Annotated in this window: 108 protein-coding genes, 2 tRNA genes and 4 pseudogenes (1 of these 114 running past the window's edge); 64 read left to right on the forward strand and 50 right to left on the reverse strand. The window is 66.0% G+C overall.

Annotated features, from left to right (window positions below; translation table 11 throughout):
* Positions 1 to 87: 87 nt before the first annotated feature.
* Positions 88 to 348, forward strand: a complete 261-nt coding sequence (locus J2848_RS01645; RefSeq protein WP_149230721.1) for a DUF6898 family protein — start codon at positions 88 to 90, stop codon at positions 346 to 348.
* 348 nt (positions 349 to 696) lie between these two features.
* The gene (locus J2848_RS01650; RefSeq protein ID WP_246193764.1) at positions 697 to 1,188 is read left to right on the forward strand and encodes a hypothetical protein; all 492 of its coding nucleotides are present in this window, start codon (positions 697 to 699) and stop codon (positions 1,186 to 1,188) included.
* Positions 1,189 to 1,348: 160 nt separating this feature from the next.
* On the opposite strand, the gene J2848_RS01655 is transcribed toward J2848_RS01650, so the two are convergent.
* Positions 1,349 to 1,792, reverse strand: coding sequence for a Ros/MucR family transcriptional regulator (locus tag J2848_RS01655; RefSeq protein ID WP_014247241.1), 444 nt, complete (start codon positions 1,790 to 1,792; stop codon positions 1,349 to 1,351).
* 582 nt (positions 1,793 to 2,374) lie between these two features.
* Between J2848_RS01655 and rpiB the strand changes: the two genes are divergently transcribed.
* The 3 genes from rpiB (at position 2,375) to nrdR (ending at position 4,737) form a co-directional block, all read left to right on the forward strand.
* Positions 2,375 to 2,812 carry a ribose 5-phosphate isomerase B gene (gene rpiB, locus J2848_RS01660; protein ID WP_149230722.1) on the forward strand — a complete coding sequence of 146 codons (438 nt, stop codon included), beginning with the start codon at positions 2,375 to 2,377 and terminating at the stop codon, positions 2,810 to 2,812.
* Positions 2,813 to 2,947: 135 nt separating this feature from the next.
* Positions 2,948 to 4,249, forward strand: coding sequence for a serine hydroxymethyltransferase (gene glyA / locus J2848_RS01665; protein WP_149230723.1), 1,302 nt, complete (start codon positions 2,948 to 2,950; stop codon positions 4,247 to 4,249).
* Between the two features lie 20 nt (positions 4,250 to 4,269).
* A complete protein-coding gene (gene nrdR / locus J2848_RS01670; RefSeq protein ID WP_014247245.1) occupies positions 4,270 to 4,737 on the forward strand; it encodes a transcriptional regulator NrdR in 468 nt (155 codons plus the stop codon).
* A gap of 46 nt (positions 4,738 to 4,783) precedes the next feature.
* On the opposite strand, the gene J2848_RS01675 is transcribed toward nrdR, so the two are convergent.
* From J2848_RS01675 to J2848_RS01715, 9 genes are all read right to left on the reverse strand, one after another.
* A complete protein-coding gene (locus tag J2848_RS01675) occupies positions 4,784 to 6,886 on the reverse strand; it encodes a sodium-translocating pyrophosphatase (RefSeq protein ID WP_149230724.1) in 2,103 nt (700 codons plus the stop codon).
* A gap of 244 nt (positions 6,887 to 7,130) precedes the next feature.
* Complete coding sequence (locus J2848_RS01680) at positions 7,131 to 7,586, reverse strand: hypothetical protein (RefSeq protein WP_149230725.1); 456 nt, start codon at positions 7,584 to 7,586, stop codon at positions 7,131 to 7,133.
* Positions 7,587 to 7,677: 91 nt separating this feature from the next.
* On the reverse strand, positions 7,678 to 8,709 hold the full coding sequence (gene thiL, locus J2848_RS01685; RefSeq protein WP_149230882.1) for a thiamine-phosphate kinase: 1,032 nt from the start codon (positions 8,707 to 8,709) through the stop codon (positions 7,678 to 7,680).
* Between the two features lie 89 nt (positions 8,710 to 8,798).
* Complete coding sequence (nusB, locus tag J2848_RS01690) at positions 8,799 to 9,389, reverse strand: transcription antitermination factor NusB (RefSeq protein ID WP_149230726.1); 591 nt, start codon at positions 9,387 to 9,389, stop codon at positions 8,799 to 8,801.
* A gap of 35 nt (positions 9,390 to 9,424) precedes the next feature.
* Complete coding sequence (gene ribH, locus J2848_RS01695) at positions 9,425 to 9,889, reverse strand: 6,7-dimethyl-8-ribityllumazine synthase (RefSeq protein ID WP_098740208.1); 465 nt, start codon at positions 9,887 to 9,889, stop codon at positions 9,425 to 9,427.
* 21 nt (positions 9,890 to 9,910) lie between these two features.
* Positions 9,911 to 11,050: a 3,4-dihydroxy-2-butanone-4-phosphate synthase gene (gene ribB / locus J2848_RS01700; RefSeq protein WP_149230727.1), complete on the reverse strand. Its 1,140-nt coding sequence runs from the start codon at positions 11,048 to 11,050 to the stop codon at positions 9,911 to 9,913.
* Positions 11,047 to 11,634, reverse strand: coding sequence for a riboflavin synthase (locus J2848_RS01705; protein WP_149230728.1), 588 nt, complete (start codon positions 11,632 to 11,634; stop codon positions 11,047 to 11,049). Before J2848_RS01705 ends, ribB begins: the two co-directional genes overlap by 4 nt.
* Before the next feature lie 101 nt (positions 11,635 to 11,735).
* A complete protein-coding gene (ribD, locus tag J2848_RS01710) occupies positions 11,736 to 12,866 on the reverse strand; it encodes a bifunctional diaminohydroxyphosphoribosylaminopyrimidine deaminase/5-amino-6-(5-phosphoribosylamino)uracil reductase RibD (RefSeq protein ID WP_342787926.1) in 1,131 nt (376 codons plus the stop codon).
* Between the two features lie 26 nt (positions 12,867 to 12,892).
* Complete coding sequence (locus J2848_RS01715) at positions 12,893 to 13,387, reverse strand: outer membrane protein assembly factor BamE (RefSeq protein WP_149230729.1); 495 nt, start codon at positions 13,385 to 13,387, stop codon at positions 12,893 to 12,895.
* Positions 13,388 to 13,519: 132 nt separating this feature from the next.
* Between J2848_RS01715 and J2848_RS01720 the strand changes: the two genes are divergently transcribed.
* The 10 genes from J2848_RS01720 to J2848_RS01765 all read left to right on the forward strand — a co-directional run bounded on the left by J2848_RS01720 (position 13,520) and on the right by J2848_RS01765 (position 20,057).
* The gene (locus J2848_RS01720) at positions 13,520 to 14,101 is read left to right on the forward strand and encodes a ubiquinol-cytochrome C chaperone family protein (RefSeq protein ID WP_246193765.1); all 582 of its coding nucleotides are present in this window, start codon (positions 13,520 to 13,522) and stop codon (positions 14,099 to 14,101) included.
* A gap of 149 nt (positions 14,102 to 14,250) precedes the next feature.
* Positions 14,251 to 14,838, forward strand: a complete 588-nt coding sequence (locus J2848_RS01725; RefSeq protein ID WP_149230730.1) for a YceD family protein — start codon at positions 14,251 to 14,253, stop codon at positions 14,836 to 14,838.
* A gap of 190 nt (positions 14,839 to 15,028) precedes the next feature.
* Positions 15,029 to 15,217 (forward strand): 50S ribosomal protein L32, encoded by a 189-nt coding sequence (rpmF, locus tag J2848_RS01730; RefSeq protein WP_012973646.1) that lies wholly within the window; start codon positions 15,029 to 15,031, stop codon positions 15,215 to 15,217.
* A gap of 82 nt (positions 15,218 to 15,299) precedes the next feature.
* Entirely contained in the window at positions 15,300 to 16,352 is a 1,053-nt protein-coding gene (gene plsX, locus J2848_RS01735; protein ID WP_149230731.1) for a phosphate acyltransferase PlsX, read from the forward strand.
* A 3-nt stretch (positions 16,353 to 16,355) separates the two neighbouring features.
* The gene (locus J2848_RS01740; protein WP_149230732.1) at positions 16,356 to 17,327 is read left to right on the forward strand and encodes a beta-ketoacyl-ACP synthase III; all 972 of its coding nucleotides are present in this window, start codon (positions 16,356 to 16,358) and stop codon (positions 17,325 to 17,327) included.
* A gap of 156 nt (positions 17,328 to 17,483) precedes the next feature.
* A complete protein-coding gene (locus tag J2848_RS01745) occupies positions 17,484 to 17,816 on the forward strand; it encodes an integration host factor subunit alpha (protein ID WP_149230733.1) in 333 nt (110 codons plus the stop codon).
* 133 nt (positions 17,817 to 17,949) lie between these two features.
* Positions 17,950 to 18,414: a MerR family transcriptional regulator gene (locus tag J2848_RS01750; protein ID WP_149230885.1), complete on the forward strand. Its 465-nt coding sequence runs from the start codon at positions 17,950 to 17,952 to the stop codon at positions 18,412 to 18,414.
* Between the two features lie 94 nt (positions 18,415 to 18,508).
* Positions 18,509 to 18,585 (forward strand) — tRNA-Pro (locus J2848_RS01755).
* 288 nt (positions 18,586 to 18,873) lie between these two features.
* Positions 18,874 to 19,473: a hypothetical protein gene (locus tag J2848_RS01760; protein ID WP_149230734.1), complete on the forward strand. Its 600-nt coding sequence runs from the start codon at positions 18,874 to 18,876 to the stop codon at positions 19,471 to 19,473.
* Positions 19,474 to 19,481: 8 nt separating this feature from the next.
* Positions 19,482 to 20,057 (forward strand): hypothetical protein, encoded by a 576-nt coding sequence (locus tag J2848_RS01765; protein WP_149230735.1) that lies wholly within the window; start codon positions 19,482 to 19,484, stop codon positions 20,055 to 20,057.
* Positions 20,058 to 20,114: 57 nt separating this feature from the next.
* Here J2848_RS01765 and J2848_RS01770 read toward each other — a convergent pair whose 3' ends face one another.
* From J2848_RS01770 to J2848_RS01855, 19 genes are all read right to left on the reverse strand, one after another.
* Entirely contained in the window at positions 20,115 to 20,546 is a 432-nt protein-coding gene (locus tag J2848_RS01770; protein ID WP_170306998.1) for a phage tail terminator-like protein, read from the reverse strand.
* Positions 20,543 to 20,953 carry a hypothetical protein gene (locus tag J2848_RS01775; RefSeq protein ID WP_170306999.1) on the reverse strand — a complete coding sequence of 137 codons (411 nt, stop codon included), beginning with the start codon at positions 20,951 to 20,953 and terminating at the stop codon, positions 20,543 to 20,545. Before J2848_RS01775 ends, J2848_RS01770 begins: the two co-directional genes overlap by 4 nt.
* A 9-nt stretch (positions 20,954 to 20,962) precedes the next feature.
* The gene (locus J2848_RS01780) at positions 20,963 to 22,090 is read right to left on the reverse strand and encodes a hypothetical protein (RefSeq protein ID WP_170307000.1); all 1,128 of its coding nucleotides are present in this window, start codon (positions 22,088 to 22,090) and stop codon (positions 20,963 to 20,965) included.
* A gap of 2 nt (positions 22,091 to 22,092) precedes the next feature.
* On the reverse strand, positions 22,093 to 22,470 hold the full coding sequence (locus J2848_RS01785; RefSeq protein WP_149230736.1) for a hypothetical protein: 378 nt from the start codon (positions 22,468 to 22,470) through the stop codon (positions 22,093 to 22,095).
* 11 nt (positions 22,471 to 22,481) lie between these two features.
* The gene (locus J2848_RS01790) at positions 22,482 to 24,101 is read right to left on the reverse strand and encodes a terminase large subunit (RefSeq protein ID WP_149230737.1); all 1,620 of its coding nucleotides are present in this window, start codon (positions 24,099 to 24,101) and stop codon (positions 22,482 to 22,484) included.
* Positions 24,073 to 24,543 carry a phage terminase small subunit P27 family gene (locus J2848_RS01795; protein ID WP_211103081.1) on the reverse strand — a complete coding sequence of 157 codons (471 nt, stop codon included), beginning with the start codon at positions 24,541 to 24,543 and terminating at the stop codon, positions 24,073 to 24,075. Before J2848_RS01795 ends, J2848_RS01790 begins: the two co-directional genes overlap by 29 nt.
* Positions 24,544 to 24,571: 28 nt before the next feature.
* Entirely contained in the window at positions 24,572 to 24,928 is a 357-nt protein-coding gene (locus tag J2848_RS36085; protein ID WP_149230738.1) for an HNH endonuclease signature motif containing protein, read from the reverse strand.
* A 6-nt stretch (positions 24,929 to 24,934) separates the two neighbouring features.
* Positions 24,935 to 25,519, reverse strand: a complete 585-nt coding sequence (locus J2848_RS01800; protein ID WP_149230739.1) for a head-tail connector protein — start codon at positions 25,517 to 25,519, stop codon at positions 24,935 to 24,937.
* A complete protein-coding gene (locus J2848_RS01805) occupies positions 25,503 to 25,682 on the reverse strand; it encodes a hypothetical protein (RefSeq protein WP_149230740.1) in 180 nt (59 codons plus the stop codon). Before J2848_RS01805 ends, J2848_RS01800 begins: the two co-directional genes overlap by 17 nt.
* A 128-nt stretch (positions 25,683 to 25,810) precedes the next feature.
* Positions 25,811 to 26,227, reverse strand: a complete 417-nt coding sequence (locus tag J2848_RS01810; protein ID WP_149230741.1) for a hypothetical protein — start codon at positions 26,225 to 26,227, stop codon at positions 25,811 to 25,813.
* 27 nt (positions 26,228 to 26,254) lie between these two features.
* Entirely contained in the window at positions 26,255 to 28,684 is a 2,430-nt protein-coding gene (locus J2848_RS01815) for a phage major capsid protein (protein ID WP_211103082.1), read from the reverse strand.
* Entirely contained in the window at positions 28,677 to 29,882 is a 1,206-nt protein-coding gene (locus J2848_RS01820) for a phage portal protein (RefSeq protein WP_149230742.1), read from the reverse strand. Before J2848_RS01820 ends, J2848_RS01815 begins: the two co-directional genes overlap by 8 nt.
* Before the next feature lie 129 nt (positions 29,883 to 30,011).
* The gene (locus J2848_RS01825) at positions 30,012 to 30,329 is read right to left on the reverse strand and encodes a hypothetical protein (protein WP_149230743.1); all 318 of its coding nucleotides are present in this window, start codon (positions 30,327 to 30,329) and stop codon (positions 30,012 to 30,014) included.
* On the reverse strand, positions 30,326 to 30,550 hold the full coding sequence (locus J2848_RS01830; protein ID WP_149230744.1) for a hypothetical protein: 225 nt from the start codon (positions 30,548 to 30,550) through the stop codon (positions 30,326 to 30,328). Before J2848_RS01830 ends, J2848_RS01825 begins: the two co-directional genes overlap by 4 nt.
* Before the next feature lie 141 nt (positions 30,551 to 30,691).
* Positions 30,692 to 31,867, reverse strand: coding sequence for an AAA family ATPase (locus tag J2848_RS01835; RefSeq protein ID WP_149230745.1), 1,176 nt, complete (start codon positions 31,865 to 31,867; stop codon positions 30,692 to 30,694).
* Complete coding sequence (locus J2848_RS01840) at positions 31,864 to 32,466, reverse strand: hypothetical protein (RefSeq protein ID WP_149230746.1); 603 nt, start codon at positions 32,464 to 32,466, stop codon at positions 31,864 to 31,866. The genes J2848_RS01835 and J2848_RS01840 overlap by 4 nt, the downstream gene beginning before the upstream one ends.
* A 734-nt stretch (positions 32,467 to 33,200) precedes the next feature.
* A complete protein-coding gene (locus J2848_RS01845; RefSeq protein ID WP_149230747.1) occupies positions 33,201 to 34,490 on the reverse strand; it encodes a tyrosine-type recombinase/integrase in 1,290 nt (429 codons plus the stop codon).
* 201 nt (positions 34,491 to 34,691) lie between these two features.
* Positions 34,692 to 35,024, reverse strand: a complete 333-nt coding sequence (locus J2848_RS01850) for a hypothetical protein (RefSeq protein ID WP_149230748.1) — start codon at positions 35,022 to 35,024, stop codon at positions 34,692 to 34,694.
* 397 nt (positions 35,025 to 35,421) lie between these two features.
* On the reverse strand, positions 35,422 to 36,297 hold the full coding sequence (locus tag J2848_RS01855) for a hypothetical protein (RefSeq protein ID WP_149230749.1): 876 nt from the start codon (positions 36,295 to 36,297) through the stop codon (positions 35,422 to 35,424).
* 513 nt (positions 36,298 to 36,810) lie between these two features.
* Between J2848_RS01855 and J2848_RS01860 the strand changes: the two genes are divergently transcribed.
* The gene (locus tag J2848_RS01860; RefSeq protein WP_149230750.1) at positions 36,811 to 37,302 is read left to right on the forward strand and encodes a hypothetical protein; all 492 of its coding nucleotides are present in this window, start codon (positions 36,811 to 36,813) and stop codon (positions 37,300 to 37,302) included.
* A gap of 37 nt (positions 37,303 to 37,339) precedes the next feature.
* Here J2848_RS01860 and J2848_RS01865 read toward each other — a convergent pair whose 3' ends face one another.
* Complete coding sequence (locus J2848_RS01865) at positions 37,340 to 37,675, reverse strand: hypothetical protein (RefSeq protein ID WP_149230751.1); 336 nt, start codon at positions 37,673 to 37,675, stop codon at positions 37,340 to 37,342.
* Between the two features lie 304 nt (positions 37,676 to 37,979).
* On the opposite strand from J2848_RS01865, the gene J2848_RS01870 reads away from it, so the two are divergent.
* The 3 genes from J2848_RS01870 to J2848_RS01880 all read left to right on the forward strand — a co-directional run bounded on the left by J2848_RS01870 (position 37,980) and on the right by J2848_RS01880 (position 39,682).
* Positions 37,980 to 38,399: an organic hydroperoxide resistance protein gene (locus J2848_RS01870; protein WP_042704450.1), complete on the forward strand. Its 420-nt coding sequence runs from the start codon at positions 37,980 to 37,982 to the stop codon at positions 38,397 to 38,399.
* Between the two features lie 136 nt (positions 38,400 to 38,535).
* The gene (locus J2848_RS01875) at positions 38,536 to 38,991 is read left to right on the forward strand and encodes a MarR family winged helix-turn-helix transcriptional regulator (RefSeq protein WP_149230752.1); all 456 of its coding nucleotides are present in this window, start codon (positions 38,536 to 38,538) and stop codon (positions 38,989 to 38,991) included.
* Between the two features lie 88 nt (positions 38,992 to 39,079).
* Positions 39,080 to 39,682, forward strand: a complete 603-nt coding sequence (locus tag J2848_RS01880; protein WP_149230753.1) for a GNAT family N-acetyltransferase — start codon at positions 39,080 to 39,082, stop codon at positions 39,680 to 39,682.
* Here the strand turns inward: J2848_RS01880 and J2848_RS01885 are convergent.
* From J2848_RS01885 to arsC, 3 genes are all read right to left on the reverse strand, one after another.
* Positions 39,673 to 40,653: an alpha/beta fold hydrolase gene (locus tag J2848_RS01885; protein ID WP_149230754.1), complete on the reverse strand. Its 981-nt coding sequence runs from the start codon at positions 40,651 to 40,653 to the stop codon at positions 39,673 to 39,675. The two genes, J2848_RS01880 and J2848_RS01885, sit on opposite strands and share 10 nt — an antisense overlap.
* A gap of 118 nt (positions 40,654 to 40,771) precedes the next feature.
* Positions 40,772 to 41,704, reverse strand: a complete 933-nt coding sequence (prmB, locus tag J2848_RS01890) for a 50S ribosomal protein L3 N(5)-glutamine methyltransferase (RefSeq protein ID WP_149230755.1) — start codon at positions 41,702 to 41,704, stop codon at positions 40,772 to 40,774.
* Between the two features lie 38 nt (positions 41,705 to 41,742).
* Positions 41,743 to 42,084, reverse strand: a complete 342-nt coding sequence (gene arsC, locus J2848_RS01895; RefSeq protein WP_149230756.1) for an arsenate reductase (glutaredoxin) — start codon at positions 42,082 to 42,084, stop codon at positions 41,743 to 41,745.
* Positions 42,085 to 42,310: 226 nt separating this feature from the next.
* On the opposite strand from arsC, the gene serA reads away from it, so the two are divergent.
* Together serA and J2848_RS01905 are read left to right on the forward strand one after the other, a co-directional pair.
* Entirely contained in the window at positions 42,311 to 43,555 is a 1,245-nt protein-coding gene (serA, locus tag J2848_RS01900; protein ID WP_149230757.1) for a phosphoglycerate dehydrogenase, read from the forward strand.
* 99 nt (positions 43,556 to 43,654) lie between these two features.
* Complete coding sequence (locus J2848_RS01905) at positions 43,655 to 44,377, forward strand: hypothetical protein (RefSeq protein ID WP_246193766.1); 723 nt, start codon at positions 43,655 to 43,657, stop codon at positions 44,375 to 44,377.
* A gap of 7 nt (positions 44,378 to 44,384) precedes the next feature.
* Here J2848_RS01905 and J2848_RS01910 read toward each other — a convergent pair whose 3' ends face one another.
* The 3 genes from J2848_RS01910 to carA all read right to left on the reverse strand — a co-directional run bounded on the left by J2848_RS01910 (position 44,385) and on the right by carA (position 46,981).
* Entirely contained in the window at positions 44,385 to 44,762 is a 378-nt protein-coding gene (locus J2848_RS01910) for an HNH endonuclease (protein ID WP_246193767.1), read from the reverse strand.
* Positions 44,763 to 44,814: 52 nt separating this feature from the next.
* Positions 44,815 to 45,693: an EamA family transporter gene (locus tag J2848_RS01915; protein WP_149230759.1), complete on the reverse strand. Its 879-nt coding sequence runs from the start codon at positions 45,691 to 45,693 to the stop codon at positions 44,815 to 44,817.
* A 115-nt stretch (positions 45,694 to 45,808) separates the two neighbouring features.
* Positions 45,809 to 46,981: a glutamine-hydrolyzing carbamoyl-phosphate synthase small subunit gene (gene carA / locus J2848_RS01920; RefSeq protein WP_149230760.1), complete on the reverse strand. Its 1,173-nt coding sequence runs from the start codon at positions 46,979 to 46,981 to the stop codon at positions 45,809 to 45,811.
* A gap of 369 nt (positions 46,982 to 47,350) precedes the next feature.
* Here carA and J2848_RS01925 point away from each other — a divergent pair, with 369 nt between their 5' ends.
* From J2848_RS01925 to J2848_RS01950, 6 genes are all read left to right on the forward strand, one after another.
* Positions 47,351 to 47,812 carry a GatB/YqeY domain-containing protein gene (locus J2848_RS01925; protein ID WP_170307010.1) on the forward strand — a complete coding sequence of 154 codons (462 nt, stop codon included), beginning with the start codon at positions 47,351 to 47,353 and terminating at the stop codon, positions 47,810 to 47,812.
* Positions 47,813 to 47,946: 134 nt separating this feature from the next.
* Entirely contained in the window at positions 47,947 to 48,510 is a 564-nt protein-coding gene (locus J2848_RS01930; protein ID WP_246193768.1) for a Uma2 family endonuclease, read from the forward strand.
* Positions 48,511 to 48,626: 116 nt separating this feature from the next.
* Positions 48,627 to 50,537, forward strand: coding sequence for a DNA primase (dnaG, locus tag J2848_RS01935; RefSeq protein ID WP_149230763.1), 1,911 nt, complete (start codon positions 48,627 to 48,629; stop codon positions 50,535 to 50,537).
* Positions 50,538 to 50,735: 198 nt separating this feature from the next.
* On the forward strand, positions 50,736 to 52,748 hold the full coding sequence (gene rpoD / locus J2848_RS01940) for an RNA polymerase sigma factor RpoD (protein ID WP_149230764.1): 2,013 nt from the start codon (positions 50,736 to 50,738) through the stop codon (positions 52,746 to 52,748).
* A 133-nt stretch (positions 52,749 to 52,881) separates the two neighbouring features.
* Positions 52,882 to 52,957: transfer RNA gene (locus J2848_RS01945), tRNA-Ile, on the forward strand.
* Between the two features lie 184 nt (positions 52,958 to 53,141).
* A complete protein-coding gene (locus tag J2848_RS01950; protein WP_149230765.1) occupies positions 53,142 to 53,339 on the forward strand; it encodes a hypothetical protein in 198 nt (65 codons plus the stop codon).
* 12 nt (positions 53,340 to 53,351) lie between these two features.
* Here the strand turns inward: J2848_RS01950 and J2848_RS36270 are convergent.
* Positions 53,352 to 53,746, reverse strand: a pseudogene (locus J2848_RS36270) (transposase); the annotation flags it as partial.
* A gap of 1 nt (position 53,747) precedes the next feature.
* On the opposite strand from J2848_RS36270, the pseudogene J2848_RS01960 reads away from it, so the two are divergent.
* A pseudogene (locus J2848_RS01960) lies at positions 53,748 to 53,990 on the forward strand (transposase); the annotation flags it as partial.
* Positions 53,991 to 54,077: 87 nt separating this feature from the next.
* A complete protein-coding gene (locus J2848_RS01965; RefSeq protein WP_246193770.1) occupies positions 54,078 to 56,354 on the forward strand; it encodes a tetratricopeptide repeat protein in 2,277 nt (758 codons plus the stop codon).
* Here J2848_RS01965 and J2848_RS01970 read toward each other — a convergent pair.
* Entirely contained in the window at positions 56,343 to 57,452 is a 1,110-nt protein-coding gene (locus J2848_RS01970) for an FkbM family methyltransferase (protein ID WP_149230768.1), read from the reverse strand. The two genes, J2848_RS01965 and J2848_RS01970, sit on opposite strands and share 12 nt — an antisense overlap.
* A 24-nt stretch (positions 57,453 to 57,476) precedes the next feature.
* The gene (locus J2848_RS01975) at positions 57,477 to 58,337 is read right to left on the reverse strand and encodes a hypothetical protein (RefSeq protein WP_170307002.1); all 861 of its coding nucleotides are present in this window, start codon (positions 58,335 to 58,337) and stop codon (positions 57,477 to 57,479) included.
* Between the two features lie 211 nt (positions 58,338 to 58,548).
* On the opposite strand from J2848_RS01975, the gene J2848_RS01980 reads away from it, so the two are divergent.
* From J2848_RS01980 to J2848_RS02000, 5 genes and pseudogenes are all read left to right on the forward strand, one after another.
* A complete protein-coding gene (locus tag J2848_RS01980; RefSeq protein ID WP_149230770.1) occupies positions 58,549 to 60,096 on the forward strand; it encodes a B12-binding domain-containing radical SAM protein in 1,548 nt (515 codons plus the stop codon).
* A 141-nt stretch (positions 60,097 to 60,237) separates the two neighbouring features.
* Positions 60,238 to 60,606, forward strand: a pseudogene (locus tag J2848_RS01985) (transposase); the annotation flags it as partial.
* A gap of 203 nt (positions 60,607 to 60,809) precedes the next feature.
* On the forward strand, positions 60,810 to 62,483 hold the full coding sequence (locus tag J2848_RS01990; protein ID WP_170307003.1) for a tetratricopeptide repeat protein: 1,674 nt from the start codon (positions 60,810 to 60,812) through the stop codon (positions 62,481 to 62,483).
* Between the two features lie 259 nt (positions 62,484 to 62,742).
* Positions 62,743 to 63,252 carry a sigma-70 family RNA polymerase sigma factor gene (locus J2848_RS01995; protein WP_149230772.1) on the forward strand — a complete coding sequence of 170 codons (510 nt, stop codon included), beginning with the start codon at positions 62,743 to 62,745 and terminating at the stop codon, positions 63,250 to 63,252.
* A gap of 17 nt (positions 63,253 to 63,269) precedes the next feature.
* Positions 63,270 to 64,202, forward strand: a complete 933-nt coding sequence (locus J2848_RS02000) for an anti-sigma factor family protein (protein ID WP_253568562.1) — start codon at positions 63,270 to 63,272, stop codon at positions 64,200 to 64,202.
* Positions 64,203 to 64,232: 30 nt separating this feature from the next.
* On the opposite strand, the gene J2848_RS02005 is transcribed toward J2848_RS02000, so the two are convergent.
* Positions 64,233 to 64,883 carry an alpha/beta hydrolase gene (locus J2848_RS02005; protein ID WP_246193771.1) on the reverse strand — a complete coding sequence of 217 codons (651 nt, stop codon included), beginning with the start codon at positions 64,881 to 64,883 and terminating at the stop codon, positions 64,233 to 64,235.
* A 142-nt stretch (positions 64,884 to 65,025) separates the two neighbouring features.
* On the opposite strand from J2848_RS02005, the gene J2848_RS02010 reads away from it, so the two are divergent.
* From J2848_RS02010 to J2848_RS02045, 8 genes are all read left to right on the forward strand, one after another.
* Positions 65,026 to 65,817 carry an SRPBCC family protein gene (locus J2848_RS02010; RefSeq protein WP_149230775.1) on the forward strand — a complete coding sequence of 264 codons (792 nt, stop codon included), beginning with the start codon at positions 65,026 to 65,028 and terminating at the stop codon, positions 65,815 to 65,817.
* On the forward strand, positions 65,814 to 66,995 hold the full coding sequence (locus tag J2848_RS02015; RefSeq protein ID WP_149230776.1) for a zinc-dependent alcohol dehydrogenase: 1,182 nt from the start codon (positions 65,814 to 65,816) through the stop codon (positions 66,993 to 66,995). The genes J2848_RS02010 and J2848_RS02015 overlap by 4 nt, the downstream gene beginning before the upstream one ends.
* Positions 66,996 to 67,014: 19 nt before the next feature.
* Complete coding sequence (locus J2848_RS02020; protein ID WP_149230777.1) at positions 67,015 to 67,269, forward strand: hypothetical protein; 255 nt, start codon at positions 67,015 to 67,017, stop codon at positions 67,267 to 67,269.
* A 103-nt stretch (positions 67,270 to 67,372) separates the two neighbouring features.
* On the forward strand, positions 67,373 to 68,095 hold the full coding sequence (locus J2848_RS02025; protein WP_149230778.1) for a DUF6683 family protein: 723 nt from the start codon (positions 67,373 to 67,375) through the stop codon (positions 68,093 to 68,095).
* A 139-nt stretch (positions 68,096 to 68,234) separates the two neighbouring features.
* On the forward strand, positions 68,235 to 70,235 hold the full coding sequence (gene treZ / locus J2848_RS02030) for a malto-oligosyltrehalose trehalohydrolase (RefSeq protein WP_246193772.1): 2,001 nt from the start codon (positions 68,235 to 68,237) through the stop codon (positions 70,233 to 70,235).
* A gap of 12 nt (positions 70,236 to 70,247) precedes the next feature.
* Positions 70,248 to 72,299, forward strand: coding sequence for an amylo-alpha-1,6-glucosidase (locus tag J2848_RS02035; RefSeq protein WP_149230779.1), 2,052 nt, complete (start codon positions 70,248 to 70,250; stop codon positions 72,297 to 72,299).
* Positions 72,300 to 72,887: 588 nt separating this feature from the next.
* Complete coding sequence (locus tag J2848_RS02040) at positions 72,888 to 73,259, forward strand: hypothetical protein (RefSeq protein WP_149230780.1); 372 nt, start codon at positions 72,888 to 72,890, stop codon at positions 73,257 to 73,259.
* A 107-nt stretch (positions 73,260 to 73,366) separates the two neighbouring features.
* Positions 73,367 to 73,729 carry a hypothetical protein gene (locus J2848_RS02045; protein ID WP_149230781.1) on the forward strand — a complete coding sequence of 121 codons (363 nt, stop codon included), beginning with the start codon at positions 73,367 to 73,369 and terminating at the stop codon, positions 73,727 to 73,729.
* Positions 73,730 to 73,732: 3 nt separating this feature from the next.
* Here the strand turns inward: J2848_RS02045 and J2848_RS02050 are convergent, their stop codons facing one another.
* A complete protein-coding gene (locus J2848_RS02050; protein WP_149230782.1) occupies positions 73,733 to 75,385 on the reverse strand; it encodes a polysaccharide deacetylase family protein in 1,653 nt (550 codons plus the stop codon).
* 315 nt (positions 75,386 to 75,700) lie between these two features.
* Between J2848_RS02050 and J2848_RS02055 the strand changes: the two genes are divergently transcribed.
* On the forward strand, positions 75,701 to 76,069 hold the full coding sequence (locus J2848_RS02055; RefSeq protein WP_149230783.1) for a DUF2934 domain-containing protein: 369 nt from the start codon (positions 75,701 to 75,703) through the stop codon (positions 76,067 to 76,069).
* A gap of 25 nt (positions 76,070 to 76,094) precedes the next feature.
* Here J2848_RS02055 and J2848_RS02060 read toward each other — a convergent pair whose 3' ends face one another.
* Entirely contained in the window at positions 76,095 to 77,432 is a 1,338-nt protein-coding gene (locus J2848_RS02060) for a L,D-transpeptidase family protein (protein WP_149230784.1), read from the reverse strand.
* A gap of 383 nt (positions 77,433 to 77,815) precedes the next feature.
* Between J2848_RS02060 and mepK the strand changes: the two genes are divergently transcribed.
* Complete coding sequence (gene mepK, locus J2848_RS02065; protein WP_149230785.1) at positions 77,816 to 78,460, forward strand: peptidoglycan L,D-endopeptidase MepK; 645 nt, start codon at positions 77,816 to 77,818, stop codon at positions 78,458 to 78,460.
* Positions 78,461 to 79,084: 624 nt separating this feature from the next.
* Here the strand turns inward: mepK and J2848_RS02070 are convergent.
* Together J2848_RS02070 and J2848_RS02075 are read right to left on the reverse strand one after the other, a co-directional pair.
* A pseudogene (locus J2848_RS02070) lies at positions 79,085 to 79,337 on the reverse strand (helix-turn-helix domain-containing protein); the annotation flags it as partial.
* A gap of 541 nt (positions 79,338 to 79,878) precedes the next feature.
* On the reverse strand, positions 79,879 to 80,553 hold the full coding sequence (locus tag J2848_RS02075) for a hypothetical protein (RefSeq protein ID WP_149230786.1): 675 nt from the start codon (positions 80,551 to 80,553) through the stop codon (positions 79,879 to 79,881).
* Between the two features lie 170 nt (positions 80,554 to 80,723).
* Here J2848_RS02075 and J2848_RS02080 point away from each other — a divergent pair, with 170 nt between their 5' ends.
* The 9 genes from J2848_RS02080 (at position 80,724) to J2848_RS02120 (ending at position 91,241) form a co-directional block, all read left to right on the forward strand.
* Positions 80,724 to 82,187, forward strand: a complete 1,464-nt coding sequence (locus tag J2848_RS02080; protein WP_149230787.1) for a dynamin family protein — start codon at positions 80,724 to 80,726, stop codon at positions 82,185 to 82,187.
* Between the two features lie 151 nt (positions 82,188 to 82,338).
* The gene (locus J2848_RS02085; RefSeq protein ID WP_246193773.1) at positions 82,339 to 83,190 is read left to right on the forward strand and encodes a substrate-binding periplasmic protein; all 852 of its coding nucleotides are present in this window, start codon (positions 82,339 to 82,341) and stop codon (positions 83,188 to 83,190) included.
* Positions 83,191 to 83,356: 166 nt separating this feature from the next.
* A complete protein-coding gene (aroQ, locus tag J2848_RS02090; protein WP_012973695.1) occupies positions 83,357 to 83,806 on the forward strand; it encodes a type II 3-dehydroquinate dehydratase in 450 nt (149 codons plus the stop codon).
* A gap of 22 nt (positions 83,807 to 83,828) precedes the next feature.
* Positions 83,829 to 84,278 carry an acetyl-CoA carboxylase biotin carboxyl carrier protein gene (gene accB, locus J2848_RS02095; RefSeq protein WP_149230788.1) on the forward strand — a complete coding sequence of 150 codons (450 nt, stop codon included), beginning with the start codon at positions 83,829 to 83,831 and terminating at the stop codon, positions 84,276 to 84,278.
* A gap of 19 nt (positions 84,279 to 84,297) precedes the next feature.
* Entirely contained in the window at positions 84,298 to 85,638 is a 1,341-nt protein-coding gene (gene accC / locus J2848_RS02100) for an acetyl-CoA carboxylase biotin carboxylase subunit (RefSeq protein WP_149230892.1), read from the forward strand.
* A gap of 508 nt (positions 85,639 to 86,146) precedes the next feature.
* Positions 86,147 to 88,630 carry a methyl-accepting chemotaxis protein gene (locus J2848_RS02105; protein WP_149230789.1) on the forward strand — a complete coding sequence of 828 codons (2,484 nt, stop codon included), beginning with the start codon at positions 86,147 to 86,149 and terminating at the stop codon, positions 88,628 to 88,630.
* 36 nt (positions 88,631 to 88,666) lie between these two features.
* Positions 88,667 to 90,313 carry a sensor histidine kinase gene (locus J2848_RS02110; RefSeq protein WP_149230790.1) on the forward strand — a complete coding sequence of 549 codons (1,647 nt, stop codon included), beginning with the start codon at positions 88,667 to 88,669 and terminating at the stop codon, positions 90,311 to 90,313.
* A gap of 188 nt (positions 90,314 to 90,501) precedes the next feature.
* Positions 90,502 to 90,906, forward strand: coding sequence for a response regulator (locus tag J2848_RS02115; RefSeq protein WP_149230791.1), 405 nt, complete (start codon positions 90,502 to 90,504; stop codon positions 90,904 to 90,906).
* On the forward strand, positions 90,903 to 91,241 hold the full coding sequence (locus J2848_RS02120; RefSeq protein ID WP_149230792.1) for a hypothetical protein: 339 nt from the start codon (positions 90,903 to 90,905) through the stop codon (positions 91,239 to 91,241). Before J2848_RS02115 ends, J2848_RS02120 begins: the two co-directional genes overlap by 4 nt.
* 6 nt (positions 91,242 to 91,247) lie before the next feature.
* On the opposite strand, the gene J2848_RS02125 is transcribed toward J2848_RS02120, so the two are convergent.
* Both J2848_RS02125 and J2848_RS02130 read right to left on the reverse strand, forming a co-directional pair.
* Complete coding sequence (locus tag J2848_RS02125; RefSeq protein WP_246193774.1) at positions 91,248 to 91,856, reverse strand: nitrogen fixation protein NifQ; 609 nt, start codon at positions 91,854 to 91,856, stop codon at positions 91,248 to 91,250.
* A 108-nt stretch (positions 91,857 to 91,964) separates the two neighbouring features.
* Entirely contained in the window at positions 91,965 to 92,414 is a 450-nt protein-coding gene (locus J2848_RS02130) for an SRPBCC family protein (protein ID WP_149230794.1), read from the reverse strand.
* 136 nt (positions 92,415 to 92,550) lie between these two features.
* On the opposite strand from J2848_RS02130, the gene J2848_RS02135 reads away from it, so the two are divergent.
* From J2848_RS02135 to J2848_RS02155, 5 genes are all read left to right on the forward strand, one after another.
* Positions 92,551 to 92,970 carry a secondary thiamine-phosphate synthase enzyme YjbQ gene (locus J2848_RS02135; protein WP_149230795.1) on the forward strand — a complete coding sequence of 140 codons (420 nt, stop codon included), beginning with the start codon at positions 92,551 to 92,553 and terminating at the stop codon, positions 92,968 to 92,970.
* Positions 92,971 to 93,141: 171 nt separating this feature from the next.
* A complete protein-coding gene (locus tag J2848_RS02140; protein ID WP_149230796.1) occupies positions 93,142 to 94,758 on the forward strand; it encodes a DegQ family serine endoprotease in 1,617 nt (538 codons plus the stop codon).
* Positions 94,759 to 94,848: 90 nt separating this feature from the next.
* Entirely contained in the window at positions 94,849 to 95,538 is a 690-nt protein-coding gene (locus J2848_RS02145) for a winged helix-turn-helix domain-containing protein (protein WP_149230893.1), read from the forward strand.
* A gap of 27 nt (positions 95,539 to 95,565) precedes the next feature.
* Positions 95,566 to 96,999, forward strand: coding sequence for a sensor histidine kinase (locus J2848_RS02150; RefSeq protein ID WP_149230797.1), 1,434 nt, complete (start codon positions 95,566 to 95,568; stop codon positions 96,997 to 96,999).
* A gap of 253 nt (positions 97,000 to 97,252) precedes the next feature.
* The gene (locus J2848_RS02155; protein ID WP_149230798.1) at positions 97,253 to 98,353 is read left to right on the forward strand and encodes an AI-2E family transporter; all 1,101 of its coding nucleotides are present in this window, start codon (positions 97,253 to 97,255) and stop codon (positions 98,351 to 98,353) included.
* Between the two features lie 11 nt (positions 98,354 to 98,364).
* Here J2848_RS02155 and J2848_RS02160 read toward each other — a convergent pair whose 3' ends face one another.
* The 3 genes from J2848_RS02160 to J2848_RS02170 form a co-directional block, all read right to left on the reverse strand.
* The gene (locus J2848_RS02160; RefSeq protein ID WP_149230799.1) at positions 98,365 to 99,921 is read right to left on the reverse strand and encodes an MDR family MFS transporter; all 1,557 of its coding nucleotides are present in this window, start codon (positions 99,919 to 99,921) and stop codon (positions 98,365 to 98,367) included.
* 96 nt (positions 99,922 to 100,017) lie between these two features.
* A complete protein-coding gene (sppA, locus tag J2848_RS02165) occupies positions 100,018 to 101,769 on the reverse strand; it encodes a signal peptide peptidase SppA (protein ID WP_149230800.1) in 1,752 nt (583 codons plus the stop codon).
* A 57-nt stretch (positions 101,770 to 101,826) separates the two neighbouring features.
* Positions 101,827 to 102,399, reverse strand: coding sequence for a peroxidase-related enzyme (locus tag J2848_RS02170; protein WP_149230801.1), 573 nt, complete (start codon positions 102,397 to 102,399; stop codon positions 101,827 to 101,829).
* 169 nt (positions 102,400 to 102,568) lie between these two features.
* Here J2848_RS02170 and J2848_RS02175 point away from each other — a divergent pair, with 169 nt between their 5' ends.
* Positions 102,569 to 103,636: a response regulator gene (locus J2848_RS02175; protein ID WP_149230802.1), complete on the forward strand. Its 1,068-nt coding sequence runs from the start codon at positions 102,569 to 102,571 to the stop codon at positions 103,634 to 103,636.
* Positions 103,637 to 103,691: 55 nt separating this feature from the next.
* On the opposite strand, the gene J2848_RS02180 is transcribed toward J2848_RS02175, so the two are convergent.
* Positions 103,692 to 105,764 (reverse strand): methyl-accepting chemotaxis protein, encoded by a 2,073-nt coding sequence (locus J2848_RS02180; protein WP_149230803.1) that lies wholly within the window; start codon positions 105,762 to 105,764, stop codon positions 103,692 to 103,694.
* A gap of 292 nt (positions 105,765 to 106,056) precedes the next feature.
* On the opposite strand from J2848_RS02180, the gene J2848_RS02185 reads away from it, so the two are divergent.
* From J2848_RS02185 to J2848_RS02205, 5 genes are all read left to right on the forward strand, one after another.
* A complete protein-coding gene (locus J2848_RS02185; RefSeq protein ID WP_063634690.1) occupies positions 106,057 to 107,331 on the forward strand; it encodes an LL-diaminopimelate aminotransferase in 1,275 nt (424 codons plus the stop codon).
* A complete protein-coding gene (locus J2848_RS02190; RefSeq protein ID WP_149230804.1) occupies positions 107,331 to 108,635 on the forward strand; it encodes a homoserine dehydrogenase in 1,305 nt (434 codons plus the stop codon). Before J2848_RS02185 ends, J2848_RS02190 begins: the two co-directional genes overlap by 1 nt.
* An 81-nt stretch (positions 108,636 to 108,716) precedes the next feature.
* Positions 108,717 to 109,718 carry a class II fructose-bisphosphatase gene (glpX, locus tag J2848_RS02195; protein WP_246193775.1) on the forward strand — a complete coding sequence of 334 codons (1,002 nt, stop codon included), beginning with the start codon at positions 108,717 to 108,719 and terminating at the stop codon, positions 109,716 to 109,718.
* An 88-nt stretch (positions 109,719 to 109,806) separates the two neighbouring features.
* Positions 109,807 to 110,139: a DUF1127 domain-containing protein gene (locus tag J2848_RS02200; RefSeq protein ID WP_149230805.1), complete on the forward strand. Its 333-nt coding sequence runs from the start codon at positions 109,807 to 109,809 to the stop codon at positions 110,137 to 110,139.
* Positions 110,140 to 110,422: 283 nt separating this feature from the next.
* Positions 110,423 to 111,407, forward strand: partial view of an ATP-binding response regulator gene (locus tag J2848_RS02205; protein WP_149230806.1) — the 5' portion only. It continues 227 nt past the right edge of the window; the window shows 985 of its 1,212 coding nt (coding positions 1-985); the start codon lies at positions 110,423 to 110,425; its stop codon lies off the right edge, out of view.

Below are 111,407 nucleotides of genomic sequence, written 5' to 3' on the forward strand. Positions count from 1 at the left end.
GGATGGCAGCGTGGACAACAGCGATCGCCGCCTTTGTGTTGCGGTCTCGAACGGGGATTGGCCTTCGGGCAGGGGAGGGCGTGGAACATGACCGGTGGAGACGTGCTGTTCGAATTCCAGCGGGTCGGCAGCTACCTGCGGGTGACAGCGATCGACGCGAAGACCGGCGTCGAAGTGACGGTGGCCGGCCCGGCGACCGGCAGCCAGGAGTTGCTGAAGCGGACGGCGATCAACAAGCTGCGCTTTGTCCAGAACAAGGGCGCCGGCCCGGCGTCGCCGGCCAAGCCGGAGCCGCCGAAATCGGTGCCGCCCAAGCCTGGAGCGAAGCGGGGCGGCGGGCTCTATTGACCCGGCGTCGCGCAAAGAAAACGCGCCGCCGGACGGGGCCGGGCGGCGCGGATCGAAGTCTGGCTTTTGCTGATGGTGAGCGCCGGCATGCCTCCGCCGGCAATACCGGCACTGGGCCGGACCACCGGTCGTAGAGCGAACCGCTCGACCCCGACAGTAGACCTATGCCTGCTCGTTGACACTGGCGCAGGGGGTGTAACGCTTGTAGAACCGCGCATCTCTGAACGAATGGCGCATAAGAAAAGCCCCCTTTTCTGCGCCAATCGGCTGCTTAGGCGGGGGTGTCGGCTGGACCATGTTCCGTGCCGGCCTTCGGGCAGAGGAACGAAACACCAGAGGATTGAGGCCATGGTGGGTGTCAGGGTGGTGGATGTGACGGCGTTTCTGCGCGTGTCGTTGATGTCTGCGGCGGTAACGGCGACCGCTTTGGTTACGGGCCTGCCGGTGCTGGCGACTCCGCAGGCGGCGCTGGCCGCTTCATCCCAGACAACCCAGAAGCCGGACCATGGAGCCAAGGAGCATGGCAGCCGCCAGTCGGCACCCGGTGCGGGCTCTTCCGCCGGGACGGCCGGAGGAGCGACCTCGACCGCCCCTCAACCGACGACGCCGGCTGCGGGCTGCCTGAAGCCGGGTGTGCCGCTGTGCATGGACGATCAGGCGACCTTCCTCAGTGCCGATAAGATGTCGTCCTGTCAGGGTGAGGTGAAGGAGTATGTCGACAAGTCGATGGCTTATCTGACCTGTTTGAATGAAGAGAATGTGGCGACCGGTCGGGAATTGAGCCGCAACGTCGACCGTTTCAACTGCCGACTGTCAGGCCGGAAGGGCTGCGCCAACTGAAGCCGGCTGTTTTCAGGATGCTGCCAGGGTAGTTCGGGCGGCAGTTCGACCGCGACCGATTCGCATCTTCAACCAATTCGATGGTTTTGCCGTCGACCGGACACGCATACGGGCCGATTCCCTGAGGGATCGGCCCGTATTGCATACGGACTTTTCTCGATCAACCAGCCTTGCGGCGGGTCTGGCGGCCGGAGCTGCGGCCCAGACCGATGCGCTTGGCGAATTCCGAACGCTGTGCCGCATAATTCGGCGCGACCATCGGATAGTCGGGCGGAAGTCCCCAGCGGGCGCGATATTCGTCCGGCGACATGTTGTAGGTCGAACGAAGATGCCGCTTCAGCATCTTCAACTTCTTCCCATCTTCCAGGCAGACGATGTATTCGGGCGTCACCGATTTGCGAATCGGAACGGCCGGCTTCAGCGGTTCCGCCGCGACCTCACGAGGCTGACCATTCAGACCGGTCAGCGACGAGTAGACCGTATTGATCACGTCGGGGATTTGCTGAGCAGGCAACACGTTCTTGCTGACATACGCCGATACGATGTCGGCGGTCATCCGCAGCAGCGCATTGTCCGGTACATCGGCGCGAAGCTGGTCGCTCATTGCACTGTGTCCTGGTTTTTCATTTGTCCGTACGAACCAAGTTGCATACCGTGATTTGGGTGTCAATATAATTTCGGCAAGCAGCAAATTAGTTGCTCTTGCCCGCCAGAACAAAGGAACGCCGTGCAAATCAGCTTTCGCTGAAAATCGTTGCGCGGTTGTGGCTGTGTCGCAGCTTTAAGGGACGTCTAGTAAGTGCCGGCTTGCGATTTTCCCCCGACCCCGCTGCGGCAATTGACCGATTTCCCGCTCCTATAACGAATCGGCTATCTCCCTTGCTTCCGCCCTTCGGCAACGAAGAGGTGAAAATCGATACCGAACTTTCGCGGTGGTAGGGGCGGTGGCCCCGCTGCCGGTGGACCGGTTCAGGAATCGCCATGCGGGCTCCGTAGGGGCCAAGGGGGCTGTTGCCGGAAACCGCCTGCCGGGCGGGCGGTGCCGGATTTAGCTATGCATCCACGTCATGGTGTGGCTGTGGCGGTTGGCACCGACATCTGGTAGGGTGCCGGCGTCTTTCGCCGCATTGCCGGCCCAGTTGCGCATCGTGCATCCGTTACCGCCCGCACCGGAGTTTCCGCCGTCATGACCGTCCGCACCGTGGCACTCGCTTCCGATCACGCCGGCTATGAGCTGAAGGCTCAGATCGCCCGGCAGCTTGAGGGCGCCGGCTACACCGTCCTCGATCTTGGCACCGACGGGCCGGCCTCGGTCGATTACCCGGACTTCGCCGCGGCGCTGGCCGCCGCCGTCACCGACGGCCGGGCGCAACGCGGCGTGCTGATCTGCGGCAGCGGCATCGGCATCAGCATCGCCGCCAACCGCCATCCCGGCATCCGTGCCGCGCTGGTGCATGACGTGACCACCGCGCGGCTGTCGCGCGAGCACAATGACGCCAACGTGATCGCGCTGGGTGCCCGCGTCATCGGGCCGGAGATCGCCAAGGATTGCGTCGAAATGTTCCTGAAGACCGGTTTCGAAGGCGGCGAGCGCCACAGCCGCCGCATCGCCAAGATGGGCTGAGCGCGTATCCGCGCCGCCAATCCTTGGCCCATATTCGGCCGCCGAGGCCCGCAACCGGGATGCGACAGTTCCCGGAACGACCTGTCCGGGCTTCCGACCGGCTTTGCGCCCTTCGATCCTAAGGAATCTTCCGCCATGACCAGCAGCAACACCGCCGAGATCGGCCGCTTCTTCGCCGCCTCGCTTGCCGAGACCGATCCCGAACTGGCCCGCGCGGTGCGCGACGAGCTGGTGCGCCAGCAGGAGCAGATCGAGCTGATCGCGTCCGAAAACATCGTCTCCCAGGCGGTGCTGGAGGCGCAGGGCTCGGTCCTGACCAACAAATATGCCGAGGGCTATCCGGGCAAGCGCTATTACGGCGGCTGCGAGTTCGTCGATGTCGCCGAGACTCTGGCGATCGAGCGCGCCTGCAAGCTGTTCAACTGCGACTTCGCCAATGTTCAGCCGAACTCCGGCTCCCAGGCCAACCAGGCGGTTCTGCTGGCTCTGCTGCAGCCGGGCGACTGCGTGCTGGGCATGTCGCTGGCCGCCGGCGGCCATCTGACCCACGGTGCCGCCCCGAACATGTCGGGCAAGTGGTTCAAGGCCGTGCAGTATGGCGTCCGCAAGGACGATCATCTGATCGACTTCGATCAGGTCGAGGCGCTGGCCCGCGAGCACAAGCCGAAGCTGATCATCGCCGGCGGTTCCGCCTATCCGCGCGTTCTGGACTATGAGCGCTTCCGCGCCATCGCGGACGAGGTCGGTGCGATCTTCATGGTCGACATCGCCCACTATGCCGGCCTGATCGCCGGCGGCGTCTATCCGAACCCGTTCCCCTATGCCGACGTGGTCACCACCACCACCCACAAGACCCTGCGCGGTCCGCGCGGCGGCATGGTGCTGACCAACAAGGAAGACATCGCCAAGAAGATCAACTCGGCGGTGTTCCCCGGCCTGCAGGGCGGCCCGCTGATGCATGTCATCGCCGCCAAGGCGGTGGCTTTCGCCGAGGCGCTGCGTCCGGAGTTCAAGACCTACGCCCAGGCGGTGGTCGACAACGCCCAGATCCTGGCCAAGACGCTGATCGCGGGCGGGCTGGACATCGTGTCGGGCGGCACCGACAGCCACATCGTGCTGGTCGATCTGCGTCCGAAGAACCTGACCGGCAAGGCGGCGGAAGCGAGCCTGGAGCATGCCGGCATGACCTGCAACAAGAACGGCGTGCCGTTCGACCCGCAGAAGCCGATGATCACCTCCGGCGTCCGTCTGGGCAGCCCGGCGGCGACCACCCGCGGCTTCGGCGTCGCCGAGTTCAAACAGGTCGGCGAGATGATCGTCGAGACGCTGGACGGTCTGGCCGCCAGCAACTCCGGCGACAACACGGCGGTCGAGGCGTCGGTGCGCGAGCGCGTCCGCGGTCTGTGCCGTCAGTTCCCGATTTATCCGACCCTCTGATCCGATAAGGTGATCGACAGATGCGCTGCCCGTTCTGCGGAAACGAGGACACCCAGGTCAAGGACTCGCGCCCGACCGAAGACAACTCGGCAATCCGCCGGCGGCGCTTCTGTCCCAGTTGCAGCGCCCGCTTCACCACCTTCGAACGCGTCCAACTGCGCGAGCTGACGGTGGTGAAAAGCAACGGCCAGCGCGAACCCTTCGACCGCGAGAAGTTGCTGCGGTCGATGAAGATCGCGCTGCGCAAACGCCCGATCGACGCCGACCGCATCGATCGGGTGGTGAACAGCATGGTCCGTCAGCTCGAATCTTCAGGCGAGAGCGAAATCCCGTCGAAGCAGATCGGCGAGAAGATCATGGAAGCGCTGCAGACGATGGATCAGGTAGCGTATATCCGCTACGCCTCGGTCTACAAGGACTTCCGCGAAGCCTCCGACTTCAACGAGTTCGTCGAGCAGCTGGCTCCGGAAGCGTCGCCGGGGATGTGAGTGTTCTGATGCGGGGCAGGTGGTTGCCCTGCCCCGCATCAATGCCTCACCCGAACTGGGCCAGGATCGCCAGCAGCAGGATCGCCACGATGTTGGTGATCTTGATCATCGGGTTCACCGCCGGGCCGGCGGTGTCCTTGTAGGGGTCGCCGACGGTGTCGCCGGTCACCGCCGCCTTGTGGGCGTCGGATCCCTTGCCGCCGTGGTTGCCCTCCTCGATGTATTTCTTGGCATTGTCCCAGGCACCGCCGCCCGACGTCATCGAGATGGCGACGAACACGCCGGTGACGATGGTGCCGAGCAGCATGGCGCCCAGCGATGCGAAGCCGGCCGCCCGCCCGCCGATGGCGGCGATCACCACATAGAGAACCACCGGGGCCAGCACCGGCAGCAGCGAGGGGATGACCATCTCCTTGATCGCCGCCTTGGTCAGCATATCCACCGCGCGGCCGTAATCGGGCTTGGCGGTGCCCTCCATGATGCCGGGGATCTCGCGGAACTGGCGCCGCACTTCCACCACCACCGACCCGGCGGCGCGGCCGACGGCGGTCATGCCCATGGCGCCGAACAGGTAGGGCAGCAGGCCGCCCACCAGCAGCCCGACCACGACATAGGGATCGTTCAGCCGGAACTCGACCGAAATGTTCGGGAAGTAATGGCCCAAATCCTGGACGTAGGCGGCGAAGAGAACCAGTGCGGCCAGACCGGCCGAGCCGATGGCGTAGCCCTTGGTCACCGCCTTGGTGGTGTTGCCGACGGCGTCCAGTGCGTCGGTGGTGACGCGGATGTTGGCGGGCATGTCCGACATCTCGGCGATGCCGCCGGCATTGTCGGTGACCGGGCCGTAGGCGTCGAGCGCCACCACCATGCCGGCCAGCGCCAGCATCGTCGTCGCGGCGATGCCGATGCCGAAGACGCCGGCCTGCCCATGGGCGATCAGGATGCCGGCGCAGATGACGATCACCGGCAGGGCGGTCGATTCCATCGACACGGCGAGGCCCTGGATGACGTTGGTGCCGTGCCCGGTCTCCGACGCCTTGGCGACGCTGCGCACCGGGCGGAAGGAGGTGGAGGTGTAGAACTCGGTAATCCAGACCAGCAGACCGGTGACGCCCAGCCCGACCAGGGCCGAGACGAACAGGTTGAAGCCGGTGATCGACACGCCGTCGGTCATGGTGATGGCGCGGGTGAAGCCGAACAGGATCGCCGTGACGATCAGGATCAGCACCAGCGAGATGCCGGCCGCGACGATCAGCCCCTTGTAGAGCGCCTTCATGATGGCGTTGTCGGGGCCGAGCTTCACCGCGAAGGTGCCGGCGACCGAGGCCAGGATGCAGACGGCGCCGATCAGCAGCGGATAGACCAGCATCATCCGCAAGACACCGCCGGAAAAGAAAATCGCCGCCAACAGCATGGTGGCGACGATGGTGACGGCGTAGGTTTCGAACAGGTCGGCGGCCATACCGGCGCAGTCGCCGACATTGTCGCCGACATTGTCGGCGATGACCGCTGGGTTGCGCGGGTCGTCCTCCGGGATGCCGGCCTCCACCTTGCCGACCAGATCGGCGCCGACGTCGGCGCCCTTGGTGAAGATGCCGCCGCCCAGCCGGGCGAAGATGGAGATCAGCGAGGCGCCGAAGCTGAGCGCCACCAGCGCCTCCAGCACGGTGCGGACCTCGACGGGATCGCTGACATGGTAGACCAGCGTCAGGATGCCGAAATAGCCGCCGACACCCAGCAGCCCCAGCCCGACCACCAGCATGCCGGTGATCGCCCCCGATTTGAAGGCGATGTCGAGCGCCGGAGCCAGCCCGCGGGTGGCGGCCTCCGCCGTGCGGACGTTGGCGCGGACCGAGACGTTCATGCCGACATAGCCGGCGCTGCCCGACAGCACGGCGCCGATCAGGAAGCCGAGCGCCACCGGAAAGCCCAGCGTCACCCACAGGATGACCAGCAGGACGACTCCGGCGATGGCGATGGTGGTGTATTGGCGGTTCAGATAGGCGCGTGCCCCTTCCTGCACCGCGGCGGCGATGGCCTGCATCCGGTCGGACCCAGGCGATGCGGCCATGACTTCTTTTCCGGTACGAAAACCGTAGGCCAGCGCGAGCAGGCCGGCGGCGATGATGACGATGAACGCTAGAGCCATCGCATCCCCCGATTGCTTTTAAGGACGCGCCCCGGAAAGGCTGGTCCCACCACGCATTCAAGTGGGGGAGAAGTCGGGCGCAAGTATTATCGGGAAAAGCATGCGCCCGGTCCCGCCGCTTTGCAACCGCTGGACGGGCGGACGCGACGCGGCGAAATGGCCGAGGGTGACCCTGGCCTTTGTGGGTAGTGGTGGGATTCTGCACCGCAAAATGGGCGCGAATTGCGGAGGGTGCAGGACGCGTTCAGAGATTGCGCTGCGTAACCGCCTGGACCAGCACATCGTAGACCGCGTCCTTGCCCACGACTTTGGCGGCGGCCTCGACCAATTTGGTCTTTACGGCAGGAATATTGACCAAAGCCCCGCTCAGGATCGACTGATCGGCAATGCCGCCGTAAAGCGCGGTCAGGAAGGCGTCGGTCAGGCGTGGCTGGTTGGCCTGCACGATCGGCTGCTTTTCCAGATGCACCTCCACCGCGACCACGACGGTCACGAACTGCTCGACTCGGGACGGGCCGATCATCGGCACCACCAGCGGCGGCAGGCGGACGAAGGCGGTCGGCGGCTTGGGCGGCGGTTCGACCTTCTTGGGCTCTTCCGGGTGCGGGACGAAGTATTTCTGATAGACGAACCAGCCGCCGAAGCTGGCACCGCCCAGCAGCACGATGCCGAGCACGAGGACGATCAGAGCCTTGACCACGGCAACACACCTTACGCAGACGGCGACCCGCCGAACCCTGCGCCGCGTATGCTTTCGATTGTCTTAAATGGACGGCACCGGGCACGGCCGGTCAGAAATGGTCCCAGCCGCGCCGGGTGAGCGGCAGAAGCGAACCGGCGGCGTCCAGCACGGAAACCTCGCCGGGCGTGCCGGAGCGGAGTTCGCCGATCTCGGCGATCGCCACCCCACAGTCGGCGGACAGGGTTTCCAAGGCCTCGCGGGCTGCGGGCGGGGCGGTGAACAGAAGCTCGTAATCGTCGCCGCCGGTGATGGCGAGCGCCAGCCGCACCGGATCGCCGTCGATGGCGCCGCGGGCGGCGTCCGACAGGGGGACCGCAGCGGCGTGGAGCAGGGCGGCGCAGCCCGATTCCTCGCAGAGATGGCCGAGGTCGGCGACCAACCCGTCGGACACGTCCATCGCACCGCTGGCCAGCCCGATCAGGCGCGGCCCGACGGTCGTGCGCGGGTCGGGCCGGCGCATGCGGCGCAGCAGATGGGCGCGGGTTTGCTCGTCCGGGATGTCGAGGCGGCCATAGGCGATCTCCAACCCCAGGGCGGCATCGCCGATGCTGCCGGTAACGAAGACCCGGTCGCCGGATCGGCCGCCCCAGCGCGGCAGGGCGCGACCGGTGGGGACAAGCCCGAAGGCGGTTACCGAGAGTGTGATGGGGCCGCTGGTGGAGACCGAATCGCCACCGGCCAGCGCGATGCCGAACTGGTGCTGGTCTTCGCCGAGGCCGGCGGCGAAACCCTCCAGCCAGGATTCGTCCAGCCCGCGGGGCAGGGCGGTCACCAACGTGTAGGCCAGCGGCTCCGCCCCCATGGCGGCTAGATCGGACAGGTTGCTGCGCATCAGCTTGGCGGCGATGTCGGCCGGTGCGTCATCGGGGAAGAAATGCACCCCGGCGACCATTGCGTCGGTGGTGACGACCAGTTCCCGCCCTTCCGGCACACCGAACACGGCGGCGTCGTCGCGCAGGCCGCGGGCACCCGGGAAGCCGGCGGCCAGCGGCTTGAAGAAACGGGTGATGCGGCCGAACTCGCCGAGGGGGCGATTCCCCCTCTCCCCCCCGGGGAGAGGGTCGGGGTGAGGGGGATGCACGGGGTGGATTTTCGTGAAAGGCACGCTGTGCGATCCCCTCACCCTAACCCTCTCCCCAGGGGGGAGAGGGGATTTCTTCGAGTTTTAGTTCACTCCTCGGCCGCGCTGCGGCCGGGGTCGGGCTTGGCGAGGTCGTCGGCGCGGAGCGCGCGGGCGACATGGTCGAGCACGCCGTTCACCATCGCCGGCTCGCGGCCGGAGAAGAAGGCGCGGGCGACGTCGACATACTCGCTGATGAGGATGCGCGGGTGGGTGTCCGTGTGGACCGCGATCTCATAGGCGCCGGCGCGCAGGATGGCGCGCAGCAGCAACTCCAGCCGGTCGAGCGGGAAACGCGGGTCGAGTGCCGCGCCCAGCACCCCGTCGACCTCGGCCCGGCGATGGATCGCGCCGCGGACGATGTCGGCGAACAGCTGCGGATCGCCGGAAACGAACTTGTCGCCGTCGATCTCCTCGCCCAGCCGGTGGGCGACGAACTCGCCGACGACATTCTCAACCGGGGCCTGGGCCAGATCGATCTGGTACAGCGCCTGGGCCGCGGCCAGACGGGCGGCCTTGCGGCGCGCCTTGGCGGAGCCGCCGCCGGTCTTGTTCTTGCGGGACTTCGATTTGCCCTTGGAAGCGCTACCCTTGGGGGCGTGGTCGGGTGTCACGGGGCTGCCCGCGTCGTCGTTGCTCATGATCTGCAGTCGCTAAAAGAGAGGAGATGTCGGGGTCAGCGCGGATAGAGGCGGAATTTGCGCTTCAGGTCAATCATGTCAAGACAGGCCCGCGCGGCACGCCCGCCGGTATTGACCGATCCGACATTGGCCCGCGCCCAGGCCTGCTCGCGATTTTCCACCGTCAGGATGCCGTTTCCGACCGCCAGACTGTAGCGCAGGGCCAGATCCTGCAAGCCGCGGGCGCTTTCGGCGCAGATGGTGTCGTACCGCGTCGTCTCGCCCCGGATCACGCAGCCCAACGCCACGTAGCCGTCGAAGCGTTTGCGCGCGGTGAAGAAATCCATGGAGCGGATGGCGTACATGATCGCCGCCGGAAGCTCCAGACAGCCGGGCACGCCATAGCGGATGTGCGTGGCGCCGGCGCGGTCCAGTTCCGCAACGGCACCACGCGCCAGCTCGTCAGCGATGTCCTCGTGGACGCGGGCGTCCACGACCATGATGTGGGGCGTATCGGTCATCCGGCGGGGACCAGTCCCTTCTCAGTCGTCACCGGGATCGGCGGCACCCGGAGAGATGGCGCGGTGGCCGACCACGGTCAGGCCGTAGCCCTCCAGCCCGATGATCGGCTTCTTGCGGTTGGAAATCAGGACCATCTTGCGTACGCCGAGATCCAGCAGGATCTGGGCGCCGATGCCGTAGTCGCGCAGTTCCGGGACGCTGCCGGCCTGACCCTCCAGCCGGGCCTTCAGCGTGACCGACAGACCGTTCGGGTTCGGCTCCCGCAGCAGCACGACGACGCCACGGCCTTCCTTGGCGATCAGCTCCATCGAGGCATGCAGGTCGTTGTCGCGGCCGGAATTGCGGTCGCCCAGCACGTCGTCCAGCACCGACTGGGCATGCATGCGCACCAGCACCGGCTCGTCACCGGAGATGTCGCCGCGGACCAGCGCGATGTGTTCGGCGTACTGAATCTTGTTGACGTAGACGTAGGACTGGAAGCGGCCGCCGTAACGGCTGTCCAGCGTACCGGCCAGAACCTGTTCGACGATGGTCTCGGTGCGGCGGCGGTAGGCGATCAGGTCGGCTATGGTGCCCACCTTCAGCCCGTGGAACTGGGCGAACTGCACCAGATCCGGCAGGCGGGCCATGGTGCCGTCGTCGTTCATGATCTCGCAGATCACGGCCGAGTTGGAATGGCCGGACAGGCGGGCGATATCGACCGACGCCTCCGTATGGCCGGCGCGGACCAGCACGCCGCCGTCACGCGCCAGCAGCGGGAAGATGTGGCCGGGGGTGGCGAGGTCCTGCGGGCCGGATGCCGGGTCGATGGCGACGGCGATGGTGCGGGCGCGGTCGGCGGCGGAGATGCCGGTGGTCACGCCCTCGCGCGCCTCGATCGAGACGGTGAAGGCGGTCTGGTGGCGCGACGCGTTCTGCTGCGCCATCAGGGGCAGGCGCAGCCGCTCGATGTTCGGCCGGTCCATGGTCAGGCAGATCAGGCCGCGCCCGTGCTTGGCCATGAAGTTCACCGCTTCCGGCGTGGCGCAGGAGGCGGGGATCACCAGATCGCCTTCGTTCTCCCGGTCCTCGTCATCGACCAGGATGAACATCCTGCCCTGACGCGCCTCTTCGATGATCTCTTCGGCGGTCGACAGGTATTGGTGAAACTCGGACGTCATTCCTGCCCCGCGAGCCGGGCGACGTAGCGCGCCAGCATATCGATTTCGAGATTGACCGCATCGCCCTCCTTCAGCCCGCCGAAGGTCGTGGCGGTCTGGGTGTGGGGGATGATGTTGACGCCGAAGCGCTTGCCGTCGACCTCGTTGACGGTCAGCGACACGCCGTCGATGGCGACCGAGCCCTTGGGCGCGATGTATTTGGCGAGGCTGGCCGGCGCCTCGAAGGTCAGGCGCAGCGATTCGCCTTCGGGGCGGATCGACAGCAGCCGGCCGACGCCGTCGACATGGCCGGACACGATGTGGCCGCCCAGCTCGTCGCCGACCTTCAGCGCGCGTTCCAGGTTGACGCGGGTGCCGGGTTCCCAGCCGCCGAGCGTCGTCTTCGACAGGGTCTCGCCAGAGGCCTGGATGACGTACGACCCCGGCCCCTTTTCGATGACCGTCAGGCAGACGCCGTTATGGGCGATGGACGCCCCGATCGCGATCGTCTCCGTGTCGAAGGCGGTCTCGATGGTGAACCGGGTGTCGCCCTGCCGCTCCACGGCCCGGACGCGCCCGACATCGGTGATGATTCCGGTGAACATGCGGGGAATTTAGCAGGTTTCGCGGCCAGGGGAAGCGCGCGCGACAGCGCGGGCGGCGCAACGGTCTGTTGCGTGGGTGGGACCGGTGGCGATGCCGGTCGTCAGGGGGCGATTCGGCGGTAGCTTTCGGCCAGATCGGTGCCGGCGCTGCGGACCGTGGTGCGTTCGAAGCGCGCCATAGCGGCCAGCGCCTCGACTCCGAAGCCGGCGACCGCCGGCAAACCGTCGCCGCCGATCAGCGAGGCGGCGCGGAACCACTCCAACCGGTCGACCAGCCCGGCACCGAGTAGGGCACCGGCCAGCGCCGCGCCGCCTTCCACCAGCATGCGGGTAATGCCGCGGGAGGCGAGAGCCGCCATCGCGGCGGCGGGATCGACCCGCCCATCAGCGGTGGCCGCGACCGGGATCACTTCGACGCCCAGTGCGGTCAGGGACTCCGCAAGCGCGGAGTCGGGGGAGGGGCCGGTGACGATCCAGGTCGGGATGCGGCGGGCACCGGTGGCGAGCCTGGCCGTGGGAGGCAGGCGCAGGCTGCTGTCCACCACCACGCGCACGGGGCTGCGGTCTTCCAGGCCTGGCAGGCGGCAGGTCAGTTCGGGATCGTCGGCCAGGGCGGTGCCGATGCCGACCAGGATGGTGTCGTGACTAGCGCGCAGACGGTGGCCCCAGGCACGGGCGGTGGGGCCGGTGATCCACTGCGACTCGCCGGTGGCGGTGGCGATGCGGCCGTCCAGCGTGCTGGCCACTTTCAGCGTGACCAGGGGACGGCCCAACGTGATCCGGTTGAAGAAACCCTCGTTCAGGGCCAGCGCCTCGGCTTCGCAGACACCGGTCGTCACCGCGATGCCGGCATCGCGCAGCCGGGTCAGTCCGCCACCGGCAACCCGCGGGTCCGGATCCTGACAGGCGACGACGACACGCGCCACCTTCGCCTCGACCAGCGCCAGGGCGCAGGGCGGCGTCTTGCCGTAGTGATTGCAGGGTTCCAGCGTGACGTAGGCGGTGGCGCCTTCCGCTCCACCGGAAAAGGAGCGGGCCTGGGCCAGCGCCTCGGTCTCGGCATGCGGACGGCCGCCGGGCTGGGTCCAGCCGCGACCGATCACGGCACCGTCGCGGACCAGAACACAGCCGACCGCCGGATTGGGCCAAGTCCGCCCCAGCCCGCGCACGGCGAGCGATAGGGCGGTGCGCATGTGGCGCAGGTCGGTGTCGGTATCGGGCAGAACGTGCACGGAAGGCCGGCCTAGCGACTCAGCGATCAGCTGCCGGGGCCCTTGCCCTTGGTGTCCTTGGCGGAGAAGCGGCCGACGTTGCCCATCATCTGTTCCAGGAAGCCCATCTCGCGGCCGGCGGTCGGCGTCGTGCGCTCGACCAGATCGATGTCCTGGCCGTTCGACTTGTCGAGCGTCTTGATCTCGCGCAGGACGCCGCCGTCGTCGAAGCGGGCGACGACGACGCGGCGTTCCGTCACTTCCGGCTCGAAGAAGGCGGTCTTCTCGGTCTTCTGGCCGATATAGTACCAGACGTTCGGATCGAAGGTCCCGACCGAGGTCGGCGTGCCCAGTACGGCGGCGACGTCGTCGCGCCGGCTCTGGCCCGGTTGAAGCTCCGCCACCAGCTGCGGGTCCGTCAGGTTGCCGCGGGTGGCGACGATGGGCGAGCAGCCGGTCGCGGCGAGGCCGGCGAGCAGGAGGCTGCCCAGCAGGGCGGCGCGAATGACGGTGCGGGGGGCGGAAATGTTCGATCTGGTCATGGTGCTCGGGCTATGATGGAGCCGGCGGGGCAAAGAGGCCGTCCACGGCTGTGGATAGTCTCCGGGCGGGACAATCGCACCGGCTGCTTCGCCCTGTCAACGAGACTCCGAGTCGGGGAAGGGCTGCCGTTCGTGTCAGGAAGCTTTATCGGCCGTCTGCTGGCCCCTTTGCTGGGCAATCTGGACGGCGGATCCCGTGCCCGCACTGCTACCGCGGTGGGTGGGCTGTTCACCGCCATCGTCGGGCAAGCCCGTGAACCGGGCTTCTACAGGGCGCTCGCCGTGCCCGACACGCTGGACGGACGGTTCGAGATGGTGGCGCTGCATCTGCTGCTGGTGATGCGCCGGCTGAAGGGGCAGGGGGCCGAGGCGGGCAAACTGTCGCAGCGCCTCTATGAGACGATGGTCGACGATTTCGAGAAGTCGCTGCTGGAGATGGGGGCCGGCGACAGCGGCATCGCCCGGCGGGTGAAGACGATGGCGCGCGGCATGGCCGGGCGAATCCGCGCCTATGACGAGGCGTTGGCCGATTCCGACGGCGGCAGGCTGGAGGTGGCGCTGGACAACAACCTCTATGGCACGGTCGATCCGGTGCCGGAGGGGGCGTTGGCGGCCATGGCCGCCTATGTCCGCGCCTGCGCCGGGGCGCTGGACGCGCAGCCGCTTGAGTCGCTGATGGCGGGCGAGGTCCGCTTCGCGCCGGTGCCGGCCTGAGCGCTTCACTATATATGTAGAGTGTCGCCTGTGCCTGACGCCGTGCCTGAGGGCTTGCCTTTCCGGCGCGGCGGCTGCATGTGACTCGGGAGAATGCCGGGCGCCCGCCGCGCCGGCCATCTTGTTTTTCGATCAGAGAGTCTTTCGCCATGAGCCCTGCCAACGGCGCCCTGCCGGCCCCGGAATTCTCGCGCGTCGTCCATGCCGACACGGTGCGTCGCGCCGACGTGACCGAGACCATCGAAGCGACCGAAGCGGAGCGACGCGCGCTCGCCGAACGGCTGGAGCTGGAGTCGATCGGCAGCCTGACCGCCACGGTCAAGCTGCGTGCGGTGCGCGGTGGCCAGATGATCCGGGTTTCCGGACAGCTGGAGGCCGACGTGGTCCAGACCTGCGTCGTCACGCTGGAGCCGGTGCCCGCCCATGTCAGCGAGCGCTTCGAGGCGCTGTTTGCCCCGCCGTCGATGATCGAGGACCCGGGGCTGGAGGTCGATTTCGACGCCTCGCTGTCGGACGAGGACATCCCTGAGCCGATGGAGAACAACCGAATCGACATCGGCGAGCTGACGGCGCAGCACCTGTCTCTGGGCCTCGACCCTTATCCGCATGCCGAAGGGGCGGAATTCGAGGACCATCGCGAGCATGAGGACGGGGAGACGGGGGAGGAAGAGGCCGCGGGGGAGCCTGAAAAACCCAATCCCTTCGCCGTCCTGCAGCAGTTGAAGTCGCGGAACTGATCCTGCTGTTGCTTTCCCCGCCGCTCCTTGTATAAGGGCCGGCATTTCCACCCCCACCAATGAGCGGCGCGGGGTTGCGAAATGGGGGTTGTTCGGGCTTGCCCTTTGGGGGCATTTGCCTTATTGAATGCCGCTCGCGCTGGGCGGCCCCTGTTCGGGCCGCCCTTTCCAATGAAGAGAGTTTACGGTCATGGCTGTTCCGAAGAAGAAGACCTCCAAGTCGCGGCGCAACATGCGTCGTTCGCACCACGCTCTGCCCACCTCGGCCTACAACGAGTGCCCGAACTGCGGCGAGCTGAAGCGTCCGCACCATGTCTGCGGGTCTTGCGGCCACTACGACCAGCGTGAAGTGGTTCAGAGCGGCACCGCGGCCGCTTGATCCGCATCGCGTTGTCTGAGGTCCCGTTGATCGGGGGTGCTGGTCGCCCCTGCCGGGGTCCTAGCCGGGGAGCCTGTTCGCGGTGAGCCAGCGCCTGACCATCGCCCTGGATGCCATGGGTGGCGATCACGGTCCCGACATGGTCATTGCCGGGGCGGACATCGCGCGGGAACGTCATCCCGACGTGCGTTTTCTGCTGTATGGCGACCAGCAGCGGATCGAACCGCTGCTGAATCAGCGGCCCGCGTTGAAGGCGGTGGCGGAGATCCGCCATACCGCCGACTTCGTGGCCGGTGACGCCAAGCCGGCGGTGGCACTGCGCGCGGGGCGCCAGTCCAGCATGAGGCTTGCCATCGATGCCGTCGCGGCGGGCGAGGCTGCCTGCGTGGTGTCGGCCGGCAACACCGGCGCCCTGATGGCGATGGCGAAGTTCGTGTTGAAGACGCTGCCGGGCATCGACCGGCCGGCGATGGCCTCCTTCTTCCCGACGCAACGGGGCGAGAGCGTGATGCTGGACCTCGGTGCCAACGCCGAATGCCAGCCGGAAAACCTCGTCCAGTTCGCCGTGATGGGGGCCGTCTTCGCGCGTGCCATCCTGGGGCTGCCGCAGCCGTCGATCGGTGTGCTGAACATCGGTTCGGAAGACATGAAGGGCAACGAGGTGGTGCGTGCCGCGGCGGCCAGCCTGCGCGACATGCCGCTGCCCGGCCGTTTCCATGGCTTCGTCGAGGGCACGGACATCGGTCTGGGCACGGTGGACGTCATCGTCACCGACGGCTTCACCGGCAATGTCGCGCTGAAGACGGCGGAGGGGACGGCGAAGCTGTTCTCCGAATTCCTGCGCCGCACCTTCGCGACCTCGTTTCTGGCGCGGATCGGCTATCTGCTGGCGCGCGGCGCCTTCAAGCGTTTCCGCGAAAGGATCGACCCGCGCCGCTACAACGGCGCGATGTTCCTGGGCCTGCGCGGCGTCTGCGTGAAGAGCCATGGCGGCACCGACGCCGTCGGCTTCGCCAATGCCGTGGCGGTCGCCATCAATCTGGCGACGCACGGTTTCAACGAACGCATCAAGGAAGAGATGGGGCGCATAGCCGACGCGAACCCTCTTCCCGACACGAAGGCGGCGGCGGGCTGAACAATGGTCATGCGTTCCCGAGTTCTGGGTTGCGGTATCTTCCTGCCGTCCAACGTCGTCACCAATCAGGATCTGGAACAGCGGGTCGACACGTCGGACGAATGGATCGTCCAGCGCACCGGCATCAAGTCCCGCCACATCGCCGCGGAGGGGGAGAAGACCTCCGACCTCGCGATCGCGGCGGCGACGCGCGCGCTTGAGCATGCCGGCGTGCCCGCCGGAAGCATCGACTGCATCATCCTGGCCACCACCACGCCGGACAACACCTTCCCGGCCACCGCCACCAGGGTGCAGGCGGCGCTGGGGACCACCGGCTTCGCCATGGACATCCAGGCGGTCTGCGCCGGCTTCGTCTATGCCATGTCGGTGGCCGACAATTTCCTGCGCAATGGTCAGGCGCGCCGCGCCCTGGTGATCGGGGCGGAGACCTTCTCCCGCCTGCTGGACTGGAACGACCGCACCACCTGCGTGCTGTTCGGCGACGGCGCCGGCGCCATCGTCCTGGAAGCCTATGAGGCCAAGGGCGATTCGAACGACCGCGGCGTGCTGTCCACCCACCTGCATTCCGACGGCACCCAGTATGACCTGCTCTATGTCGATGGCGGCGCCTCGTCGACCGGCACCATCGGCCATGTCCGCATGCATGGGCAGGAGATCTTCCGCCACGCCGTGTCGAAGCTGTCGGCGGTGGTGGAGGAGGCGCTGGCCGCCAATGGTCTTGAGTCGACCGACATCGACTGGATGGTTCCGCATCAGGCAAACCGCCGCATCATCGACGGGCTGGCCCGCAAGATGAAGCTGTCGCCGGAAAAGGTCGTGCTGACGGTCGACCGTCACGGCAACACCTCGGCCGCGTCGATTCCGCTGGCGCTGGGCGAGGCGGTGGCCGACGGCCGCATCAAGCGTGGCGACCTGATCCTGATGGAAGCCATCGGCGGCGGCCTGACCTGGGGGTCGGCGCTGATCCGCTGGTAAGGCGGCAGTTCCCTCCGCCCGCGTCTCTCCTTCATGCTGCGCTGCACGCCCGGCCGGGCTTCGGCAGGGCCGTATGCGCCTGCCAAGCTTTTGAATTGACGGACCTTCTTTCGCCGGATTACCGTCTTTGCAACGGTTGCGGGGGGAGGTCGAACAATGTCGCAAAATACCGTAACGCGCGCCCAATTGAGCGAAGCGGTCTACCAGGAAGTCGGGCTTTCGCGCAACGAATCGGCCGATCTGGTCGAAACCGTCCTGGATGAGATTTCCGACGCGCTGGCCCGGGGAGAGATGGTGAAGATCTCCTCCTTCGGCAGTTTCCAGGTTCGCCAGAAGGGCGAGCGGGTCGGCCGCAATCCCAAGACCGGGGAAGAGGTGCCGATCCTGCCGCGCCGTGTCCTGGTCTTCCGCGCCAGCCATGTGCTGAAGAACCGTATCAACGAGGTCCAGGAGGGTGGGGCACCGACGCCCGCGCGGGCGCTGTCCTGACGCCGGCCGCCATTCATCCGGCCGCTGTCGATAATGCGGATGCCTTGCCCATCGCCGTGCCGTGCCTTCCCGCGGTGCCGTGTCTGTCTGCCGCCTGCCGCCCGCGGTCACCGGCGGATGGCCTGATCGTGCCATGAAATCCGCCACGGCCTATCGCACCATCAGCGAGGTGTCGACCGATCTCAACGTGCCTCAGCATGTGCTGCGGTTCTGGGAGACGAAATTCCCCCAAATCCGCCCGCTGAAGCGGGGCGGCGGTCGGCGTTATTACCGGCCGGAGGATGTCGAGCTTTTGCGGCACATCCAGGCGCTGCTGTATGAGGATCGCTACACCATCAAGGGCGTGCAGCGCCTGCTGAAGGAAGGACGCATGTCCGACCCGACCCCACCGCTGCTGGAAGATGCCGACGATGGCGGCGGACCGGCGGAAGGCGAGGGGTTTGCAGGGGACGAGGCCCGGGACGGCGGGGCAGGCGATGAGGATCATCCCCCCCTCTCGGACGCGGTCCGGCACGAGATCACCATGGTGCTGGACGAGCTGAAATCGCTGCGATCGGTGCTGTCCCGCCTGTCCGAAATAGGGAGCAAAAAAAGCTGAAAAAACATCACGGGAGATGTTGCATCGGCAAAAGCCCGCGGCTATAGTCCCGTTCCCTTCCGGAGCCAAGCCGCAAGCACTGCGGTGAAGTTGACGGAGCGTAGCGCAGCCTGGTAGCGCATCAGACTGGGGGTCTGGGGGTCGCAGGTTCAAATCCTGTCGCTCCGACCAGTTTCGGAGGGAGATAAGGCCTTGAAACCTAACGGTTTCGAGGCCTTTTTCTTTGACGGTCTGGCAGGCCCGATTTTCGGCCCTTCCGCAGAGCGGACCCCCAGCGGACCCCGCGAAACGCCGCTTCCTGGCACGTCATGGCATGGCTGCCCTACCGGGTCCGCTGTGGGTCCGCTCCGTCAGCGCGACGAGATCCCCAGGCGCCTAAGTCGCAGCTTCCCTCTTCTCACGCGCGATTTGATAGGCCATTCTTCAACCGTCCCGTCTATGCTGGGAGGGGAAAATACGGTGCTGGAAGATGCGTTACGGTCAGCCGATGAACACCGGGGTTTCCACGGCGCTGGAGCGCCCACCGGGACGATCACCGACTTCTGGCGGTGGGCCTACAGCGACCTCATGAGCAACACTACCCGTGGCGTCTTCGCGGAATGGATGGTCGCCCGACTGCTGGGCTTATCGACGCCCCAGCGGTTCGAATGGGACGCCTGCGACTTGGTCACGCCTGAAGGCGTTCGGATCGAAGTGAAGTGTGGCGCCTATCGGCAGAGATGGCACACCCACCACCCGAGTTCGAGAATTGTGTTCTCGGGGCTTAGGGCGCGGACTTGGTCCGCTGACACGGGCATCTTCACCAGTAAGCGATCGTTCAACGCCGACCTCTACGTCTTCTGCGTCCAGACCGAGACCGATATGGCTCGGTGGGACGCCTTCGACCTCGACCAATGGCGCTTCTACCTCCTGCGGCGGGATGAAGTCATGAAGCTCAATCAGGACTCGGTGGGACTGGTGACGCTGCGCCGGTTAGCGGAGGAGAGAGAAGCTATTGTCCTTCGAGCAAGGATCAACCGCGAAATAGTTAACATTAAGTACAAATCGGGAAAACAGTAGGAGCAAAAATGTTCAAACCCGTTGCGATAGATGTAAGGTGGACTGGTCCGTATCCAATTCTTAATGCTTTTGATCCATCAACTGCTCATAATCTAAATGCAAATTGGCCTGGCGTTTATCTCCACGTTACAAGAGATGCGATCGGAGGTGTAGCCGCCACTTATGTGGGGAAACATCGACAATCAGTTATTGATCGGCAAAGTGAACATCTTTCGAACTATGCTGACGGAAAATACCACCTCATCGATGGTTCCGGAAACATTGTGTTTTTAGCAAAATCAATAATTCCAGCAAATTTCCATGACTTATTATCAAACCACCTATGCGCCACAGAAATCTATTTTGGTAATGTCTCGCTCCCTTCATATGGTTCAGTCGATCATTGGGTGGATATGACTGAGAGCTTGCTTTTAGCCTCACCAAGCTGGCGAAGCTCCGGAGGTAAAATTCTGAATTATCGGCAAGAAGATCAGAAATACATGATGCATGATAAATGTGAGATTAGGCATCAAGGGGCTAGCGTTCCAATTGGTTTTTTTGGAAATACGACCACATGGGATCGATCCACTTGGAAAGTCGTGTGATTTTTAACGGCGAGATCGAAAATGTAGGCGCACTATGGTGATAACGAGTGCGTTACTTTAAGGGAGGTGGCACAGGAAGGGCACTAGAACCGGCAGCCCGTACCAGTCCTGGCTGGAGTCGAGCACGGGGCCGTCGTGGGGCTGAAGGATGGTCACCTGCACACCGCCGCTGGTCAGGGCCTGCCCATGATGGAACAGGCCGGTGATGCCAGCGGCCCGGTCGCCGCGGATCAGGGCGGCGCGGGCCTCCACCTGGGACGGGCCGACGCCGGCCGGCGACCAGAGGGTGACGTGCAGCGTGCCGGTCCACTCCTCCCCGGGGTTCACCCCCATCCCCAGCGGCGCTGTCTCGGCGACCAGCAGCTTGACACGCTGCCAGGGCTGCCCGGTCGGCGCGGTGAACGGCGCGTTCTCCCAGGCGGTCGGCCAAGCCGGCGACAGGGCGGCGAGCTGGGTCTCGAGGGCGGCACGGATCGCGGCGCGGCTCACCTCACACCACCTTGCCGGATCCGGCCGGCGATGTTGGCGACGATGCGCGGCGCCTCTCGGGCGGTGACGCTGACCATGCCGTTCGGCGCCCGATCCGACCAACCGTGTTCCAACGGGATGATGTGCGGGACCGAGTTCGTGATGAAGATGGTGTCGCCGACCTTCGCGGTCGCCGCGACGGCGGCGATCTGCTCCATCGTCGCCCCGCCACCAGGATCCAGGCGACCGGTGCCGGCGGCGGAATAGCCATTGATGCTCGCGTTCCAGCCTCCCCGTGCTTCGCCCTCTTCCACGGGCGTGCGCTTCACGAGTCGGCCCCCGATCTCGGTGGCGACCTGCTGCACCACCTGGTCGGCGGAGTTGACCGCCTTGTTGGAGAATTTCGCGATTGCGTCGGCGAAGCCCATTCCGACCTCCTACCCTCTCAAGCCGGCGGCGCGGCAGGCCGCACGAAGTGACACGAACTCGCCGGCTGCCGCACGGCTTGCGATTTCCGGGTGCTCGCACATCAGTCGCTTCACCCAATACGGCGTTCCGGTTGCCGCGTGTGCTGGGATACCGGCGGCGAACAGCGCAGCTGTTTCCACTGCAGGATCCGCGCGTGGCGCAGACTTGGATGCCACTGCGTCGGCAGCGTTGACGGTCAGACGGCCTGTGGCGACGTCCTCCAACAGCTCTGGCCGGGTACGCTCGATTCGGCGGAGCTGCTTGACCACCGCCTTGGTGATCCCGAACTGGTGCATGATCTCGCCATAGCTGGCCGGCCATCGACTGAGGACCAGTTCACCGGCGGCCACTTGAATTCGGGCGCGCCCTTCAGCGCGAGCCGCCAGAACGGCCGGGTCGACCTCCTTCTTCACTCTGGGCTCTTGCGACGCCGGGTGCGGCTTCTTCGGCGGCTTGGCCGGTTTGTCGCCAGCGGGCTTCCGAATACGGGGTGGCGGGGGCGCCTCGTTCGCCGGCATGCCGCCCGACTCGATCAAGTCGGCGACCGCGCCAAGGGCGAGACGCAGGGCGGCAAGCTCCAGCCGCGCCAGCTCATCGCGGGGGTGATGCAGGGCATCAGGGAGCTCTCCCGCGCCAGCGATTCGCCACGCGACATGGCTCGGCAGCGGCATGCGGCGTCGGCGGATGTCCGGGTGCCCGTCGGCGGCGCGCAGGGCCGCCCACATCGCCCGCAGCCGGGCCGGCCATGCGGCCAATAGCCCGCCGTCCGGTTCCAGCCCCGGCCACGCCCAGCGCCGGGCAACTGCCTCCAGCGCCCGGCCGGCCTCGATCTCGCGGGCCGTCAGCAGCCCGCGCCGCGCCAGCTTCGCGAACAGGTCGGGCAACGGCAGGTTTGCAGGTCCGACCTCAACGCCCAGCACCCGGCGGGCCGCCGCGATGACAATGGCCTCGCGCGCTGGCGACGTCCTGCCAGCGAGCGCCACCACGGCGGCCTGCTTCGGCAAACCAGCCGCGCGCTCGAAGGCATGCAGCGTGCCGAATGTCGCGGCGATGGCTGTGCGCACGGTTTCGACCTCGGACGGGGTGAGAATCGCCATGGTCACCGCACTAGCAGCTCGAAGGTGGCCCCAGCCGGGTCGGACGTCACCGACAAGACGGTGTGATCCCGTCCGCCGGCGGTCAGCACGTCACCAGGTGCCGGGACGGTTGCCATGCCGAAAGCCAGCAAGGTCGCCTTCCTGTCCCCCTCGCGGACGATGGAGCCGTCCAACCAAGCTTGGCTGCGCTGAAGGCTGCCGACGCCGAAATCCTCGAGCATGCCCTTGACGGTCCAGGTGGTGGTGGTGCCCGGACCGACAGTGCCGGTGCTCGGGTCGTAACTGCCGCGGACGGTGCGGGAGAGCGTCAGGGGGCCCATCACGCCGGCGAGCGCGCCGGCGATCGTTCGGGCCAACTGGCCGTCGTCGAGAAGTGCCATCGTGTCACCTCCTACAGGATGAGCAACCCGCCGGGGCGGGCGTCAGCGTCGTCGTAGATCGAGCGGGTGGACTCGCCGGCGGCGGCCCTGCCCAGCGCCATGCAGGCGGCCACCGCGCCGTCGATCCGGCCGCGCGAGCGAGCCTTCGTCAGCTTCTCGTTTTCGGCTGGATCCTTGTCGGCAACTGCATTGGCGAAGCACAGCCTCAGAAGCGGATTGCCGCCGTGCCGGAACTTGCCTCCCAGCAGCGCTCCCTTCAGCGCCTTCATCGGCGCGGACATGCCGGCGAAGCCCTGCCCATGCTCGGCGACGGTGATGTCCTCGTCCGCCAGCGCGGTGGTGACGGCGGTGCTGTTCCAGCGATCGATCGCTACTTCCTGAATGTCGTGCCGCTCCGCCAGCGCGATGATGTGGTCGGTCACAACGCGATAATCGACGCGGTTCCCTTCCGTGAGCACCAGGTGTCCGGCTTCGGCCCATTTCAGGTAGCTGGCGCGGTCCTCCTCAGACTTTCGGGCGATGTTGTCGGAAGGCAGGAAGAACTTGGCGCGCACGTCGTAGGCCGGCTCAGGCCCATCGTCATCTCGGAAGACGGCGACCACTGCTGTCAGGTCTTCAACGCTGGACAGGTCCACGCCGACCCAGCATGGTTCACCCACCAGATCGTCATCATCGCGGGTCGGTTCCGCTTGGTCGTAGATGTCCAGGGACACCCAAGGTTCGGCAGCCCCCTCCGTCCAGATGTTGAGGTGGAACCGCTTGAAGTCGGCGACTTCGGCGGGGAAATGCTCGATCCGCCGGGCCTTGATGCGCAGCTCGTCGATGGAACAGAACCCGTCGGCGATAGCCGGATTGCAGGCGGTCCACACGGCTTCATCCCGCCAATCCGCATCCGGTGGGGCGGCGAAAATGATCGGCACGAAGGTGGGATCGACAATCTCGCCACGCGCCACCTTGTGCGAGTAGTCCCACCAGTCCCAGGCTAGCCCACCTTGCCCTGCCCCGGCGGTTGAGATCATGAAGGTAAGCGGCTGCTCGCGCTTTACCATCGAATCGGTCACGGTCTTGAACAGGGGTCGGGCTTCCGCCGGTGACCAGCTATGGATCTCGTCAGCGAGGAAGAACGAGACGTTCAACCCGTGCTTGCTGTACGCCTCGCTGCTGATGGCCTTCAGCGTGCTGGCGTTGTGCAGGTGCGTGAGCTTCTTCCGGCTTGCCATCGGCCGAACCCGTGCCGCCGCTCGCGGGCTGGTCTGGATCATCTTCCAGCAGGAATTGAAGGCGATCCCAGCGTTCTCTTGATCGGCTGCGGCCATGACAACCTGTCCGCCGGCCTCACTCTCCGGCCCGACGAAATGAGCGGCCCCCAGGCCGGCGCACAGCGTCGTCTTGCCGTTGCCGCGCGGTATCCACATGGCGACCGTCCGCACCAGCCGCTTGCCGTTGGGCGCGGTCGGGCCGTAAACGGCGCGGATGACGGCGCGCTGCCAGGGGCGCAGCGGGAACCGCTCCCCGGCGTGCTTGCCCTCCCATAGCCGCAGGCACTCGAGGAAGCGGCAGATCCGCTCCGCCCGTCCGGTGGGATCGGGATAGCTGTCGGGGTCAGCCGAGAAGGTCGGCAGGGACGTCATTGTCCTCCTCCTTCTCCGCGTTGGTGCCGGAGTAACGGCGATGTGGCGTCAGGCCCAACTCGGCGGCCAGTAGGCGGGCTTCGCGCATGGCGCCCTGCTGCATCCTGAAGGCGGGGTGCGGCTTCGGGCCGGTCTCGGTCTTGACGATGCGGCCTTCCGTCGCCATCAGCTCTTCGCACTCGCGAACCTGCCCGACGGCGACGCAATAACTCTCAAGCGTTGCAAGCACATCGTCTGCCAGCAGCTTCCGTCCGTGCAACTCTTTCGCCGCACGCTTCCATTCCTTTTTCGCGTTCTGGGGGAGCCAGGACGGCGGCGACGGGCAGCGGTCGGCGACCGCCCCTTCCATCACACCTGCCAGCTTCGGTTTCCGACCCTTCACCGCGAATCCCCAATTTCCCCGTGTTTTCGCGCAAGCCCCCCCGCCCGCATTGGCCCCCATCCGGCCAAATTCCCGATCCCCCCTCCCCCTACCGCTGGCCGGCGGCGGCCTTCACGGGATTGCCGAAGCCGCCGTCCTGCCTGTTCGTCTTCTGGTCGTGATGGGGCTTGCACATGCTCGCCAAGTTGGACGGGTCCAAGAACAGGCGGCGGTCGTTCTTCCAAGGCCGGACATGATCGACGATGGTCGCCCTACACCCACAGACGATACAGCGCGGGTTCGCTGCAAGGTGGGCAGCCCTCAACGCCCGCCATTCGGGCGAGCTGTAGGGCTTCCACCGAGCATCTCGGTTCGGATCCGGTGCCCGTGGCGTGCAGGCGCAGCGCTGGCCGGCGGGGGCCAGATTGCGGCATCGTGGGCAGACACGGGGCGGGCGGAAGGGCATGACGGATCACCCAACCGCCGGAACGCGGTAACGATCAAGCAGCGGTGCGACGCTGGCGATGCCGGGCAGCGCGTCGGCGCCGAAATAGCCGAGATTGATGCTGCCGATCCCGATGCTCTTCAGGCCCGGATCGCGACCACGTTGCGACCACGCGGCGCTCACCAGCTCGAGCACGGCCTGCTCGATGTCGGGCGGACAGGTGGCGTAGCCGGCGCTGTAGCTCACCTCGACGACGGCGCCGCATTCCCAGGGGCGTGACCGGCCGGCGGAGTCGGTCCGCAGCAGAAGGCCGGCGTCGGCGTCCAGGCGGAAGCCGGAAGGCAGCTCGCTGCCGTCCACCTCGACGCTGGTCACGGTCGTCACCGGGTAGCGTGACAGGGCAATCACCGCTTGCCCGCCCCCGGTCTCGAGGGTCTCGCGGTAGGTGCCGGCCAAGATCGGGGCGCCGATGTAGGAGGTGATGGCCGCGCTGGCGCGGGCAATGAGCGCGCCGATGATGGCGTCGTCGTCGGTCCCGACGATGCCGAGATGGGACTTCACCATCGCCAGATCGACCAGATCGCTGGCCGGGGCCTCAATCACCTCGAGCATCGTCGCCGTCCTTATCGTCTGAGCGCATCCGGCGGATGCCGAGAGCGATACCGAGCAGCAAGGTCACGGTGGTCAGCAGGACGTTGACGTTCTGGAGCGCAGCCACCCAAGCCGGGCTACTGACCAGCCCAGCAATCAAGGCGTCCCCCTTCAGCTTTTCCATCGAAGTTCCTCTACCAAGGGGGGCGCAGGTGGCGAGGGCTGTAGGGCAACCCTCGCCGCCTACTTGCACCGCGGCCGTCCGGGGCCAGCCGCGGGCCATCAGGGGGCCGGTTGGGGCGGCCCGGTTCGTCACGCCACCGGGGCGGTCGCGGGGTGGCCCAGCACCCAGGCACCGGCGATGAAGATGTTGCCCGAGTTGTTGCCCGCCGGCGTGATGGTCACGCGGCAGTAGCGCTTCGGGCCGGCGTAGCCGATCTTTCGAACCTCGTTGTCGTCCGAGTAGTCGAACGACGCGGCAGCCTCGGTACCGAGCAGGTACTCGTCTGCGACGGCGGCGTGGTCGGACAGGTTGGCGGCGTCGCCGTCCTCGAAGAGCACACTGAAGGTGACGTCTGCGTCGGTGTTGGCACCGATCAGGATGATGAACTCGCACGAGCCGAAGCCCTGCGTGTCGACGATCTCGGAGACGTAGGCGGTATTGTCGGTGCCGGCGGCAACCGGAGACAGGCCCCGGCGCACGGCGATGTTGTTGTGCAGGTCACGCATGATGAGGATCCTTCTCGCGAGCGCCGCTTACGAAGTCGCGCACTTGATCTTGCGCAGGGCGGCCGGCTGCACCACGGCACCGCCGACGCGGCGCGTGGCATGGATGCGGGTGATGCCCCTCGTGGCCAGCAGGTACGGATTCACCAGGATCGACATATCCAGGCGATCGACGATCCGGTACGCGGTGGCGATGTCGCCGAAGGCAATGGGGGTGGCGCCGCTGCCGACGTCGTCCATGTCGGGAACCTCGACCACCGGGCGCCCGAGAATGGTTTCCGGCTGGCCGGCGGCATAGGCCGGCTGCCACAGATAGGTGCCGGTGGCACCATCCTTCAGCTTGCGGATCGCAGCCAGCGTGGAGCCGTTCATGAGCCAGGTGCCGCGGGCACGGTAGGCCGCCGGCAGCGCGTACATGGCGGTGATGAGCAGGTCGGCCGGAGCGGAACCAAGCGTCGAGGCGTTGCCCGTCGCGGTGTAGCCGACGCCCGAAGCGGTCAGCAGGCCCTCAGGCTGAAGGGGGCCGGAACCGGAGACGAACGCCAGCCCCTCCTTCTGGCCGAAATCCTCGGCCAGGGCTCGGCGCACCTCGGCCTCGGCCGTGCCGCTGCTGTCAGCGAGGAGCTGATTCGAGATGTCGACGAAGGTGGAGAGGTTCCGTGCTGGGATGTCCACCTGCCCGAACGGCACGGTGCTCTCGGCATGATCGTCACCTTCGCCCTCCCACTGCGCATTGGTGACGCCGGTGCGTCGGGGATACTTCACGCTGGGCGCGGCAGTCTGGCGGACGGTCGCCATCGCGCGGATGGGCGAGAACTCCACCAGATCGCGGATGAACTCGGTGCTGATTTCGGCCGGCGCGAGATAGCCGCCCTGGGGATCATTGGAGACGGTAAGCGCACGCATTTCGTCGGCCGGCGCGCGGTCGCCGTGGCGCAGATAGCTCTCATAGGCGCGCCGCTCCAGTTCGCCCTCGCCCCGCTGTTCGCCACCGGCCAGCCCGGCGCGGCCGGCGCGGGCTTCGATCTTGTCCAGACGCTTGTTGATCGCGTCGATCGCGCCGCGCGTCTCGGCGGTCGTATCGGTGCGGGTCTCGGTGTTCTCCGCGCTGTTCGGCGCGGCCTCGTTGTCGAGGGCCATTGCGGCCTCCTTCTGCTGTGCCGGCGGCGCGGCGGGTGAAGCGGCGCGAACCTCGAGGATCCGCGCCTTGGGATTCGATGCGATGCTGACGACGCTGACTTCCGCCAGCCGGGCTTCCGTGATGATCCGTCCGCCACCGGGACGGGGCTCGTCGCGCAGGCGGCGAAAGCCAACCGACAAAGAAACCGCGCCGACTTTGGCCAGATCATGGGCCTCACGCCCGTCGGGCGTGGTCAGCAGGAACCGACCGGTGATGTGCAGCCCGTCTGGCGCATCGCGCAGTTCCTCGACAACGCCGCAAGGACGTTCGGGATCGTGATGCAGCAGCAGCGGAACCTTCTGACCCGCAGCCCGACGCTCCGCGATGCTGGCTGCGAAGGCTCCTGCCCGGAACTCGGTACGATGGGCGTCGAGAACCCCATAGGCGTTGGCGATACCGGTGAAGGTGCCGGCCCCGTCCAGCGACGGCGCGAACCGCAGCTCGAGCCGCTCGTCGTCCGCCCGTCCTTCCGCAGCGGCAGCCTTCTCCGCCGCCGCCTTCGCCTCTCGCTGCAATCTCCGATAGATCGCAAAGTTTTGGCGGTAGACTTCAGCGTCAGTCGCACGCGGCTTGCGCTTAGCAGTCGTGATCGCACGCAGATAGCTGCGGCAATTGGCGTGAAAAGGCGGCGTTGGCACCGGACGTTTCGGGTCGAATACTGCACCTGACATGTTGGTGCAGACCTCCGACCGCTTGGCGTCAGCAACGGTGATGACCTTAACCTTCTGGACGATGTCGCTGTTCTGGCGGAAAACTTCCATCCGCGACTCGTTCACGGTCCTGGCCGTCATCGTGTCCACCAGAGCAGAAACCGCAGCCGAAATCTCGGAATCCAGCTCGGCCATGACTGCGGCGGATAGCTCGCCGGCAGTTGCGGTGGGGACTTGGGCAGCCGGTTCCACCCTCTTGCGGATAGATGCGATCAAGGCCGCGACGGCGGTCGTGCACCAGGACGAGGCGTCACCGACAGGCGGCGGGGTGACTGGCGGAAAGGGCTGCCCGGACTCCGCGCGGGCGTCGGCAATCTCGACTTCGGCCGCAGTCATCGCCTGATCGGCGATCCGGGGCAACTCGTCGGTGATGGTGGCGGCCAGGGCGGCCGGCAGTGTATCGACCAGCCCTTGGAGCAGGTTGAGCACGTCGGCGACGGTCGCCGGCCGCCCGGCGTCCAGGGCATCCCGCACCGTCTGCTGCGCGACGTCGACCAGCCGGCGAGTCAGGTCGGCGCCGGCCTCGGCGATCATGGTGGCCGGATCCAAGCTTGGCAGGTTCTCAGCCATCGGCCTTGCCTCCCTGGCCGGCGGCATTGGTCATGTTCAACGGCTGGCGCAGCACGTCGCCACCCGGCAGCGGGGGACGAGATTCCAGCGCCCGGATCTCGTTCACGGTCAAGATCCCGGCGTTTGCGGCGGCGGTGTAGGCGTTGAACCGAGCGGACAGGTCGGCACGGGCCAAGTCAGCAGTGACAAATTCGATGTAGAAGTCCTCGCGCTCTCCCTCGTCCAGAAGGTCGCGCATCATCGCCTGCTCCCAAATCTTGATCCACGGCATCATGGTCAAGGTCAGGAATGACTGGGACATGTGCTCGGAATTGCTCCAAGTCGCCCGCTCCCAGTCTTGCGCCAAATGGACCGGCACGCGGAAACCACGGCAGATTTCCGAAGTCAGGCGGCGCCATGTTTCGAGATACTGGGCATCCACCGAACTGAACTGCATCTGCTCGAAGCTCAAACCCTCTTCGAGGACGATCAGCTTCCCGGCTTCGGCCCCGGAATGCGCTGCCTGCACTGAAGTCTGAAGGCGCTTGATCGCCTCGGGAGTGAGGCGGCCGGACGCTTTCAAGGCGCCGCTCGGCCGGCATCCTTTGGCGAACAGCTTTGCGGCGTAGCCGGCCATCGCGATGTCGAGGGCGATGCTTTCGCGCAGCAGGTGGACCAAGGAAAGATCGCGGTTCGGGTCGGCACCGGGCAGGCGGATCACCAGTAGGTCGCGGCGATCGACTTCGCGCCGTCCGCCGTCCGTGGTGGTGGCGAAGAAGCGCGGCTCCCCGGTGAGCCGGTCGGTTTCGCGGGTAATGACGCCTGGGGCGATGGGGACAATCTCGACGACACGACCGCCGGCACGACCGACCCAGGCGTAGGCCGCGCCGTGCAACAGGGCGGAAGTCATCATGCTCTGCCGGAACTCGACCGAGGTCATCCAGTCGATGGGGCAGCCCGAAATCAACTTCTCGACAGGATGATCCCCAGCTCGGTCCTTCTCGCCGTTGGGGCCGCGCCGGAAAACGTGAACGGGGATTTGCGAAATGCTTTCGCTCAGGACGCGGACGCAGGCGAGGCAGGTCGGGGACTGAAGGGCGCCATCGGGGCTGACACTCAACCCGCTTGCGGTGGTATTCGCGAGCGCAAAAAGACGTTCCAAATCGCCCAGCGATCCGGAACGCCGCTCAAGCCCCACCAACCGTCGGAAGAAACCCATTGCCCACCTCGCGATGAAGGTGGCTTAACCTCGTGTGACCGTCAAGAGAAAATCAGAACTATACGCATCGTGTACTATGAGTATTGCTCATCTATACTGTCGCAAGCTACGAGGCAATTTCTGCTTTCCTCAATGACGTGTCTGATTTTTACTTTCCTCTACCTGAAGGATCGCCCCGCCGATGGCCGCGAGCAGCCCCTCGAGTGCGTCGCCAATCCCAAAGGCCGTCTCCGGCCGGTCGGCAATCGCCTGCCGCAAGAAGTCGAGCATGAGGATCACCCCGGCGCCGGGTCCGGCTTCCCGGTCCGCCAGGGCCGTCACTCCGGATAGGGCCGCGCCGATGCGCCCCTCGACAGGCAGCTCAGCGGCGCTGGCCGTCCGGTCGATCTCGCGGGCGACGTCGCGATAGAGATCGACCTGTTCGGCGGTGAGTCGGTGGTCGGTCACAGGGCACCTTCCCGGCGATCTGACGCACCGCCATCGCGGTTGGTGGGATCGGTCGGGCAGGCGCCCGCCAGCGCGTCGCGAACGCGGTGTAGAGCCAGGTAGGCGTCGCACGCGGCGTCCATAGCCGGCCGCTCCAGGCCGCCGTACAGCACCAGCCGGCTGGCGGCGGAGATGGCAGCATCGAGATATTGGTGGGGGGTGTCGTTCATTGTCGTCTCCATGGGGTTCAGGTCTCCGGTCCCGCTTCCACGCGGGGGGCGGGGCACTCTCCCCGTAGGGGAGAGGGGGCGCGGAAGGAGCGTGGAACGTTGAAAACAAAGGGCTTTTCGGGCGCGGAAGGGCGCGGAAGGAGGCGTGAAAGGTCATTCCTCGCTCTCCTGCTTGACCATCACCAGCCGAGAGCGAGGCTTCGACGGAGGGCCCTCGGTCACCTCCCGGATGGCGCGAGCGTCCAAGAGACGGCGCATGGCGGCGGTGAGGTCGCGTTCTGTCAGCCCGGTCATATCCTCGCCCTGCGCCAGATACCGCGGGGCGTAGCGGCTGGTATTGGCGCTGGCATTGAGCGTGATGCCGGCGGCCGTGGCGCGTGCCAGCGCGTCCAGGAACATTCTGTCCACCTGCCGTTTATGAATGGCACCGAACGCGCCGGTGGGTGCGGCGTCCTTGAGGCGCAGCACACCATCCATCCAGATCAGCTCCAGCTTATCGCCGGTGCGAGCATGGTTCGCCTTCGCTACCCGCAGCGTCACCCGGTCGGGGTTGGTCTCATCCGGCTTCACCACCAGAACGGAGCGGCTGGCATTGACCCACGCCGTGGATCCGCTGGCGAGCCTGTTGCCGCTGTCCTCCGTGCTCTTGGACGTGTGTGTGCAGAGGATCAGTCCGGCGTTCAGGCGGGAGGCCATGCCGTTCAAGGCGTTGACGAACCCCGATACAGGGATGCGGTCATTCTCGTTATCGGCATAGACAAGCGCCACGTTGTCGATGACGATCAGGCGAAGATCAGCGATATGGCGGAGGTCGGTTTCCAGCCGATCAAAAACGGGGGTGGTCTTTCCGGCACGCCACAAGCATGCATCCACTCCGGCATAGGATTTGGGGAATGACCGACCAACCAGCGCCTCCATATCGACGTTGAGATAACTGTTGATGCGAACTTGGCGGGCATGAAGGACGACGTCCGGGTCTTCTGCGAACATGCCCGCGGTGGTGCCGCCTTCGGTGGTCCGGCCCAGGAAGTCATTGCCGGTGGGGATGCAGGTCATAGCTACCTGTGCGAGCATCGACTTGCCGGCGCCGCCATGCCCGACCAGAAGCGTCGTCATGCCGCGCGGCACCAAGCCACCGATGACGAAAGGGACGTCCTCCGGCTCCTTGCCCAACCAACGCGCGCAGTCCCCGTCCAGGATTGAGGGCGGCGCCGCGGCGAAGCGAGGGTTGGGCTCGCTCCGCACCCTGTTGTCGATAAAGGGGCGGCGCTGAGATTGCTGCCGTCGCTCTGCCTCCTCCAGGCTGGAGTATCCGCGGGGCACAGTCATGCTGCCCGCCGGTCGGCGTCCGCCGAAACGAGGATCGGAGGCAGCGCCGGCCTGGACGCTTCCAAAAGGTCGCGCACCTCGCGACCGTGTTCGACGTCGTCGACGATCAGGGCGGGCATGTCCCTGAGGTGTAGCCACCCGGCCATTGCCGGGGCGACGATCACCGCGCCGGGAAACTCACCATAGACGTCGCCGCCAGCCGCGGCGAATCGCTCGACGGAGCGATGGATCCGCAACGGGCTTGCGCTCACCAGCGCCTGCCGCACGCCGTCGGCACCGACGAAGATCGCGTCGCCGCGACGCAGGAATAGGGTGCCTGGGTCGGACGGGCGCCAAGCGACCAGATCTTCAATTTCCGAAAGCCCCGCCTGCCCGACCCAGGCGGCGGCGATCAGCACGCTCACGCCGACAGGGTTCGGCTCGAAGGTGCGACTGACACGCGACAGCGTCGCCCTGGAGATACCGACCCCGCCGACCCAAGCCCGAGTGCGAGCGCTCAGCCCGCGGGCGGCCAGCCATTCGCCGATCCGGCCGGCGTCGTTCGGCGGCACCGCGGAAACGGCGGCATCGAACTCGGTGTCCAGGTCGATTACCGCCATGACGAGAAAGCCCCTGCGGTGGCAGCTTGCGCGAGGATGTGTAGACCCTCGCACAATGCCGCCCGCCTCTCTTCATGCGAGAGCTTGCGATCGGCAGCCTTACTGGAATGGAATTTGAAACAGCGAAGGGCGAATGCGCCCAGATCAAAAGCGGAAGAAACTTGGAGCATGTTCGCACCTTTTACAGGGCGTGAATCGAGATGCTCTGTGGTAGGGGAATGGTTTTTGACGCTGTTCGACATAATCCGCCCCAATCATTCGAGAATGTTGGGGTTTCAAAATGAAAGGGGCGGATTACTGACGACCAGGGGCAGGACGGCGCCGCGAGTTCAGCCAGACGTCGAAGTCCTCGTTGAGGACACCGCGGCGGCGCTCCGAAAGAGATACCGTCGCCGGTCCCTCGCCAACTTCGAGCAACCGGTAGAGCGTCCTCAGGCCGATTCCGGCATCTCGCGCCGTTTCTTTCAGCGTCCTAACCCGTGGGGTATTGATAATACTCATGTCGCACCTGCATGCCATTCGGTGCCAGGAAATGTATTGATGCGCCGTATCCCCGTCTACGCTACGCGAGACGTACAATTGCACTGAAAATAAATCGGCGCTCACTTTTGATGAGCGCCGTTCATATTCTGGCCTATTTTCACTTCATTTATCAGCATGGCTCATAAGATGACTTCTACTGGTGTTGCATGTCAGACACATTATTAGCTTTGCTCATTTCTGGTTGGCACGCTTTATGCTGATGCCCGCAGCGGCACGACATTGTGCGGTGTCTTCTTTCCGGATACGACGGCCATGACATGGGCTGCCCAAGCATCTAGTGCCGCCGTCTTCTCATCTCGCCAGTCGTGGCGCTGGTATACTCCGACGATTCCACCACGAGAACCAGAAGTATGATTCAGAATACTTTCGGTTACTTCCAATCGGACACCAAGCCGTTGAAGGCCGGTTGCCAGGGTCCGCCGCAAGTCGTGCAGCACCCAGGGCGCCATCGGCTTCACCGCTTTCGGGTCTTCACCAGCTTCTTCGGCAGCTTTAAGCCGCGCCGCGTGGATGGCGGCGTCGAGACGCTCCTTGCATCTCGACCACCCGCTGAACTGCCCGACGCGGCCGGAGAAGACGAAATCAGGTTCGCCGTCCTTTCTCGTGAGACGGGGTTGCGTGGCGATCAACTCGCGAACCGGAGCGGGCAGGGGAACCAGGTGGGGATTGGAGTTCTTCACTCGGTCGGCCGGCAGCATCCAGGTCGAAAGATCCGGTGCCAGTTCGCCCCAGACCATCCCTGCTACTTCGTCGCGCCGTTGGCCGGTCAGCATGAGCATTCGGACGATCGCCCCGAACGTTGTGTCGGCGGCGGTCTGGGTCCAGATTTCAGCCAGTTCGGAATCCGATAGGACGCGATCGCGCTCCCGCGGTGCCTGCACCGGCTGCCCGATGAACGGATTCGCGGTCAGCGTCCCCCGCTTGACGGCCCAGCTATAGGCGGCTTTGCCGTAGGCGACCACTCGGGCGGCGGTGGTGGCCTTCCCGGCAGCTACCATTTTGTCGTGGACCTTCAGCACGGTTTTGCGGTCGATCTCGGCCGCCGGCTTATTCAGAAGGTCGGCGTAGGCTTTTCGAAGTGCGCGTGTCGCCTCTGCGGCGTAGGCGGGCTTGTTTCCTGCCAAGCCGAGCCGCTCCCAATCCCCAATTAGGACATCCAGGGTCAAGGCGTCGCGCTCCTTCTTCGCCTTCGCGGCGGCAGTGGCGGCTTTGCGTTCGGTCGCGGGGTCTTTACCTTTCGCCACCTCACCAAGGATCGCCTGCGCCGCTTCGCGTGCGGCGGCCAGAGATATGGCGCCGACGGAGCCGAGCGGTACCCGCTTCTTTCCGCCCGCGACGGTGAATTGAGCCAGGTACGTCCTGCTGCCCCCCGCGGTCACGCGGACGGCCAGTCCCTTCTGGACGTCATCGAAGAACAACTTGTCCTTCTTCCCGTCCGGACACTCCAGCCCGTCGATCAGACGTTGCGTGAACCTCATCATCTCCCCCTTTCCAGCGCATCAGACTTGCGGACCTTTTCCCAGGTCTGAAGGTCGCGTGCGGACCCCCAGCGGACCCAGAGAAACGACATTCTCTGACATTTCGTGGCACGCTGAGTCAGATGCTATTCGCTGAAAGCGGCATATATCAAGGGTATTTCAGGGGTCCGCGCGCGGTCTGACATTTCATGACACGTCTGACTATCAGACTGGGGGTCTGGGGGTCGCAGGTTCAAATCCTGTCGCTCCGACCAGTTCCGGAGGGAGCAAAGAAGCCCTGGAACCCAACGGTTCCGGGGCTTTTTCTTTGGCCGCGTCCTGGGTTCCCTTCTCTGCCGCCATTCCCTCTGTTTGCGCCTCTTGTTTGCGACTTGGTGAGGTTGCCGCGTTGGCGAAGGCCTTCATCGGGATCGCCTCCACCGCGTTGCGCGCCGCTTCGTCGGCCACCCGCAGATACCGCTTCGTCGTCTCGTAACTTCGGTGACGTCTCAATTGCTGGGTGACGGTAGCGGTCGCCACGTGGGCCACGGCGGTCACCTAGCTGGCCTTGGTGTCGTGGAACCGGTAACGCCTTCATGGCGGTCTACAACGCCCGCTTCGGGTTCTTCACCGGCTGGCGCCTGCCCTTCTCCCCGCTCTTGTAGGTCAGCAGGTGCTGCTGCTTCCAACCACGCGCCTGAGCCAGGACTGACGGGGGCTGCACCGCCTTCCGTCCGATCTACACCAGCCGGGGCGATGCGCTTACCGACGGCACGGCCGAGCAACTGCTGGCGCATAATCTGACCGGCGCCTGCCTGCGTGGGTGGGTGCCGGTCCGCTGAGACGGGAGGCCAAAATGTTCACAAGTGAACACTTTGGCCGCCACAGTTTTTGGAGACTAGGATCGATTTGAACTAAGCACCGGTCTGCATCCCGGAAAATACACGCTGTCCTGTCAAGCGGTGATCTGCCATCCTGTCAAATCACTGGAGGCAGGCTGACAGACCGTGTGTTTGATCGTCCAGTTGTTCACTTCTCTCGCTCCGCTTACGATGGAAGCCAGTTCTCCGATAAGGCTGGGCGTCTTGTCTACGATACGCCGTATAGTCACGTCGCGACAGTTGTTGCCGCCACGATTGTACCGTTCGCCTGCCCGGATAATGCCGCCGACGGCCTCAACCATGAGCCAGCCCGATTGACCCTCTGGGTTCGTCACGGCCTCGTGAATGCCCCTTGCGATCTGCTGCCGCTCCGCCTCGACAAGGCCGGAAAGGACCGGCGATCCCGTCATCTGGGCGGCTATGGCGTCATACTGGGCGAACAACTCCTTGGTGGCTTTGGCTTTCGGCTGGGCGAATCGGACCGGCTTCAGCATTAGCGACAGAGGGGCAACTTCAGTGAGGAATGCTTCGTTGTCCGTGCCCGTGTTGACGAAAAGGTCGACCCCGACGAAGTCATGCACCAGCGATGGCTTCCGCTGGCTCTGGGTCGAGAAAATGTCCACGATGAACAGGATGCGGTCTCCTTCACTGCAGATCCCGTAGCCGTATCGGCCACGCTGTTTTGCACAGAAGGCAGCAAAATCCCGATGGAAGGCCGCAATCCCGCCGGCTGCTGAGGCCACGTCCTTCTGAACGCGTTGATATGTTTGCCCCTTTAGCTCGTTAGCACTCCCCATCACCTTGCTGAGACCGGTCGTGTGATCGACGAACCGGACCTTGGCGAAGGACGCCACGTCACTAGAGTTGGCTAATGCGAGGGCCGGGTCGGCGTTCGCGAGGATTCCGCCCCCGCCGCCGCTGGTTTGACAACCAGATATCATCAGGGTCATCGCGACAGCTACCGATAGAACGACTCTCATCCACCACTCCCATAAAAGAAACCTGAAACTGTGATCGCCCTCGGTAATTTGGATACCGGCACTCGGCAGTTTAATTACTCTGTACCCGTTTGAGGTACTACGTTTGTCAGAAATGCTCAACCGCTGACGAGTGAGTGTGACGATTGGTCTGCAAGTAAGGTACGGTGCATACCGTGATATACACTCACAACGGTGCCGGCGAGAGAAGGCGCCCATGCTCAGTTGAGTCGTAAAGCTATAAAAGTATAGTGATTATCATTGCTCCATCGATCACAAGGAGAACGACGCGATGGTCATCAGCTGTCTATACAGATGGTAAAGCGGTTTTCGATGGATATGGCGTAGTGTGAGCCGAACAAAGTAATCATGCGGCAGAATATTTTAGTTTGAGATTTCTCGTGTTTAACTCTCTGTATAATTCGAGAAAGACCCCTGTACATTTTCGCCTACGTTCAGAATCGCGCGTTATTGTGATTTAATACCTTGGTGGGCAATCCCTTTCCCGGGGGCTGCGACATCCTGCTGGCGCTGCGGAGCAACGGCGCGACCAGTGGAGCCGGGACCAAGGCGAGGCATGCCGTCTTTCATCCGACCTACACAAGCCGGGCCGACTCGCTGACCGAAGGCGCGGCCGAGCAGCTGCTTGCGCATACCGTAACCGGTGCCCGCCTGTGCGAGTGGGTATTGGTCTATAAGCCCTTAAAGTATTCCGATGGGCGTCATTCCGTCTCTCGTGCTTGGCTTGGATTGCAGAGAATAATTTGCAAGAGTGATTGCGAGACGTGGCAATGTAACACTGAATCAGTCCTTGAGATTGGTATTATTTCCGTTGAATACAAATATATCGGAATGGGAGTTTCCTTCTATGGTCTTGGGAGTGCAGGTTCGAATCCTGTTGCTCTGACCAGTACCGGAAGGATTTTTCTTTTCCTGGATCATCGGGTGCCGCCGCGTCATCCAGTCGCCGGACCTTGAACATTGCGAGGGCCGGGCACAGTATCGCGAACTGACATCAGAAACCGCTGTTCTGTCGATCGCTTGCGGTGTGCATCGGTTCTTGCTTCGGTATCCTTGCTCGAGACCTTCCTATTGCCCTCCGGCTTTCGGAAATGAGGGCGCGGGCCATATCCACCTGTTCTTGTTGTCTGGCGATGATGGTCCGCCGGACCTCCATGTCGAGACGGAACTGGTCCAGCAGTGATGCGAAATCAGGATGTAGTGATTTTTCTCTCATCCCTTGAATTATTGGTTGTGCGCTCGTGCCTGCAATTCCCTCAAAGCCGAATGCCGGAAGACGAGCTTGAACGTGGCAGCATTGACCGTCTTTCTTGCTGACTACGTCCTCCACATCGTTGCACTCCCCTGCATAAAGCCTAGGAAACAACATTCTTGTCTCCTCAACCACCGGCGTGGTGACGCTGATGCGTCGGCGCCGGTTCGTCTGCGGCCGGGGGAACTCGCGTCGAAATCCTGTGCCATGCGCCAGACGCATTGCGCACAATCGAGTAGCACACGATCAAATGTGTTGCGCGCAATCGAATTGTGCACAATAGTCCTTCTTGCGAGATCGATGGGCGCCGGCCGAAGCCGCCGCCCTAGAAGCCAAAATCCTCTACTCCCGAAAATCACCACCCAACGAAGGAGCACACGCCATGAAGACCCTGTATTCGACCAAGGTGACCGCCACCGGTGGCCGCGATGGCAAGGCTGTCAGCGAGGATGGTCTGCTGTCGGTCGCGCTGGCCGCGCCGAAGGAACTCGGCGGCCAGGGTGGCGCCACCAACCCCGAGCAGCTGTTCGCCGCCGGCTATTCCGCCTGCTTCATCGGCGCCATCAAGTTCGTCGGCAACCGCGACAAGATCGCCGTCCCGGCCGATCTGACGGTGAACGCCAAGGTCGGCATCGGTGCCCGCGACGACGGCGAGGGTTTCGGGCTGACGGTCGACTTCGTGGTCTCGCTGCCGGGCATGGACAAGGCCGCCGCCGAGGATCTGCTGGCCCGCGCCCACAAGGTCTGCCCCTACAGCCACGCCACCAAGGGCAACATCCCGGTCACCACGACCGTTGCTTAAGGATGGGACCTGAGAATATCGCCTGAGGCGAAAAGTCTTCGGCATTGCGCCGCCGGGCTGTTGCGCGCGATTGTGCAGGGCGCACGATCGACACGCGGCATTCCGGCGGCGCGCCGCTTTCCAAGGGTCTGACATCATGGCAGCCGACAAGGACGACCCGCTTCTGCTCTCCAACCAAGCCTGCTTCGCGCTCTATTCGGCAAATCTGGCGATGAGCCGGGTTTATCGGCCGATGCTGGAGAAGCTTGGCCTGACCTATCCGCAGTATCTGATCATGCTGCTGCTGTGGGAGGAAGACGGGCAGTCGATGAAGCTGCTCGGCGAGCGGCTGGGGCTGGACAGCGGCACGCTGACTCCGCTGTTGAAGCGGATGGAAGGGCAGAGGCTGGTGACCCGCAGCCGTGATCCGCAGGACGAGCGGCTGGTGCGCATCGGCCTGACCGCCGAAGGGGCGGCTCTGCGGGCACAGGCGGAATGTCTGCCGACGCACATCGCCGCCGCTGCCGGCAGCTCGGCTGGCGAGTTGATGTCGCTCCGCGAAGCGCTGCTGCGGCTGCGCGATGACCTGAATCGGGCCGCGGATCAGAACTGAAGGGGGCCGATCCCCGCGAAAGGGGCTGGAAATCGGCGGCGGGAGAGCCTTTTCTATCCGGCAGCTCTTCCGATCGAAGGTTTCTGCCGTGAGCCCTGCCCTGAATGACGACCGTCTCCGCCTTCGTTCGGCCGATGCCGACGACGCGCCGGAACTGGCGCGGCTGATCGATATTGCCGGGGGCGGGGTCTATGAATTTCTGCTCGACGGGCTGATGCCGGGAATGACGGCAGCGGAGATGCTGGTGCCGGGGCTGGCCGGGCGCAGCGGGTCGCTGTCGCACCGGCAGAGCGGCGTGGCGGAGCTGGATGGGCGGGTGGTCGGCATCGCCCACGGCTATCCAACCGACTGGATCCGAACGGAGGATTACAGCGGCCTGCCGCCCGACCGTGTTGCCCATATGGCTGAATTCTCCGAAACGCTGGATTGGGGAAGCTATTTCCTGTCGGCCATTGCGGTCGATCCCGACATGCGGCGGCAGGGGATCGCCGGGCGGCTGCTCGGCTGGTTCTATGACCGGGCACGTACCGGCGGCTTCGACCGCGTCACCCTGCATGTCTGGGCCGACAATGAACCGGCCCTCCGCCTTTATGCCGGCGAGGGATTCGAGGAGATCGGCCGCGCCGCCATCCCCTGGCACCCCCGGCTGCCGCACCAGGGTGGCAGCATCCTGATGCGGCGTTACCTGTGAGCGGCGATCTGGCGGGCGGCCTTTTCGGCTGACAGCTCGTCGATCCGGCGCACCACCAGTTCCGGATCGGCGTAATGCACCATATGGCCGGACTCCGGCACCCAGTGCAGCGTGCTGTCGGGCAGAACGTGGTGAAGCCGGCCGCTCTGTTCCTCCTGCTCCACCACGCGGTCGTGATGGCCGGCGAAGATCGCCACCGGGACCGCCACCTCGGCATAGCGGTGCTGCAAGCGCTCGGCGGCGGGTACCATCGTGATGCCGTCCTGGGCATTGGCACGCAGCTGGCCCGGGCGGGTGGTCAGGGCGGCGGGGAAACTCTCTGTCAGGTGATCCGGCACCGGGCGCGGCGAGAACAGCGTCTTCAGCAGTCCCGGCATCATCGCCTTGGAAACGGGCGGTGACAGGGTGTGGCGCAGCAGGTTGCCCAGCACCGGCGTCGCCAATGGCGACACCAGAACTGCGTCCACCCGCTTGGTCGGGAAATAATAGCCGGCCAGCAGTACCAGCCCCTTCACCGTACGGGGATGGTCGAGCGCCAGGGCCAGGGCCACCAGGGTGGCATAGGAATGGCCGACCACCACGGCCTTCTCAATGTTCAGCGCGGCGAAGGCTTGGGCCAGCAGATCGGCCTGATCCTCCGGCGTCCAATCCCGATCATGCGGGCGGTCGCTGTGGCCCATGCCAGGGCGGTCGAAGGCGATTACCCGATGGCTCTGCGCGAGCCGCTGGAACAGTCCGCTCGCCAGCGAATCGCCAAGGGCGGAGACGTTGCCGTGCACAAGCACGACCGGCGGGCCTTCGCCGGCCTCCATGTAATGCAGGCGAACACCGTCAACGATGAGGAAACGGCCTTCCGGGGGGTAGCGGCGCTCGGCTGCCCGCGCCGCCAGGGTGTTGGCGACGGCCAGCCCGCCCAGGGTCAGCGCGGTGAGGCCCAGGGTCCTGAGGATGGTGGAGCGGCGGTCGGTCATGGCAGTGGTCCTCTCAGGCTGCTGCTGCGGCGCAGCATCGTGAGGGGACAACCGGGGGCGGGGGGAAGGGTTCCCAGGATGGGGCTTTTTGCCCTCTCCCCAACCCTTCCCCACACCTTCACTTACCCGCCTTCAACTGCTCCCGCGTCAGCCAGAACACCTCACCAAAGCTGTTGGCGGTTTGCAGCCACAGGAAGTCGAGATGCGGATACTCCGCCTCCAGGATTTCACGGCCGGTGCCGAACTCGCACAGCAGGCCGCCTTCCGGGGTCAGGTGCTTGGGTGCTTCCTTCAGGATGCGGCGGACGATGTCCAGCCCGTCGGCGCCGCCGGCCAGCGCCATCTCCGGCTCGGCACGGAATTCCAGCGGCAGCAGGTCCATCGATTCGGCGTCGACATAGGGCGGGTTGGTGATGATGACGTCGTACTTGCGCGTCTTCAACGGGGCGAACAGGTCGCCGTGATGCAGGGTGATGCGGTCCTCGAAGCCGCTGTCGGCGACGTTGCGCTTCGCCACCTCAAGCGCGTCGGGCGACAGGTCGACAGCGTCGACCTGGGCTTCGGGGAAGATGCGGGCGGCGAGGATGGCGAGGCAGCCGGAGCCGGTGCACAGGTCCAGCACCCGCTCGACCGAGGTCGGATCCTCCACCAGCGTGAAGTCGTCGCCGCCGAACAGGTCGGAGAACAGCAGCTCGCCGATGTAGGAGCGGGGAACGATCACCCGCTCGTCCACATAGAAGGGGATGCCCTGGATATAGGCCTTGTTCAGCAGGTAGGGCGCCGGTTTGCGGGTATCGATTCGGGCATGGAGGATCCCCGCCACCGCCTCGCGCTCCGCCGCGGTCAGCCGGGCATCCAGATAGGGGTCGAGCTGGTCGACCGGCAGGTGCAGCGTCTCCAGCACCAGGAACACCGCCTCGTCGAAGGCCGTGGTGGTGCCGTGGCCGTAATCCAGATCGGCCTCGTTGAAGCGGCTGACGCCGTAGCGCAGGAAATCGCGGATCGTCTTCAGCTCGGCGGCCGCGGCTGCTGCGGTGTGTTTGGTGGTCACGGGCGGCGGACTCCGGTCAGGGGCGGGGAGGTGGGGGGTCAGAGCAGGTCCAGGACCGACTCCGGCGGGCGGCCGACGCGGGCGCGGTCGCCCTTGACCACGATGGGGCGCTCGATGGCGGCTGGGTTGGCGGACAGGGCGGCGACCAGCGCCTCGCCGTCCAGATCCTTGGCGATGCCGGCCTCGGCCGCTTCCTTGGCGCGGGTGATGTCGCGCGGACCCTTGCCCAGCTTGGCGAGGATGGCTGACAGCTCCGCCGCGCTGGGCGGGGTCTTCAGATACTCGATCACCGTCGGCTCGACGCCGCGGGAGCGCAGAAGCTCCAGCGTCTCGCGCGATTTGCTGCAACGCGGGTTGTGATAGATCGTCACGTCGCTCATGGCAGGCTTTCCAGGTTTGAAGAGCGGTCAGACTGATACACCCAACCCGCGTTGCGCGCCAATCCGGCATGCGGAAACGGACGCCGCGGCGCAACATCCCTCAGGTGACAAGGGCCGGCTTTGGTATTATTTTGCGCGCTCGCTTTTCCGAAGGGCCCAAACGCGCCGTATCCCGGTGGGCGGGCCTTCACGGAACAGAACCGATGCCCAGATACGGAAGCCGGCCGTGACCAAGCTCTCGCTCTCCAAGGACAAGATCAACATCCTTCTTCTGGAAGGTGTCCACGACAACGCCATCGACGAGCTGGCCCGCGGCGGCTACGCCTCCGTCGAGCGGCTGCCGCGCGCGCTGGACGAGTCCGAGTTGCTGGAGCGCATCGGCTCGGTCCACATCCTGGGCATCCGCTCGCGCACCCATCTGACCGCCAAGGTGTTCGAGGCGGCGCAGAAGCTGATCACCGTCGGCTGCTTCTGCATCGGCACCAACCAGGTCGACCTGAAGGCGGCGCGTCGCAGCGGCATCCCGGTGTTCAACGCCCCCTATTCCAACACCCGGTCGGTGGCGGAACTGGTGATCGGCGAGATCATCATGCTGATGCGCGGCATCTTCGAGAAGTCGCAGCTGGTCCATGGCGGCGGCTGGATGAAGTCGGCCAAGGACTCCTACGAGATCCGTGGCAAGACGCTGGGTATCGTCGGCTACGGCCATATCGGCACCCAGGTGTCGATCCTGGCCGAAGCGATGGGCATGCAGGTCCGCTTCTACGACACCGTGCGCAAGCTGGCGCTCGGCAATGCACGCGCCTGCGACTCGCTGGAAGAGCTGCTGTCGGTGTCCGACGTGGTGACCCTGCATGTGCCGGACACCCCGCAGACCCGCAACATGATCGGCGAGCGTGAGCTGGCGGCCATGAAGAAGGGCAGCCACCTGATCAACGCCGCCCGCGGGCAGGTGGTGGAGATCGAGGCGCTGGCCGCCGCGATGAACTCCGGCCACATCCTGGGTGCGGCCATCGACGTCTTCCCGGTCGAGCCCGGCTCGGACAAGGAAGAGTTCCAGAGCGCGCTGCGCGGCATCAAGACCGCCATCCTGACCCCGCACATCGGCGGGTCGACGATGGAGGCGCAGGCCAACATCGGCACCGAGGTGGCGCAGAAGCTGATCGAGTATTCGGACAACGGCTCCACCGTCGGCGCGGTCAACTTCCCGCAGGTGGCGCTGCCGGTACAGGCCGGCTGCACCCGCTTCCTGCACGTCCACGAGAATCGTCCGGGCATCCTGCGCAAGGTGAACGAGGTGTTCTCCGGCCGCGACCTGAATATCGCCGCCCAATATCTCCAGACCGATCCGGAGCTGGGCTATGTGGTGGTGGACGTCAACGGCGACGTCGACGAGATGGAGGTCGCCAACGACCTGCGCGCCATCGAAGGCACGCTGAAGGCGCGCTTCCTGTTCCCTTCTCAGCATTGAGGGGGCGGGGCGCCACCGGCAACTCGCGGTGGCGCCTCCTCCATATCTCCCGCCGCCAAATCTCTTGTGGGCGAACGGTTTCCCGGTAACAGTGCTGGAATGACCGTTCGCCTCCTGTTCCTCGCCCTTCTGGGTATGCTGCTGGCAGCCTCGCCGGCTGCGGCTCAATCCAATGGCTGCGCCGGCTTTCCGCCGGCCAAGCTGGACCTCGACACCGTGCTGGTGCCGATTCAGCGCGATGACGCGCTGACGATCGCGCAGCTCACCCGGTTGCCGGGACGCACACCGGGACCGGTCAGCGCGGCCGACAGCCATGTGCTGGGGCTGACCCAGGCGCGCTATGGCGAACAGTCCCAGGTATCGGCCCTGTTCAAGGCGATGGGCGACGGAACCTATTGCGCATCGGCCAGTGCGCTGACCATCAGCTTCGGTTTCCAGCAGCGCATCGTCCATGTCGCCAGGGAGATCCCAGCCAATTCCTGCCTGTATGGCGAGGTTCTGGCGCATGAGATGCGTCACGTCGCGGTGGACGAGGCTCTGCTGCGCGAGACGATGCCGCAGGTCCGTAGCCGGCTTGAACAGGTGATCGCGGAGATGACGCCGGTCCGCTCCCGCAGCCAGTCGCAGGCAATGGCGGCGATCCGCCGGCCGCTCGAATCGGCGATGCGGCGGATCATGCAGGATTTCGGCCGCGAGCGCGACCGCCGGCAGGCCCAGGTCGACACGGTGGAGGAGTACGAGCGGGTCAGCCGGGTCTGCAATGGCGAAGCCCGCAACTATCTACCGAAACCCGCCACGCGGCGGACCGTTCGCCAGGGCTGAAGAGTCCTCAGCGCTTGCGCCGCCGCCGGTCGGTGGCGTGGCCGTCGATAAACTCCGGCGGCTTGCGGCGGACCCAGCCGATGAAGGCGGCGATGTCGGGATGGCCGCGCAGGGCGTCGATCTCGTGATACTGGTCGCGCAGTTGCTGTTCGGTCAGCACCGCGTGGATCTTCGCATGGCAGATGCGGTGCATCGTCACCGTATCCCGCCCGCCATAGGTGCGGGGGACGAGATGGTGTTCGTTCAGACTGGCGCCCGGCACCATCGGCCGGCCGCAGAGCGGGCAGGCGGGATGATCCTCTTCCTGTCGGGTGCCGGCGATGGTGATGGGCGGGGGTGGCAGGCGGCGCATGGTGTCCGGGGCAGGGTGCGTGCCGAGCGACATGATGATATGGCGCGATCCCGCCATCCGGAAAGCCGCTGCCGGGAAGCCGCCTTCAGCCCCGCGCGTTTGCCGTCGCCGGTGCCGGCGCAGCCTGTGCGCGCTGGCCGCCCCAGACGCTGCCGAGCGCCAGTGCCATGCCGGCGATCTGATAGCCGGTCAGCGACTGGCCGAGGAGCGCCCAGCCCAGCACCACCGCCATCACCGGGCTGAGGAAACCCAGCGGCGCCACCACCGAGGGCTCCAGCCGCGACAGGCCGCGGAACCACAGGATATAGGTCATCGCGGCGCCGATCAGGCCGAGATAGACGAAGCCCAGCAGGTTGGCCGCCGTCGGCACCGGCAGCGCCGGTTCCAGCAGGAGAGCCACCGGCACCAGCAGAACGCCGCCCGCCGTCAGTTGCCAGGCGGTGAAGGTCAGGGGCGACACCGGCGGGCGCCAGCGCCGGCTGAGCACGGTTCCGGCCGCCATCGACCCGGCGCCGGCCAGTGCCGCCAGCACCCCGATGCCATCCAGCGCGGCGCTGGGCTTCAGTACCAGCAGGGCGACGCCGCAGATGCCGGCCATGGCGGCGGCGACCGCCAATGGACGAATCGGCGCCCCCAGAAGCGGGCGCGACAGGGCGATGACGATCAGCGGCTGCACCGCGCCCACGGTGGCGGCGACGCCGCCCGGCAGGCGATAAGCCGAGACGAACAGCATCGCCCAGAAGAAGGAGAAGTTCAGCGCTCCCAGGATCAGCGAGCGTCCCCACCAGCAGCCCGACGGCAGTCGGCGGACCAGCAGCAGCAACAGCAACCCGGCCGGCAGGGCGCGGAGCAGCGCGACCGTCATCGGGTAGCCCTGCGGCAGCAGTTCCGTGGTGGCGATGTAGGTGCTGCCCCAGATCGCCGGGGCGATTGCGGTCAGCAGCAGGTCGGTGGACCGGGCCATGTTCCGGTTTTCCCTATTCGGATATGGAATGTCGGGTGTCAGGTCGCGGATGCCGGTAAAGAAAAAGGGCGCCCCGCCGGGACGCCCTTTTCAGCGTGACTGCTTTTCGTGACCGTCAGGCCGCCTTCTTCTCGGCGATCAACTGGACGAAGCGGTCGAACAGATAGTGGCTGTCCTGCGGGCCGGGCGAGGCTTCCGGGTGGTACTGCACCGAGAAGACCGGCTTGCCCTTCAGGCGGATGCCCTCGTTGGTGCCGTCGAACAGGCTGACATGGGTGACCTCGGCATCGGCCGGCAGGGTTTCCGGCACCACGACGAAGCCGTGATTCTGGCTGGTGATCTCCACCCGGCCGCTGGCGAGGTCCTTGACCGGATGATTGGCGCCGCGGTGGCCCTGCTGCATCTTGGTGGTCTTGGCGCCAAGCGCCAGCGACAGCATCTGGTGGCCGAGGCAGATGCCGAACATCGGCACGCCGGTGTCGAGCAGGCCCTTGATGGTGGGCACGGCATATTCGCCGGTGGCGGCGGGGTCGCCGGGGCCGTTGGACAGGAAGACGCCGTCCGGCTGGTGGCGCATCACGTCCTCGACCGTGGCGGTGGAGGGAACCACCGTCACCTTGCAGCCGGCGGCGGCGAGGCAGCGCAGGATGTTGCGCTTGGCGCCGTAGTCGATGGCGACGACATGATACTGCGGCTTGTCCTGGGTGGCGTAGCCGCCGCCGATGGTCCAGCCGGCCTCGGTCCAGTCGTAGGTCTGGCGGCAGGACACGTCCTTGGCCAGATCCATGCCCTCCAGACCCGGCCAGCCCTTGGCCTTGGCGACCAGCGCGTTGATATCGAACTTGCCGTCCGGGGAATGGGCGACGACGCCGTTGGGGGCGCCCAGGTCGCGGATGCGGCGGGTCAGACGGCGGGTGTCGATGCCGGCCAGACCGACGAGGCCGTAGCTCTTCAGCCAGTCGTCCAGGTGGCGGGTGGCGCGCCAGTTCGACGGATCGGTGATGTCGGCGCGCAGGATCAGGCCGCGGGCGGCGGGCGTGATCGTCTCGATGTCTTCGACGTTGGCGCCGGTGTTGCCGATGTGCGGGAAGGTGAAGGTGATGATCTGGCCGGCATAGCTGGGATCGGTCAGGATCTCCTGGTAGCCGGTCATGGAGGTGTTGAAGCACACCTCGCCCACCGAATCCCCCGCGGCGCCGATGCCTCGGCCGCGGAACACGGTGCCGTCGGCCAGGACCAGGACGCCGGTGTGAACCGCATTGTCGGAGGGGGGAGTGGCGAGAGTCATTCCTGTGAACCTTCCCAAAAACCGCGGCCGGCGACGGATCGGGTGATCGGCGGAACGGCGACGGCCTAGCGTCCCGCCGGGCGCGCACACGTAGCCGCTCGCACCCCACCTCCGCTGGAATCAAGCGGTTATGTGGGATCGAGTGGGCTGATCGGATGGGCCGGACATCCTATATGACGATTGGACGCCCGATTTCCAGCAATAGCTTTGCAAGGCGGCCCTGATCCGCCGACAAAGTCGGACGGTTCCGGGGTGGCCGTTTGGCGGCCGGGGCTTTTGCCATGGCAATCGGCGGCCATTTTCGGAATAGTCGACTGTCCGGCCGGGGCCTTCCATCCCGGCCCGACGAACCAAGGAAGACGCGACATGATGCTGCGCACGCAGTTCAACGACGGCCTCAAGGATGCGATGCGCGCGAAGGACCAGCGCGCGGTGTCCACCCTGCGCCTGATTCTCACCGAGCTGAAGAACCGTGACATCGACGCCCGGGGCCGCGGCGTGACCGACGGCATCGACGAGGCGGGCATCCTGTCGATGCTGCAGTCCATGGTGAAGCAGCGCAACGAATCGGCGGGGATGTACGAGCAGGGCGGCCGCCCCGAACTGGCCCAGCAGGAGCGCGAGGAGATCGCGGTCATCGAACGCTTCCTGCCCAGGCAGATGAGCGACGAGGAAGCCGGCGCCGCCATCGATGCCATCGTGAGCGAACTGGGCGCCGCCAGCATCAAGGACATGGGCAAGGTGATGGCCGAGCTGAAGGCCCGCCATGCCGGCCAGATGGACTTCGCCAAGGCCGGCGGTCTGGTGAAGGCGCGGCTGTCCGGGAAGTAAGGCCGGGCGGAAGGGGCGTTGGCCGCAGCGGGGCGTCAAGGCTAGGCTTGGCCCCCATAAAGCAGACGGCAGGCCGGTGCAGCAGTCGGGAGGACGGTGGAATGGTTGCGGTCCGCAGGCCCACTTTCTCAGGCATGACCGTCTCGGAGTTGCTGGACTGGAATGGCGACGGCACCGACACGCGGTACGAACTGGTGAATGGCGAACCGCGCGCCATGGCACGGGCGAACATCACGCACGGGATTCTGCAAAGCACGGTCGCCCGCCTGATCGGCAACCATCTGGCCGACCGTGCCCCCGGCTGTCATGTCGTGACAGCTCCGGGCGTGCAGCCCCGCGTCTGCTCCAGCCACAACCTGCGCATCCCCGACCTGGGCGTGACCTGCACGCCCGACGAACGGGGGCTGCGCACGCTGCCCGATCCGGTCCTGCTGATCGAGATCCTCTCGCCCAGCAACGAGGCTGAGACCTGGGAGAATGTCTGGACCTACACCACGCTGCCGTCGGTCCGCGAAATCCTTGTGTTGTGGACGGCCGGGGTCGGTGCGGAGCTTCTGCGCCGGCAGGCGGACGGAAGCTGGCCGGAGAGCCCATTGGTGATCATGGTGGATGGCGTGCTGGGTCTGGACAGCATCGGCTACGAGGCCCCTCTGCGCACGCTCTATGCCGGGACGCATCTCGTCAGGCAGCCTGACTGAGCAGCACCATCTGCGCCCTTGGGGGCGGCTGTGCTGGTTCCCATACTATGCCTCTGCTATAGCCTAGCGCCCATCGCCCCTGCCCATGCCCTCCGTACCCCGGTGACCGTTCGACCATGGCTTTTCCGCCCCAATTCCTGGAAGAACTGCGCACCCGGCTGACCTTGTCGGAAGTGGTCTCCAAACGGCTGCGGCTGATCCGCGCCGGCCGCGAGTACAAGGCGCCCTGTCCTTTCCACAATGAGAAATCGCCGTCCTTCTACGTCAACGACCAGAAGGGCTTTTTCCATTGCTTCGGCTGCGGCGCCCATGGCGACATCATCGGTTTCGTCATGCGCCACGACAATCTCGGCTTCCCCGAGGCGGTCGAGCATCTGGCCGGCGAGGCCGGGCTGCCGGTGCCGCGCCCGACCGAGGAGGACCGCCAGCGCTACGAGCGGCGCAAGACCCTGCACGACCTCGTCGAGCAGGCGGCGCGCTGGTTCGAGCAGCAGCTGCACACATCCGCCGGGCGGCCGGGGCTGGATTACTTCATGCGGCGCGGGCTGGACGGCGAGACCATCGCCCGCTTCCGGTTGGGCTACGCGCCCGGCGATTCGAACGCGTTGCGGACATATCTCGGCAAGCAGGGCTTTTCCGACGAGGACATGGTCAACGCCGGGCTGCTGAAGCGGCCGGACGACGGCCGGGCGCCCTACAGCTTCTTCCGCAACCGCGTCATGTTCCCGGTCACCGACCGCCGCGGGCAGGTTGTGGCCTTCGGCGGACGCATCCTGGAGGGCGACGGGCCGAAATACGTCAACACCGCCGACACCCCGCTCTTCCACAAGGGCACGCTTCTCTACGGCCTGTCGCGGGCACGGCAGGCGGCGGCGGACGGCAAGCCGGTGATCGTCGCCGAAGGCTATATGGACGTGATCGCGCTGGTCCGCGCCGGCTTCGAGGGGGCGGTGGCCCCACTGGGGACCGCGCTGACCGAAACGCAGGTGCAGGAACTGTGGAAGCTGATCCCGGCGGCGGAGAAGGTGCCCTTTCTGTGCTTCGACGGCGACAATGCCGGCCGGCGCGCGGCGTGGCGGGCGGTGGAGCGCATTCTGCCGCACCTCGCCCCCGGCCAGTCGGCCCGCGTCGCCTTCCTGCCGGAGGGGGAGGACCCCGACAGCCTGATCCGCGCCCATGGGCCGAAGGCGATGGGGGCGGTGCTGGAGGCGGCGATCCCATTGTCCGACGCCCTGTGGCGGATGGAGAGCGAAGGCCGGCCGACCGACACGCCGGAGGCCAAGGCCGCGGTGAAGGCGGCGGTGGAGGCCCGCGTCGCCACTATCGCCGACCGCGATGTCCAGAGCTTCTACCGCACCGAGATGCGGCGCCGCGTCGACGAGGCCTTCGCCCCGGTGCGGCAGGGCTATAGCCGGGGGCCATGGGTGCCGGGGCAGGGGCGGGGCCGTTTCGGCGAGGCGCCGCGCCGCCATGTTCCGGGCACGCCGGGACGCCTGACCTCCAAGCCGGTGGGGGAGGGGCGTGGCCGGGCATCGCGCCTCGCCTCGATGCGGGAGCGCATCCTGCTGGCCTCCCTGATCAATCATCCGGAATTGTTCGGCGAACTGGCCGAGCCGCTGGGGCTGTTGCCATTCGGTGACCCGGAGCTGGAAAAACTGCGCTGGGCGGTCATCGAATGCCTTTCCGACGACCGCAACCACGACTCGACACTTGACGCCGCTGCGCTTTGTCGCCACTTGTCATCCGCCGGCCATGAGACGATGGTCGGTGCTTTGCTAAGCGAGTCGACCTATGTCCATGCCGGCTTCGCCCGTCCGGACGCCTCCACGGAGGATGCTCGGAAGGGATGGTGGCCTGCGTGGCGGCATCTGCATCACGAGCGGGTGCTCGACGATCTTAGGGAAGCGAAGGCGGCTTTGACCCGTGACAACAGCGAGGCCAACTTCGCGAGGGTCGTGGCTCTTCAGCAGGAGGTCATCAAGTCCGGTCTGGGTATCGCGGACGACAGTGACTTTGACGATGTCTGACGGTTGATGATGCGTGTCATCGGCAATCGGGTGTCGGTTGATGGGTACAGGGCAACAGGACGGGGCCGCATGACAGGTTCTGTGATGGCGGGTTCTGGGTAGATACATGGTTTGGGGGTGGGGCGGACGGGCCGGGCAACCGGGACCGGGCGCTCCTTTCGTCTTTATTCACTGGGGTAATGCGGGGGCACCGATCGCATGGCCACGAAAGCTGCGAACAGCGTGGAAGTTTCCGAAACGCGGGAGGAATCCGCAGACGGTCCTCTGATGGACGGCATGGGTTTGGCCGTCAAGAAGATGATCGCCCGCGGCAAGGAGCGCGGGTATGTCACCTATGACGAGCTGAACGCAGCGCTGCCGCAGGATTCGTCCTCGTCCGAGCAGATCGAAGACACGATGGCGATGCTGTCCGAGATGGGCATCAACATCGTCGAATCGGAAGAGCAGGATTCGGAGAACAGCGGCGAGGCCGGCGGCGAGGGCGAAGGCCGTTCGTCGGGCAATCTCGACGACGACGACATCGGCCGCACCGACGACCCCGTGCGCATGTATCTGCGCGAGATGGGGTCGGTGGAGCTGCTGTCGCGCGAGGGCGAAATCGCCATCGCCAAGCGGATCGAAGCCGGCCGCGAGATGATGATCGGCGCGATCTGCGAATCGCCCCTGACCATCCGCGCCATCCTGGAGTGGCATGATTCCCTGATGGAAGGGAAGATGCTGCTGCGCGACATCATCGATCTGGACGCCACCTATGGCGGCGGCCCGGACGGCGAGGAGATGCCGGAGGGCTTGGCCGAGGCGGTTGAGTCCGCCGGCACTGCCGGCACCCCCGGTGCCGCTCCCGCCGCCGATGCGCCGGCCGACGAGGAAGGCGACGAGCCGCGCCCGCCGCGCGCCGAAGGCGAGGGTGAAGAGGGCGAGGAAGGCGAAGAAGGCGAGAACAGCCTGTCGCTGTCCGCGATGGAAGCCGCGCTGAAGCCGCAGGTCATCGAGACCTTCGAGAACATCAAGGCGACCTACGACAAGCTGCACAAGCTGCACGAGTCCCGCATGGCGGCGATGCAGCGCGGTGAGGACGTCGGCAAGCAGACGGACAAGAAGTACGACAAGCTGAAGCTCGAAATGGTCGAGCTGATGAACACCGTCCGCCTGAACAACCAGCGCATCGAACAGCTGGTCGAGCAGCTCTATGGCCTGAACCGCAAGCTGACCGGCTTCGAAGGCCGTCTGCTGCGCATGGCCACCGAGTGCCGGGTGAAGCGCGAGGACTTCCTGAACCAGTATTTCGGCCATGAGCTGGACCCGAACTGGCTGGAACGCATCCGCGGCCTGAACCCCAAGACCTGGGGCAAGTTCGCGGAGAAGTACGACGGCGACATCCGCAAGACGCGCGAGGCGATCTCCAACGTCGCCGAGGAAGCGCGCCTGCCGATCAACGAGTTCCGCCGCATCGTCTCCACCGTCCAGAAGGGCGAGAAGGAAGCGAGCCGCGCCAAGAAGGAGATGGTCGAGGCCAACCTGCGTCTCGTCATCTCCATCGCCAAGAAGTATACGAACCGCGGCCTGCAGTTCCTGGACCTGATCCAGGAGGGCAACATCGGCCTGATGAAGGCGGTGGACAAGTTCGAGTACCGGCGCGGCTACAAGTTCTCGACCTACGCCACTTGGTGGATTCGTCAGGCCATCACCCGTTCCATCGCGGACCAGGCGCGGACCATCCGCATCCCGGTCCACATGATCGAGACGATCAACAAGCTGGTCCGCACCAGCCGCCAGATGCTGCACGAGATCGGCCGCGAGCCGACCCCGGAAGAACTGGCCGAGCGTCTGATGATGCCGCTGGAGAAGGTCCGCAAGGTCCTGAAGATCGCCAAGGAGCCGATCTCCCTCGAAACACCGATCGGCGACGAGGAGGATTCGCATCTCGGCGATTTCATCGAGGACAAGAACGCGGTCCTGCCGCTGGACGCCGCCATCCAGGCGAACCTGCGCGAGACGACGACCCGCGTCCTGGCCTCGCTGACGCCGCGCGAAGAGCGTGTGCTGCGCATGCGCTTCGGCATCGGCATGAACACCGACCACACGCTGGAAGAGGTCGGCCAGCAGTTCAACGTGACCCGCGAGCGTATCCGGCAGATCGAGGCGAAGGCGCTGCGCAAGCTGAAGCACCCGTCGCGGTCGCGCAAGCTGCGCAGCTTCCTGGATACCTGATCCGGGAGAGTTGTTTTTCGAGACGGAGCGGGGGCTTTTCGGCCCCCGTTTTCGTTTTCGGCTTCCTGTGTCGGAACGGTGAACGAGGGGTTGCATTTCCCCAAAGCTTTGTCGCAAAGTGCGCCCCGCGGTAGGGCCTGTAGTTCAGCGGTTAGAACGCGCCGCTCATAACGGTGTTGTCGTCGGTTCGAATCCGGCCGGGCCCACCAACCTTTCCAAAGGTTTCCGACAGGCTGTCGGCGTCCTCGTCACTATCGCGGCACGCAAGCGGCACGCAAGCGGCACGCAATCGCCGAACTCCGTGTTCCGGTAGAGCGGCATGGCCGCCTTCAGCTCCTGCCGGATCGCGCTCACCGTGCCACTCGACACGCCCGTCCGTCGGACCACTTCGGCATGCGGCAGGCCGGACAAGATGAGTTGCCGGACCTCCTGCCGCTTGTCTTCGCCGATCCCGTGCCGGCGCGCGCGGCCTGTGAGGCTGATCATGGGATCGGAACCGAGCGCCGCCTGTGGGTGGTCGATCTGGACGCGCTTCAGGTGCTTGCGCACCTCTCCCATGGCCTCTTCAATGGCCTTCAGAGCATCGGCTAGAGTCTCGAGCGTTTAATCTGCCGCATATCCTGCGTGCCTGAGGTAGTTCCAGCATTCCTCGGGTGTGTAGAGGTCGCAGATTGAACCGACGGCTTTCACAGTTCGTCGATGGTGCGGGCGCCGATGCGCCGGAGATGGGCCTTGAGCTTGGAGAAAGCGATCTCGAGGGGATCGAGGTCGGGACTGTAAGGCGGCAGGAAGAGAAACCAAGCGCCACGCTGCTTGAGGGCGGCCTTGGCCTTTTCGCTCTTGTGGCAAGACAGGTTGTCGAGAATGACGACGCCGCCCGGCCGCAAGGTCGGGGCGAGTTGGGTCTCGACATAGGTCTCGAAGAGCACTCGGTTCATCGCGCCCTTGATGATCCAGGGGGCGGTCAGGCCATCGCAGCGCAGGGCGGCGATGAAGGTCTATGATCGTAAGAAGCTGATGGACAAGGCTGCCTTCCTCGACTTCACCGTCGAAGTGGTTCGGCGAACCGATACCGAACCGGGGTTCAAGGTCGTGCCACGGCGCTGGCTGGTTGAACGGACCTTCGGATGGATGACCCGCTGGAGACGTCTGGTTCGAGACTATGAAGCCCGGATCGACGTCTCCGGTGGCATGATAAAGCTCGCCATGGCAAGTCTGCTGCTCCGACGAGGCTGTCACTGAAGCGGTTGTCAAACAGGCTCTAAACCATGCCCTGGTAGCCAAGTCAGTATATTCCCAATAAAAACAAGGATAGCAAATCAAGCTGGCATGAGAGACCATAGATATGTAAAATATCCTCATTTCATGATTAGAAACGAAAATATCTTGGCATCTCTCTCTGAAGCACTCTCAGCCGCTCTCAATCTCCATATGAATGGCCGGCTGACCGAAGCTGAAACCCTGTACGGGCGTATTTTGGACGCAGTACCGGACCAAGCCGATGCCTTGCATCTTCTTGGCCTGCTATTGGCTCAGACCGGCCGAATGACGGAAGGCTTGGCTCGGATTAAGGAAGCCATTTCCATCAATCCTGCTCCGGCTCCATATCATTTGAACTGCGGAAAGATTGCTGACGCGCTTGGCCGGCATGAAGATGCTCTGATTAGTTATGGTCACGCTCTGCTTCGCCAGGCGGGACAGGCTGAAGCTGAGGAGCGAATCGCTTTGATGGCTCGTCTGCTGGCCGAACGGTCATTTGATGCGGCCCGGTTCGACGAGGCTGTTCTGCGGTATCGACGAGCCCTGGCCTTGGCTCCGAGCGATCTTGCCGCGTCCTTTGATCACGCCATCGCCTTGAAACGGTGTGGCCGTCTCAAGGATGCGGCCCATATGCTGATGCGAACTGGTGTTCTCGAGCCAGCTCTCGAGCGGGTTCATGTCGAACTTGCAGGGATCTTGGAGGCGATCGGAGACTTTGCAGGCGCTGCTGAGGCATTCACCGCCGCGGCTGCGGTGAATCCGGCTGACCCCTCACTTTTCTGGGCCGCAGCGGTGATGTTGCAACGAAGCGGTGCTGTGCATCGCCATGTTATCACCGCATACCGCTATTTTTTGTCTTTCGAGCCTGGGAACCCCGACGGTTGGAGCAACCTTTGCCTGATCCTGCGATGCGCAGGCGACCGCGCCCAATCGGTTCAGGCCGGACGGCGCGCGGTCACCTGCGCACCGGTGGATATGGCTGCTCTGGTGAACCTTGGGGCGGCACAGCTCGCTGCCGAGGATCCTAAAGCAGCAGTCGCCACTGGCCGCTTCGGTGTTATCTCGGATCCGGGGTCCGCCATGCCGCTGATCAATCTGGGTGCCGCTTTGACCGAGACCGGCGCCTTGACTTCCGCAGAACTGCCGCTGGTGCGCGCCCTGCGCCTGACCCCCGGCGAGCCGCTCGCCCTGGCCCAATTGGGCCGGGTTCGCGATGCTTTGGGAAAGACGCAATCAGCCATCCAAGTCCTACGACTCGCCCTTGCCACCCTGCCAACGGATGAGGAAGGCTGGGCATCGCTGAGCCGGGCAAGGCTTCAAGCCGGGGATTCAGCAACTGCCTTGGCCTGCGCCCGGCGGGTGTTGTGTCTCGTTCCAGGCCACCCCCGTGGAGCACTCGGCGAGGCTATGGCATTGGAAGCCGAGGGGGAGCCCGTGTTGGCACTGGCTTCCTACGACAGAGCGATTGCTGCTGCTCCGGGACTCGGAACCTCTTTCACCCGGCGGGCTCTGTTGCTGTTGCGGCCGGTCGCCTCACCCCCGGCCCCCCGCATCTCGGTGGGGCGTCCCCGGCTGATGGCGAGTCGGATCGGCAACGCTGGCCGGTTCGGTAATCAACTGCTGCAATACGCCTTCTTGCGGGCTTACGCCGAGCGGACCGGGCTGGAACTGGAAACACCGGAATGGATCGGGCGGTCGATCTATGGCTTTGACGACCCACTGACCGGCCCCATACTGCCGACCCTGCATGAGGATGATTGTCAGTTCGCCGCGGCACTTGCAGGACACGCACCGGATCGGTGCGCCGGACACGATATCGTTGGCTATTTCTGTGGGGACACGACGCCATTTGCGGCGTTCCGCGAGCGTATCCGGAATTGGTTCCAACCGGTCGGCGCGGTCGCAGCTCACGCTGATGCTGCACTGGCCGCGGTCCGGGAACGTGGGCAGACAGTGGTGGCCATCCATTTGCGCAGGGGCGATTTTGGTGGCGGACGGTTCTGGATAGCACCGGAAAGCTGGTATCTTGACTGGCTGGAGCGAATCTGGTCGGGGCTCGACCGCCCTGTGCTCTACATCGCGACCGATGCGCCTCACCTTGTCGACCGTTTCACCCGTTATGCCCCCCTCCAGGCGGCCGACCTGACAACTCCGCTCCCGGGAGCGGAATTCTTCACCGACCACTGGATCCTGTCCCAGTCGGACGCATTGGCGGTATCCAACAGCTCCTTCTCCGTTACCGCCGCGATGCTCAATGCGCGGGCAACCATAACGGTCCGGCCCCACCGCCAAAAGAGACGGTTGGTTTCCTTCGATCCCTGGGCCGGGCCGGTCCTATGGGATTGAGTGCCGGTGGCGCACATAGAACGCATCGCCCCAGCTATGGTGATGCGGACTGATCTCTTCGACCCGCTCGAAGCCATGCGGGACCAACAGATCGTCCAGATCTGCAAGACGCCCGCATCCTTCGTACAGTTCGGCGTAGTTCGCCTCGGTCACCACCGCGTCGAACTGCGCCAGTAGCGTGCCGCAGCCGGAAAGGATCATCCGTTCCGCTCCCTGGGTATCCATTGCCAACACGTTGTAATCCGCCGGATCCACCTCATGCGCCGCCAGGATTGCGGGAAGCGTGTCGGTTGTTACCTCAATGGTGCCGTTGAGGGAGATGTGCGGATAAAGGACCAGATGATCGCGGGGATTTAGCAGGGAACTCGACATGCCGCCGCTCATCCGGGAGAAAGTGGCACGGCCGGGACGATCCGATGCCGCGCCCTCAATGCATATGACATCCGGGTTGCCGGCAAAGCGTTCCTGCAACCGTGCGAAAGTGTCCGGATCGGCTTCGATAAAGATGACGCGGCGACAGCCAGCCTCGACATAGCCGTCATACTCCTGGCCCTCGTTGGCACCAACGTGGACGATTCCGCGCGGTTCCACGCCGTGGCGTGGAAACAGTTCGGCATAGCGAAACATGCTTTGATCGCGTGCGAACAGCCGCTTCCAATGGCGGGGAGCCACTGCCAAGTGGGTAGCAGGATTTCCGTCGACCGGCGCCGTGCGGCAGAATTCGAGGTTCCGATTGGCGAACCGGAACAGGCTGTAGCCGTAACCCTGCAACACGGCGTAGATCCGTTCCAGGTCCAGACCTGCCTCTTCCTGATCGAACTGGATGAAGTCGATCCTGCGCAAGCGCAGCAGGTCTTCAGCGCCCTTCAGCATCTGCAGAGCACCGCCGGCGCGATGCACGAACAGCCAGTCAATGTGCCGCAAGGACCGGTCGGTTGCCCAGCGGTCGAGCGCATCTGGCGGCGACAGCACTTCCACCACCCGGTCGGCGGACAAGTTGCCAATCCAATCTTCAGCCTTCGTCCCAGCGGCGACGATCAGAGTTCCCAAGGGCAGAAACCGCTTCTGCAAGAGGTCCTCGGGCGGCTGGTTCGTCATTGTCCGATCCTCCATTCTGGGGTTTCAGGAAACGCGGGCAGCCAATAGACGGGCGTGATGTTCTCGTGTCCGCTCCTGCCAATAGCTGGAAAAAAACAGTCCGGTCCGGTTGGCAAAGCATTGCAAGGCATAGGCGCGCAACGGCTCGCCGGTCGGAACCGACCGGGCTGCATCGGCCGCCTGTTCCCATTCCTGAACGATGATCGCGCCGAAGCTGCTGTAAATCGGGTCGAGGATCCCGGTGCGTGTGATCGGTACAGCCCCCACCGCCAGCGCCTCCCACAGGCGGATGGAGTCGGGTGCGTTGCCGCGCGGGCAGATAACGAACTTCGACCGGGCCATCAGTTGAAGATAGTCGCGATAGGGCAGTCGATCGCGCAAAACATGAGCACCGTCCACGACGATATCCTGTCGTTCCGGTGAAGTGGGGGACATCGGTGTCATCAGAATGTCGATCGGTCGCTCCCTCCAGGGCATTCCCCCGACCGCGTCGAGGATCGCCTGCTGGTCTCCGCAGTCCCTTTCCCTCTCGGCGAATCCCGAAGGGTACTGTAGAATCTTCTCCGACCACTGGGGCAGGAACTGCCCGCACCAGGAAACGATACGATCGTCTTCAATCAGGAACCGGTAATCGAGCGGGCAGATGTCGCTGACACCGGTGATCAATCCGATCGGAACCTTCAGCTTCGGCAAGACTTGGCAGAAGGCCGAAAGCGCATTGGTTTTGATGAAAACTAGATCTCCCGGCCGAATTCCATCCAGATCAAGACGATCATGCGTATGCATCCGGCTTACCCCCGCCCGCCGATAATAATCTTCGTTGTAATCGAGTGCGTGGCTGCAAAAAGTCGGCGGGGTGTTGTAGCGGAACAGTCCGATATCCATGGTCGCACTCGGCTTTGTTTGGGTGTTTGGATCGCCGAAGCTGACGCCCGATTCTGTTAACATCCGCCTCCAGCTCCTCAACGGCCTCAGAACTTCAGGGGAACGGTATGATTGATGCCGATATCATTAACAATCGATTGACGATTCGGTATTAGGGTTAACGCGTTTCGAATAGGCGGGTTTCCTCTTTTGAAAGCGAGTATAAGACGACATGCCCCGTTTTCTGCAGCGAGCGGAAGCGATCAACCAGGGAGCACGACCCAGTTCCGTCGCCTTGGTGATTCCACCCTCCGCATTCCTGTTGGACGAACGGGTCTTCGTCAGCCTAGGCATCCTTAAAGTAGCTGCGGTCCTGGAGCAGCATGGCCACAAGGTCAGCGTGCTCGACCTTTCCGGCGTTGCAAATTTCGAGTTGGCATTGCGGATTTTTCTCGCCGATGCAGAAATCGAAATCCTCGGCATCACAGCAACCACCCCGCAATTGCCGGCAGTTGCCATCATCGCCGGTATCGTACGGACGGAACGGCCGGACGTCAGAACTATATTAGGAGGCCCCCACGTCACGCTCACCTATTCGGCGCTGAAACTGGAAAGCAAAGCCGGACGACAGGACGGCCGGGCGGCTGAATCGGCACGCCGGTTGGAGGCGATGGTTGACATCCTATGTGCTGGTGACGGCGAGTTGGCGATCCTGCGGGCCATTCAACCCGATGCTCCGAAGCTGGTCGACGGTGACGACATGGCGGGAGAGTATTTTCTGGACGACGAGACTTACGAGGGTACGCCCTTGCCCGCGCGGCATCTGGTCGATCTGGACAGTTACCGCTACCGGATCGAGGGCCACCCCGCCACCAGCTTGATCGCACAGCTCGGCTGCCCGTTCGGATGCGGGTTCTGCGGCGGTCGCAACAGCCGGAGCCTGCGGGTCATCCGCACACGGACGGTCGGATCGATTGTCGATGAAGTCGAGTTTCTACACCGGACCCATGGCTATACGGGGTTCATGTTCTACGACGACGAATTGAATGTCAGTCGCACCATGGTCGAGTTGATGAGACAGTTGTCGGCTCTGCAGGAGCGGCTGGGAGTCGAATTCCGTCTGCGCGGTTTCGTCAAGGCAGAACTGCTAACCGACCAGCAGGCAGCCGAAATGTACCGTGCTGGTTTCCGGTGGCTTCTTTGCGGATTCGAGGCGGCACATCCCCGTATCCTGACCAATATCCAGAAAAAGGCAACCCTGGCCGACAATACCCGAGCCGTGGAGATCGCCAAGCGACACGGACTGAAGACTAAGGCACTGATGTCGATTGGCCATCCGGGCGAAACGGCAGAAAGTGCGTTGGCGGTGCGTGATTGGCTGATCCGCATGGAGGTCGAGGATTTCGACTGTACCATCATTACGACCTATCCCGGCACGCCATACTACGATCATGCAAGGCCCCATCCGGAACTGCCGGATGTCTGGACTTATACTCAACCGCAAACCGGCGACCGACTTCACAGTATCAAGGTCGATTTCACTCAAACCGCTGATTATTATAAAGGAGCGCCCAATGGCGGGTATAAGTCATATGTCTTCACTGATTACATTACGGATACCGAAATAATTTTTCTACGAGATAAGATCGAGACGGATGTCCGTAAGGCACTTCGCATTGCCTTTAACCCGTCCCGTTCCGCTATTCTTTATGAGCATTCAATGGGACAGCGACTATCCAGCTCGATTATGAGGTCTAGCTATCCGAGGACAGCGCGATAGGTGTCAGCTAAACAACGCCAAGAGACCCTTGTCGGCGGTTGTTTTCTTGACGCCGCCGCCCCCCGCGGCGACCCTGTCGCACCCGCTTCCCCCTGCTCGAGACGCCGCCCGTGCCGCTTCCCGCCCCGCTGCCCTCTCGGGACGATTGCGCGCTTGCTCACCATCGGACGCGAGGTTCTGACCAAAGCAGAGACGGTGACGGTCGCAGCGATTGAGGGCGGAGTGCCGCTGCTGGTCGCGGCGCGTGAAATCGTTGCGGCGTTCCAATCGATGATCCGGAAGAAAAGTGCCGAGGAACTTGAGCCCTGGCTGCAGCGGGCCAAGGCAAGTTTAGTGGCGTCCTTCGCCAATGGGATGGCCAAGGACCGGAACGCCGTCATCGCGGCAATCACTCTGCCGTGGTCCAACGGCCAGACCGAGGGGCAGATCACCAAGCTCAAGCTGGTGAAGCGGCAGATGTATGGCCGCGGCAAACTCGACATCCTTCAGGCACGCGTCATCGGCCCCTGATGAGGTCCGCACCATCAAATCTGCGACAGAGCCCTTATTCAATGCCGATTCACATCTTGAGCGCTACGTTGAGAAACCCTGGCGTTTCCGGCGCTGTCCGGGTACTTTGCCGCCGCTCATAACGGTGTTGTCGTCGGTTCAAATCCGGCCGGGCCCACCAACCTCTCCCGACCGGCTCAATACTCTGATCGGGGGTCTTGGTCGTGGGTGACGTTCTTCCCCTCATTCAATCGGCTGCGGCGGCGTTGCAGCGGCGGGAACCGGCGGCGGCGCGCAGGGCGCTGCGGCAGGCTCTGGCGCTCGACCCGGCGTGCGGCGACGGGTGGAGCATCCTGGGCGTGGCGGCCATCGGCAGCGGCGATGCGGTGGGTGCGCTGGCGCCATTTCGCCGATCACTGTGCTGTGCGCCGGGCAACCCCGCCTATGCCCGCAATCTCGCAGCCTGCCTGAAGCGGCTGGGCCGGGCCGGGGAGGCGGCGGCCGTGCTGCATCTTGCGGCGCAGGCTGGTGCGCTGACGCCCGACCTGCTGTGCGATCTTGCCGACCTGCGGCTTGGGGATGGCGATATTCCGGCGGCGCTGCCGCTTTACCGGATGTCACTGCTGCTGGCGCCCGACCATGGGCGCAGCCTGAACAATCTGGCGGAAACCCTGCGCCGGCAGGCTATGCCGGAGGCGGCGACGGAACTGACCCGGCTGGCACGGCTTCGCGGCACGGCGCCGGCCTGGGCCGCTGCGGGGGCGGAACTGGTCGAGGCGGGGCGGATCGAGGAGGCGCAACCGGCGCTCTGCCGGTCGCTGGTGCTCGACCCGGCCGATCCGGCGAGCTGGAGCAATCTGGGATTTGCACACCTGCAACGGCATCGGGCGGAAGCGGCAGTGGCGGCATTTGCCCATGCCCGCAGTCTCGACCCGGCATTGGCCGAGGCGCCGGTCGGGCAGGGCAGTGCGCTGATGCTGATGGGCCGCGTTCGCGAGGGCGCGGCGCTCTATGAGGAGAGGTTGCGGTTGCCGCTGTTCCAGCCGCCGCGTCGTTTCGACCGACCGGACTGGGATGGCCGGATCCGGCCGGGGGCGACCTTGCTGATCCATGCCGACCGTGGAATAGGGGATGCGATCCAGTTCATCCGGTACGCGCCGATTCTGCGGGCACAGGGAATGAGGGTGCTGTTCTGCGGTCAGGAAAGCCTGCTGGGGCTGCTCCGGTCGTCCGGGATCGTCGACGCCGCCTTCGGCTATGACGAGGAGTTGCCACCCTACGACATGCACGCCCATGTGATGAGCCTTGTCCATCGGATGGGAACCGATCTGGACAGCATTCCCGGAGACATTCCCTATCTGCGCGCCTCGCAGGCGGCGAGGGATCTTTGGGCCGGGAGAGCCGCCGGGCTGAGGGGGCTGAAGATCGGCATCGTCTGGGCCGGTTCCGTGCACTTCCGGTATGACCGCGTCCGCTCCCCCAGGCTGGAGCCGTTGCTGCCGCTATTCGGTATTCCGGGAACGACAGCGGTGGTGCTCCAGTTCGGGCAGGGGCGCGACGACATGGCCAAGTTTCCGCTGCCCGCCGCTACGGTCGATTGGGGTGACAGTTTGCAGGGCATGGACAACACCGCGGCGGCCCTGGGAGAGCTGGATGTGGTGGTCAGCTCCTGCACCTTCATGGCCCATCTGGCCGGTGCGCTGGGACGGCCGGTGTCGGTGCTGCTGCATGCCGGGTCGGAATGGCGCTGGCTGCGCGAGCGGGAGGAGTCGCCCTGGTATCCGACGGCGCGGCTCTACCGCCAGACGGCTCCCGGCGACTGGTCGGGGCCTGTGGAGCGGCTGCGGGCAGATCTGGCTGCGCTGGCGGAGCGACGGATTGTGCTGGCGGACAACTGACGGAGCCGCTCTGAAGCCTTTTCGGCACAAGCCTGACCGTACCGCACAAATTTTGCTGCAAGCCTCATAAAGTCTGGAATAAAGGATGCGCGGCGCGCGTTCGCACCCATATGCATCGGGTCTCCCCATCGGCCGCAGGGCCGAATGAGCCGGCCCGGCCCTGGAGTTGCGGCGCCGTGTCGTCCCGTCCGTCCTTTCGGGAGGAGGGGGGAGGCCATGGCGTGAGCCGTGGCGTGATCGGTAAGGATCGGGTGCGCGGTTGAGCAAATTCGGGGTCGATCTGGAAGTCCACATCGCGTCCTTGCGGCGCTACGCGCGTGCGTTGCTGCGCAACAGCGCGGATGCGGAGGATCTGGTGCAGGAAGCGCTGACGCGCGCGGTGGCGCGTGCCGACAGCTTCCAGGCGGGGACGAACCTGCGGGCATGGCTTTTCACCATCCTGCACAACGTCCACGTCAATCAGGTCCGTTCCAAGGCCGCCCGGCCGCAGGAGGTCGACGTTGACGACGTCGAATCCAAGCTGGTCAGCCCGGCCCGGCAGGAAGAGCGTGTCGAACTGCGCGAGATGATGCGCGCGGTCGACGAGTTGCCGGAGGAACAGCGCAAGGTGCTGCTTCTGGTGGCGCTGGAGGGCCTGAAATATGACGAGGTCGCCGACATGCTCGGCGTGCCGATCGGGACCGTCATGTCGCGCCTGTCCAGGGCACGCGAGGCGGTGCGGGCGAAACTGGCGAACGAGGGTGGCGTCACCCTCCGGCGGGTGAAGTGATGAACGCGCATCAAGGAATGGGACGGGTCACGGAGGACGAACTCCACGCCTATGTCGATGGGCAGCTGGACGGCAACCGCCGTCTGGCGGTGGAGCGATGGCTGGTCGAGGATCCGGAGGCATCGCGCCGGGCGGAGGATTACCGCGCCCAGGCGATGCTGCTGCACGAGATGTTCGACACCGTCCTGCGCGAGCCGCCGAGCGACAGGGTCCAGGAGCTGTCCGACCGGCTGAAGGGGCGCATCGCCTTCAACGACAACCGTCCGGCTTGGCATGCCCGCCCGCTGGTGCGCTTCGCCGCGGCGGTGATGCTGGTGGTCGCCGGTGCGGCCGGCGGCTGGATGGGCCGCGGCGTCGACCAGCAGGCCGGTACCCCCGTCGCCCAGCAGCGCCAGACGCTTGCCACCTTTGCCCAGGAGGCGACGCAGGCCCACCGCTTCTACACCTCCGACGAACGCTTCCAGGTGGAGCTTGGCGCCGATAATCAGGACGAACTGAACGGCTGGCTGTCCAAGCGGATGGGCCGCGACGTGTTCGGTCCGGACCTGGGCCGCGTCGGCTATCGCCTGATCGGTGGCCGGTCGCTGCCGACCGACCTCGGTGCCGGCGCGCAGTACATGTACGCCAACGACGCCAACAAGCGGATCACCCTGTTCGTCGGCGCCCCCCAGAGCGGCAACCAGTCCAACTTCAGCTTCACCCAGAACGGCGACGTCGCCACCTTCTACTGGGTCGAGGGGCCGCTGGCCTATGCGCTGGCCGGCCGTCTGTCGAAGGAGGAGCTGCTGGAGATCGCCAAGGCGGTCTATCAGGACGTGAAGGCCGGCCCGCCGCGCCGCGAGGCTCCGCCGGAACCGCAGCAACAGCAACAGCAACCTCAACAGCAGCAGCAGGACCATCCTGCCGGCGTGCAGCCGATCAGCGACACGCAGAAGGCGAAGGAGAGCTGAGGGGAAGTAGGGGGGCGCCGGTGGCGCCCCTTATCGTTGCAGCAAATACGCTTTCAACCAATCGCGCACCTCGCGGCAGACCGCCTCCGACGCCTCTTCCAGTGCGTGGCCGGTGCCGGGAACCAGGACCAGCTTCTTCGGGTCGCGCGCCTTGCGGTGGACGTGTATGGAACAACTGGCCGGCAGGATCTCGTCCGCCTCGCCGTGGACCAGCAGGATCGGACAGGACAGGTCGCCGACTGGGTCGGTGCCGTAGCCCTGGGTCGCCAGCGTGACCACGGTGCAGACCGCCCCGCGGTTCGACGCCGCCGCCTGGATCACCACCGCGCCGCCGAAGGAATGGCCGACCAGCGCCACATGGTGGATGCCCTGGTGGCCGAGGAAGCTCAGCCCGCACAGCACGTCGTACACCGCCTCTTCCAGGTCGCGCGGATCGCGGAAGCGCAGGCGCAGCGAGGCGACGCCGTCGGCGGTGAGATCCGCGGCGAGGCGGGGATAGAGCCCGCGTGCCGGCGAGTCGAAGCCGCCGCCGACCCCGCCGACCCACAGCACCGCCAGTTCGCCGCCCGGCACGACGTAGTAGCGCGACTGGACCGGGCCGCGGTCGGTCTCCAGCGTCACCGGCCGAATGCCTTCGGCGTCGGCGATGCCCATGGTGGCATCCAGAAGAGGCACGGCCATTCTCCCTTCCGATCTTTGCTGCTGGAAAGGCTAACAGCGCAGACGCCCTGCGGTTGCCGCTTACCACGGTCGGTGAGGCAACGAAGCCGCAACCCGGCTGTTCTTCGTCCATGGTCTTTGCACAGACGGGAAAGGAGCGGCGATGGCGTCGAACAGTTTGACCGGGCGGGGCCGCTGGCCGCAGCCGGACTCTTTTCCTTCCGGGATCGGATCGGGCGATGCCGCGACCGGTGGCCGCTGGCTCGCCATGGTCGGCGGCACGGCGCTCGGCGTGCTGGGATTGCGGCGGTCGGGATGGGGCGGGGCGATGATGGCGCTGGGTGGTGCAGGCCTGTTCGCCGCCGGTGCGCTGGGGCTGCGGCCCTTCGGCGAGCGGTCGCTGGCTGCGACGCCCAATCCCGGCGCATGGCGCAGCCATGGTTCGGCCACCCGCCGCCGGTCGCTGACGCCGGAACGGACGCAGGCGGTGGTCACCATCGCATCGGATGCCGGGACGATCTTCCGCTTCTGGCGCAACTTCGCCAACCTGCCGAAGCTGATGCCGCAGCTGGAGCGGGTCGACGTGCTGTCGGCGACCGAAAGCAACTGGATCGCCAAATCCAGAGGTGAGTTGCTGAACTGGCGTTGCGTGCTGGACCGCGTCGACGAGGACCGGCTGCTGACCTGGCATACGGTGGGCGAGACAGCGCTGCCGCACCGAGCCTCGCTGATGCTGAGCCCGGCGCCGGGCGACCGTGGGACCGAGGTGCGGCTGACCCTGGTCTACCGCGTGCCGGCGACCGAGGTGGCGACACTCCTGGGCACCACGCCGGCAGGGCAGGCAGAAGAGGCGTTGCGCCGGCTGAAGCAGCGGGTGGAGACGGGCGAGCTGTCCACCATCGAACGCCAGCCGCGCGGAGGAACCTCCGGCTCTTTCCGGGAGGCGACGGAATGAAGGCGCTCTGCTGGAACGGAACCAACGACCTGCGGGTGGAGCGCGTGCCCGACCCGGTGCTGGTCAATCCGCATGACGTGATCGTCAAGGTGGCGCTGTCGTCGGTCTGCGGGTCGGACCTGCATCTGATCGACGGCTATGTGCCGACCATGCGACCCGGCGACATCATCGGCCACGAGTTTCTGGGCGAGATCGTGGAGAAGGGGCCGGAGGTCCGCTATTTGAACCGCGGGGACCGGGTCATCACCGTGTCGATCATCGGCTGCGGCCATTGCGGGCACTGCCGGCACGGCGAAAGCTCGCTGTGCGACAACTCCAACCCGAACCCGGACTATGCCCGCACCGCCTACGGCCATTGCGGGGCCGGGATCTTCGGCTATAGCCATGCCTTCGGCGGCTATGCCGGCAGCCATGCCGAATACATCCGCGTACCCTATGCCGACTTCAACGCCTTCCGGGTGCCGGAGGGGATCAGCGACGAGAAGGCGGTCTTCGTGTCCGATGCGGTTCCGACCGGCTACATGGCTGCCGACATGGCCGGCATCAGGCCGGGCGACGTGGTGGCGGTATGGGGCTGCGGCGGCGTCGGCCAGATGGCGATCCGCAGCGCCTACCTGCTGGGGGCGGAGCGGGTGATCGCCATCGACCGTTTCCCCGACCGGTTGCGCGCCGCCCAGATGAAGGCGGGGGCGGAGACGCTGGATTACAGCCGCGTCGACATCTTCGACGCGCTTCAGGCGATGACCGGCGGGCGCGGTCCCGACGTGTGCATCGACGCCGTCGGCATGGAGGCCGACAGCGCGTCGAACGCGGTGGAGGATCTGTATGACCGGGCGAAACAGGCTGTCGGTTTGCAGACCGACCGGCCGGCGGTGCTGCGCCAGATGATCGAGAGCTGCCGCAAGGGGGGTACCCTGTCGATCGTCGGCGTCTATGGCGGGCTGATCGACAGATTCCCGATGGGGGCGGCGATGAACAAGGGGCTGACCTTCCGGATGGGCCAGCAGAACGGCCAGCGCTATGCCGAGCGGCTGTTCGAGCACATCCGCAACGGCGACCTGGACCCGTCCTATCTGATGACGCACCGGCTGCCGCTGGACGACGGTCCGCAGGCCTACCGCATGTTCAAGGAGAAGGCCGACGACTGCCTGCGCGTCGTCTTCGCCCCCCAAAGTTAGCGAGAAAGGGAGAGCCGCCATGGAACTGGTCTATGCCTATCCCGCCGAACGGGGCCGGGGCGTGGAGGCCGAGATCGTCGGCAACCTGCGCGACCGCTTCGGCAACGTCGTGCAGCGGGGGCGGGAGGAGCGGGATGCCGAGCGTGGCGACCGCTCCGACGTCGTGGTGACTCTGGAGGTCACCGACGACAAGGTCGAAGCGGCGCTGACTGCGCTGCGCGCCCATCCGTTGGTGATCGACGCCGCGGCGCGGAGCTTCGGCGAGCGCGTCTGAAGGGGCGAGCTTACCCCACGATGTTACCCCCATGGGGTCTCTTCCCAGGGAAAGCGGCATATCGTCCGCTTTCCCTTTTCGTGCTTTGGGAGAGGAAGGTGGGATGAGGAAGCTTCTGAGTGCCATGGCGCTGGCCGTCGCGCTGGGCGGGAGCGACGTGGCCGCCGAGCAGTTCATCAGCGACGGGTGGTCATGGACCATCCTTGTTCCGTCCGTCGCCCAGACCGACATCCTCGGCAGCCATCTGCGTGAACTCAGGAATGAGGACGCGCGGCGCAAAATGCCGCCGCTGGACGTCTCTCGGCTGGGCTACACGCCCTCGAAGGCGCGGCGCAGCGCCAACCTCGCCGCGTTCGTCGAACGGACGCGGGCGGTCGATCCGAACGGCGCCGCCGATCTGCAACGGCTGTTCGCGGAGGGCGACGTCATCGAGCGGATCAGGGCTCTGATCGCCCCCGTCGGCCTGCGGATCGACAATCTTGCGGACGCCTATGCGCTGTGGTGGATCACCGCGTGGCAGGCGACGCGTGGCGAGAACGATACGCTGGGCCGCGACATGTACGCCGCCGTCCGCGCCCAAGCCGCCCGTGCACTGAACGGCGCCGGCAGTCCCACCAGAGCATCCGATGCCGAGAAGCAGGAGCTTGCCGAAGCTTTGCTGGTCCAGACGGCGCTGATCGACGGCGCGGTGGAGCAGGCCAAGCGCAATCCCGCGCGGATGCGGCAGGTCCGCGCCGCCGTTGCCAAGGGGGCGCAGCGCATGGGGCTCGACATGGCCAAAATGGAGATCACCGGGGGCGGCTTCGTCCTCAACGGCAAGCGGTGAGGGTGGGTGGCATCACCCCACGGCCTGCCAAATCCATAGGCTTCGAAACAATTTTCCGAACCCGCGTGACCACGCCGCCCCGCCTCTGTTGACCATACCCGCAGGGTAAGTCCGCATCACTCACCGGGGGCCAGACGCTGTGAAGATCACCGCCGCAGTCCCGCCTGTCGAACAGGCGCAGGCCACCGTCAAACGCCGTTGGCCCATCGGGGTGGAATTGCTGCCCGGTGGCGCCCACGCGCGGGTTTGGGCGCCCAAAGCCAGGCGGGTGGACCTCGTCGCCGAACCGGATGGACGGGCGACGGCGCTGGAGGGGGAGGGGAACGGCTATTTCTCCGCCGCCGTGCCGGGGTTGGAGGCGGGTGGACTTTACCGTTTCCGGCTGGACGGCAAGGAGATGCTCTATCCCGATCCGACGGCGCGTTTCCAGCCGGAGGGGCCGCATGGACCGTCGCAACTGGTCGATCCGCATCGCTTCGCCTGGACCGACCAGGGTTGGCAGGGTCGCGCCATCCGGGGGCAGGTGATCTATGAGATGCACATCGGCACCTTCACGCCGGAAGGCACCTGGGACGCCGCGCTGATGGAACTGCCGGCGCTGGCCGAACTGGGCGTGACGGTGCTGGAAGTGATGCCGGTGTCGGAGTTTCCCGGCCGATTCGGTTGGGGCTATGACGGGGTGAACCTGTTCGCACCGACGCGGCTCTACGGCGATGCCGACGCCATGCGGCGCTTCGTGGACGGGGCGCACGGGCTGGGGCTCGCCGTCATCCTCGACGTCGTCTACAACCATTTCGGTCCGGACGGCAATTACCTGAAATGCTTCGCCGAGGATTACTTCACTGACCGCTACAAGAACGAGTGGGGCGAGGCGATCAACTTCGACGGTCCCAATTCGGAACCGGTGCGGGAGTTCTTCCTGACCAACGCCGCCTTCTGGATCGAGGAGTATCATCTCGACGGGCTGCGGCTGGATGCCACCCAGTCGATCCATGACGGCAGCGAAGCGCAGGGCAAGCCGCACATCCTGACTGAGATCTCGCATGCCGTGCGCAAGGCCGCCGGCGGACGCGCCACCATTCTGGTGGGAGAGAACGAGCCGCAGCAGGCCAGCATGGTGAAGCCGGCCGAGCAGGGCGGCTGCGGCCTTTGCGCCATCTGGAACGACGACCTGCACCATTCGGCGATGGTGGCGCTGACCGGGCGGACGGAGGCCTACTACACCGACTATCGCGGCACGCCGCAGGAATTCGTGTCGGCGATGAAGCACGGCTTCCTCTATCAGGGGCAGTGGTATCGCTGGCAGGGCAAGCGGCGCGGCATGCCGGCCTTCGGGATGTCGCGGTCGGCCTTCGTCAACTTCCTGCAGAACCACGACCAGATCGCCAACTCCGCCCGTGGCCTGCGGCTGCATGCACTGACCACGCCCGGGCGGCTGCGGGCGATGACGGCGCTGATCCTGCTGGGTCCCGGCACGCCGATGCTGTTCCAGGGGCAGGAGTTCGCCGCCAGCGCCCCCTTCCTCTATTTCGCCGACCACAAGCCGGAGCTGGCAGACCTGGTCGAGAAGGGCAGGGCGGAGTTCCTGGCGCAGTTCCCCAGCATTGCCGAACCGTCGATGCGAGCGGGGCTTGCCAAGCCGCATGCGGAGGAAAGCTTCACCCGCTGCAAGCTCGACCACCGGGAGCGGGAGGTGAATGCACCTGTCCGGGCGCTGCACCGCGACCTGCTGCGCCTGCGCCGCGAGGATGCGGTCTTCGCCGCCCAGCGCGTCGGCGGGCTGGACGGTGCGGTGCTGGGTGAGGAAGCCTTCGTCCTGCGCTTCTTCGGGGAAGAGGAGGGCGACGACCGGCTGGTGCTGGTCAATCTGGGGCGCGATTTGACTCTGCGCGCGCTGGCCGATCCGCTGCTGGCGCCGCCACTGAATGGGGCTTGGACGGTGCTGTGGTCCAGCGAGGATCCTGCCTATGGCGGTTGCGGCACCGCGCCGGTGGAGCGGCCGGACGGATCCTGGCGGCTGCCCGGCCATGCGGCGCTGGTTCTGGGGCCGGCGCATGATTTTCCGACGAAAAGCGACGATGCCGGAGGCAACACAACCCCGGTCATCATGGTTTCCCAAAGGTCGGAAACCGATAGCTGAGCGTAGGTCACCATGGCTGATTTCGTCCGCACCCTGTCGCGCGAGGTCCTGAACACCGGTCCGAACGGCGCCGAAACCCGCGAATGGCTGGTCGCCAACGGGCTTGGCGGCTATGCCTCCGGATCGGTGTCGGGGGCGGTGACGCGGCGCTATCACGGGCTGCTGATCGCCGCATTGCCGGCGCCGCTCGGCCGCGTGCTGATGCTGAGCCAGCTAAGCGACGTGGTCATCGACGCTGACGGTCACCATTACCGGCTGAGTTGCCGCGATACGGGTGGCGACCCGTCGGGTGGCGAAGCGGGGGAGGAGGGGCAGACCGCTGCCTTGCAGGAGTTCCGCATGGAGACCGGGCTGCCGGTCTGGCGCTTCCGCGCCGGCGGGGCGGTGATCGAAAAGCAGGTCGTCCTGCCGCACGGCCAGAACATCGTCCATGTCACCTACCGGGTGATGGAGGCGAAGGCGCCGGTTCAACTGCGGCTGCGTCCTGTGCTGGCCTTCCGCACGCTGGAATCGGCGGTGGACCGGCCGCTGGCCGGCGCCTATCGCATCACCGCGGCGGAGCAGCGCTACGAGGTGTCGGCCGGACCCGACCTGCCGGTGCTGCGCATGGCGATCGAGGGGGGCGATTTCCCGATGACACTCGACGGCGGCATCCGCCGCGACGTCTATTACCGGGTGGAGGACGAGCGCGGCTATCAATCGCGCGGGTCGCTGTGGACGCCCGGCTATTTCAGCGGCGAGGTAGGGGCGGGCCAGAGCATTACCTTCGCCGCCGCGACCGAGGATTGGTGGCGGCTGGAAGCCCTGCCGCCCGCCGATGTGCTGGGGTTCGAGGCCGAACGCCGCCGCCGCATCATCCAGAACGCCCACCCATCCTTGCGCGACGGCGCGATGGCCGAGCTGGTGCTGTCCGCCGACAGCTTTCTGTTCGTGCCGGCCGGCCGGGTCGCTGACCAGATGCGGGCGCGGGCGGAGGGCGACGAGGTGCGGACGGTCATCGCCGGCTACCACTGGTTCACCGACTGGGGCCGCGATACCATGATCGCGCTGGAAGGGCTGACGCTCGCCACCGGGCGGCATCTGGAGGCCGGCTGGATCCTGCACACCTTCGGCCATTACATCCGAGACGGCCTGATCCCCAACATGTTCCCCGACGGCAAGGACCGCGGGCTGTACCACACCGCCGACGCCACACTGTGGTTCTTCCACGCGCTGCACCGCTATCTGGGCGCCACGGGAGAGCGCGACACGCTGCGCCTGCTGCTGCCCAAGCTGCGAGAGGTGATCGACTTCCACCGCCGCGGTACCCGTTTCGGCATCGGCGTCGATCCCAGGGACGGGCTGCTGCGCCAGGGGCAGGAGGGCTACCAGCTGACCTGGATGGACGCCAAGGTCGACGACTGGGTGGTGACGCCGCGCCGGGGCAAGGCGGTGGAGATCAACGCGCTGTGGCACAATGCCTTGCGGCTGATGGCCGGCTGGCTGCGCGAGGAGGATGGCGAGGCCGCCGCCCGCCCGCTGGTCGAACTGGCCGACCAGGCGCGCGCCTCCTTCAACGCGCGCTTCTGGTGTCCGTCGGCCGGGCATCTGTTCGACGTGGTGGACGGCGAGCATGGCGACGACATCGCCTGCCGGCCCAACCAGATCTTCGCCGTCTCGCTGGATCATCCGGTGCTGGAGCGCGAGCGGTGGGAGCCGGTGGTGGAGACGGTGCGCAGCCGCCTGCTGACCCCGGTCGGGCTGCGGTCGCTGGCGCCGGGCTGCCGCGACTACAAGGCCAAGTATTTCGGCGATCTGCGGGCACGCGACGCCGCCTATCACCAGGGCACCGTCTGGGGCTGGCTGATCGGCCCCTATGTCGATGCGTGGCTGAAGCTGCACCCGGAGGACAAGGAGGGGGCGCGCCGGTTGCTGGAGGGGTTCCTGCCGCATCTCGACGAGGCTGGCATCGGCACCATCAGCGAGATTTTCGACGCCGAGGCGCCCTTTACCCCGCGCGGCTGCATCTCCCAGGCCTGGAGCGTGGCGGAGGTCCTGCGCTGCTGGGTGAAGACGGAAAGCTAAGCAGCGCGGGCGGTTGCGGAGGTGGCCTCCTCGAAGGTCATAGGGCGGCCGACGGATGTCACCCCACCCGCAACGATGGTGCAATGCCCTTGGGGGCAGTTGTCAACAGGGCACAACAGGGTGTGAAATCGAAGCGTCGGGCAGAATGTGACAGATTTCAGTTGACACGCTGCCGGAGCCTTGGCAGCTGGGAGAACGCGATTTTTCTTATAAATCAGGTGGTTGCGCCTATTGCCTGATTTTTGGGCAAACACAGTGGGCCCCTTGAATCGCCTAGAGCGAATCGGGACTGCCAATGGCTTGCCCACACAGTTATCCACAACCTCTGTGGAGACTGCGGGTTTGACCCGCGGCCATAGCCTCCGCCGTGCCCAGCCCCCAAACCTGTACGTTCGGTGCCTGTACTTTGGGTGGAGAGTCGGGAGGTGGTCTGCGCAAGGGGGTAACCGTATTGGATTTTAGCCAGACCGGAGAAAGCATCCTATAGTTCCAGCACCGATTCCTTCGGTAACCCCACTGAGTCGCCAAATGCACCGGTTCAATGCGACCGTACGGAGTTGCGGGGAAACAGCCAGAGCGGAGGTGCCAATGCGGAGCGTAGTGCGAGGCGTCGCCGGCATGCCGTATCCGGCGGTGCGGTCCGGATGGGTGGACGGCGATGTCGCCGCCAAGTCAGCCGAAGGCCCACCCCGCGGCTTCCTGGGCGGGTTGCCTGGGGTGGTCGGTCCGCTGCTGGGTGCGTCGGTGCTGGGGGCGCTGATCCTGCATCTTCTGGCCGGTCTGATGGCGCGGCTTCCGGCCTCCGATGCGCTGGGGGCTTTGTCGGTGATGGTCGGCATGGCGGTGGTCCTCGTCACCCTGCTGCCATTCACCCTGCTGTCCGTCAGGCGGGCGCAACGGGCCTGGGCCGCCATGCAGAGCGGTGCGCAGGGGGGTGGACAGGGCTCCCGCCGCCGCTGAAATAAAGGATTCCGTTGCTACGCGGAGCGTGCCTGCGTTTAATCGCGGGTGAGGGCGGCGTTCGCCCTTCCGTCTGCCGGTCGGCGGCGGCTTTCCGGGAGCACGGAATGGGGCTTTTCGATTTCCTGAAGGTGGCGGTGGCCGACAAGAAGGCGGCCAAGCCGGCCGGCCGCACGCCGGTCAGCGTGATCCAGTGCGACGGAAAGAGCTTTCCCATCCTGTCGCTGACACCCAAGGGCTTCGTCGCCCGCGGCTTCGACGGGTCTCTAGTAGTCGGACAGAACGCCAAGGTGTCGGTGCGCGTCGACGATGCCGCCGGCAAATTCACCTTCAACGCGACCGTTTCGGTGGTGGAGATCAAGGGTGACACAGTCGGTGCAGCCTGGAGCATCCTGCCGACGGAGGTCGAGGCAGTGATCCGCCAGTACGCCCAGAACCGCAAGAAGCAGGACGGCAAGGCCGCACGGTAAGCTTTACTGGCGACCGGCCGCTTCGTCCACGGCCGGCGAGGGCATGCCGGCATTGACGATCTTCGGCAGCGCCAGGACGCGCGCCCGCTCCAGCCATTCCGACAGGGTGACGAATTCGCAGCCCTTGGCCTTCAGTTCCGCGATGACGCGGGGCAGGGCCTGTGCCGTGCTGGGATAGGTGGAGTGCATCAGGAAGACGTTGCCGGGCAGGCCGCCCAGCTTGATCTGGCTGACGATCTTGTCGGCGTTGCGCACCTGCCAGTCGCGCGTGTCGATCGACCACAGGACGGAGCCCATATGCTCCTCCCGCGCGATGGTCAGCAGCTCGTCCGAATAGCGACCGTAAGGTGGGCGGAACAGCACGGGGTTGGCGCCGAAGCTGCGCAGGATGCGGTTGGTCTCGGCGATCTCATAGCGGGCGCCGGCCGCGTCCATCTTGCGCAGATCGGAATGGGTCAGGCTGTGGTTGCCGATCTCGTGTCCGCTGGCGACGAAATCATGGATCAGGTCGCCCTGTCGCTCGGCGATGCGGCCGACCGGGAAATAGGTGGCGCGCACGCCTTCCTGGTTCAGGATGTCCAGGATCTGACGGGTCACCGTGCGGTGCGGCCCGTCGTCGAAGGTCAGGGCGCAGAGGTTCCAGTTCTCCCGTTTCAATGTCGCCGGCATCACGTCATAGCGCGAATCCGGCATCACCGAGCGCAGCCGGCCCTTGCGGCGGCTGTGCTGCTCGATGTCTGCCATCGTGCGGGCGTCTTCCTCGTTGTAGATGATCAGCCCGTCCACCGGCGGCGTGGCGGCCGCCACCGACGGCGGTGGCGGGGGGGCCAGCGGAGCGGCGACGGCCGAACCGATCGGCGCCAGGACGGAGGAGGTGGTGGTCGTCACCATCTCGCGGTTGCCGGCCGGTTGCTGCGCCTTGGCATCGGCCGGCGCCCGGGGTGATGCTGGGGGTGATGCGGGGACTGATGCGGGAACCGACGCGGGGGCGGTGCCGACAGCCGCCGCCGGCGGCTTCGCTGCTGCGGGGGATGCCGCCGGAGTGGTCGCGGAAGCTGCCGCTGGTGCGGCTGGGGCGGCGACGCTGGCTGTTGCCCCTTTCTCCGCCAGCTTTTCGGCCGGTGCCGGGCGGTCGACGATGAGGCAGCCGAAACCGGCGCCGACGATCCGCCGGCACAGCGCTCGTGCGTCCGTGCCCTTGGCGACCTGGGCGTAGAGCGCAACGCCGGCGCCGGTCTTCCCGTCCAACGGCATGACCGAAGCGGTCAGCCCGGCCGTCAGGTCACGTTCGCGCTGCTGCAAATTCTTCCAGCTCAGCCAGGCGTCGCCGTCGCCGGAATAGATGCCCAGTTGCAGAAGCGGGCTGTTGGGCGCCGGGGCAGCGGCCGTGGCCGGAGTGGCAGCGGCAGGGGAGGTGGTTCGCGCCGGAGTGGCCGGCTTCGTCTCCACCTTCGCAGCGGGCGGGCGCTTGGCAGCAGGTTCGGCAGCGACGGAGGGCAGTGCACTCAGGCCGAGGACGCAGGCCAGCAACGCGCCCTTGAGCACGCTCGCGCGACGACCCAGCGAGACCAGGGCGTCGCCGTGGCCTCCGACGGTATCGGCCGCCCTGGGGCGGGTGCTGGTGGAAGCGGCATTCGGCCAGAAAATGCGCAACATATCGGTCCCGTCGCTTGGCCCAGCCACTATCTGCGGACCGCCGGTTGATGGCGGTGCAATATCATCACGATAGGGCTAATTCAAACGACAAGCGGCGGAATTGTGGCAGCTCCGCCGCTTTTCACAGGGGCGTTGCCGTTCGGAAACGGTGGCGGGCGAGAGTGGCCCGGAGGTTAAGAGCGGACGCGCTCCGGAACCGGCGGGGGAGCGGCGGGGTTCATTAGGGAACCGGCGGGACGGACCGGGGCGGCCATTGCTGCCGCGCGCCGCCGCTGCCGCCCTCTGCAAGGCCCACCCGTGAAGGAGAAGACCCGTATGGCCGAGGATTTGGAAAGCCGCATCCGTCGGCGCGCACATGAGATCTGGGAACACGAAGGCCGGCCGGAGGGCCGTTCCGAAGCCCATTGGGAACTGGCCAGCGAGGAGATCGCGATCCAGGACAATTACCGCGACACGTTGAAACCCAACCCGGCCGGCGGTCCGGAAGCGACTGCGATGCGCACCGAACCGGTCGAGCCGGTGCTGAGCATTGCGAACCAGGGCGAACAGCCGGGGCTGGCCGACCAGGGCGACGAGATGGGCATTCCGATGCGTGGCGACCGCGACGTCTGGCCGACGCCGGAAGAGGCAGCCTCCACCGCCGTGCCGCCCAACCGCAGCAAGAAGACCCGGCGCCGGGCTTAAGGCGGGCGCCGGGTCTTCTCTCCCGTCAGACGCTGGACTTGTCGGCTGCCTTATCCGCCGTGCTCCTGTTCAGCGGCATGGCGGCACGGCCGGCGTCGGGCTGCCCGACGGCAGGCGGTGCTGCAACCGGCGCCGTGGCCGGCGTAGTGGTTGGAGCGGCGGCAGGCATGGCGGCTGGAACGGTATTGGGCAGCGGGGCCGGAGCGGATACGGCGGCCGGCGCGTCGTCCAACCGGTCATAGATGTCCGGATGCAGCCGGACCGCACCATCGGCCTCCACCGTCGCGATCCAATAGACGAACTGCACCGGCATCGGCGTCGGCAGCTTGATCCACTGCGGCTGCGGCTTGTCCAGCATGCGGTCGATCCGCGCCGGAGTGACCGTGCTGCCCTGCAACAGCAGTTCGGCCAGCCGGCGCGGATCCTCCAGACGGACGCAGCCGGAACTGATAGAGCGCAACTCGCGGGCGAACAGCCGCGGCTCGTTGGTGCCGTGCAGGTAGATGTCGTAGGGATTGGTCAGGTTGAAGCGGAAGCGGCCGAGCGCATTGTGGTCGCCCGGCTGCTGGACGATGCGGACTCGGCCCGGCGTGACGTCGTGCCAGTCGACCGTTTCCGGCGCCACCTCCTGCCCGTCGAGATAGACGATGGCGTTCTGGATGCCGGGCGTGCCCTTGGCACGCAGGTTGGGCAGCTTGTCTTCCTTCAGGACGGTGGGCGGCACCGTCCAGGTCGGGTTGACGATGACGTGGGTGATGCGGTCGGTCAGCAGCGGCGTCTCGCGCGACGGCCGGCCGACGATGGCGCGCATCGTCAGTTCCTCCTCCCCGCCGCGGACCAGGGTGGTGGTCTGGTTGGTCAGGTTCACCACCAGGACATTGTCGGGTGCCGTGTCGCGGAAGCTGCGCATGGCGGTGGCGCTCTGCCGCATCAGCGCCGCGGCTTCCGTCGGCGTGCGGTCGAGTGCCGCCCGGGTGCCGGCGCCGATCAGCCCGTCGGGTTTCATCCGCTGGGCGATCTGGAAGGCCTTCACCGCGTGGTCGATGTCGGTGGTGAAGATCTCCGACACCTTGTCGGCCGGCAGCAGGCCGAGTTCGACCAACCGCTGCGCCAGCCGACCGACACGCTCGCCGCTGCTGCCCAGCTTCATCAGCCCGCCTTCGCCAATCCGGGTGGAGGTTTGCACCGGCGCGCGGTCCAGTTCCACCGCGGCGGCATCCAGCCGGTCGGCCCACTGGGTCAAGGTGTCGCGGTAGGGCAGGGCGTCCGCCGGCCCGGCTCCAAACAGCGCCAGCGCCGATGCGGCGGTCAGCGCCAGCATGGCCAGCTTGCGGGGCTTGCGGAGGTCGGTGGATGCGGTCATGACGGAACCCTCTGTCTCTCGTGGGCTGGCGAACCATCGGAATGGAAGAACGGCTGCCCTTCCGATCAATTTATGCAACGCAATAATGGAAGGCGAGGCGCGCGGCGCGAAATCCCGTCGATCATTCTTCCGGTGTGATTTTCCTGCCGCCGTCCTATGACCTGCCTATGCAAGAAGGTCACACTGCGAAATTTTTTGATTGCCTCGGCCGATGACCTTCCCTATACGAATATCCGTCCGGAGACGATTCACACCAGACGGGACGCTTCGGATCAGCGTTGGTCATAAGGTTCATAATACCACCGCGGGCGCTGCGCGACCCGCCAAACGCCGAACGGCCACAGCGTAGAACGGCCAAAAACGTAAGACGACGAGGTTCGGGGATGCATTTGGGGGATGAAGAGCGTGCCGCTCCGGCCATCGGGCGGCGCGGGTTCCTGGGTTTTGCCGCGGCGGCGGTATCGGCGGCTCTTCCGGCCGCATCCGGGATGATGACGGGAGTCGCCACCAGCGTGGTGACGGGTGTGGCGACGGCGCCAGTCCTTCTGGGATCGGGATCTGTCGAGGCCGCCCCTCTGGCCGGCAGCATCCGGCGCATCAGCCTGCATAACATCAACACGCAGGAACGGTTCGATGGCGTCTATTGGGCCGACGGCAATTACAAGCCGGACGCGCTGCGGAAGCTGGACGTGCTTCTGCGCGACCACCGCGCCAAACAGGTCTGCCACTACGATCCGCGCCTGTTCGATCTGCTCGCCCGTGTTCACCAGAGCGTCGGCTCCGATGATCCGTTCGAGGTGATCTGCGGCTACCGCTCCCGCCGTACCAACGCGATGGCGCGACGCCGGTCGCGTGGCGTCGCGAAGGAGAGCTATCACACCCGCGGCATGGCCATCGACATCCGCCTGCCCGATACGCAGCTGCGTGCCATCTCCGACACGGCGAAGGCGATGCAGTCCGGTGGCGTCGGCTATTACCCGCGCAGTGGCTTCGTCCATCTCGACGTCGGTCCGGTCCGCAGCTGGTAAGCTGCGGGCGTCCGTCAGGGCGCGGTGAAGCGAACGGCAAAGCAAAGGCTCCGCATTGTCCGATGCGGAGCCTTTTCATGTGCGCCTTGCCAAACCGCAGCATCGTCGATGCTGATCTGGTGGCAACGGCCAGAATCAGTTTCCGGGGTCAGTTCCGGGGGGACGGCTTCGATGCGCGCAGGATGTCGGTCGGGTCCCAAACCGCGCCGTGACGGCGGCGCGCCTTGTTCTGGCTGGAGGGATCGGCCGCCTTCACCGGCTTAACCCGCGGAGAATCGCTGCGTACCGGACGACCGGGTTTGCGGATGTTTTCCCCATCCAGACCGGCGGCGACGATCTCGCTGCCCGCGAGGCTGCTTCCGCTCCCGGCGGATGACTGCGGGCTTCCCGACGACGGGGAGGCGTCGGGTTCGCCGTCTTCACCCTCGCCGGGGCCTTCGGGCGGTTCCTTGATTTCGGGCGAGAGGGCCGACAGCAGAGACAGCATCTCGTCCGACACATGGGACGGAGCGGCACGCCACAAGCGCAGCAACCGCGCTTCGCGTCGGCTGATCTGGCTGTCGATATCGTCCGACTCCTCGAAGCCGCCGCGCGGACGGCGGGTGCTGTCGGCGTCGTTGTAGGTGTCGAAAAAGAAACTTACAGGAACGTCCAGAACCTGGCTCAGGCGATACAAGGTCCCTGCCGAAATGCGGTTGGAACCGCGTTCGTATTTCTGGACCTGCTGAAAGGTCAGGCCGATCGCCTCGCCCAGTTTTTCCTGGCTCATGCCCAGAAGGGTCCGGCGCATCCGCACGCGCTGCCCGACATGGGCGTCCACAGACCAGGATTCCGGCGATCCGCGTCGTCCTCTTTTGCGCGCCGTCGGCTCACTCATGTCCATTGGTCTCCGATGCCCAGTCTTTCGCAGCCTCTCTTTGCGAGAATGAAAAGATTGTTTACACATTCTTTGATGCGATTCAAGAGAAAACTTTCGAATATTGACGTGTGGCTGTCATATTCCGATAGGCATTGGTGCTGTCTCAGCATTCGTAGGAGTTGTCCTGTTACAGCTTTGTATTAATTGACCAATGGCGGGGGCCAATTGCGACAAGGCTCTATCCGATCCCTGCCCTCATCGTTTTGTGGAAATCTCCGAGTCTTTCGACTCACCCATTGGTTGGGTCGACAGCTTTTTGTTTACAGAAATTCCGCATTCGAGAACGGATGGGGTTTGCACCGCCACAAATGGTAGTCAAGAAGCTTCTGGTTGTAATTAATATTCGACTGAGCCTTGCAAATCTTTCTGTTCGTAAGGTCGATACACCAAGTCACGCGCCGCCCACCCGATCACGCCGGGCGGTATCGTTGGCCAGACGATCATTAATACATAATTAACCTTATCGGCCGGCCGTTAACTGACCCCAGGCAAGGGGGAATCAGGGTCTGGGTGGCCGTGGTGCGTGACTATCCGTATCGGCCTTCCCGGTGTTCCTCGTTCGGGCAGCGCCGGACGGGTGGGAAGTCGCCATGGCCCAGGGACCACCGGCGGCGGCGAAGCCCTCAACATGGTCGCGCAGCTTCTGGACCTGGGACGGGGTGACATTGCGGCCGAAGCGGGATTTCAGCAGGGCGGCCAATGCCCCGCGGGTCGGGCGGACGCCGCCGGCCGACAAGGTGCGATAGGCGACGAAGGCCTCGGCATAGAGCCGGATGCGGTCGGGCCGTCCGCGCAGCTGTGCCGCCCGGGCGGAGGGGCTGCGATCGAGATGATCGGTCAGCCGGGCAGCCGCCTGCGCTTCAGTCAGGTCGGGTAGGGGAATGGCCGGCGGTTCCGGCGCCTCGGGCCGGCCAATGGAGTCGCGGCGGCGGCGGCGACGCTGGCGTTCGCGCTCTCCGGCCCGCAGTTGCTCGGCATAGGCGGGGTCTGCCGCCCGCCGTTCGGTCCGGCGGCGATTGGAACGGGCGGCACGCTCCGCCTCCCGCGCCCGCAGCATCGGGTCACGCAGCAGGAAGGCCAACTCCTCCGCAGTCAGCCGAAGCGCCTGATTGGAGGCGGCAGGATCGGAGGTGGTTGGCCGGGAGCTTTCGTCTTTGCCGTCGGCGTCGTCCATCGTGGGGGAACGTCCCGCCACCCCATCCTGTTCCCGCGGTCCGCCGTCGAAGCCCTTGGCCGGAGTCCCCTCACGGATGATGAGGGAGATTTCATGTCCGGTGCCGGTCCCGCCCGTGCTAGAGAGGGGCCGTCCTTTTCGGCCCGTGCAACAGTGGAATTCCCCCGCCCATGACCCCCCGGCAAGCCCTTCAGCAGCGCCTTGCGGCTTTGGATGCCCATCTGCGCGCGGAAAATCCCAACCTGCTGCCGGTCCTCCCGACCTTCCGCGCCTTCGACCGCATCCTGGCCGGGCTGGGGTTGATCGACCGCCATGAATCCCTGACCACCCGCATTCCGTGGTGGCCGATGGTCGCGGTGCTCGGCACCTTCTCGGCCGGCAAGTCGACCTTCCTCAACGGTTATCTGGGCGAAGTGCTGCAGAACACCGGCAATCAGGCGGTCGACGACAAGTTCACCGTCATCTGCCACGGTCCGGAAACCCGCAAGGAGGCGTTGCCCGGCACCGCGCTGAACGCCGACCCGCGCTTTCCCTTCTACCGGATCGCCGACGAGATCGAGAAGGTCGCCGCCGGCGAGGGCAAGCGGATCGACAATTACCTGCAGCTGAAGACGCTGGCCGGCTCTCGGACCAAGGGCAAGATCTTCATCGATTCGCCGGGCTTCGACGCCGACGACCAGCGCCGGTCCGTCCTGCGGCTGGTCGACCATATCGTCGAGCTGTCCGACCTCGTGCTGGTCTTCTTCGACGCCCGCCATCCGGAACCGGGCGCCATGCAGGACACGCTGCGCCATCTGGTCGCTAAGACGGTCAACCGCGCCGACGCCCGCAAGGTCTGCTACATCCTCAATCAGGTCGACACCACCGCCAAGGAGGACAATCTGGAGGCGGTGTTCGGCGCCTGGCAGCGCGCCATCGCCCAGGCCGGGCTGGTGTCGGGCCGCTTCTATGCCATCTACGACCAGCGCTCCGCCGTCGACATCGAGGATGACGGCCGCCGCGCCCGCTACGAGGCGCGCCGCGACCATGATCTGGCCGAAATCCAGACCCGCATCAACGAGGTGGAGGTCGCCCGCGCCTATCGCATCATCGGATCCATCGACAGCCTGACCAAGGAGCTGGAGGGGGAGGTGCTGCCCAAGCTGCGCGAGGCGATGGCGATGTGGCGCCGCCGCGTGCTGACCGGCGACGCGGTGTGGGGCGTGCTGCTGCTGGCGCTGCTGGGGACGGTGGTGCAGACGCTGGGGGGCGGCTTCGGCGCCTTCCTGGGCTGGCTGTCCGAGTCCGGCGACAACGGGCTGCCGCTGCATCTGATCGGCACCGCGGTGCTGCTGGGCGGTCTTTTCCTGGCCGGGCATTTCAAGGTCCGGCAGTTTTTTGCCCGCCGCATCGCCGCGGGCCTGAGCGACCGCTTCGGCGACGTCGACCTGAATCTGCGGCAGGCCTTTCTTCGCAACACACGCTTCTTCCGCTCGATCTTCGCCAAGCAGCCGGCCGGCTGGGGCGGGCGGGCGCGCAAGGCGATCTTCGCCATCCGTGAGGCGACGGCGGTGCATGTCCAGCGCATCAACGACCTCTACACCGATCCGGCCGGCCGCCGTGCCAGGGAGACCGCCCCCGCCGCGGCGGAATGACTGGAGGCTGCCGGAAGGGCCGGCAGCTCTTTACAGGGCAACGGATAGGCCGTTAGATCTCAGGCGACGCCGCGGGGGAGCGGCGCCGGAACCACTCAGCGGGCGGCCAGTGGACGTGCGGCAAGCGGCAGGCAGGGCGGCGGAGAGGACGGTGGGCAGGGCGAGATCGGCAGCGCTGGGCGCCGCCGTGGCCGGACTGCTGCTGTGCGCGGCTTCGGCCCAGCCACGGGCTATGGAAACCGGCTCGGAAGCGACCCCCAGCACCGCACCGGCTCCCGCTCCTTACACCGGGCTGGATCTGGTGACCGGCAGCGACTACGCCCCCTACACCGGCGATGACCTGCCGGAAGGCGGGCTGGTGACCGACCTGGTCCGCCGGGCCTTCGCGGTCGGCGGGCGCCGGTACGATGTGCGCTTCATGCCGTGGAAACGCGGCTATGACGGCGTGGTGGCCGGCCGCTTCCTCGCCACCTTTCCCTATGTCCGCACGCCCGAGCGCGAGCGGGAGGTGCTGTTCTCCGACCCGGTGATCGAGGTGCGGCAGTTCGTCTATCTGTCGAACCGATCGGGGATGGAATTCCATGGACGTACGGGACCCGGCGACTCCGACCAACTGCCGGATTTCCAGGGGCGCACGGTCTGCCAGCCGGTCGGCTATGCCCTGCCGGCGGAACTGGAGGCGATGGTCGGCCAGGGCCGCCTGACCCGGCAGACTCCGTCCGACCTGGGCGCCTGCGTGCGCATGGTGGCGACCGCCCGGGCCGACGCGCTGGTGATCGACGAGTTCAGCGGTGCGGCGGCCATCGCGAAGTCCGGTCTGGCCGACGACATCCGGGTGGCGGAGCGGCCCTTCGCGGTGGTGACGTTGCATCTGGTGGTCGGGCGCGCCACGCCGGGGGCGGAAGCGACGGTCGCCGCCTTCAACGGCGGGCTGAAGACTTTGAAGCGGCAGGGCGTTTACAGTCAGCTTCTGGCAAACCACACGCTTCAGCCTCCCCCCTGATTGCCCTGTGCCTATTCCCTGCGTTTCGCACGGTCTTTCGGTCCGGCCGAGCCGATTTTCCAGCCTTGGACGCGCTTTTCCGCGCGGCAGGCCCCCGTTGCCATGGACAGGACGGCGCTTCGTGCTATAAACGCGCGGTTTCGATCATGGAAAAGGGGCGCGGGCTGTGGCCATCGACGCGTCGATTCTGGTCCTCAATGGGCCGAACCTCAACATGCTGGGCGTGCGGGAGCCGCAAATCTACGGGTCGATGACCCTGGACGACCTGGAGGCCGCTTGCCACGAGCGTGCCGACACGCTGGGTCTGACCGTGGATTTCCGGCAGTCGAACCACGAAGGCGAACTGGTTTCGTGGATCCAGCAGGCCCGCACGGAGAATGACGGCATCGTCATCAACGCCGGCGCCTACACCCACACCTCGGTCGCGATCATGGACAGCCTGATCCTGTCGGAGCTGCCGGTGATCGAGGTCCATCTGTCGAACATCTTCAAGCGCGAGCCGGTCCGCCATCACTCCTACATCTCGCCGGTGGCGAGGGGGATGATCTGCGGGTTCGGGCCGCACGGGTATCTTCTGGCGCTGGACGCCATCGCGAACATCATCGACCGCGATTAAGGAAACGGGAACGACTGACATCATGGCGAGCTTCGACATCGACGGCGATCTGGTCCGCAAGCTGGCGGACCTCCTGCGTGAGACGGGCTTGAGCGAGATCGAGTTCGCCGAGGGCGAAAAGCGCATCCGCGTCACCCGCCCGACCGCCGCCCAGACGGTCGCCGTCCAGGCCGCCCCGGTCCTGGCGGCCGCCCCGGCTGCCGCGGCGGCGCCGGCTGCCGCCAAGCCGGCCAGCCATCCGGGTGCGGTGACCTCGCCGATGGTCGGCACCGCCTATCTGGCGGCCGAGCCGGGCGGCACGCCCTTCGTCCGTCCGGGCGACGTGGTCAAGGCCGGCCAGACCATCATGATCATCGAGGCGATGAAGGTCATGAACCCGATCAAGGCACCGCGCGGCGGCACGGTCGCCGAGGTGCTGGTGTCCGACGCCCAGCCGGTCGAATTCGGCGAAGTTCTCCTCATCATCGAGTAAGCGGGGCATTCCCTTGGCGATGTTCGAAAAGGTCCTGATCGCGAACCGTGGCGAGATCGCTCTGCGCATCCACCGCGCCTGCCGCGAGATGGGGATCCAGACCGTGGCGGTGCATTCCACCGCCGACGCCGACGCCATGCACGTCCGCCTCGCCGACGAAAGTGTGTGCATCGGCCCGGCGTCCGCGCGCGACAGCTACCTCAACATTCCGGCTATCTTGTCGGCGGCGTCGATCACCAATGTCGACGCCATCCATCCCGGCATCGGCTTCCTGTCGGAAAACGCCCAGTTCGCGGAGATGGTGGAGGAGCACGGCTTCACCTTCATCGGCCCGACGCCGGAGCATATCCGGATCATGGGCGACAAGGTCACCGCCAAGAAGACGGTGATGGAGCAGGGGCTGCCGGTGGTGCCCGGCTCCGACGGCCCGGTGGCGACGCTGGAAGAGGCGGAGAAGGTCGCCCACGAGACCGGCTATCCGGTGCTGATCAAGGCGGCGGCCGGCGGCGGCGGCAAGGGCATGAAGGTCGCCCGCAACCCCGACCAGCTGAAGGAAGCCTACCAGTTCGCCCGCGCCGAGGCCCGCGCCGCCTTCGGCAACGACGAGGTCTATCTGGAGAAGTTCCTCGGCCGCCCGCGGCACATCGAGATCCAGCTGCTGGGCGATTCCCACGGCACCTGCGTGCATTTCGGCGAGCGCGACTGCTCGGTCCAGCGCCGGCACCAGAAGGTGATCGAGGAGGCGCCGAGCCCGGCGCTGAACGCCGAACAGCGTGCCTTCATCGGCGAGCTGGCGGCGAAGACGGCGGCGGCCATCGGCTACCGCGGCGTCGGCACGATGGAGTTCCTCTACGAGGACGGGCAGTTCTATTTCATCGAAATGAACACCCGCCTGCAGGTCGAGCACACCATCACCGAGATGATCACCGGCATCGATCTGGTGCGCGAGCAGATCCGCGTCGCCGCCGGTGCACCGCTGGGCTACGGCCAGTCGGACATCCGCTTCGAAGGCCATGCCATCGAATGCCGCGTGAACGCCGAGAATCCGGAAACCTTCATCCCGTCGCCGGGCAAGATCGACGGCTATCACGCGCCGGGTGGCCTGGGCGTGCGCGTCGATTCGGCGCTCTATGACGGCTACCGCGTGCCGCCGCATTACGACAGCCTGATCGCCAAGCTGGTCGTCCACGGCACCACCCGCAACGAGTGCCTGATGCGCCTGCGCCGCTCCATCGAGGAGTATGTGATCGGCGGCATCCAGACGACGCTGCCGCTGCATGACCGCATCATAGCCCAGCAGGCTTTCATCGACGGCAATTACGATATCCATTGGCTGGAACAGCTGATGGCGAACTCCTGATCCACTGCGGTCTATTCTTCATGTCTAAGAGTGCTGCGGCTAAATATCGCAGTGCTGGCACCCCTCTCTCCAAGTCGAGAGAGGGGTTTTCTTTTATAAAAATTTCCTTATGCAAATGACTGTTCTTGTCTTTGGCGGGTGGATCTTTTGCAATTTTGTGCTCTTTCCCCTTGAATCCCGCTTTTATTTGTAAACTGCAATGCTGGATGCGGCGTGCCCGCATGGCAGATCGTAAGTCCGTGGAATGCCGGACGCTGCTGTCCATAAGGGTTTAGCCGGAACGGCTGTTTCCGAAGATTTTATTGTGCATGGCATGCGGCTTGCCGACTTGATCTGTATCAGTGCGGAGGAGGTCTACTCAGGGTAGACGAAGCCCCATTCCGCTATCCGTGCCGAACCATCGCTTTTTCCCGGCGGTGGACTGTCTGTCTGTCCGAAGTCCAGTTGCGCCCGCTCGCGCTGCCGGTCGTGCCCCGAATGTGCCCATTGTCTGACGAGGCCCCCGTCCATGCGTCTCAACGAACCGATCACCGACCGCGAAATCGTGATGGAGGACGGCGTCCTGCTGGTGTCGCGTACCGACACGGGCGGGCGCATCACCTTCGTCAACAAGGCCTTCGTCGACATCAGCGGCTATGCCGAATCCGAGCTGATCGGGGCCCCGCACAATCTGATCCGCCATCCCCACATGCCGAGGGAGGCCTTCGCCGACCTGTGGGCGACGATCAAGGACGGCCGGCCGTGGGAAGGGCTGGTGAAGAACCGGACCAAGACGGGCGACTTTTACTGGGTCCGCGCCAACGTCACGCCGGTGATGGAGGATGGGGCAGTGACCGGCTTCATTTCCATCCGCACGAAGCCATCGCGGGAGCAGGTGGCGGCGGCCGACCGGCTCTATGCCGACATCCGCGAGGGCCGGGCGCGCCATCTGACGGTGCGTGACGGGCAGGGGGTCGGGCGCGGAGCGGGGGCAGCGCTCCGGCGCTGGATGACGACGGTGACGGGGCGGCTGACGGTGATCTTCGCCTTCATGATCCTGTCGATGCTGGTTGTCGGCGGCGTCACGCTGCGCGGCATGTCCGACAGCAACGCCTCGCTGAGGACGGTGTACGAGGACCGGACGGTGCCGGCGGTGCAGATCGGCGAGATCCTGGACAATATGCGCGACACTGTGCAGACGTTGCAGCGCCTGATCATCGACACCCGCGACGGCACCGATCCCAAGGTGATGACGCAGCGCGAGGAACGGATCACCGGCAACAACGGCACCATCGACCGGCTGTGGGCGGATTATCTTGCGACTTATCTGACGCCGGAGGAGAAGATGCTGGCGGAGCGCTTCGCCAAGCAGCGCGCCGCCTTCCTGAACGAAGGCCTGAGGCCGGCGGTGGAACTGGCGCGACAGGGTGATTCGCTGCGGCTTGAGGTGCTGGTCCGCGACCGCATCGATCCGCTGTTCCAGGCTGCCTTCCAGACCAACAAGGATCTGCTGCAACTGCAGCTGACGGTCGCCAGGGCCGAGTATGAGGGAGCACTGGAGGATTTCCAGTGGCATCTGGTGTTCGCCGTGGCGGCCGGTCTGGCCGTTCTGCTGGCCGCCGTGTTCTGCGGGCTGCTGCTGCTGCGCACCGTCCGCCGTCCGCTGGCCACCTTCTCGTCCGATTTCGACGCCATCGCCCGCAACGACCAGACCCACATCATCGACCTGCCGGCGGCGGCCGAATTCCATCTCATCGCCGGGCAACTGCGCGGGCTGAAGGCCCGGCTCTGCTATGCCGTGCAGGAGCGTGTCGAGCGCGCCCGGCATGCCGACGAGGAGCGGCGCCGCGCCCTGGAAACCATGGCTTCGACCGTAGAGCGTGAGGCCGGCCGCGCGGTGGAGGAGGTGGCTCAGCGCACCGGCGCCATGGCTGACGACGCCGAAGGCATGTCCGGCTCGGCCGAGCGGGTCAGCGTCAACGCCCAGACCGTGGCGTCGGCCGCCGGCCAGGCGCTGGCCAACGCCCAGACCGTCGCCGCCGCCAGCGAGGAACTGGCCGCCTCGATCCGGGAGATCTCCTCGCAGGTCGCCCATTCCAGCGCGGTGACCCGCCGCGCGGTGGAGAGCGGCCACCACACCCAGGCCACCATCCGCTCGCTGTCTGAAACGGTGGCGAAGGTGGGCGAGGTGGTGAACCTGATCCAGTCGATCGCCGGCCAGACCAACCTGCTGGCGCTGAACGCCACCATCGAGGCGGCGCGGGCGGGCGAGGCGGGCAAGGGCTTCGCCGTCGTGGCGCAGGAGGTGAAGAACCTCGCCAACCAGACCGCGTCCTCGACCGAGGAGATCACCCGCCAGATCACCGCCATCCAGGCCGTGACCGACGAGGCGGTGCAGGCGGTGGAGGAGATCGGCCGGACCATCGCCGAGATCGACCACATCGCCGGTTCCATCGCGTCGGCGATGGAAGAACAGTCGGCCGCCACCCAGGAGATCAGCCGCAACGTGGTCGAGACTTCCACTGCGGCACAGGAAGTGTCGCACCGCATCGCCGCGGTGTCGGAGGAGGCCGACCGCACCGGCGAACAGGCGACCCATGTCAAGAACGGCTCCGGCGATGTCGCCCGCTCCATAGAGAGCCTGCGGCAGGTGCTGGTCCGCATCGTCCGCACCTCCACCGGCGATGCCGACCGGCGGCGCAAGCCGCGCTTCCAGGTGGAAGAGACGGGAACCCTGCTGATCGGCGGCGACCGTCTGGCGGTGACCGTGCGCAACCTGTCCATCGGTGGCGCCATGATCGACCCGGTGACGGCGACCGACGGCCGTTCGCTGGCGGGGGCCACCGGCCATCTGCGGCTCGACCGCTATGGCGCGGAAGCGGTGGTCGTGGTGAAGGCCGGGGAGCAAAACCGCATCCACCTGGCCTTCGAGGCTGAGAAGATGGCGGCGGACTTCGCGCGGGCCGTGGAAATCGCCACCAGGGACCGGCCGCCGGTCGACGTGGCGGCCTGACCCGGGGCGGGTGGTGATGCAGGCCCGGGTCCGGCCATGACGGTGCAGCCATTGACCGCGCCGCGCCGGCCGGTGCCGGCCGTCCTGCGCCGCCTGTTGTCCGGCGGACTGCGCATCTGGAAGCCCGTCGCCGTCCAGGCGGCGGTGACGCTGGTGTTGGCGCTGGGTTATGTCTGGCTGGGCGACGTCTGTGTCCGCGTCCTGGTGGCCGAACACCGGGCCGATGCGGCGCTGACCGCCTCGTCGCTCGCCAGCACCCTGTCGAGCGCGTTGAACGAGCGGTTCGCCCTGGTCCGCGGCCTGACCGCCTTCGTCGAGGTCGCATCCGGCAGCGGTAACCTTGCCGATCAGTTCCCGCGCTATGCGGAGGGGTTGCGGCGATCGGTGGTGGGGGTGCGCAACATCGCCGCCGCGCCCGACTTCGTCGTCCGCATCGTCTATCCGGTGGAAGGCAACGAGAAGGTCCTGGGCAACGACCTGTTGCGGGATTCCCGGCCCGGCTTCGCCGAGACGGTGCGGCGCGCCATCATCAGCCGTGACGTCACCGTCCATGGCCCGGTCAACCTGTTGCAGGGTGGGCAGGGGCTGATTGCCCGCCAGATCGTCAATGGGCCGGGCAAGCCCTGGGGCGCCGTCGGGCTGGTGTTCGACGTCGGGGCGATCCTGAACGAGGTGCGGTTCGACCGGGTGCCGGCGCATCTGGGATTTGCCGTGGTGACCGACACCGGGCAGCAGGTGGCGGGCGATGCCCTGGCCTGGAAGAGCGATCCGCTGGTCGAGCGGATCAACCTGCCCGACGGCTATTGGCATCTGGCGCTGGCCCCACGCACCAGCTGGGAGGTGCTTACCCATGACGACCCGGCCTATCGCGGCTTCCAGATCGCCTTTCTGTTGCTGTCGCTGCTGATCGAGGCGGTCACCCTCATGGCGATCGGCCGCCGCCACGCATTGGAGCGGCAGGTCGACCTGCGTACCGCCGAGCTTGGCCGCGCCAAGAACGAGCTGGAGCAGTTCGCCTATGCCACCGCCCACGATCTGCAGGAGCCGCTGCGCGTCATCGCCAGCTATGCCCAACTGCTGGAACGGCAGCAGAAGGGCAAGCTGGACGAGGAGAGCGAGGGTTTCATCCGCGAGATCGCCGACGGCGCCGGGCGGCTGAAGATGCTGCTGCGCGACGTCCAGCTTTTCCTGGCGGAAGACCGGGTGCCGCTCAGCTGCGGTGTCATTTCGGCCAGTGACGCGCTCCAGGCCGCGCTGGCCGCGCTGAAGCGGCGGATCGCCGATGCCGGCGCCTGCGTGACCGTGGCGGAGCTGCCCTCGGTGCAGGCGGACGAGCGGCTGCTGCGCAAGATCTTCGTCGTGCTGATCGACAACGCCGTCGAATACCGCCATCCCTACCGCGCGGCGGAGGTGGAGATCTCCCACCGGCGGGTCGAGGGCCATGACATGATCGATGTGCGCGACAACGGCATCGGCATCGAGCCGCGCTATCGCAACCAGATTTTCGAGGTGTTCCGCCGCCTGCATTCGCGTGACGAACATCCTGGCACCGGCATGGGGCTGGCCATCGCCCGCAAGATGGTGGAGCGGCTGGGCGGCCGAATCACGGTCGTTTCCAGCCCCGGTGTCGGCAGCACCTTTTCCATCCATCTGCCCTATTCCGCCTTCCGGGGATCCCCCTGATGCAGGGCGGGGCGGGAGAGGAGTTCACCGGCCGGGTGCAGGTCGACGGATGAAGGCAGGCAACACAAATTGTAGATAATTTTACAGAGTTAAAACCATATTCCACACGCCGGTAACCGACCTTCGGTTGCCCGCCGCCGGTTCGGACTGTATCTGTGGAATGCGGCGATTTGGCTGGAGGATCGGGAATGGATATGCAGGCGACGGACTATTCCCAGCGTCGGATCCTGGTCGTGGAAGACCAGCCCTTCGTCCGCCGCACCATCGTCCAGATCCTGAGCCAGATCGGCTTCCGCGATGTGGCGGAGGCCGATAATGGGGAGTCGGCGATGTACGAATGCATCCGTGTCGATCCCGACCTGATCGTCTGCGACATCGACATGAAGCCGGTCTCCGGCTTGCAGTTTCTGGCCCGCCTGCGCGCCAGCACAGAGGCCGCCAATCCCCGCGCCCCGGTGGTGTTCCTGACGAACCACACCGAATCGGAGATCGTGAAGCAGGCGATGGCACTGGGCGTCAACGGCTTCGTGGTCAAGCCGCCCTCCTTCGCCGCGCTGAAGGAGCGGGTGGACCGGCTTTTGGGGGGACGGTGAGGCGTCTGGTCCTGCTCGCCGCGCTGCTGCTCGCCGCCTGTTCGGGCGAACCGTCGGAGGGCGATATGCGCAAGTTGGTGGAGGCGCACACCCGCCGCACGCTGGAGCGGCAGGGCAACGCGACTTTCCGCGGCTTCGACAATTTCCGCAAGCAGGGCTGCGTCGAGGCGAAGCCGAAGGGCGGGCCGATAGAGAGCGGCCAGCATGACTGCTATTACGCCGCCACCTTCGTGCCGCAGCCGGGGCAGCCGCCGCTGACCGTCAATGGCAAGGGCCGCTTCCGCCACACCGACAAGGGCATTACCTTCGAGGATCTGGGCGCCCAGCCGCGCTGAAGTGTCTTATCCGCCGCGGGCGAGGCGGGAAAGGGTGGACAGCGGATCGCCGGCCTCCTCGCCGAAGCAGACCTCCACGTCGTCGCAGACTTCGCAGTTGGGGGATTTGCACAGCATCAGCCCCTCGCGCTCACAAAGCTGGCGGTAGAAGAACTTCTTCCACTTCATGTCGCCGGAATTCATCGCCACCAGCGTCGGGAAATGCCGCCGGAACATGGTGTTGAGTTCGCCACGGTCGTGGAAGCCCATGTCCTGCCACAGATGGTTGGGCTCCAGCGACCGGCGCGCCAGGATGGCGGCCAGCCAGCGCTCCTCGTCGGCTCCCTTTGCACCATGCTCGACCAGAAAGGCGCGCAGGTCCGCTTCCTCGATGGCGTCCTCGCCCGCCTCATCGTCATCGGGCAGGGCGGCGACGGCATTGGTGAAGTGGGGGGCGTGGCGTGCGGCAAGCTCCGCGAGGTCCGTCCTGGCCAATGCCAGCGCCTGGACCATGGTCCGCACCGGATCGGTGGCGGCGAGCGCCAGGATGCGGCCGAAGATCATGCGATCGGCGTCGGGGTCAGGTCGGGCAGGGGGGTGGGCAAGGGGCTGGGCAGTGGGCTGGGACAGGACCACTCGGCATCTCCACCGGCAAAGAGCACCCGCGACGCCGATATCCTGACCTAAGGTGCTGCACCTGCGAAAGGCACTGATTGGCGGTCCGGCCTGCGGCATTACGCCGCATCACTCCCCGTGGACGTCGACCTCCTCAGCGAAACGCTCGAAGAAGCCAGCGAGCACGCGGTCGGTCTTGGCCTGCACCAGTTTCACCGCCAGCCGGCCGACGGCACCGCCCAGCGCCACCGACAGGCTGTAGGTCAGCCGGGTACGCCCGTCCTCCTCCTCCAGCACCACCAGCGCCTCGCCCTTCACCGCGCCGGCCAGTCCGCCATTGCCCTGGGCGATCAGCCGGTAGCGGTGGGCGCCATCCTCCGGCTCCAGCCGCAGGCGGCCGGAGAAGCGCGCCTTCATCGGGCCGAGGGTGGTGCGCACCCGCGCGGCATAGTCAGTGGCCGACAGCCGCTCCATCTCTTCCAGCACGGGGATGCAGCGCATCAGGACCGCCGGGTCGCAGAGTGCCGCGAACACGCGGTCGCGCGGTCCGGGAACGCTGTGGGTGCCGGTGATGTCCATGCGCCGTTTTCCTCCATTGCGGTTCCGGTACAACAGCGTACCTGCCGATCCGTCCGGGCAGACACATCTGGTATTGCCTGATCCCGGAACCAAGCCAGCGAAAAATGCCACCGAAAACTGAAGGAGACCGAACGCCATGCGACAAGCCGCCACGATGCTGACCGTCCCCACCCGAGGCGCCGGGCTGGTCGAGGTGACCGCACCGGTGCGGCGCTGGGTGGCGGAGCAGGGGATGGAGACCGGGCTGCTGACGGTGTTCTGCCGCCACACCTCTGCATCGTTGACCATTCAGGAAAATGCCGATCCCGACGTGCAGACCGACCTGCTGCGCTTCTTCCGCCGGCTGGTGGCAGAGGATCCGTCGCTCTACGTCCACACCACCGAAGGACCGGACGACATGCCCGCCCACATCCGTTCCGCCCTGACCGGTGTCAACCTGTCGATTCCAGTGATCGAGGGGGAGCCGGCGCTGGGCACCTGGCAGGGGATCTACCTGTTCGAACACCGCGCCCGGCCGCACCGGCGCGAGATCGCGCTGCATCTGATCGGGGAGTAGGGCCGCGCGGCCGATCCGACCGGCCAGCCTGAAATTTCTTTCATCCGGTCGCAAGGCGGCGGTCAAGGGTGGGTTCCTATGTTGGGAACAACAGCGGTGAGGTGCTGCGGCGGTCGGATCGCCGGCACCACCTCCCCACAGTCGGAATCGCCTGATTGGAGTGTCGCCGTCATGACCACCCTTCCTCCCGCCAATTCGCAGTCGAAGCCCCAGCGCGAGATCGGTCGTGCGGGCCGTTTTCGCCGGACCGTCGCGGCCCTGCTGCTGGGCTCCACATTGCTGACGGCTCCGGCGCTGGCCGGCTGGGCGGTGTCGCAGGCACAGCAGAACGCCACGCCGTCGGCCATTTCCCCAGCCGTTTCCATGGTGCAGGACACGCCGGCCAGCTTCGCCGACCTCGCGGCCAAGGTCAGCCCGGCTGTCGTCAACATTGCCGCCACCCAGGAGGCCAAGGCCGAAACCCGGGCGCAACGCGGCCCGGCCATCCCCGGCTTCCCGCCGGGCACCCCGTTCGAGGAGTTCTTCCGCCAGTTCCAGGACCAGATGGGCCGGAATGGCGGACCCAACGGTGGGCCGGACGGTGACCAGGATCAGGACCAGGGGCCGCGCGGCAAGACCGGGGCGCTCGGTTCCGGCTTCATCATCGATCCCGCCGGCTATGTCGTGACCAACAACCACGTCATCGACGGCGCCAGCGAGATCACCGTCACCCTCCAGGACGGCACCGCAATGCCGGCCAAGCTGATCGGCCGCGACGCCAAGACCGACCTTGCCCTGCTGAAGGTGAAGTCCGACAAGCCGCTGCCCTCGGTCGACTGGGCCGACAGCGACAAGACCCGCGTCGGCGACTGGGTGATGGCGGTCGGCAACCCGTTCGGGCTGGGCGGCACCGTCACCAAGGGCATCGTGTCGGCCCGAGGCCGCGACATCCACAGCGGTCCCTATGACGATTACTTCCAGCTCGACGCCGCCATCAACCGCGGCAACTCTGGCGGCCCGACCTTCGACCTCAGCGGCCGGGTGATCGGTATCAACACCGCCATCTACTCGCCGAATGGCGGGTCGGTCGGCATCGGCTTCGCCATTCCGTCCAACCTCGCCAAGGAGGTGGTGGCTCAGCTGAAGGAGAGCGGCAAGGTAGAGCGCGGCTGGCTCGGCGTGAAGATCCAGGAGGTGACTCCGGACATCGCCGACAGCGTTGGCCTGCCTGGCGCCAAGGGCGCCCTGGTGGCGGAGGTGACCGCCGACAGCCCGGCCCAGCGTGCCGGCCTGCATCAGGGCGACGTGGTGCTGTCCTATGCCGGCAAGCCGGTCAACAACCTGCGCGACCTGACCCGCCACGTCGCGGATACCAAGGCCGGCGACACGGTGGAGCTGAAGATCCTGCGCGACGGCCGGGAGAAGACGGTGCCGGTGCGCATTGACCGCCTGTCCGAACAGCAGCAGATGGCGTCGGCCGACAGCGACACCGGCAAGGGGTCCGCCGAGCATGAGGAGGTGGCGCCGGTGAAGGGGCTGAAGCTCGCTCCGCTGGACCGGGCGGCGCGCAAGCGGCTTGGCATCGGCGAAGACGTGCAGGGCGTGGTGGTGACCGGCCTGTCCTCCAGCGTCGACGTGCCGGTCCGCCCCGGCGACGTGATCGAGCGGGTCGGCGACACCGAGGTGAAGAGCCCGGCCGATGTCCGCCAGCAGGTGACGCAGGCCGAGAAGGCGGGGCAGAAGGCGCTGCTGATGCTGATCAACCGGCAGGGCAACGAGTCGTTCGTCGCGCTGAAGCTGAAGGCGTGAGGCAACGCGCTCTCCGGGTGACGGAAAGTCCGGCCGGGCACGACACCCTCGTGCTTGGCCGGGCTGTTTTGGGAGGCTACACTCGTGCTCATGAAGATTCTCGTCATCGAAGATGATCGTCAGGCCGCCAGCTACCTTGCCAAGGGGCTGAAGGAGGCCGGCCATGTGGTGGACGTCGCCAACGACGGGAAGGAAGGCCTGTTCCTGGCCGGAGCCGAGCATTACGACGTGATGATCGTCGACCGCATGCTGCCGGGACGCGACGGGCTGTCGCTGGTCCAGGTGCTGCGGGCGGCCGGCAACGACACGCCGGTGCTGTTCCTGTCGGCTCTGGGCAGCGTCGACGACCGGGTGAAGGGGCTGAAGGCCGGCGGCGACGATTACCTGACCAAGCCCTTCGCCTTTTCCGAGCTGCTGGCGCGGATCGAGGTGCTGGTGCGCCGGCGCGGCGCCGCCCAGCCGCAGACCCGCCTGTCGGTGGGGGACCTGGAACTGGACCTGCTGTCGCGCAGCGTCAAGCGGGCCGGCAAGCCGATCGACCTGCTGCCGCGCGAGTTCTCGCTGCTGGAGTATCTGATGCGCAACGCCGGCAGCGTGGTGACCCGCACCATGATGCTGGAGAATGTGTGGGACTATCACTTCGATCCGCAGACCAACGTGATCGATGTGCACATCGCCCGTCTGCGCCAGAAGATCGACAAGGACTTTCCCACCCCCCTGATCCACACCGTGCGCGGCGCCGGTTACAGCCTGCGCGCGGCGGAGACGCAAGGGGCTTGATGGGGGCTTGATGGACTTGCGTGACGTATGAAGCATGATGGCGCGGCCGCCAGCGGCCTGCACGGCTTCGTCGCCGCCGGGTCGCGGCTGGTGCGAACCACGACGTTCCGGCTGGCGCTGCTCTATCTGGCGATGTTCGTCCTGTCGGTCGGGCTGATCCTGGGCGTCGTCTATCGCACCACCGCGGGATTCCTGGAGCAGGAGATCGGCGAGACCATCGCGCTGGAGGTCGCCGGCCTTCAGGACCATTACCACAACTATGGATTGCCCGGCCTCGTCGATGTGGTGCGGACGCGCAGCGCGGTGGCCAACAACAACTCCATCTATCTGCTGACGACGGCGGCAGGGGTGATCCTGGCCGGAAACCTGTCGGGCTGGCCGGCAGCGGTGCCGAATGCCAGCGGCTGGACCCATTTCAAGGTCGCCGATTATGGCGGGGTCAACGACCGGCCCTCGACCGCGCAGGCCGTGACCTTCACGCTGCCGGGACAGTTCCGCCTGCTGGTCGGCCGCGACATGAGCGAGATCGACCAGCTGCGCACCCGCATGTTCCGCTCGCTGGGCTGGATCCTGGGGGCGACCGCCCTGCTGGGGCTGGGCGGCGGGCTGCTGATGAGCCGCGGCGCTATGCGGCGTATCGAAGCCATCAACCGCACCACCCGCCAGATCATGAGCGGCGACCTGAGCGACCGCGTGCCGCGCTTCGGCGGCGGCGACGAGATGGACCGGCTGGCCGGCAACCTCAATGCCATGCTCGACCGCATCGAACGGCTGATGACCGGCATGAAGCAGGTGACCGACAGCGTCGCCCACGACCTGCGCACACCGCTGACCCGCCTGCGCTCCCGCATCGAGCTGGCTCTGCTGCATGAGACGGAGGATCCGGAAGTCTACCGCAGCGTCTTGCAGGATACGATCGTCGAGGCCGACCGGCTGCTCGCCACCTTCACCGCCCTGCTGTCGATCGCCGAGGCCGAGTCGGGGGCCAAGCGGCAGGACTTCGTGCCGGTCGATCTGGCAGAGGTGGTGGAGCTTGCCGCCGACCTCTATGAACCGGTGGCGGAGGAGCGTGGGCAGCGCCTATCGGTCGATATCCGCGGCAAGCCTATGGTGCATGGTAACGGCCAGCTTCTGGCCCAGCTGGTGTCGAACTTGCTGGACAACGCGATCAAATACACGCCCGACGGTGGCAGCATCATGCTGGTTCTCGACGGCCCGGCCCCCGGCCGGGCAGCCTGCATCGAGGTTGCCGACAGCGGTCCCGGCATTCCGCCGGAGATGCGCGACAAGGTCCTGCAACGCTTCGTCCGGCTGGACACCGCCCGCGCCTCGCCGGGCAACGGGCTGGGATTGAGCCTTGTGGATGCGGTCGCGACGCTGCACGGCGCAAAACTGGAATTGAGCGACAACCAGCCGGGGTTGAAGGTCAGTCTTGTTTTCCCGCCGGAGGCGCGCCGGTAAGCGGTTCCGGCACCGTCGGCAAAAGCCACGGACAAAAAAAAGCCCGCCGGTGGGCGGGCTCTTCAAGTGACATCAGCGAGAATGACTCCTTGGCGTCATGACTGATATGGGGCGGGCCGGAGCATCTTCCATACCGATCTTCGGACTACCGCCGACGGCCTAGCCTGCTGAGGTTCCGCAACGTCTGGTGACCCGCTGCGTTCTTGCCCCAAGGCCGCCCGTCCGGCGGCCGCGAGTGCGGGAGTTTGAAGAGATGGCGACACCCAGCCGGCCCACCGCCTATCACGCCGCCACGCATGCTCCCACGCCGGGCGGCGGGGCGGCGCAGACCGCGCCGCCCGCAAGGGCCGGACGCGGGGAACTGGCGGTTTTCACCTGGAAGGTGCTGATCGTCGCCGGGGTGGCTGCGCTGAGCGTCTTCCTGTGGCGGATATCCGGCACGCTGCTGCTGATCTTCACCGGCGTGCTGTTCGCCATCCTGTTGCAGCGCCTGACCGGCTATGTGCAGCGGGGGACCAGGCTGGGCCATGGCTGGTCGCTGGCCATCGTGCTGCTGGTGCTGGTTCTGCTGGTCGGCGGCGGCGTCTGGCTGATGGGCACCTCGATGGCGGCACAGCTCGGCCAGTTGCAGGAGCAGGTGACCAAGGCGATGGGCATGCTGCCCGACGGCTGGCGCGACCGCATCATGGAACAGGGCAAGGAATGGCCCTGGATGAACCAGCTAAGCAGTTTCGCTTCCGGCCTCGTCTATGTCGTCGGCGATGCGGTGGTGGTGATGTTCGCAGCACTCTATCTGGCGGCGTCGCCGGGGGTCTATCAGCGCGGCGTGGTCCTGCTGGTGCCGCCGCGCGGGCAGAAGCGGGCCTGCGAGGTGATGGAGGTGGCCGGCGACAGCCTGTGGAAATGGCTGATCGGGCAACTGGTGGCGATGGCGGCGGTGGGGACGATGATCGCGGTCGGGCTGTGGCTGATCGGCATCCCGTCGGCGCTGGCGCTCGGCATCGTCGCCGGATTGCTGGAGTTCATTCCGCTGGTCGGCCCCTTCCTGGCGGCGGTGCCGGCGATTCTGATCGGCTTCGCCCAGTCACCGCAGGATGCTCTTTGGGTCGCCGGGCTCTATCTGGTCATCCAGCAGGTGGAGGGAAACCTGATCACGCCGCTGTTGCAGAAGCGGGTTGTCGACCTGCCGCCGGTGGTTACCATCGGGGCGATCGCCGCCGGTGGCGTGCTGTTCGGCATCATGGGCATGTTCCTGGCGACGCCGCTCGCCGTGGTCGTGCTGGTGCTGGTCAACCTGCTCTACATCGAGGACAAGCTTGGAGAGCCCAGGCACTTTCCCAGCGATCATTCCTGACGGCTGACCGGTCAGCCTTCCGCCGCCGGCGCAGCCTCCGGCCGGCCAGGGTTGGCGGAGCGCAGCGGCAGCTCCTTCAGGAACAGGGTCATGGCAAAGGAGACGACCGCCAGCGCCGCTGCCAGCAGGAACAGGGTGGCGAAGCCGTGCTCCAGCGTCGCCACCACCCCGCCGCGGGCGGCGGCGGGCAGGTTGGCGAGGGCCGCCGCGCCATGTTCCAGAACCGCGCGGCCGGACAGGCCGGCGCCTTCCAGCCGGTCCGACACCACGCCGTTGAAGACGGCGCCGAACACCGCGACGCCGACCGACCCGCCGAGCGAACGGAAGAAGCCGACCGACGCGGTGGCGGCCCCCAGGTCGCGTTGCTCCACCGCATTCTGCACGGCGACCGTCATCACCGGCATCACCAGCCCCAGCCCCATGCCCAGCGGCACCAGGATCAGCGTCGACCACAGCCCGTCGGCCGTCAGCGCCGGCAGAGTACCGAGCAGCGCATACATCAGGCCGGACAGGGCCAGCCCGGCGAGCGGGAAGGCCTTGTAGCGCCCGGTCTTCGCGATCAGCCGGCCGCCGCCGACCGACCCGAAGGTCATGCCCAGCACCAGCGGAAGCAGCAGCAGGCCGGACACCGTGGCGCTGGCCCCCTGCACCAGCTGGAGATGCAGCGGCAGATAGACGATGCCGGCGAACAGGACCATCGCCGACACCGCAACCACCGGCGTCGCCACCGCCACCACCGGGCGGCGGAACAGGTGCAGCGGCAGGATCGGCTCCTCGATCCGGCGTTCGTGCCACAGGAAGACCACCAGCATGACGAGACCGGCCGCCAGCAGGCCCAGCGCCGCCGGGCTGCCCCAGCCCATGGCTTCGCCGCGGGTGGCGACGATCAGCAGGCTGGTCACCGCCCCGGTCAGCAGTGCCGCCCCGGCCAGATCGATGCGCGGCCTGGCCCGGCCGGCGGGCAGGCGCGACAGGGTGCGGCGGGTCATGGCGAACGCTGCGATGCCCAGCGGCAGGTTGATCAGGAAGATCCAATGCCAGCCGATGGTTTCGGTGAAGATGCCGCCCAGCAGCGGCCCGGCGACGCTGGCCAGCGCGAAGACGCCGCCGATCATGCCCTGATAGCGCCCACGTTCGCGCGGAGCCACAACGTCGCCGATGATGGTGAAGGCCAGCGACATCAGCCCGCCGCCGCCCAGCCCCTGCAAGCCGCGGAACAGGATCAGCTGGGTCATGCTCTGCGCCGCCGCGCACAGCACCGAGCCGGCCAGGAACAGGAGGATCGCCGTTTGCAGCACCCGCTTGCGGCCGTAGAGGTCCGACAGCTTGCCGTAGATCGGCGTAGTGGTGGTGGAGGTCAGCAGATAGGCGGTGACCACCCAGGGCAGCATCTCCAGTCCGCCGAACTGGCTCGCCATCGTCGGCAGTGCCGTGGCGACGATGGTCTGGTCCATCGCCGCCATCAGCATCGCCAGCGCCACCCCGCTGAACACCCGCAGGATCTCCTGGTGGGTGAAGACGGGGTGGGCCGGATTGGGCCGGGTGGAGTGGACGGCGGTCTCGGTCATGGTCGGACGTCTCGGACGTTGAGGTCTTTGAACGGAGTGCCGGAAGCGGCCACACCATAGACCCGGAACTGTTCTATGCAAGTCCGCTGGATCGGATCACCGCCCCAGCGACATCGACGGCATGCGGGCCTGGACGCCGTCACTCTGGGTGAGGGCGAGCAAGGGGCGGAGCTGGGTCAGCAGGGGGCGCAACTCCGCCGCGGCTGCCAGGGCGCCGACCAGTTCGCCTTTGCGGGATACCAGATCCAGGATCTGATCGGTCACCGATTTCGGCGGCGGGTAGGGCGCCAGGGTCACCGGGGCGTCCGGCGACAGGCCGGCGGCGGTGCGGGCGAGCGTCAGCGCCTGCTCCTGGCCGCCGAGATCGTCGACGAGGCCGAGTTCGCGGGCCTGGGCGCCGGTCCAGACGCGGCCCTTGGCGATGCCGCGTGCCTGTTCCGGCGTCATCCGCCGGGCCTCGGCAACGCGCTGGAGGAAGTTGGCGTAGGTATCGTCGATGATGGCGTTCAGCCGTTCGGATTCGCTGTCGTCGAAGGGGCGCAGTGGCGACCACATGCCGGCGTTGCGGGCACCCCGCACCCCGTCCCAATGGATACCCAGCTTGTCGGACAGCCCGCCGATGGCGAACTTGCCGGCGACGACGCCGATGGAGCCGGTGACGGTGGCGGGGGAGGCGACGATGCGGTCGGCGGCCAGCGCGATCCAATAGCCACCCGACGCGGCGGTGTCGCCCATGCTGGCGATCACAGGCTTGCCGCTCTGCCGAGCCTTGACCAGGGCCCGCCGGATCGCCTCCGAGGCAGACACGGCACCGCCACCGCTGTCGATGCGGAACAGGATGGCGCGCACGTCGGGATCCTCGGCAGCCTCCTCGATCGCCTTGACGATGGTCTCCGACCCGGCGGACACCCCGACCGGGGTCGGCTTGCCGCTCTCGCCGCCGGTGATGGTGCCGACGGCGTGGATCAGGGCGATGGTCGGCCCGGTGTCGTTGGGGCTGCCGGCGACCGACAGGTAATCGGCCGGATCCACCATCTCCGCCCCGGCGCCAGCCCGTTTCAGCGCTTCGTCCCGCGCCTCGTCGGCGTAACCGAGCCGGTCGACGAACTTCTGCTCCAGCGCCTCCCTGCTCAGCAGCGGCGCCTTGTCCATGGCAGTGCGTACCGCGGCGGGGGCGAGGCGGCGGCTCTTGGCGATGCCGTCGACCAGCTGGTTGCCGAGGTCGGCGACCAGCGCCTCCATCATTTCGCGGTTGGCCGGGGTCATGCCGGACTTGGTGAAGGTCTCGGCGAAGCTCTTGTATTCCTCGCGCTGGGCGAAGCTGGGCTGCACACCCAGCTGGTCGAAGGCGTCGCGGGCGAAGGGCAGCTCCGCCGACAGGCCGGTGATGCCCAGCGTGCCCAGCGGCTGGAGCCAGACCTCGTCGAAAGCGCTGGCCAGCAGGTAGGAGCGGTTGCCGGCCCCGGCCCCGCCATACTCCTCGGCGAAGGCGACGGTGAAGCGGCCGGAGGCACGGAAGCGCTCGATGGCGGTACGCAGCTCCTGTGTCTGGGCGAAGCCGATGCTGTCGTCGCCGAAGCGGGCCAGCACGCCCTTCACCTTCGGGTCACGCCGGCCGCCGTCGAGCGCGTCCAGCACCTCGCGCAACGTGGGCTGGTGTTCGAACAGGCTGCCGAACTTGCCGTCGTCGCTCTCGGCCAGCGGCTTGGTCAGGTCGAGTTCCAGCACCACCGCATCGGGCAGAGTGGGTTCATGTCGGACCGCCAGCACCACCACCGTCACCGCACCGGCCACCAGCAGCAGGCCGATGAGCGCGAACAGACGGACGAAGAAACGGACGATCGCCATGATTCCTACCCTGTGTGGCCTCGACTGTACCGTTGAAAGCCTGGGAATATCCGGGCCTTAACGATCCTGGCTGTGGTACTCGCGGTTGGGGATCATGTCCACCGCGGTCGCCACGCGGTTGGACATGTTGTAGAAGCCGACCGTATCGGCAATGTCGAAGATGTCCTCCGCGCTGAATCCGGCGGCACGCAACGCCTCACGGTCGGGCTCGCCCACCGACATCGGCTCCTTGGTCAGCTTCCAGGCGAAGTCGAGCATGGCGCGCTGGCGCGGTTCCAGCGGGGCGACGCGGTAATTGGCGACCAGCATCTCGCCCAGTTCCGGATCGCCGGACAGCTTGCGCACCGCCTGCCCATGGGCCACCAGACAGTAATAGCAATGGTTGGCGGAGGAAACGACCACCGCGATCATCTCGCGCTCAAGCTTGCTGAGGCCGCTCTCGCCCAGCATCAGCTCGTTGTAGAACATGGCGAAGTTGCGCAGCTTCTTCGGCCGCAGGCTGTAGGCCTGGAGCACGTTGGGCACGAAGCCCAGCTTTTCCACGCACTTGTCGAACAGCGCCTGCATGTCGGGGTCGAGGTCCGGTTTCTCCGGCAGGGGCAGGGCCATGACGTGATCGGGTTGCGGCATCGGGCGGTTCCTCTCCTTTTTGCTTGGCGGGCCTCGGCGGCCGGGGGAGGGTAACCGCGCCCACACGGTTTGTCTTCCGTTCCGCTTGTCTCTCGCCAATCGGGGCAGGCTGTGCCAGAAGTGGAGGAATGAATGCGGGGATATGGCCCGGTTGGTGGAACAGAGGGCGATGACCCAGCCGAAGCTCGATCTGTTGACGGTCCTGGTGGTGGAGGACAGCGGCTTCATCCGTTCGGTCCTGACCGCGACGTTGCGCACCATCGGCATCGGCCGGGTGGAAGGGGTGGCGAGCGGCGCCGACGCCATCCGCTGGCTGGACGAGCGCCGCGCAGCGCTGCCGCCGGGGACCGCCCCGGTCGACCTGATCCTGTCCGATCTGGTGATGCCCGAGGTGAACGGGCTGATGCTGCTGCGCTGGATCCGTTCCAGCCCCAAGAGCCCCGACAAGTTCCTGCCGGTGCTGATGCTGTCGGGTGCGGCCGACCGGCAATATGTGGAGCAGGCGCGGGATCTCGGCGCCTCCGACTTCATCGCCAAACCTTTTTCCGCCCAGACCATCGCCAGCCGGCTGCTGTTCGCCATCGCCCGGCCGCGCCGCTTCGTGCTGGCCAAGGGCTATTTCGGTCCCGACCGACGCCGCGCCGACAAGCCGGTGGCGATGGATTGCCGGATGACCTCTCCATCGGAAATCCTGGTGGTGCACAGCGCGTCGAAGGCGCGCGGCATCGACCGTTTTCCGGTCATCTATTTCGACCTGCCCAACCGGCTGGGCGCCAAGGTCGGCCTCGCCCCGCGCGATCCGGTTCCGACCCTGCCGCCGGAGGTTCTGGCCGCCGCTGAGGAGGAGATCCTGAACCGCGCAGGCGACTATGCCGTCTGGATCGGTGCGGAGGTGGAGGAGATGGGCCGCAGCGTCGACCGCCTGCCGCGCGAGCCCGAGGCGGTGCCCGGCCTGTTGGCCCAGGTCAACCGTTCCGCCCACGAGATGCGGGGGCAGGGCGGCATCTTCGGCTATCCGCTGATCACCCACATCGCCAAGTCGCTGTATGAGGCCACCCGCAGCGGCCTGACCACGGTGACCGCCAACGAGCATCTGCTGTTCAAGGCCCACGTCGACGCGATCAAGGCGGTGATGACCGGCCGCATCAGCGGCGACGGCGGAGCGACCGGGCAGCAACTTCTGGCATCGCTGGAGGTGGCGAAGCGGAAATACGCGAAGGCGACCGGGCTGGGGTAAGGGAAGCTATTCGCGAGTGGATCTCGCGATGAATGGCAACTCTCTACCTTGCACCTCACGCTGCCCGGATTTTCCCGATGAAGTCGGCGACGTCGCTGCGCAGGCCGTCGGCGTTCTGCTTCAGGGCGTCGGCCATCCACAGCACTTCCTTCGCCATGGCGCCGGCGCGGCTGGCTTCGGTGCCGACGAGGGCGGCGTTGTGGGAGACCTGGTCGGTGCCGTCGGCGGCCTGACGGACGTTGCGGCCGATCTCGGCGGTGGCGGCGTTCTGCTCCTCCACCGCGGCGGCGACGGCGGAGATGTTCTCCTCGATCCGGGTGACGATGGTGCCGATGCCGCCGATCGCGGTGACGGTGCGGCTGGTCGCCGACTGGATTTCGGCCACCTTGGCGGTGATGTCCTCCGTCGCCTTGGCGGTCTGGCTGGCGAGTTGCTTCACCTCGCTCGCCACGACGGCGAAGCCCTTGCCGGCCTCACCGGCGCGGGCGGCCTCGATGGTGGCGTTCAGCGCCAGCAGGTTGGTCTGGCCTGCGATGTCGGTGATCATCCGCACGATCTCGTCCACCTGCTGGGCGGCGCCGCTGAGATCGGCGATGACGTCGGCGGTGCGCCGGACGTCGCCGACCGCCCGTTCCGCCATCTCGGTCGAGCCCGCCATCTGGCGCCCGATCTCGGCGATGGAGGCGGTCAGCTCCTCCGTCGCGGCGGCGACGGCCTGGACGTTGTCGGATGCTCCCTCCGAGGCGCGGGCGACGGAGAGCACGTGCGATTCGGTGTCGGACGCGATGCAGCTCATCTGCTCGGCGTTGCCGCGCAGGCCGCTGGCGGCGCCCGCCAACTGTTCGGCGACCGCTTCGATGTGACGGTCGAAATCCGCCACCAGACCTTCCAGGCGTTCGGCCTCGCGCAGGCGCTCCTCCTGATGCCGCTGCTGTTCGGCGGCGAGGCGGTCCGCTTCGGCGAGGCTGAGGCGGAAATGGTCGAGGCTGCGCGCCATGGCGCCCAACTCGTCGGCGCGCTCGGCACCGTGGATGGTCAGCGCGCGTTCCCCGGCTTCCAGACGTGCCATGGCGCCGTTCAGGCGGGAGATCGGCCGGGTGATGTTGCGGGCGACCAGCACCGCGATCAGCGTCATCGTCACCAGCAGAACGACCAGTGCGGCTGCCATCCCGATCAGCCGGTTCATCGAATCCCGTGCGTCGCGGTTGGCAAGCCCGATCAGGTCGTCGGCCACGCGGGTTTCGACGCTGCGCAGCATGTCGATGGTGGTGGTGATGGTGTCGAACCACTTTCCGGCATCGACACCCTGGTTGTCGGCCCCATAGGCGGAGGCGACACCGATCCGCCGCATCCGCTCCACCTCGGCGATGGCCGATCCGGCAACGGTCTGGTCGTAATAGCGGGTTTGCTCCGCCGTCAGCTTGTTCTTGAGGCCGTCCATCAGCGCCTTGTACTCGCCCGACAGTTCGATGAAGCGTTCATGCGCGTCGGCGGGGAAGCGGTCCTTGCGGAAGGCGCCGCCACCCACCGCACGTTGCTGGCCCAGCCGCTCCTTCCCCTCCGACAGGGAAGCCAGGGCATCGGCGGCGCGCAGTTGGTCGCTGCCGTCGGACAGGGATCGGGCCTGCCCGGCGGCGTCGAGCAGCCTGCGGATCATCGCGGTGTAGCTCGCCACCACCTCCATCGAGGATTGCGTCATGCCGTCGACGCCGGTGCGCAGGCCGGACAGCTGCGACAGTGCGTCACGGGCGCTGCCGATCGCCGCAGCCACCTGGGGATCGCGGATCCGGGGCCCGACGATGTCCCGGGCCAGTTCGCCCAGCCGGGCGTCGGCAGCGGTCCGCACCGTCTCCATGCGCTTGCGGTCTTCAGCGAGCTTGCCGCTGAGGAAGATGGAGGAGGAGCCGCGCTCCTTCTGAAGTTCGTGCACAAGGCTGGTCATGCCCACCGACAGACGGGTGACGGAGGCGAGATCGGAAGCCCGGCGGGTGGATTCGACCTGCTCCCACACCAGCAACGACGACAGCACAACCACCCCCGCCATCGGGACCGACAGGGCAAGTGCCAATTTCCGCGTGAAGCGCATGTCGCCGAGCAGCCGGTCAGCAACCTTCAAAAGCGAGACCATCTTACAACTCCAACAGCCCTGACCGTTGCGGCATGGCGACGAAAGTTCCAAGCCGAAGGTATGAAAGCTAATGGGTTAAAGCACAGTTAGGTTTAACCACGACGTTGGTAGGGAGATTGTTAAGTCACCCCATTAATGGATCCTCACGGGCTTGTCCGGCCAAAGCGCCGTGCCGGACGGTCCAGACGCGAAATTTGCCTCGCTTCCGTCGCGTCAGGGCGGTAGAACGTCAGTCCCGGTCCGCAGGTCTCTTGGGTTCGTGGCGTGACCGGAGCGGTCTTCCGGAGCGTCCATGTCCAACACCGAATTCCATCGCATCAAGCGCCTGCCGCCCTACGTCTTCGCCGAAGTGAACGCGATGAAGGCGCGAGCTAGGGCCAACGGCGCCGACATCATCGACCTCGGCATGGGCAATCCCGACCAGGCGACCCCGCAGCACATCGTCGACAAGCTGGTCGAGGCCGTGCGCGATCCGAAGACGCACCGCTACTCGAACTCCCGCGGCATCCCCGGCCTGCGCAAGGCCCATGCCGCCTATTACAAGCGCCGCTTCAACGTCGACGTCGACCCCGAGACCGAGTGCATCGTCACCATCGGCTCGAAGGAAGGGCTGGCGAACCTCGCCCAGGCGATCACCAGCCCAGGCGACATCATCCTGGTGCCGAACCCCAGCTATCCGATCCACCCGTTCGGTTTCATCCTGGCCGGCGCCTCGGTGCGCCACCTGCCGGTGGGCATGGAGAACGGGGCGTCGACCGACATCGACAGCTTTATGATCATGCTGGAGCGCGCCGTGCGCCACAGCGTGCCGAAGCCGCTGGCACTGGTGCTGAACTACCCGTCGAACCCGACGGCCGAGGTGGTCGGGCTGGACTTCTACCGCCCGATCGTCGAGTTCTGCCGCAAGCACGGCATCTATATCCTGTCTGATCTGGCCTATGCCGAGATCTTCTTCGACAACGACCCGCCGCCGTCGATCCTGGAGATCCCGGAAGCGCGGGAGATCGCGGTCGAGTTCACCTCGATGTCGAAGACCTATTCGATGGCCGGCTGGCGCATCGGCTTCGCCACCGGCAACAAGACGCTGATCACTGCGCTGGCCCGCATCAAGTCGTATCTCGACTATGGCGCCTTCACGCCGATCCAGGTCGCTGCCGCCGCCGCGCTGAACGGTCCGCAGGACTGCGTGCAGCAGGTGCGCGACATGTACAAGCAGCGCCGCGACGTGATGATCGAGGGTCTGGCCGCCGCCGGCTGGGAGGTCCCCAGCCCGAAGGCGTCGATGTTCGCCTGGGCGCCGATCCCGCCGCAGTTCGCCCATCTGGGTTCTCTGGAGTTCTCCAAGCTGCTGTTGCAGCAGGCGGAGGTCGCGGTGGCGCCGGGCATCGGCTTCGGTGAATACGGCGACGGTCATGTCCGTCTGGCGATGGTGGAGAACGTCCACCGCATCCGTCAGGCGACCCGCAACATCAAGGAGTTCTTCCGCTCCAACGCCGGTGGCGTGGCGGCGAGCAAGGACCCTGCGGCCCGCGCCGCCCTTCTGGAATCCGAGAAAGCGAAAGCCTGATGTCCGACGCCCGGCAAGCCCCCCTGAAAATCGCCGTCGCCGGCCTCGGTACCGTCGGCGCCAGCGTCCTGAAGCTGCTGGACGCCCAAGCCTCGCTGATCGAACAGCGCTGCGGCCGCCGCATCGAGGTGGTCGCGGTCAGTGCCCGTTCCAAGGGCAAGGACCGCGGCGTCGATCTGTCGAAGGTCCAATGGTTCGACGATCCCGTCGCCATGGCCGCTCAATCCGGTGCCGATCTGGTGGTGGAACTGATCGGCGGGTCGGAAGGCCCGGCGCGCGACACCGTCGCCACGGCGCTGGAGACCGGCAAGCACGTTGTCACCGCCAACAAGGCGCTGCTGGCCGTCCATGGCACCGAGATCGCCCAGAAGGCCGAATCCCGTGGCCTGACCGTCGCCTTCGAGGCGGCGGTGGCCGGCGGCATCCCGATCATCAAGGGGCTGCGCGAGGGTCTTGCCGCCAATTCCGTCTCGGAAATCCACGGCATCCTCAACGGCACCTGCAACTACATCCTGACGGAGATGCGGACCACCGGCCGCGACTTCGCCGATGTTCTGGCCGATGCCCAGGCTCTTGGCTATGCCGAGGCCGATCCCAGCTTCGACATCGACGGCGTCGATGCCGCCCATAAGCTGGCGATCCTGGCCTCGGTCGCCTTCGGCACCCCGGTCGATTTTTCCTCGGTCTATATCGAGGGCATCCGGCAGGTTTCGGCGGTCGATTTCGACTATGCCGACCAGCTGGGCTTCCGCATCAAGCTGCTGGGGATCGCACGGCGCACCGAGGCCGGCGTCGAGCAGCGCGTGCATCCCTGCATGGTGCCGAAGACCGCCCCGATCGCCTCGGTGGACGGCGTGTTCAACGCCGTGGTGGCGCAGGCCGACTTCGCCGACCGCGTGCTGTTCGTCGGCCGCGGCGCCGGAGCCGGCCCGACCGCCTCGGCGGTGGTCGCCGACTTGGTCGACATTGCCCGCGGGCGGTCTACGCCGACTTTCGGCGTTCCGTCCGACCGGCTGGGTGCGGCAACCCCGTCGCCGATGGAAGCGCGCCGCGGGTCGTACTACGTCCGCCTGATGGTCGTGGACCGCCCTGGTGTGATAGCGGATATCGCAGCGGCGATGCGTGACCAGAACGTCTCCATGGAGCAGTTCCTGCAGCGCGGCCGCTCGCCGGACGAAGGTGTTCCGGTGGTCCTGACCACCCACGACACCGAAGAGGCGGCGATGCAGCGTGCGCTCGCGACCATCGCGGCCAGCGACAGCGTGCTGGAGCCGCCGCGGATGATCCGGATCGAGCAGTTCTGATCGGGGCCGTTTCCCACAATAACCAAGCACAGCCTGACCAAACACAGCCTGATACGACCGAAGAGTCGGGGGGAGCACACGATGTCTACGCCGTCTACGCATGTCGACCTGTCCCACATGGACCGCAACCTCGCGCTGGAGGCCGTCCGCGTGACCGAGGCCGCCGCCCTGTCGGCCTCGCTGCTGATGGGTCGCGGCGACGAGAAGCTGGCCGACCAGGCCGCCGTCGATGCCATGCGCCAGGCGCTCAACACGCTCTACATCGACGGCACCGTCGTGATCGGCGAGGGTGAGCGCGACGAGGCCCCGATGCTGTACATCGGCGAAAAGGTCGGCGCCGGCATCGGCTCCGGCCCGAAGGTCGACATCGCGCTCGACCCGCTGGAAGGCACCACCATCTGCGCCACCGGCGGCCCGAACTCGCTGGCCGTCATCGCCATGGCGGAGGAGGGCGGCTTCCTGAACGCCCCCGACGTCTACATGGACAAGATCGCCGTCGGCGCCGGCCTGCCGGACAATGTCGTCGATCTGGACGAGACGCCGGCGAACAACCTGAAGGCGCTGGCCGCCGCCAAGGGCACCGAGGTGCAGGAACTGCTCGTCTGCATCCTGAACCGTCCGCGCCATGCCGAGCTGATCGCCCGCGTCCGTGAAGCCGGCGCCCGCATCATGCTGATCAACGACGGCGACGTGTCGGGCGTCATCGCCACCAGCCAGGCCGGCACCGGCGTCGACATGTATGTCGGTTCCGGCGGTGCGCCGGAAGGCGTGCTGGCCGCCGCGGCCCTGCGCTGCATCGGCGGCCAGTTCCAGGGCCGTCTGCTGTTCCGCAACGACGACGAGAAGGCCCGCGCCGCCAAGTGGGGCGTCACCGACCTGGATAAGAAGTACAGCCTGCACGAGCTGGCGCGCGGCAACGTCATGTTCGCCGCCACCGGCGTCACCGACGGCGCCATGCTGAAGGGCGTCCGCCGCTTCCCCGGCGGTGCCTACACCCACTCGGTGATCATGCGCTCCAAGTCGGGTACCGTCCGCTACATCGAGGCGCACCACAACCTGTCGCGCAAGTCGAGCGTGAAGTAAGCGGATCAGCGGCCAAGCCGTTGTTCCGGAAGACGCGCGGGGGGAAACCTCCGCGCGTTTTTTTGTGTCCGCGTTGATCTGCGTACGAATGTTCTATCGAATCCGTGCAGGTCTGCCGCCGCCGGACCGCAGAGGGTGGATCATTGATTTCGCGACTGCAAAAGGCAAAATAGGCTCATGTAATCAGCGCCAAGCGCAGGAGATCACCATGGCCTACTCTTCGATGCAGTCTTCGTCCGGTGAATTGTTTGCGGCCGGAACAAAGGAAAACACCCTCTTTCAACGTGCCGTTCATTGGGTCCGCGAACGGATTGCACTTTACCGTGCGGAAAATGAGCTGAACCATATGTCCGATGCCGAACTGTCCGACATCGGACTGACCCGTGGCGAGATCCACATGGCGGTCCGTCGGGGTTTCTGACGGACTGCGTCTCGAAAGGTTTGCCCACGGCGGTTGGCGCAGCTTCGCCAATCGAGTCCCGAATGCGGAAAGCCCCGGAAAATTGCCGGGGCTTTCGCATATGAACCGGCATTAACCTTTTCTTCATGGACCCTGCCCATGCGGCACATATGCCTGGGAGGGGTTGCGCGCTGCAGCATGATTATGGTTAATGCAGTTTAACATTAACCCCGGTTCTGTTCAAAAATGGAAACGGGGCGCCTTCGGGACCCCCATCATCCTCCGTGAGAGCCGTGGTCGAAGCATGAGTCTCATTCATCGCCTTCAGTCGCTGGAAGCGGAGCGCGATGCCGCCCGGGAGGAAGCCGAGCGCGCAAACCTCGCCAAGTCCAAGTTCCTCGCCGCTGCCAGCCACGACCTCCGCCAGCCTCTCCAGGCCTTGTTCTTCCTGTCCGCCGCACTCGCCCGTCATGTCGGCGACCATAACGGTCGCGATCTGCTATCCCGGCTCGACCAGGGGCTGGACACCATGAAGGGCCTGCTGGACGGGTTGCTGGAGGTGTCGCGTCTGGAGGCCGGCGTGGTGACGCCGGTGCTGGACACCTTTGAGGTCAGCGAACTCACTGACGCGCTGGACACCGCCTATGGCGAGCAGGCGACCGCCAAGGGTCTGGTCTGGCGGGTGGAGAGCTGCGAGGCGGTGCTGCGCAGCGACCGCGGCCTGCTGATGCAACTGCTGCGCAATCTGGTCGACAATGCGTTGCGCTATACCGAGGCCGGGGCCATCCGCATCCGCTGCCGCATCGATGCCGGGCCGGAGGGCGACCGGCTGGCCATCGAGGTGCAGGACACCGGCATCGGTATCCCGCCCGAACATCTCGACCGCATCTTCGAAGAATTCCATCAGGTCGGCAATCCGGAGCGTGACCGGCTGCGCGGGCTGGGTCTTGGGCTCGCCATTGTGCGGCGGCTGTCGCAGCTGCTCGACCATCCGGTGCAGGTGCGGTCGGTGCAGGGGCAGGGCTCGGCCTTCCGTGTGCTGGTGCCGCTGGCTCCGGCTCGCTTCCTGGCCGGACGGGCAGGGGGGCCGGAACGGCCGCCGGCCATTGACCGGCCGCGGCTGGCTGTGCTGGTCGATGACGACGCGGTGGTGCTGCTGGGCTTGCAGACGGTGCTGACCGAATGGGGCTTCCGCGTCGTCGCCGCTGACAGCGCCGACCGGGCGATGGACCGGCTGGAGTCGCTGGGGCGGGTGCCGGACATCGTCATTGCCGATTACCGGCTGCGCG

The organism is Azospirillum lipoferum (genome assembly GCF_024170005.1).
Lineage (GTDB): Bacteria > Pseudomonadota > Alphaproteobacteria > Azospirillales > Azospirillaceae > Azospirillum > Azospirillum lipoferum.

Excerpts from the sequence above, each read along its gene's own strand:
- J2848_RS01645 (WP_149230721.1), top strand. The coding sequence starts at position 88 with ATGACCGGTGGAGACGTGCTGTTCGAATTCCAGCGGGTCGGCAGCTAC.
- J2848_RS01650 (WP_246193764.1), top strand. The coding sequence starts at position 697 with ATGGTGGGTGTCAGGGTGGTGGATGTGACGGCGTTTCTGCGCGTGTCG.
- J2848_RS01655 (WP_014247241.1), bottom strand. The coding sequence starts at position 1,792 with ATGAGCGACCAGCTTCGCGCCGATGTACCGGACAATGCGCTGCTGCGG.
- rpiB (WP_149230722.1), top strand. The coding sequence starts at position 2,375 with ATGACCGTCCGCACCGTGGCACTCGCTTCCGATCACGCCGGCTATGAG.
- glyA (WP_149230723.1), top strand. The coding sequence starts at position 2,948 with ATGACCAGCAGCAACACCGCCGAGATCGGCCGCTTCTTCGCCGCCTCG.
- nrdR (WP_014247245.1), top strand. The coding sequence starts at position 4,270 with ATGCGCTGCCCGTTCTGCGGAAACGAGGACACCCAGGTCAAGGACTCG.
- J2848_RS01675 (WP_149230724.1), bottom strand. The coding sequence starts at position 6,886 with ATGGCTCTAGCGTTCATCGTCATCATCGCCGCCGGCCTGCTCGCGCTG.
- nusB (WP_149230726.1), bottom strand. The coding sequence starts at position 9,389 with ATGAGCAACGACGACGCGGGCAGCCCCGTGACACCCGACCACGCCCCC.
- ribH (WP_098740208.1), bottom strand. The coding sequence starts at position 9,889 with ATGACCGATACGCCCCACATCATGGTCGTGGACGCCCGCGTCCACGAG.
- ribB (WP_149230727.1), bottom strand. The coding sequence starts at position 11,050 with ATGACGTCCGAGTTTCACCAATACCTGTCGACCGCCGAAGAGATCATC.
- J2848_RS01705 (WP_149230728.1), bottom strand. The coding sequence starts at position 11,634 with ATGTTCACCGGAATCATCACCGATGTCGGGCGCGTCCGGGCCGTGGAG.
- J2848_RS01715 (WP_149230729.1), bottom strand. The coding sequence starts at position 13,387 with ATGACCAGATCGAACATTTCCGCCCCCCGCACCGTCATTCGCGCCGCC.
- J2848_RS01725 (WP_149230730.1), top strand. The coding sequence starts at position 14,251 with ATGAGCCCTGCCAACGGCGCCCTGCCGGCCCCGGAATTCTCGCGCGTC.
- rpmF (WP_012973646.1), top strand. The coding sequence starts at position 15,029 with ATGGCTGTTCCGAAGAAGAAGACCTCCAAGTCGCGGCGCAACATGCGT.
- J2848_RS01740 (WP_149230732.1), top strand. The coding sequence starts at position 16,356 with ATGGTCATGCGTTCCCGAGTTCTGGGTTGCGGTATCTTCCTGCCGTCC.
- J2848_RS01745 (WP_149230733.1), top strand. The coding sequence starts at position 17,484 with ATGTCGCAAAATACCGTAACGCGCGCCCAATTGAGCGAAGCGGTCTAC.
- J2848_RS01750 (WP_149230885.1), top strand. The coding sequence starts at position 17,950 with ATGAAATCCGCCACGGCCTATCGCACCATCAGCGAGGTGTCGACCGAT.
- J2848_RS01765 (WP_149230735.1), top strand. The coding sequence starts at position 19,482 with ATGTTCAAACCCGTTGCGATAGATGTAAGGTGGACTGGTCCGTATCCA.
- J2848_RS01775 (WP_170306999.1), bottom strand. The coding sequence starts at position 20,953 with ATGGGCTTCGCCGACGCAATCGCGAAATTCTCCAACAAGGCGGTCAAC.
- J2848_RS01780 (WP_170307000.1), bottom strand. The coding sequence starts at position 22,090 with ATGGCGATTCTCACCCCGTCCGAGGTCGAAACCGTGCGCACAGCCATC.
- J2848_RS01785 (WP_149230736.1), bottom strand. The coding sequence starts at position 22,470 with ATGGCACTTCTCGACGACGGCCAGTTGGCCCGAACGATCGCCGGCGCG.
- J2848_RS01790 (WP_149230737.1), bottom strand. The coding sequence starts at position 24,101 with ATGACGTCCCTGCCGACCTTCTCGGCTGACCCCGACAGCTATCCCGAT.
- J2848_RS01795 (WP_211103081.1), bottom strand. The coding sequence starts at position 24,543 with ATGGGGGCCAATGCGGGCGGGGGGGCTTGCGCGAAAACACGGGGAAAT.
- J2848_RS36085 (WP_149230738.1), bottom strand. The coding sequence starts at position 24,928 with ATGCCCTTCCGCCCGCCCCGTGTCTGCCCACGATGCCGCAATCTGGCC.
- J2848_RS01800 (WP_149230739.1), bottom strand. The coding sequence starts at position 25,519 with ATGCTCGAGGTGATTGAGGCCCCGGCCAGCGATCTGGTCGATCTGGCG.
- J2848_RS01805 (WP_149230740.1), bottom strand. The coding sequence starts at position 25,682 with ATGGAAAAGCTGAAGGGGGACGCCTTGATTGCTGGGCTGGTCAGTAGC.
- J2848_RS01810 (WP_149230741.1), bottom strand. The coding sequence starts at position 26,227 with ATGCGTGACCTGCACAACAACATCGCCGTGCGCCGGGGCCTGTCTCCG.
- J2848_RS01815 (WP_211103082.1), bottom strand. The coding sequence starts at position 28,684 with ATGGCTGAGAACCTGCCAAGCTTGGATCCGGCCACCATGATCGCCGAG.
- J2848_RS01820 (WP_149230742.1), bottom strand. The coding sequence starts at position 29,882 with ATGGGTTTCTTCCGACGGTTGGTGGGGCTTGAGCGGCGTTCCGGATCG.
- J2848_RS01830 (WP_149230744.1), bottom strand. The coding sequence starts at position 30,550 with ATGGAGACGACAATGAACGACACCCCCCACCAATATCTCGATGCTGCC.
- J2848_RS01835 (WP_149230745.1), bottom strand. The coding sequence starts at position 31,867 with ATGACTGTGCCCCGCGGATACTCCAGCCTGGAGGAGGCAGAGCGACGG.
- J2848_RS01840 (WP_149230746.1), bottom strand. The coding sequence starts at position 32,466 with ATGGCGGTAATCGACCTGGACACCGAGTTCGATGCCGCCGTTTCCGCG.
- J2848_RS01845 (WP_149230747.1), bottom strand. The coding sequence starts at position 34,490 with ATGATGAGGTTCACGCAACGTCTGATCGACGGGCTGGAGTGTCCGGAC.
- J2848_RS01855 (WP_149230749.1), bottom strand. The coding sequence starts at position 36,297 with ATGACCCTGATGATATCTGGTTGTCAAACCAGCGGCGGCGGGGGCGGA.
- J2848_RS01870 (WP_042704450.1), top strand. The coding sequence starts at position 37,980 with ATGAAGACCCTGTATTCGACCAAGGTGACCGCCACCGGTGGCCGCGAT.
- J2848_RS01875 (WP_149230752.1), top strand. The coding sequence starts at position 38,536 with ATGGCAGCCGACAAGGACGACCCGCTTCTGCTCTCCAACCAAGCCTGC.
- J2848_RS01885 (WP_149230754.1), bottom strand. The coding sequence starts at position 40,653 with ATGACCGACCGCCGCTCCACCATCCTCAGGACCCTGGGCCTCACCGCG.
- arsC (WP_149230756.1), bottom strand. The coding sequence starts at position 42,084 with ATGAGCGACGTGACGATCTATCACAACCCGCGTTGCAGCAAATCGCGC.
- J2848_RS01905 (WP_246193766.1), top strand. The coding sequence starts at position 43,655 with ATGACCGTTCGCCTCCTGTTCCTCGCCCTTCTGGGTATGCTGCTGGCA.
- J2848_RS01910 (WP_246193767.1), bottom strand. The coding sequence starts at position 44,762 with ATGTCGCTCGGCACGCACCCTGCCCCGGACACCATGCGCCGCCTGCCA.
- J2848_RS01915 (WP_149230759.1), bottom strand. The coding sequence starts at position 45,693 with ATGGCCCGGTCCACCGACCTGCTGCTGACCGCAATCGCCCCGGCGATC.
- carA (WP_149230760.1), bottom strand. The coding sequence starts at position 46,981 with ATGACTCTCGCCACTCCCCCCTCCGACAATGCGGTTCACACCGGCGTC.
- J2848_RS01925 (WP_170307010.1), top strand. The coding sequence starts at position 47,351 with ATGCTGCGCACGCAGTTCAACGACGGCCTCAAGGATGCGATGCGCGCG.
- J2848_RS01930 (WP_246193768.1), top strand. The coding sequence starts at position 47,947 with ATGACCGTCTCGGAGTTGCTGGACTGGAATGGCGACGGCACCGACACG.
- dnaG (WP_149230763.1), top strand. The coding sequence starts at position 48,627 with ATGGCTTTTCCGCCCCAATTCCTGGAAGAACTGCGCACCCGGCTGACC.
- rpoD (WP_149230764.1), top strand. The coding sequence starts at position 50,736 with ATGGCCACGAAAGCTGCGAACAGCGTGGAAGTTTCCGAAACGCGGGAG.
- J2848_RS01950 (WP_149230765.1), top strand. The coding sequence starts at position 53,142 with ATGCGGCAGGCCGGACAAGATGAGTTGCCGGACCTCCTGCCGCTTGTC.
- J2848_RS01965 (WP_246193770.1), top strand. The coding sequence starts at position 54,078 with ATGAGAGACCATAGATATGTAAAATATCCTCATTTCATGATTAGAAAC.
- J2848_RS01970 (WP_149230768.1), bottom strand. The coding sequence starts at position 57,452 with ATGACGAACCAGCCGCCCGAGGACCTCTTGCAGAAGCGGTTTCTGCCC.
- J2848_RS01975 (WP_170307002.1), bottom strand. The coding sequence starts at position 58,337 with ATGGATATCGGACTGTTCCGCTACAACACCCCGCCGACTTTTTGCAGC.
- J2848_RS01980 (WP_149230770.1), top strand. The coding sequence starts at position 58,549 with ATGCCCCGTTTTCTGCAGCGAGCGGAAGCGATCAACCAGGGAGCACGA.
- J2848_RS02000 (WP_253568562.1), top strand. The coding sequence starts at position 63,270 with ATGGGACGGGTCACGGAGGACGAACTCCACGCCTATGTCGATGGGCAG.
- J2848_RS02005 (WP_246193771.1), bottom strand. The coding sequence starts at position 64,883 with ATGGCCGTGCCTCTTCTGGATGCCACCATGGGCATCGCCGACGCCGAA.
- J2848_RS02010 (WP_149230775.1), top strand. The coding sequence starts at position 65,026 with ATGGCGTCGAACAGTTTGACCGGGCGGGGCCGCTGGCCGCAGCCGGAC.
- J2848_RS02015 (WP_149230776.1), top strand. The coding sequence starts at position 65,814 with ATGAAGGCGCTCTGCTGGAACGGAACCAACGACCTGCGGGTGGAGCGC.
- J2848_RS02020 (WP_149230777.1), top strand. The coding sequence starts at position 67,015 with ATGGAACTGGTCTATGCCTATCCCGCCGAACGGGGCCGGGGCGTGGAG.
- J2848_RS02025 (WP_149230778.1), top strand. The coding sequence starts at position 67,373 with ATGAGGAAGCTTCTGAGTGCCATGGCGCTGGCCGTCGCGCTGGGCGGG.
- J2848_RS02035 (WP_149230779.1), top strand. The coding sequence starts at position 70,248 with ATGGCTGATTTCGTCCGCACCCTGTCGCGCGAGGTCCTGAACACCGGT.
- J2848_RS02040 (WP_149230780.1), top strand. The coding sequence starts at position 72,888 with ATGCGGAGCGTAGTGCGAGGCGTCGCCGGCATGCCGTATCCGGCGGTG.
- J2848_RS02045 (WP_149230781.1), top strand. The coding sequence starts at position 73,367 with ATGGGGCTTTTCGATTTCCTGAAGGTGGCGGTGGCCGACAAGAAGGCG.
- J2848_RS02050 (WP_149230782.1), bottom strand. The coding sequence starts at position 75,385 with ATGTTGCGCATTTTCTGGCCGAATGCCGCTTCCACCAGCACCCGCCCC.
- J2848_RS02055 (WP_149230783.1), top strand. The coding sequence starts at position 75,701 with ATGGCCGAGGATTTGGAAAGCCGCATCCGTCGGCGCGCACATGAGATC.
- J2848_RS02060 (WP_149230784.1), bottom strand. The coding sequence starts at position 77,432 with ATGACCGCATCCACCGACCTCCGCAAGCCCCGCAAGCTGGCCATGCTG.
- mepK (WP_149230785.1), top strand. The coding sequence starts at position 77,816 with ATGCATTTGGGGGATGAAGAGCGTGCCGCTCCGGCCATCGGGCGGCGC.
- J2848_RS02075 (WP_149230786.1), bottom strand. The coding sequence starts at position 80,553 with ATGGACGACGCCGACGGCAAAGACGAAAGCTCCCGGCCAACCACCTCC.
- J2848_RS02080 (WP_149230787.1), top strand. The coding sequence starts at position 80,724 with ATGACCCCCCGGCAAGCCCTTCAGCAGCGCCTTGCGGCTTTGGATGCC.
- accB (WP_149230788.1), top strand. The coding sequence starts at position 83,829 with ATGGCGAGCTTCGACATCGACGGCGATCTGGTCCGCAAGCTGGCGGAC.
- accC (WP_149230892.1), top strand. The coding sequence starts at position 84,298 with ATGTTCGAAAAGGTCCTGATCGCGAACCGTGGCGAGATCGCTCTGCGC.
- J2848_RS02105 (WP_149230789.1), top strand. The coding sequence starts at position 86,147 with ATGCGTCTCAACGAACCGATCACCGACCGCGAAATCGTGATGGAGGAC.
- J2848_RS02110 (WP_149230790.1), top strand. The coding sequence starts at position 88,667 with ATGACGGTGCAGCCATTGACCGCGCCGCGCCGGCCGGTGCCGGCCGTC.
- J2848_RS02115 (WP_149230791.1), top strand. The coding sequence starts at position 90,502 with ATGGATATGCAGGCGACGGACTATTCCCAGCGTCGGATCCTGGTCGTG.
- J2848_RS02130 (WP_149230794.1), bottom strand. The coding sequence starts at position 92,414 with ATGGACATCACCGGCACCCACAGCGTTCCCGGACCGCGCGACCGCGTG.
- J2848_RS02135 (WP_149230795.1), top strand. The coding sequence starts at position 92,551 with ATGCGACAAGCCGCCACGATGCTGACCGTCCCCACCCGAGGCGCCGGG.
- J2848_RS02140 (WP_149230796.1), top strand. The coding sequence starts at position 93,142 with ATGACCACCCTTCCTCCCGCCAATTCGCAGTCGAAGCCCCAGCGCGAG.
- J2848_RS02145 (WP_149230893.1), top strand. The coding sequence starts at position 94,849 with ATGAAGATTCTCGTCATCGAAGATGATCGTCAGGCCGCCAGCTACCTT.
- J2848_RS02150 (WP_149230797.1), top strand. The coding sequence starts at position 95,566 with ATGAAGCATGATGGCGCGGCCGCCAGCGGCCTGCACGGCTTCGTCGCC.
- J2848_RS02155 (WP_149230798.1), top strand. The coding sequence starts at position 97,253 with ATGGCGACACCCAGCCGGCCCACCGCCTATCACGCCGCCACGCATGCT.
- J2848_RS02160 (WP_149230799.1), bottom strand. The coding sequence starts at position 99,921 with ATGACCGAGACCGCCGTCCACTCCACCCGGCCCAATCCGGCCCACCCC.
- sppA (WP_149230800.1), bottom strand. The coding sequence starts at position 101,769 with ATGGCGATCGTCCGTTTCTTCGTCCGTCTGTTCGCGCTCATCGGCCTG.
- J2848_RS02170 (WP_149230801.1), bottom strand. The coding sequence starts at position 102,399 with ATGCCGCAACCCGATCACGTCATGGCCCTGCCCCTGCCGGAGAAACCG.
- J2848_RS02175 (WP_149230802.1), top strand. The coding sequence starts at position 102,569 with ATGACCCAGCCGAAGCTCGATCTGTTGACGGTCCTGGTGGTGGAGGAC.
- J2848_RS02180 (WP_149230803.1), bottom strand. The coding sequence starts at position 105,764 with ATGGTCTCGCTTTTGAAGGTTGCTGACCGGCTGCTCGGCGACATGCGC.
- J2848_RS02185 (WP_063634690.1), top strand. The coding sequence starts at position 106,057 with ATGTCCAACACCGAATTCCATCGCATCAAGCGCCTGCCGCCCTACGTC.
- J2848_RS02190 (WP_149230804.1), top strand. The coding sequence starts at position 107,331 with ATGTCCGACGCCCGGCAAGCCCCCCTGAAAATCGCCGTCGCCGGCCTC.
- glpX (WP_246193775.1), top strand. The coding sequence starts at position 108,717 with ATGTCTACGCCGTCTACGCATGTCGACCTGTCCCACATGGACCGCAAC.
- J2848_RS02200 (WP_149230805.1), top strand. The coding sequence starts at position 109,807 with ATGTTCTATCGAATCCGTGCAGGTCTGCCGCCGCCGGACCGCAGAGGG.